At 58.6% G+C, this 115343-nt stretch carries 108 protein-coding genes and 1 tRNA gene (1 of these 109 running past the window's edge); 62 read left to right on the top strand and 47 right to left on the bottom strand.

The annotated features are described in order from the left end of the window. From C1J05_RS00535 to C1J05_RS00525, 3 genes are all read right to left on the bottom strand, one after another. Positions 1-2555, bottom strand: partial view of a DNA translocase FtsK gene (locus C1J05_RS00535; RefSeq protein WP_114868555.1) — the 5' portion only. It extends 307 nt beyond the left edge of the window; 2555 of the gene's 2862 nt are visible here — the first part of the coding sequence; its start codon is at positions 2553-2555; the stop codon falls past the left edge of the window. A gap of 17 nt (positions 2556-2572) precedes the next feature. Further along, positions 2573-3754: an aminotransferase class I/II-fold pyridoxal phosphate-dependent enzyme gene (locus C1J05_RS00530; RefSeq protein WP_114868554.1), complete on the bottom strand. Its 1182-nt coding sequence runs from the start codon at positions 3752-3754 to the stop codon at positions 2573-2575. Positions 3755-3862: 108 nt separating this feature from the next. Further along, the gene (locus tag C1J05_RS00525; RefSeq protein WP_114868553.1) at positions 3863-5191 is read right to left on the bottom strand and encodes an amidase; all 1329 of its coding nucleotides are present in this window, start codon (positions 5189-5191) and stop codon (positions 3863-3865) included. An 84-nt stretch (positions 5192-5275) separates the two neighbouring features. Here C1J05_RS00525 and C1J05_RS00520 point away from each other — a divergent pair, with 84 nt between their 5' ends. After that, a complete protein-coding gene (locus tag C1J05_RS00520) occupies positions 5276-6502 on the top strand; it encodes an FAD-dependent monooxygenase (protein ID WP_114868552.1) in 1227 nt (408 codons plus the stop codon). 2 nt (positions 6503-6504) lie between these two features. On the opposite strand, the gene C1J05_RS00515 is transcribed toward C1J05_RS00520, so the two are convergent. The 5 genes from C1J05_RS00515 to C1J05_RS00495 form a co-directional block, all read right to left on the bottom strand. Next, positions 6505-6690 (bottom strand): Trm112 family protein, encoded by a 186-nt coding sequence (locus tag C1J05_RS00515; RefSeq protein ID WP_114868551.1) that lies wholly within the window; start codon positions 6688-6690, stop codon positions 6505-6507. Then, positions 6687-7331 carry an LON peptidase substrate-binding domain-containing protein gene (locus tag C1J05_RS00510; protein WP_114868550.1) on the bottom strand — a complete coding sequence of 215 codons (645 nt, stop codon included), beginning with the start codon at positions 7329-7331 and terminating at the stop codon, positions 6687-6689. Before C1J05_RS00510 ends, C1J05_RS00515 begins: the two co-directional genes overlap by 4 nt. Positions 7332-7357: 26 nt before the next feature. After that, a complete protein-coding gene (gene trxA, locus C1J05_RS00505; RefSeq protein WP_114868549.1) occupies positions 7358-8278 on the bottom strand; it encodes a thioredoxin in 921 nt (306 codons plus the stop codon). Between the two features lie 63 nt (positions 8279-8341). Continuing rightward, positions 8342-9130, bottom strand: a complete 789-nt coding sequence (locus tag C1J05_RS00500) for an exodeoxyribonuclease III (RefSeq protein WP_114868548.1) — start codon at positions 9128-9130, stop codon at positions 8342-8344. A 258-nt stretch (positions 9131-9388) separates the two neighbouring features. Continuing rightward, positions 9389-10075 (bottom strand): response regulator transcription factor, encoded by a 687-nt coding sequence (locus C1J05_RS00495; RefSeq protein WP_114868547.1) that lies wholly within the window; start codon positions 10073-10075, stop codon positions 9389-9391. 162 nt (positions 10076-10237) lie between these two features. On the opposite strand from C1J05_RS00495, the gene ribA reads away from it, so the two are divergent. Both ribA and C1J05_RS00485 read left to right on the top strand, forming a co-directional pair. Further along, on the top strand, positions 10238-11332 hold the full coding sequence (ribA, locus tag C1J05_RS00490) for a GTP cyclohydrolase II (protein WP_114868546.1): 1095 nt from the start codon (positions 10238-10240) through the stop codon (positions 11330-11332). Continuing rightward, entirely contained in the window at positions 11329-11823 is a 495-nt protein-coding gene (locus C1J05_RS00485) for a L,D-transpeptidase family protein (protein WP_114868545.1), read from the top strand. The genes ribA and C1J05_RS00485 overlap by 4 nt, the downstream gene beginning before the upstream one ends. A 13-nt stretch (positions 11824-11836) precedes the next feature. Here C1J05_RS00485 and C1J05_RS00480 read toward each other — a convergent pair whose 3' ends face one another. Continuing rightward, on the bottom strand, positions 11837-12496 hold the full coding sequence (locus tag C1J05_RS00480) for a YggS family pyridoxal phosphate-dependent enzyme (protein WP_114868544.1): 660 nt from the start codon (positions 12494-12496) through the stop codon (positions 11837-11839). Positions 12497-12600: 104 nt separating this feature from the next. Then, positions 12601-13719 carry a porin gene (locus C1J05_RS00475; protein WP_114868543.1) on the bottom strand — a complete coding sequence of 373 codons (1119 nt, stop codon included), beginning with the start codon at positions 13717-13719 and terminating at the stop codon, positions 12601-12603. A gap of 338 nt (positions 13720-14057) precedes the next feature. On the opposite strand from C1J05_RS00475, the gene C1J05_RS00470 reads away from it, so the two are divergent. The 5 genes from C1J05_RS00470 (at position 14058) to C1J05_RS00450 (ending at position 19330) form a co-directional block, all read left to right on the top strand. Further along, on the top strand, positions 14058-14570 hold the full coding sequence (locus C1J05_RS00470) for a DUF3576 domain-containing protein (protein WP_254684675.1): 513 nt from the start codon (positions 14058-14060) through the stop codon (positions 14568-14570). Between the two features lie 95 nt (positions 14571-14665). Continuing rightward, complete coding sequence (gene leuS, locus C1J05_RS00465; RefSeq protein ID WP_114868542.1) at positions 14666-17227, top strand: leucine--tRNA ligase; 2562 nt, start codon at positions 14666-14668, stop codon at positions 17225-17227. After that, positions 17217-17702 carry an LPS assembly lipoprotein LptE gene (lptE, locus tag C1J05_RS00460; RefSeq protein WP_254684674.1) on the top strand — a complete coding sequence of 162 codons (486 nt, stop codon included), beginning with the start codon at positions 17217-17219 and terminating at the stop codon, positions 17700-17702. The genes leuS and lptE overlap by 11 nt, the downstream gene beginning before the upstream one ends. Next, on the top strand, positions 17699-18733 hold the full coding sequence (gene holA, locus C1J05_RS00455; protein ID WP_114868541.1) for a DNA polymerase III subunit delta: 1035 nt from the start codon (positions 17699-17701) through the stop codon (positions 18731-18733). The genes lptE and holA overlap by 4 nt, the downstream gene beginning before the upstream one ends. A gap of 9 nt (positions 18734-18742) precedes the next feature. Beyond that, positions 18743-19330 (top strand): glutathione S-transferase family protein, encoded by a 588-nt coding sequence (locus C1J05_RS00450; RefSeq protein ID WP_114868540.1) that lies wholly within the window; start codon positions 18743-18745, stop codon positions 19328-19330. Here C1J05_RS00450 and C1J05_RS00445 read toward each other — a convergent pair. The 4 genes from C1J05_RS00445 to C1J05_RS00430 are packed head-to-tail and all read right to left on the bottom strand — an operon-like array spanning position 19327 to position 22916. Next, complete coding sequence (locus C1J05_RS00445; protein WP_114868539.1) at positions 19327-20505, bottom strand: TIGR03862 family flavoprotein; 1179 nt, start codon at positions 20503-20505, stop codon at positions 19327-19329. The two genes, C1J05_RS00450 and C1J05_RS00445, sit on opposite strands and share 4 nt — an antisense overlap. Beyond that, positions 20502-21509 (bottom strand): mechanosensitive ion channel family protein, encoded by a 1008-nt coding sequence (locus C1J05_RS00440; RefSeq protein ID WP_114868538.1) that lies wholly within the window; start codon positions 21507-21509, stop codon positions 20502-20504. Before C1J05_RS00440 ends, C1J05_RS00445 begins: the two co-directional genes overlap by 4 nt. Positions 21510-21540: 31 nt before the next feature. Continuing rightward, a complete protein-coding gene (locus C1J05_RS00435) occupies positions 21541-22170 on the bottom strand; it encodes an enoyl-CoA hydratase/isomerase family protein (RefSeq protein WP_114868537.1) in 630 nt (209 codons plus the stop codon). Continuing rightward, positions 22167-22916, bottom strand: a complete 750-nt coding sequence (locus C1J05_RS00430; RefSeq protein WP_114868536.1) for an SDR family oxidoreductase — start codon at positions 22914-22916, stop codon at positions 22167-22169. The genes C1J05_RS00435 and C1J05_RS00430 overlap by 4 nt, the downstream gene beginning before the upstream one ends. 152 nt (positions 22917-23068) lie before the next feature. On the opposite strand from C1J05_RS00430, the gene C1J05_RS00425 reads away from it, so the two are divergent. After that, the gene (locus C1J05_RS00425; RefSeq protein WP_114868535.1) at positions 23069-24592 is read left to right on the top strand and encodes a DUF2125 domain-containing protein; all 1524 of its coding nucleotides are present in this window, start codon (positions 23069-23071) and stop codon (positions 24590-24592) included. 54 nt (positions 24593-24646) lie between these two features. Here C1J05_RS00425 and C1J05_RS00420 read toward each other — a convergent pair whose 3' ends face one another. Next, on the bottom strand, positions 24647-25279 hold the full coding sequence (locus tag C1J05_RS00420) for a GNAT family N-acetyltransferase (protein ID WP_162797867.1): 633 nt from the start codon (positions 25277-25279) through the stop codon (positions 24647-24649). Between the two features lie 262 nt (positions 25280-25541). Here C1J05_RS00420 and C1J05_RS00415 point away from each other — a divergent pair, with 262 nt between their 5' ends. From C1J05_RS00415 to C1J05_RS00385, 7 genes are all read left to right on the top strand, one after another. Continuing rightward, entirely contained in the window at positions 25542-26888 is a 1347-nt protein-coding gene (locus C1J05_RS00415; protein ID WP_114868533.1) for a TldD/PmbA family protein, read from the top strand. Then, positions 26875-27669 (top strand): 3'(2'),5'-bisphosphate nucleotidase CysQ, encoded by a 795-nt coding sequence (locus C1J05_RS00410; protein ID WP_114868532.1) that lies wholly within the window; start codon positions 26875-26877, stop codon positions 27667-27669. The genes C1J05_RS00415 and C1J05_RS00410 overlap by 14 nt, the downstream gene beginning before the upstream one ends. Positions 27670-27733: 64 nt before the next feature. Beyond that, positions 27734-27976 (top strand): DUF4170 domain-containing protein, encoded by a 243-nt coding sequence (locus C1J05_RS00405; RefSeq protein WP_114872014.1) that lies wholly within the window; start codon positions 27734-27736, stop codon positions 27974-27976. Between the two features lie 7 nt (positions 27977-27983). Beyond that, entirely contained in the window at positions 27984-29213 is a 1230-nt protein-coding gene (locus C1J05_RS00400) for a 3-deoxy-D-manno-octulosonic acid transferase (protein ID WP_114868531.1), read from the top strand. After that, complete coding sequence (lpxK, locus tag C1J05_RS00395; RefSeq protein WP_114868530.1) at positions 29210-30199, top strand: tetraacyldisaccharide 4'-kinase; 990 nt, start codon at positions 29210-29212, stop codon at positions 30197-30199. The genes C1J05_RS00400 and lpxK overlap by 4 nt, the downstream gene beginning before the upstream one ends. Positions 30200-30284: 85 nt before the next feature. Beyond that, positions 30285-30821 carry an RNA polymerase sigma factor gene (locus C1J05_RS00390; RefSeq protein ID WP_114868529.1) on the top strand — a complete coding sequence of 179 codons (537 nt, stop codon included), beginning with the start codon at positions 30285-30287 and terminating at the stop codon, positions 30819-30821. Beyond that, positions 30818-32749 carry a vWA domain-containing protein gene (locus C1J05_RS00385; protein WP_114868528.1) on the top strand — a complete coding sequence of 644 codons (1932 nt, stop codon included), beginning with the start codon at positions 30818-30820 and terminating at the stop codon, positions 32747-32749. Before C1J05_RS00390 ends, C1J05_RS00385 begins: the two co-directional genes overlap by 4 nt. A 66-nt stretch (positions 32750-32815) precedes the next feature. On the opposite strand, the gene C1J05_RS00380 is transcribed toward C1J05_RS00385, so the two are convergent. The 6 genes from C1J05_RS00380 to C1J05_RS00355 form a co-directional block, all read right to left on the bottom strand. Next, positions 32816-33283 (bottom strand): Hsp20 family protein, encoded by a 468-nt coding sequence (locus tag C1J05_RS00380; RefSeq protein WP_114868527.1) that lies wholly within the window; start codon positions 33281-33283, stop codon positions 32816-32818. Positions 33284-33420: 137 nt separating this feature from the next. Further along, entirely contained in the window at positions 33421-34233 is an 813-nt protein-coding gene (locus C1J05_RS00375) for a trypsin-like serine peptidase (RefSeq protein ID WP_205389015.1), read from the bottom strand. Further along, the gene (locus C1J05_RS00370; RefSeq protein ID WP_114868526.1) at positions 34230-35018 is read right to left on the bottom strand and encodes a trypsin-like serine peptidase; all 789 of its coding nucleotides are present in this window, start codon (positions 35016-35018) and stop codon (positions 34230-34232) included. The genes C1J05_RS00375 and C1J05_RS00370 overlap by 4 nt, the downstream gene beginning before the upstream one ends. A 98-nt stretch (positions 35019-35116) precedes the next feature. Next, the gene (glcF, locus tag C1J05_RS00365; RefSeq protein WP_114868525.1) at positions 35117-36439 is read right to left on the bottom strand and encodes a glycolate oxidase subunit GlcF; all 1323 of its coding nucleotides are present in this window, start codon (positions 36437-36439) and stop codon (positions 35117-35119) included. Positions 36440-36443: 4 nt separating this feature from the next. After that, entirely contained in the window at positions 36444-37580 is a 1137-nt protein-coding gene (locus C1J05_RS00360) for an FAD-binding protein (protein WP_114868524.1), read from the bottom strand. Between the two features lie 50 nt (positions 37581-37630). Then, positions 37631-39079, bottom strand: coding sequence for an FAD-linked oxidase C-terminal domain-containing protein (locus C1J05_RS00355; protein WP_114868523.1), 1449 nt, complete (start codon positions 39077-39079; stop codon positions 37631-37633). Between the two features lie 79 nt (positions 39080-39158). Between C1J05_RS00355 and C1J05_RS00350 the strand changes: the two genes are divergently transcribed. Both C1J05_RS00350 and C1J05_RS00345 read left to right on the top strand, forming a co-directional pair. Further along, positions 39159-39869: a DUF599 domain-containing protein gene (locus C1J05_RS00350; RefSeq protein ID WP_114868522.1), complete on the top strand. Its 711-nt coding sequence runs from the start codon at positions 39159-39161 to the stop codon at positions 39867-39869. 83 nt (positions 39870-39952) lie between these two features. After that, positions 39953-40258, top strand: coding sequence for a hypothetical protein (locus C1J05_RS00345; RefSeq protein ID WP_254684673.1), 306 nt, complete (start codon positions 39953-39955; stop codon positions 40256-40258). A gap of 3 nt (positions 40259-40261) precedes the next feature. Here C1J05_RS00345 and rlmH read toward each other — a convergent pair whose 3' ends face one another. The 5 genes from rlmH to C1J05_RS21210 form a co-directional block, all read right to left on the bottom strand. Next, the gene (gene rlmH / locus C1J05_RS00340) at positions 40262-40732 is read right to left on the bottom strand and encodes a 23S rRNA (pseudouridine(1915)-N(3))-methyltransferase RlmH (protein WP_114868520.1); all 471 of its coding nucleotides are present in this window, start codon (positions 40730-40732) and stop codon (positions 40262-40264) included. A 9-nt stretch (positions 40733-40741) separates the two neighbouring features. Further along, positions 40742-41104 (bottom strand): ribosome silencing factor, encoded by a 363-nt coding sequence (gene rsfS / locus C1J05_RS00335; RefSeq protein WP_114868519.1) that lies wholly within the window; start codon positions 41102-41104, stop codon positions 40742-40744. 197 nt (positions 41105-41301) lie between these two features. Beyond that, positions 41302-42033 carry a hypothetical protein gene (locus tag C1J05_RS00330; protein ID WP_114868518.1) on the bottom strand — a complete coding sequence of 244 codons (732 nt, stop codon included), beginning with the start codon at positions 42031-42033 and terminating at the stop codon, positions 41302-41304. 59 nt (positions 42034-42092) lie between these two features. Next, positions 42093-43454 carry a mechanosensitive ion channel family protein gene (locus tag C1J05_RS00325; RefSeq protein WP_114872012.1) on the bottom strand — a complete coding sequence of 454 codons (1362 nt, stop codon included), beginning with the start codon at positions 43452-43454 and terminating at the stop codon, positions 42093-42095. 77 nt (positions 43455-43531) lie between these two features. After that, positions 43532-43693 carry a hypothetical protein gene (locus C1J05_RS21210; RefSeq protein WP_162797866.1) on the bottom strand — a complete coding sequence of 54 codons (162 nt, stop codon included), beginning with the start codon at positions 43691-43693 and terminating at the stop codon, positions 43532-43534. A gap of 93 nt (positions 43694-43786) precedes the next feature. Between C1J05_RS21210 and C1J05_RS21205 the strand changes: the two genes are divergently transcribed. The 10 genes from C1J05_RS21205 to C1J05_RS00280 all read left to right on the top strand — a co-directional run bounded on the left by C1J05_RS21205 (position 43787) and on the right by C1J05_RS00280 (position 52788). Beyond that, positions 43787-43888 (top strand): isopropylmalate isomerase, encoded by a 102-nt coding sequence (locus C1J05_RS21205; RefSeq protein WP_205389014.1) that lies wholly within the window; start codon positions 43787-43789, stop codon positions 43886-43888. 53 nt (positions 43889-43941) lie between these two features. Beyond that, the gene (gene leuC / locus C1J05_RS00320; RefSeq protein WP_114868517.1) at positions 43942-45345 is read left to right on the top strand and encodes a 3-isopropylmalate dehydratase large subunit; all 1404 of its coding nucleotides are present in this window, start codon (positions 43942-43944) and stop codon (positions 45343-45345) included. Positions 45346-45382: 37 nt separating this feature from the next. Then, on the top strand, positions 45383-45937 hold the full coding sequence (locus C1J05_RS00315) for an HdeD family acid-resistance protein (RefSeq protein WP_114868516.1): 555 nt from the start codon (positions 45383-45385) through the stop codon (positions 45935-45937). 48 nt (positions 45938-45985) lie between these two features. After that, entirely contained in the window at positions 45986-46591 is a 606-nt protein-coding gene (gene leuD, locus C1J05_RS00310) for a 3-isopropylmalate dehydratase small subunit (protein WP_114868515.1), read from the top strand. A 324-nt stretch (positions 46592-46915) separates the two neighbouring features. Beyond that, a complete protein-coding gene (locus tag C1J05_RS00305; protein ID WP_162797865.1) occupies positions 46916-47749 on the top strand; it encodes a hypothetical protein in 834 nt (277 codons plus the stop codon). Positions 47750-47769: 20 nt separating this feature from the next. Continuing rightward, a complete protein-coding gene (locus C1J05_RS00300) occupies positions 47770-48825 on the top strand; it encodes an endonuclease/exonuclease/phosphatase family protein (RefSeq protein WP_205389333.1) in 1056 nt (351 codons plus the stop codon). Positions 48826-48934: 109 nt separating this feature from the next. Next, entirely contained in the window at positions 48935-50044 is a 1110-nt protein-coding gene (gene leuB / locus C1J05_RS00295; protein WP_114868513.1) for a 3-isopropylmalate dehydrogenase, read from the top strand. Between the two features lie 98 nt (positions 50045-50142). Next, positions 50143-50219 (top strand) — tRNA-Pro (locus C1J05_RS00290). Between the two features lie 29 nt (positions 50220-50248). After that, entirely contained in the window at positions 50249-51409 is a 1161-nt protein-coding gene (locus tag C1J05_RS00285; RefSeq protein WP_114868512.1) for a CaiB/BaiF CoA transferase family protein, read from the top strand. Between the two features lie 95 nt (positions 51410-51504). After that, on the top strand, positions 51505-52788 hold the full coding sequence (locus C1J05_RS00280) for an acetylornithine deacetylase/succinyl-diaminopimelate desuccinylase family protein (protein WP_114868511.1): 1284 nt from the start codon (positions 51505-51507) through the stop codon (positions 52786-52788). Positions 52789-52791: 3 nt separating this feature from the next. Here C1J05_RS00280 and panC read toward each other — a convergent pair whose 3' ends face one another. Both panC and panB read right to left on the bottom strand, forming a co-directional pair. Continuing rightward, positions 52792-53646 (bottom strand): pantoate--beta-alanine ligase, encoded by an 855-nt coding sequence (gene panC, locus C1J05_RS00275; protein ID WP_114868510.1) that lies wholly within the window; start codon positions 53644-53646, stop codon positions 52792-52794. Beyond that, positions 53643-54482 (bottom strand): 3-methyl-2-oxobutanoate hydroxymethyltransferase, encoded by an 840-nt coding sequence (gene panB / locus C1J05_RS00270; RefSeq protein WP_114868509.1) that lies wholly within the window; start codon positions 54480-54482, stop codon positions 53643-53645. The genes panC and panB overlap by 4 nt, the downstream gene beginning before the upstream one ends. A gap of 170 nt (positions 54483-54652) precedes the next feature. On the opposite strand from panB, the gene C1J05_RS00265 reads away from it, so the two are divergent. Genes C1J05_RS00265 through C1J05_RS00245 form a run of 5 tightly spaced genes read left to right on the top strand, consistent with a single transcriptional unit; the run spans position 54653 to position 60990 of the window. Then, positions 54653-56128 (top strand): ABC transporter substrate-binding protein, encoded by a 1476-nt coding sequence (locus C1J05_RS00265; protein WP_114868508.1) that lies wholly within the window; start codon positions 54653-54655, stop codon positions 56126-56128. A 41-nt stretch (positions 56129-56169) separates the two neighbouring features. Then, complete coding sequence (locus tag C1J05_RS00260) at positions 56170-57117, top strand: ABC transporter permease (protein WP_114868507.1); 948 nt, start codon at positions 56170-56172, stop codon at positions 57115-57117. Continuing rightward, positions 57114-57935 (top strand): ABC transporter permease, encoded by an 822-nt coding sequence (locus C1J05_RS00255; RefSeq protein WP_254684672.1) that lies wholly within the window; start codon positions 57114-57116, stop codon positions 57933-57935. The genes C1J05_RS00260 and C1J05_RS00255 overlap by 4 nt, the downstream gene beginning before the upstream one ends. After that, complete coding sequence (locus tag C1J05_RS00250; protein WP_114868506.1) at positions 57932-59539, top strand: ABC transporter ATP-binding protein; 1608 nt, start codon at positions 57932-57934, stop codon at positions 59537-59539. The genes C1J05_RS00255 and C1J05_RS00250 overlap by 4 nt, the downstream gene beginning before the upstream one ends. Continuing rightward, complete coding sequence (locus tag C1J05_RS00245; protein WP_114868505.1) at positions 59539-60990, top strand: aldehyde dehydrogenase family protein; 1452 nt, start codon at positions 59539-59541, stop codon at positions 60988-60990. Before C1J05_RS00250 ends, C1J05_RS00245 begins: the two co-directional genes overlap by 1 nt. Positions 60991-61029: 39 nt before the next feature. Here C1J05_RS00245 and yghU read toward each other — a convergent pair whose 3' ends face one another. Beyond that, positions 61030-61905, bottom strand: a complete 876-nt coding sequence (yghU, locus tag C1J05_RS00240; protein ID WP_114868504.1) for a glutathione-dependent disulfide-bond oxidoreductase — start codon at positions 61903-61905, stop codon at positions 61030-61032. 172 nt (positions 61906-62077) lie between these two features. Here yghU and C1J05_RS00235 point away from each other — a divergent pair, with 172 nt between their 5' ends. From C1J05_RS00235 to C1J05_RS00200, 8 genes are all read left to right on the top strand, one after another. Then, complete coding sequence (locus C1J05_RS00235; protein WP_114868503.1) at positions 62078-62824, top strand: SDR family oxidoreductase; 747 nt, start codon at positions 62078-62080, stop codon at positions 62822-62824. Next, entirely contained in the window at positions 62824-63174 is a 351-nt protein-coding gene (locus tag C1J05_RS00230; protein ID WP_114868502.1) for a cupin domain-containing protein, read from the top strand. Before C1J05_RS00235 ends, C1J05_RS00230 begins: the two co-directional genes overlap by 1 nt. Further along, positions 63174-64196, top strand: coding sequence for a P1 family peptidase (locus tag C1J05_RS00225; protein ID WP_114868501.1), 1023 nt, complete (start codon positions 63174-63176; stop codon positions 64194-64196). Before C1J05_RS00230 ends, C1J05_RS00225 begins: the two co-directional genes overlap by 1 nt. 181 nt (positions 64197-64377) lie before the next feature. After that, entirely contained in the window at positions 64378-64887 is a 510-nt protein-coding gene (locus tag C1J05_RS00220; RefSeq protein ID WP_114872010.1) for an isopentenyl-diphosphate Delta-isomerase, read from the top strand. Positions 64888-64944: 57 nt separating this feature from the next. Further along, positions 64945-66222, top strand: coding sequence for a flavin-dependent oxidoreductase (locus C1J05_RS00215; RefSeq protein WP_114868500.1), 1278 nt, complete (start codon positions 64945-64947; stop codon positions 66220-66222). Between the two features lie 66 nt (positions 66223-66288). Continuing rightward, on the top strand, positions 66289-67833 hold the full coding sequence (gene glpD / locus C1J05_RS00210) for a glycerol-3-phosphate dehydrogenase (RefSeq protein ID WP_114868499.1): 1545 nt from the start codon (positions 66289-66291) through the stop codon (positions 67831-67833). Then, on the top strand, positions 67830-69332 hold the full coding sequence (gene glpK, locus C1J05_RS00205) for a glycerol kinase GlpK (protein ID WP_114868498.1): 1503 nt from the start codon (positions 67830-67832) through the stop codon (positions 69330-69332). The genes glpD and glpK overlap by 4 nt, the downstream gene beginning before the upstream one ends. A 41-nt stretch (positions 69333-69373) precedes the next feature. After that, positions 69374-70141 carry an aldolase/citrate lyase family protein gene (locus C1J05_RS00200; RefSeq protein ID WP_114868497.1) on the top strand — a complete coding sequence of 256 codons (768 nt, stop codon included), beginning with the start codon at positions 69374-69376 and terminating at the stop codon, positions 70139-70141. 7 nt (positions 70142-70148) lie between these two features. Here C1J05_RS00200 and C1J05_RS00195 read toward each other — a convergent pair whose 3' ends face one another. Next, positions 70149-71291: a DUF3095 domain-containing protein gene (locus C1J05_RS00195; protein ID WP_114872009.1), complete on the bottom strand. Its 1143-nt coding sequence runs from the start codon at positions 71289-71291 to the stop codon at positions 70149-70151. A 131-nt stretch (positions 71292-71422) separates the two neighbouring features. On the opposite strand from C1J05_RS00195, the gene C1J05_RS00190 reads away from it, so the two are divergent. After that, positions 71423-72595, top strand: a complete 1173-nt coding sequence (locus C1J05_RS00190) for an MFS transporter (RefSeq protein WP_114872008.1) — start codon at positions 71423-71425, stop codon at positions 72593-72595. A gap of 72 nt (positions 72596-72667) precedes the next feature. Continuing rightward, positions 72668-73690, top strand: coding sequence for an aspartate-semialdehyde dehydrogenase (locus C1J05_RS00185; RefSeq protein WP_114868496.1), 1023 nt, complete (start codon positions 72668-72670; stop codon positions 73688-73690). Here C1J05_RS00185 and C1J05_RS00180 read toward each other — a convergent pair. From C1J05_RS00180 to C1J05_RS00170, 3 genes are read right to left on the bottom strand one after another with little or no spacing between them, the layout of a single operon-like run. Continuing rightward, the gene (locus C1J05_RS00180) at positions 73687-73998 is read right to left on the bottom strand and encodes a P-II family nitrogen regulator (protein WP_114868495.1); all 312 of its coding nucleotides are present in this window, start codon (positions 73996-73998) and stop codon (positions 73687-73689) included. The two genes, C1J05_RS00185 and C1J05_RS00180, sit on opposite strands and share 4 nt — an antisense overlap. Before the next feature lie 3 nt (positions 73999-74001). Next, a complete protein-coding gene (locus tag C1J05_RS00175) occupies positions 74002-74994 on the bottom strand; it encodes a sodium-dependent bicarbonate transport family permease (protein ID WP_114868494.1) in 993 nt (330 codons plus the stop codon). 46 nt (positions 74995-75040) lie between these two features. Then, a complete protein-coding gene (locus tag C1J05_RS00170) occupies positions 75041-75691 on the bottom strand; it encodes a carbonic anhydrase (RefSeq protein ID WP_114868493.1) in 651 nt (216 codons plus the stop codon). 130 nt (positions 75692-75821) lie between these two features. On the opposite strand from C1J05_RS00170, the gene C1J05_RS00165 reads away from it, so the two are divergent. From C1J05_RS00165 to C1J05_RS00155, 3 genes are all read left to right on the top strand, one after another. Continuing rightward, positions 75822-76223 carry a hypothetical protein gene (locus C1J05_RS00165; protein WP_205389013.1) on the top strand — a complete coding sequence of 134 codons (402 nt, stop codon included), beginning with the start codon at positions 75822-75824 and terminating at the stop codon, positions 76221-76223. Between the two features lie 68 nt (positions 76224-76291). Further along, on the top strand, positions 76292-77677 hold the full coding sequence (locus C1J05_RS00160) for a leucyl aminopeptidase family protein (protein WP_114868491.1): 1386 nt from the start codon (positions 76292-76294) through the stop codon (positions 77675-77677). Beyond that, positions 77677-78498: a C40 family peptidase gene (locus C1J05_RS00155; RefSeq protein ID WP_114868490.1), complete on the top strand. Its 822-nt coding sequence runs from the start codon at positions 77677-77679 to the stop codon at positions 78496-78498. Before C1J05_RS00160 ends, C1J05_RS00155 begins: the two co-directional genes overlap by 1 nt. A 39-nt stretch (positions 78499-78537) precedes the next feature. Here C1J05_RS00155 and C1J05_RS00150 read toward each other — a convergent pair whose 3' ends face one another. Continuing rightward, the gene (locus C1J05_RS00150; RefSeq protein ID WP_114872007.1) at positions 78538-78879 is read right to left on the bottom strand and encodes a DUF2794 domain-containing protein; all 342 of its coding nucleotides are present in this window, start codon (positions 78877-78879) and stop codon (positions 78538-78540) included. Positions 78880-79043: 164 nt separating this feature from the next. Here C1J05_RS00150 and C1J05_RS00145 point away from each other — a divergent pair, with 164 nt between their 5' ends. The 3 genes from C1J05_RS00145 (at position 79044) to polA (ending at position 83695) form a co-directional block, all read left to right on the top strand. Continuing rightward, entirely contained in the window at positions 79044-80468 is a 1425-nt protein-coding gene (locus C1J05_RS00145) for an amidase (protein ID WP_114868489.1), read from the top strand. A gap of 105 nt (positions 80469-80573) precedes the next feature. Beyond that, complete coding sequence (locus C1J05_RS00140) at positions 80574-80753, top strand: zinc-finger domain-containing protein (RefSeq protein ID WP_114868488.1); 180 nt, start codon at positions 80574-80576, stop codon at positions 80751-80753. 143 nt (positions 80754-80896) lie between these two features. Then, complete coding sequence (gene polA, locus C1J05_RS00135; RefSeq protein ID WP_114868487.1) at positions 80897-83695, top strand: DNA polymerase I; 2799 nt, start codon at positions 80897-80899, stop codon at positions 83693-83695. A gap of 15 nt (positions 83696-83710) precedes the next feature. Here the strand turns inward: polA and C1J05_RS00130 are convergent, their stop codons facing one another. Further along, positions 83711-84460, bottom strand: coding sequence for a hydroxypyruvate isomerase family protein (locus tag C1J05_RS00130; protein WP_114868486.1), 750 nt, complete (start codon positions 84458-84460; stop codon positions 83711-83713). Positions 84461-84632: 172 nt separating this feature from the next. Between C1J05_RS00130 and C1J05_RS00125 the strand changes: the two genes are divergently transcribed. Beyond that, complete coding sequence (locus C1J05_RS00125) at positions 84633-85553, top strand: DMT family transporter (RefSeq protein ID WP_114868485.1); 921 nt, start codon at positions 84633-84635, stop codon at positions 85551-85553. Here the strand turns inward: C1J05_RS00125 and C1J05_RS00120 are convergent. Beyond that, entirely contained in the window at positions 85550-86128 is a 579-nt protein-coding gene (locus C1J05_RS00120) for a DUF1285 domain-containing protein (RefSeq protein ID WP_114872006.1), read from the bottom strand. The two genes, C1J05_RS00125 and C1J05_RS00120, sit on opposite strands and share 4 nt — an antisense overlap. 70 nt (positions 86129-86198) lie before the next feature. Here C1J05_RS00120 and C1J05_RS00115 point away from each other — a divergent pair, with 70 nt between their 5' ends. From C1J05_RS00115 to C1J05_RS00095, 5 genes are all read left to right on the top strand, one after another. Further along, a complete protein-coding gene (locus tag C1J05_RS00115) occupies positions 86199-87206 on the top strand; it encodes an AAA family ATPase (RefSeq protein WP_114868484.1) in 1008 nt (335 codons plus the stop codon). Continuing rightward, positions 87203-88078 (top strand): DUF58 domain-containing protein, encoded by an 876-nt coding sequence (locus C1J05_RS00110; protein WP_114868483.1) that lies wholly within the window; start codon positions 87203-87205, stop codon positions 88076-88078. Before C1J05_RS00115 ends, C1J05_RS00110 begins: the two co-directional genes overlap by 4 nt. Then, on the top strand, positions 88075-90834 hold the full coding sequence (locus tag C1J05_RS00105) for a DUF4159 domain-containing protein (protein WP_114868482.1): 2760 nt from the start codon (positions 88075-88077) through the stop codon (positions 90832-90834). Before C1J05_RS00110 ends, C1J05_RS00105 begins: the two co-directional genes overlap by 4 nt. Continuing rightward, positions 90831-92873: a glutamine amidotransferase gene (locus C1J05_RS00100; RefSeq protein WP_114868481.1), complete on the top strand. Its 2043-nt coding sequence runs from the start codon at positions 90831-90833 to the stop codon at positions 92871-92873. The genes C1J05_RS00105 and C1J05_RS00100 overlap by 4 nt, the downstream gene beginning before the upstream one ends. A 109-nt stretch (positions 92874-92982) precedes the next feature. Next, positions 92983-95190: a response regulator gene (locus C1J05_RS00095; RefSeq protein ID WP_114868480.1), complete on the top strand. Its 2208-nt coding sequence runs from the start codon at positions 92983-92985 to the stop codon at positions 95188-95190. Here C1J05_RS00095 and yaaA read toward each other — a convergent pair. The 3 genes from yaaA to C1J05_RS00080 all read right to left on the bottom strand — a co-directional run bounded on the left by yaaA (position 95175) and on the right by C1J05_RS00080 (position 98428). Continuing rightward, entirely contained in the window at positions 95175-95948 is a 774-nt protein-coding gene (yaaA, locus tag C1J05_RS00090; protein ID WP_114868479.1) for a peroxide stress protein YaaA, read from the bottom strand. The two genes, C1J05_RS00095 and yaaA, sit on opposite strands and share 16 nt — an antisense overlap. A gap of 29 nt (positions 95949-95977) precedes the next feature. Beyond that, entirely contained in the window at positions 95978-98023 is a 2046-nt protein-coding gene (gene recQ / locus C1J05_RS00085; protein WP_114868478.1) for a DNA helicase RecQ, read from the bottom strand. 117 nt (positions 98024-98140) lie between these two features. Then, complete coding sequence (locus C1J05_RS00080; RefSeq protein ID WP_114868477.1) at positions 98141-98428, bottom strand: YggT family protein; 288 nt, start codon at positions 98426-98428, stop codon at positions 98141-98143. Between the two features lie 120 nt (positions 98429-98548). Between C1J05_RS00080 and C1J05_RS00075 the strand changes: the two genes are divergently transcribed. The 6 genes from C1J05_RS00075 to C1J05_RS00050 all read left to right on the top strand — a co-directional run bounded on the left by C1J05_RS00075 (position 98549) and on the right by C1J05_RS00050 (position 104180). Next, complete coding sequence (locus C1J05_RS00075; protein WP_114868476.1) at positions 98549-99958, top strand: MFS transporter; 1410 nt, start codon at positions 98549-98551, stop codon at positions 99956-99958. A gap of 14 nt (positions 99959-99972) precedes the next feature. Further along, entirely contained in the window at positions 99973-100812 is an 840-nt protein-coding gene (mepA, locus tag C1J05_RS00070; protein WP_254684816.1) for a penicillin-insensitive murein endopeptidase, read from the top strand. Next, entirely contained in the window at positions 100785-101687 is a 903-nt protein-coding gene (locus C1J05_RS00065; RefSeq protein WP_114868474.1) for an esterase-like activity of phytase family protein, read from the top strand. Before mepA ends, C1J05_RS00065 begins: the two co-directional genes overlap by 28 nt. 91 nt (positions 101688-101778) lie before the next feature. Then, the gene (locus tag C1J05_RS00060) at positions 101779-102408 is read left to right on the top strand and encodes a queuosine precursor transporter (protein ID WP_114868473.1); all 630 of its coding nucleotides are present in this window, start codon (positions 101779-101781) and stop codon (positions 102406-102408) included. Positions 102409-102708: 300 nt separating this feature from the next. Beyond that, positions 102709-103131, top strand: a complete 423-nt coding sequence (gene arfB / locus C1J05_RS00055; protein WP_114868472.1) for an alternative ribosome rescue aminoacyl-tRNA hydrolase ArfB — start codon at positions 102709-102711, stop codon at positions 103129-103131. A 149-nt stretch (positions 103132-103280) separates the two neighbouring features. Further along, positions 103281-104180 carry a DMT family transporter gene (locus C1J05_RS00050; protein ID WP_114868471.1) on the top strand — a complete coding sequence of 300 codons (900 nt, stop codon included), beginning with the start codon at positions 103281-103283 and terminating at the stop codon, positions 104178-104180. Between the two features lie 21 nt (positions 104181-104201). On the opposite strand, the gene pncB is transcribed toward C1J05_RS00050, so the two are convergent. The 3 genes from pncB to pncA all read right to left on the bottom strand — a co-directional run bounded on the left by pncB (position 104202) and on the right by pncA (position 106553). Then, a complete protein-coding gene (gene pncB, locus C1J05_RS00045; protein WP_114868470.1) occupies positions 104202-105494 on the bottom strand; it encodes a nicotinate phosphoribosyltransferase in 1293 nt (430 codons plus the stop codon). Positions 105495-105584: 90 nt separating this feature from the next. Continuing rightward, positions 105585-105920, bottom strand: coding sequence for a cupin domain-containing protein (locus C1J05_RS00040; RefSeq protein ID WP_114868469.1), 336 nt, complete (start codon positions 105918-105920; stop codon positions 105585-105587). A gap of 36 nt (positions 105921-105956) precedes the next feature. Beyond that, the gene (gene pncA / locus C1J05_RS00035) at positions 105957-106553 is read right to left on the bottom strand and encodes a bifunctional nicotinamidase/pyrazinamidase (protein ID WP_114868468.1); all 597 of its coding nucleotides are present in this window, start codon (positions 106551-106553) and stop codon (positions 105957-105959) included. 79 nt (positions 106554-106632) lie between these two features. Between pncA and trhO the strand changes: the two genes are divergently transcribed. Next, complete coding sequence (trhO, locus tag C1J05_RS00030) at positions 106633-107541, top strand: oxygen-dependent tRNA uridine(34) hydroxylase TrhO (protein WP_114868467.1); 909 nt, start codon at positions 106633-106635, stop codon at positions 107539-107541. 1 nt (position 107542) lies between these two features. On the opposite strand, the gene C1J05_RS00025 is transcribed toward trhO, so the two are convergent. The 5 genes from C1J05_RS00025 to dnaA all read right to left on the bottom strand — a co-directional run bounded on the left by C1J05_RS00025 (position 107543) and on the right by dnaA (position 115343). Further along, the gene (locus tag C1J05_RS00025) at positions 107543-108757 is read right to left on the bottom strand and encodes an MFS transporter (RefSeq protein ID WP_114868466.1); all 1215 of its coding nucleotides are present in this window, start codon (positions 108755-108757) and stop codon (positions 107543-107545) included. Between the two features lie 121 nt (positions 108758-108878). Beyond that, positions 108879-111296, bottom strand: coding sequence for a DNA topoisomerase (ATP-hydrolyzing) subunit B (gene gyrB, locus C1J05_RS00020; RefSeq protein WP_114868465.1), 2418 nt, complete (start codon positions 111294-111296; stop codon positions 108879-108881). Between the two features lie 137 nt (positions 111297-111433). Further along, positions 111434-112543, bottom strand: a complete 1110-nt coding sequence (gene recF, locus C1J05_RS00015) for a DNA replication/repair protein RecF (protein WP_114868464.1) — start codon at positions 112541-112543, stop codon at positions 111434-111436. Between the two features lie 61 nt (positions 112544-112604). Next, on the bottom strand, positions 112605-113723 hold the full coding sequence (gene dnaN / locus C1J05_RS00010; RefSeq protein WP_114868463.1) for a DNA polymerase III subunit beta: 1119 nt from the start codon (positions 113721-113723) through the stop codon (positions 112605-112607). A 267-nt stretch (positions 113724-113990) separates the two neighbouring features. Further along, positions 113991-115343: a chromosomal replication initiator protein DnaA gene (gene dnaA, locus C1J05_RS00005; RefSeq protein WP_114868462.1), complete on the bottom strand. Its 1353-nt coding sequence runs from the start codon at positions 115341-115343 to the stop codon at positions 113991-113993.

Raw genomic sequence — 115343 nt, 5'->3', positions numbered from 1 at the left:
TGGTTTACCACTTCTTCCACTTCTTCGTCGGACACGAACGGACCGTGACAGCGGGTGATCTTGGCACCGCCCGCCATATACAGCATGTCACCCATACCCAGCAGTTGTTCGGCCCCCATTTCACCCAGAATTGTCCGGCTGTCGATTTTCGAAGTCACCTGAAACGATATCCGCGTGGGAAAGTTTGCCTTGATCGTGCCGGTGATCACGTCAACCGACGGGCGCTGTGTGGCCATGATCAGGTGGATGCCCGATGCCCGCGCCATCTGTGCCAGACGCTGGATACACGCTTCGATCTCTTTGCCTGCCACCATCATCAGGTCGGCCATCTCGTCCACGATGACAACGATGTAGGGCAGCAGTTCCGGGGCAAACTCTTCTGTCTCGAACACGGGTTCGCCGGTTTCGTCATCAAATCCGGTTTGTACCGTCCGGCTGAACATTTCGCCTTTGGACAGGGCATCGCGCACGCGGCCATTATAACCTTCGATATTGCGCACGCCCATTTTGGACATCTTGCGATAGCGTTCTTCCATTTCGCCCACAGTCCACTTCAGCGCGACAACCGCTTTTTTCGGGTCGGTCACAACGGGCGACAGAAGATGCGGAATGCCGTCATAGACGCTGAGTTCCAGCATTTTCGGATCGATCATGATCAGGCGGCATTCTTCCGGCGTCAGCTTGTACAGCAGGGACAGGATCATGGTGTTGATCGCCACGGATTTACCCGAACCGGTTGTTCCCGCAATCAGCAGGTGGGGCATCTTGGCCAGGTTGGCGACAATCGGATCGCCGCCGATATCCTTGCCCAGTGCCAAAGGCAGGCGCATGTTGCTGTCACCGAAATCACGGGCGGCCAGCACTTCGCGCAGCACGCACATTTCGCGGTTTTCATTGGGCAGTTCGATACCGATCACCGACCGGCCCGGCACTGTGCTGACACGGGCAGACAGGGCTGCCATGGACCGCGCGATATCATCGGCCAATCCGATCACGCGGCTGGCTTTCAAACCCGGGGCCGGTTCAAGTTCATACATGGTCACAACCGGACCGGGACGCACAGAAACGATTTCGCCTTTGACGCCATAATCATCCAGCACGCTTTCCAGCATGCGCGCGTTTTCTTCCAGTGCGTCATCGGACAGGTGGTGGCGCTTGATCGTTGACGGGCTAGACAGCAGGTTCAGCGGCGGGAGTTCGTAAGCGATCTGGTTGTCTTCAAACGCCAGATTGGGTTGCGCTTCGGCCTGGGCACGGCGGGACGGGGCGGGCGGTTTGCGCACAGGGTTCTGCACCACTTTGCGCGGTTCGGCCGCCGGAATGGCCGCCAGAACGCGGCCCGCATCCTGCATCGGCAACGGTGACAGCGCGTCGTCTTCGTCATCCCAGTCCTGCGCCATATCCTGTTGATTTTGCGAGTTTATTTCTGGTTCAGCAGGCTGCGCCGCCCGGGCGGTCAGCGGTGGTTCTGCACGCATTCCCGCAGGGGTACTGGTGTCCAGCAGCAACGGATCGGGGCCGCGTCCGCGCCCTTTGGTCAACGGTGCTGCCATTTCCACCTGCATTGCGGGCAGTTGCCGAACGCGGGTTTTGATCACGTCGGCGATTTTTGCGCGGATACGGTCATCCCCGGGCATCGGTTGATCCTGAGCTACGGATACCGTTTCAATCAGTTCGGGCTCGGGCAGCGGATCGGGGCGTTTGATCAGGGACGGCATCCGTGCCAGAAATCCCTGTTTTTCCTCAACAGGGTATTCATCGGCATAAAGCGATGCATCGGGGCCCGGTACGGTGGCGTGGGCCGCCGCATAGGATTGCTGGTCTTCCGCTTCCTGACGGGCACGTTCGCGTTTTTCAGCCTGACGGGCCTGCAAGCCTTGTGCGGCACTGACTGCGCCGCTTGCGCCACGGCCCAGAACATTCATGATACCGGCATAGACCATGATCAGCCCGATCAGTAAAAACCGACCGATCCGCTTTAGTTCGGGGCGGGTAAAGCCAAGAACGAACGCCCCAAGCGCCAGAATTCCAACGGCCATCAGGAACGACATGAGTTTTACGGTAAAGGTTGATCCGATCGGCAGCACCGTCAAAATGGCCCCCATGACCGTATCGCCGAATAACCCGCCCAGACCAAAGCTGTGGGTTTGTTTCCACGCCAGTCCGGGTTCAAGTGTGGCGGCGTAGATAGAACACAGAGCAATCGCAATCGGCGCAAAGATCAGGCGGCCAATCGCCCGGTCTTCGCCTGCGTGCATGGCAAAGCGGACACCCCACGCCATCAGAACAACACCGATACCCCAGCTGCCCCAGCCCACGATCATGAACAGCGGCGCCGCGATCGACGCGCCGATACGACCCAGCCAGTTCTGAACAGGCGCATCGGTAGACACCATCCAGTTGGGATCGTCCGGCGTGTAGGACCACACCATCGCCAAAGCCATCGCGCCCAGAACCATCAGGCAGATGCCGAACAGTTCCTTGCCGCGTTTTTCAATTGCTGCTTGTGTCGTGCTGTCCAGCAATGGATCGCGACCGCGTGTCTGATATGCCATACTCTCTACCTCGTCTTTTATTGGAACAGGCAATCGCGGATGGTTTCCAACCCGCGCTGCGTGTCCTCTTTTGGGGCCACCAAAGCGACCCGAATATATCCAGCACCCGGGTTTTCCCCGTGTACATCCTGGCTCAGATACGATCCGGGCAGCACCCGAACGCCCGTATCCTGCCAAAGCTTCAGTGCCGCAGCCTCGCCATCCGGAACGGGCAGCCACAGGAAAAATCCGGCTTCGGGGGAACGGTACCCTGCCACGTTGCCCAATATCCTGTCGGCCAGATCGAATTTTTCGGCGTAAAGGCGGCGGTTTTCAATCACATGGTCTTCGTCGGCCCAGACAGCGGCGGCAGCAGCCTGCAACGGCAAGGGCAAAGGCGCGCCCGCGTAGTTGCGCAATTGCTGGATACGCCGGATGCTTTCAGGTCCACCCGCCACAAAACCGGATCGCAATCCGGGCAGGTTGGACCGCTTGGAAAGCGAATGGAAAATCAGCACGCGCTCGGGATCGGCCCCCATCGCGCTGGCCACCTCGATGGCGCCTTTCGGGGCGGTATCGCGGTATATTTCGGAATAACACTCGTCAGCAAAAATCTGGAAATCGTGTTTTTCCGCCAGTTCGATCAGGCGACGCCAATAGGTTTCATCGGCAACAGCGCCCTGTGGATTGGCGGGGGAACAGACATAGGCAATTGTGGTGCGATCCAGAATCTCGGCCGGAAGCGCCGCAAAATCGGGCAAATGGCCGGTTTCCCGCGTTGCCGGCACATAAACCGGTTCCGCCTGCACAGAGATCGCGGCGACCATATAGACCTGATAAAACGGGTTCGGGGTCAGAACCACCGGTTGCTGGCCGTTTTTGGTTTCAGGGCACAGCGCCATGGCAGCGTTATACAGCCCCTCGCGCGTACCGTTCAGCGCCATGATCTGGCTGGCAGCATCAACATCCACGCCGTAGCGGCGTTTGATCCAGCCCGCAATGGCACCGCGCAACGCGTCTGACCCTTCGTTGGGAGGGTAGCTGTTGAACCCGGCTGCGTTGTCGGAAATCACCTGCGTAACCCAAGCCGGAAAGCTGTGTTTGGGTTCACCGATTGTCATGTTGATCACATCGCCACCGGGCGCATGCACATCCAAAAGGGCCCGCAAACGGGGCCACGCATGGGCCGGAAGGTTCGAAAACCGCTCGGGAAACTTCATCAAAACTGCCTCAGGGTCGGGATCATTGGCGTCCCGTTTGGCCCAAGGTATCCAAGCGATGCGGCTGCGTCCAGAAAAAGTGGTGCGATTGAAAGGGATATGTGGTTTTTAGGACAACGCCGTTTCCACCGCAGCCCCCAGCCGCAACAGCTGTTCTTCGGTATCGGGCGGTGTCATCAACTGAATTCCACAGCTGGGCACGCCTGTAGGTATTGTAAGCGACGCGATCCCCATCAGATTTGCTATGCGGGTGTTGCGCAGGGACAGCAGGTTTTCTGTGACATAATAGTCATGATCGCTGTTCAAACGTTCGAGGTTGGGCGGCAAAATCGGCGCGGTCGGGCACACAACGAAATCAAAGCCCGCAGTGGCCTGATCATAGGCCATCCGGCAGGTTTCCAGCTTGGCCCAAGCGGCCACGTAATCGGGGCCGGACACGGCTTTGCCCAGCCGGAACCGTTCAAGGATTTCGGCAAACATCAGGTCCGGGTTAGCTTCGATCACATCGCGCCACAGACCATAGGCTTCGGTGGTGTAAACCACGCCGGTCAAGGCCATGGCATCTTTAAGTTCCGGAACGTGCAACGGTTCGATCACCGCGCCTGCCTGTGCGATCTTTTCGATAGCGCCTTCATAGGCGGCCATTGGTTCGTCGCGCACATCGTCCATCGCGGATGTTTGCAGCATCGCGATCCGTTTGCCTTTCAGGGATGCGCCGCGCAGATCGGCGGCTTTCCGGCCTTCCACAGCGGCCAGAAGCAGAGCGGCATCCTCAACAGTGCGGGCCAGCGGCCCGACCGTGTCAAACCGCAGACATAACGGCACGATCCCTTCCAAAGTCACCCGCCCCGATGTTGTTTTCAGCCCGACCAGATCGTTCCACGCGGCCGGAATACGCACAGACCCGCCTGTATCAGACCCGATCGCGCCTGCCGCCAGACCAAATGCCACCGACGCCGCAGCCCCGGACGAAGACCCGCCTGCAACGCTGTCAGGGTCGTTGACCGACGGGGGGGTCGCCGTGACCGGATTGTAGCCCAGACCGGAAAAAGCCAGTTCGCTCATGTGGGTTTTGCCCAGACACACCAGGCCCATGGCCGTTGCATTGGCCAGAACAACGGCATCGGTATCGGGGACACGGTTCTTCAAAAGTGCACTGCCTGCTTCGGTTGCGACCCCTGCACTGTCAAACAGGTCTTTCCAGCTGATCGGCACACCGTCAAGCAGCGAAAGGCGATGCCCGGATTGCGCGCGTGCGGCGGCGGCCTTTGCTTCGGCCAGCGCGCGGTCATGGGTGACGCGGGCATAAATCCGGTCGCGCAGGGGGTGCGCATCAATGGCATCCAGATAGGTTTGCGTCAGGGCAACCGGATCAATTTCACCCGATGCAATCGCCCGCCCCAAATCTGCAGCACTCGTGCTTAACCAGTCCTTCATACCTGTTCCCCCAAACAATGTGACGTAAGGGTAGCGACAGCACCGCACATGGACAATCCCGTTCGCGCAGTCATATTCAGACGCATGCAGAAACAAAGCGATATCATCATAGTCGGCGGCGGGTTGAACGGGCCAGCATTGGCACTGGCCCTTGCGCAGACAGGCTTCTCGGTCACCGTCATTGACGCGCTGAGCGAAAAAATACGCAGGAATGCCGCGTTTGACGGCCGGTCTTATGCTTTGGCGCTGACATCGCAGCGCCTGCTGGATGGAATCGGTATTTGGCAGGATATTGCCGAACATGCCGAACCCATGCTTGAGATCAAGGTGACAGACGGGCGGGCCGGTGAAGGGCCTTCGCCGTTTTTCATGCATTTCGACCATGCCGAGATCGAAGAAGGTCCGATGGGGTACATGGTGGAAGACCGGCATTTGCGCCGTGCCTTTCTGGATGCAATGGCAGCAACGCCGGGTATCACCCATTTGTCAGGCAAAACCGTTGTTGCGCAATCTGTCGGGCCAGCCTCTGCCAGTGTGACACTGGACAGCGGCAAAATCATCACTGGATCACTTCTGATCGGATCGGACGGACGCGCCAGTGGTACGGCAGAACGGGCCGGTATCAAGCGCACAGGCTGGGGATACGGGCAAACCGCGCTGGTCTGTGCCGTCGCCCACGAAAAGCCCCACAACGGTATCGCGCACCAGTTTTTCATGCCGCCGGGGCCCCTGGCCATCCTGCCGCTGACCGGAAACCGATGTTCCATCGTCTGGAGCGAGACAGACGCCGAAGCGCAAAGGATCAATGCGCTGGACGATGCCGGATATCTTGACGTTCTGCGCCCGCGTTTTGGTGATTTTCTGGGTGATATTTCATTGGCCGGAAAACGGTTTACCTATCCGCTGAACCTGACCATTGCGAACCGGTTTGTCGCCCCGCGCCTGGCCCTGATCGGCGATGCGGCACATGGTGTGCACCCGATTGCAGGGCAGGGATTGAACGCCGGATTGCGGGATGTCGCCGCACTGGCGGAAACGCTGACACTGGCGGCGCGACGCGGCGAAGATATCGGATCACCGCTGGTTCTGGAACGCTATGAACAATGGCGCAGGTTTGATACGGCCACGCTGGCTGCGGCCACCGATGCGTTCAACCGTCTGTTTTCGAACGATAACGCGCTGCTTCGGGCGGGCCGGGACATTGGCATGGGTATCGTGAATGCGATCCCGTCGCTGCGGCGCGGGTTTATCCGCGAGGCCGCCGGTCTGACCGGCGATGTGCCCCGTCTGATGCAGGGCAAAGCGATCTAGGGTCAGTCCAGAACGCGCGCTTCGTCAACCAGCATGACCGGAATGCCGTTGCGGATCGGAAAGGCCAGATTGGCCGCTTTGGATACCAGTTCCTGCGCCTTGGCATCGTATTCCAGTTGCCCGTAGGTGCGCGGGCAAATCAGGGCTTCCAGCATCCGGCGATCAAATTTGGTGGGTTCGTCATTCATTGCATCATGTCCTTGCCGTCACCGGCGCGCAGTTTGTATTCGATCAGAGTGACCAACGTTTCGCGACGCGTCGACAGGGATGGCGCTTCAAGCAGGGCCTGTTTGTCTTCCGGATCGAAATCCAGCAGCATCGACAGCGAATTGACCAGCAATTCATCATCGGCGTCCTTAAGGGTTTCCCAGTCAGCAGACAGATCGCGGGCGCTGAAATAACGGCCCAGAAGATCCAGGAATCCGCTGCGTTCGAACGCTGCGTCCTTTTCCTCGCGGCCCAGATCACGCTCGAACCCGTCCCAGTTCACCTCGCATCTCCGATAGGGCAAAAAGCCCTTAACCTCGGATAGGACGCGAAACCGCGACATGCCCGACAGGGTGATCATGTACCGGCCGTCTTCGGTTTCGGAAAACTGCGTGATCCGACCGGCGCAGCCGATGGCATGCAAACCGGTTCCGTCCCGGCCCGGAACCTCGTTCGGCTGGACCATTCCGATAAGGCGACCTGACGTTTTCAGCGCATCTTCGAACATTTGCAGATAGCGCGGTTCAAAGATGTGAAGTGGCAACCGTGATCGCGGTAAAAGCAACGCCCCGGGTAAAGGAAACACCGGGATGATATCGGGAAGATCAGTTGCTTTTTTCATTCACCAAACCTAGCCCAGCCACCGCTTTAGGCAAATATCATCGAACTGAGTTTTCTGCGCCCGTTCAGCACCACAGGGTCATTCGGTTTCAACGCATCGAAGATGGTGAAAAGCTGGGTTTTTGCGGCGCTGTCATTCCATTCGCGATCCCGCCGGAATATTTCAAGCAGGGCATCAACCGCCCCCTGAACATCGCCTGCGGCATGCAGGGCCAGTGCCAGATCGAACCGTGCCTGATGATCATCCGGGCTGGCCTCGACCGCTGCCTTCAGATCATCAACCGGTCCGGCGCTGGCCGCCTGACGCGCCAATTCAAGCTGGGCATGGGCGGCTTCCAGTTCGGGCGATTTGGAAATTGCCGCAGGCGCTCCGTTCAGGATCGCTTCGGCCTGATCCAGATCATCCATCGCGATATGCGCGCGCACCATACCAGAATAGGCACCCGCATGGTTCGGGTCTTCACCCAGAACCGCGGCAAAGGTCTGCGCCGCATCCGTTGCCGCGCCTTCGGCCAGCATTTCCTCGGCGGCGTCTACCGCATCATTCAGGCTGTCACCCGGTGCTTCACCTCCGCCCGCCTTGATCACACGATCCACGAACGCCTTGATTTCCGATTCGGGTACAGCACCCTGAAACCCGTCAACCGGCTGCCCCTTGTAAAACGCATAAACGGTCGGAATCGACTGGATTTGCAACTGACCGGCGATCGCCTGCGCCTCGTCCACGTTCACCTTGACCATTTTGACCGCACCCTTTGCGGCGCGCACGGCGTTTTCCAGCATCGGGCCGAGTGTTTTGCACGGGCCGCACCAGGGTGCCCAGAAATCCACGATCACCGGGGTTTCGGCGGACGCATCCACCACATCCGCCATGAACGTGGCTTCGGTTCCGTCCTTGATCAGATTGGCATCGGCAGCAGGTGCGCCGGAAAGGTCCAGATCAATCATCTTTTCGTCCTCGCAATCATTTTTCGCGCTGTTCCTGCCTATATGAGGGCGCAGCGCGGGGAATCAAAGGTCAAAACTTGCAAAAACCGGTGCGTGATCGCTGGGTTTTTCCCATCCGCGCGCATCGCGCAGGATATGGCTGGAATGGCCTGCATTGGAAATGTCCTGTGTTGCCCAGACATGATCCAGCCGCCGCCCCTTGTCGGCGGCAGACCAGTCTTTGGCGCGGTAAGACCACCAGCTGTAAAGCAACCCATCGGGGATATCCTGACGGGTGATATCGACCCAGTTTCCGGCATCCTGTGTCTGGGCGAACTGTTCCACCTCGACCGGTGTGTGGCTGACCACTTTCAGCAGTTGCTTGTGGCTCCAGACATCGTCCTCTCTCGGGGCAATGTTCAGATCACCCACCAGAATGGATTTCTGCGGCGGTTCGCGATGGAACCAGTCGCGCATGTCGGTCAGGTAATCCAGCTTCTGGCCGAATTTTTCATTCACCTTGCGATCGGGAACATCGCCGCCCGCGGGCACATAGAAATTATGGATCGTAACGCCGTTTTCCAGACGTCCAGCAATATGGCGCGCGTGGCCAAGAGCAGCGAAATCCTGTGCGCTTGCCTCGACCATCGGCAGTTTCGACAGGATCGCAACACCGTTGTAGCCCTTGTCACCCCGCGCAACCATGTGGGTGTATCCCAGATCCGAAAAAGCATCGCGGGGGATTTTGTCGACGGGTGATTTGCATTCCTGCAAACACAGGACATCAGGCCCGTATTCGGCCAGCAGCTTGCACACAATCGGTTCACGCAACCGGACCGAATTGATATTCCACGTGGCAAGGGTAAACGACATATTGGCTGGCTCCGGTCTATGGTTCGGCGACCCTATCCGGACCTTGTTGCAGCCTCAACCCGCGCCATCGCTCCTGTCGAAAACTTTCCTTTCTTGTCACGCATCATTGGCAGACAAAAAAAGACCGGGCGCAAGGCCCGGCCAAGTCCAACAGGGAGGTGCATGTCAAGCCACCGGACATGCGCGGTATGGTTAAGACCTAAACATGACGCTGGGGTGCGTCTTTGATCTGGGTCAATAGTTTTGCAGACAATTTCTTCATGCGACCAACCGGTAACCACCCGATTCCGTGACCAGAAGACGTGCATTTGACGGGTCGGCCTCGATCTTCTGGCGCAAGCGGTAGATATGCGTTTCCAGTGTGTGTGTGGTGACACCGGCGTTGTAGCCCCACACCTCGTGCAGCAATACATCACGCGCCACAATCCCGTCTGTCGACCGGTACAGAAACTTCAGGATGTTGGTTTCCTTTTCGGTCAGCCTGATCTTGCGATCATCTTCGGTGATCAGCATCTTCATTGCCGGTTTGAACGTGTATGGCCCCAGCGTAAATACGGCATCTTCGGATTGTTCGTGCTGGCGCAACTGTGCACGGATCCGGGCCAGAAGTACCGGAAACTTGAAGGGTTTGGACACGTAATCATTGGCCCCCGCATCCAGCCCCAGAATGGTATCAGCATCGGTATCGTGACCGGTCAGCATGACAATCGGGCTTTTTACGCCTTGCTTGCGCATCAGGCGGCACAGTTCGCGGCCGTCCGTATCGGGCAGGCCGACATCCAGTATCACCAGATCATAAAGTGCCTCTTTCGCACGCTCCATGGCCTGGCTGCCGTTGCCGGCCTCGAACACATCGAAATCTTCGGTCATGACCAGTTGTTCGCTCAGCGCCTCGCGCAGATCGTCGTCATCATCCACCAAAAGTATCTTTTTAAGTTGCCCCATTTCGGCGCCTCCTGCTGCTGTTGCCTATCAAATGAGGCCAGTCCCCCCGTTCGGCAAGATTTGCTGCATCTTTTCACGCCCTCGTGTTAGGAGCGGGGCAAATGTTTCATCTTGTTGCAGGACACACTAGACTGACGCAACGACGCCAAGATAAGAACCCTGATGAGTTTTGCACCTGATATCACCGAATTGCTGGCCCGCGCCCGTGCCGATCTGCGCATGGGGGTGCCTGTTGTGCTGGTGGGCACGGAGGGTCAGGCGGTTCTGGCGATGGCTGCAGAAACGACAGACGCGCAGCGATTGGCCGATCTGCACGCTTTGGGTGGCACAGCGGTACTGGCAATCACCGCGCGGCGCGCCGAAACGCTAAAAGCACGTGCCTATGACGGTGATATCGCCCGGATCACATTGCCACCGGATGCCGGTTTGCCGTGGGTTTTGGGGGTGGCCGATCCGGCGGATGATCTGAAATCACCGATGAAAGGGCCCCTGATCGCGCAGCGTGACGGCAATGCCGCCTTGCATCGGATGGCCGTTGATCTTGCAAAGACGGCCCGCTTGCTGCCCGCCGCGCTGATACTCGACTTACCGCAGGCGGCTGATTTTGCCGCCAAAAATTCGCTTACTGTGGTGCCAGCGGTGTTGGCGGAGCCCCTGCTGGCACGATCCAGCCCGCTGCACCCGGTTGTCAGCGCGCGCCTGCCGATGGATGTATCCGAGGCGGGGCGTCTGCATATCTATCGGCCCGAAGATGGCGGCGAGGAACATTATGCTATCGAAATCGGCCGTCCGGACCGCACGAAACCGGTGCTGGCGCGTCTGCATTCGGCCTGTTTCACCGGCGATCTGATGGGCAGCCTGAAATGCGATTGCGGACCACAATTGCGTGGCGCGCTGGCGCAGATGGGGGCCGAGGGCACCGGGGTTCTTTTGTATCTGAATCAGGAAGGGCGCGGGATCGGTCTGGCCAACAAGATGCGCGCCTATTCGCTTCAGGATCAGGGGTTCGACACGGTCGAGGCCAACCACCGCCTTGGGTTTGAAGATGACGAACGCGATTTTCGCATTGGTGCCAATATTTTGAAATCAATGGGGTTTTCCTCTGTCCGGTTGCTGACAAACAATCCGGCCAAGGTGACATCGATGGAAAATACCGGCATCAGGGTGGTGGAACGTGTGCCACTAAAGGTGGGGCAAACCGCGCAGAACCGGAATTACCTGGCCACCAAGGCGGCCAAATCCGGACATATCCTGTGACCCGCGACGATCTGGTTCTGACCCGGCAGGGCGTTCGGTTTCAGGGGCAAACCTATCCCTGCACAATCGGAAAAACCGGCCTGACGGCGCGCAAGAAGGAAGGCGACGGCACAACGCCGCGTGGCGTTCATAGCATTGTGGGGATGCTGTACCGCCCGGACCGAATGGCGCGGCCCGCGCCGTGGGCCGTTGCAATCCGACCTGGCGATCTGTGGTCGGATGATGTGACAGCGCAGGATTATAACATGATGGTCAAAGCGCCCCATCCGTTCAGCCACGAAATTCTGCGGCGGGCCGACCCGCTTTATGATCTGGTGATCCTGACCAACTGGAACTGGCCCTATGCGGTTCGCGGGCGGGGATCGGCGATTTTCATCCATCAATGGCGCAGGCCATGTTACCCAACCGAAGGCTGCATCGGATTCCGGCGCGATCATTTGCGCAGGATCGCAGCGCGCCTGACCCTGCGCAGCCGTCTGATCGTGCGATAGGATCGCTCCGGAATTAGGCTGTGTCCGGTGTCCGTTCGCCAAATATGGCCGATCCGACGCGGACATGGGTGGCGCCCATTGCGATGGCCGTTTCGAAATCACTGCTCATCCCCATCGACAGACCGGTCAGATCGTTGCGCGCGGCCAGATCGGCCAGCATCGCGAAATGCGGGGTCGCATCCTGATCAACCGGGGGGATGCACATCAACCCGCAGAGCGGCAGATCAAGCGCGCGGCAGTCGGCCACGAACGCATCGGTGTCCGCGGGCAGAACACCCGCCTTTTGCGGTTCTTCGCCGGTGTTCACCTGAATGAAGATATCGGGGCAGCCACCGGTTTCCTGTGCCAGGCGCGCCAGTGTTTTCGCCAACTTGGGGCGATCAACGGAATGAATGGATTGAAACAGGTCCATCGCCTGCCGTGTCTTGTTGGTTTGCAGCGGACCGATCAGATGCAGATCAATGCCGTCGAACTGTTCACGGAACGCCGGCCATTTCGATGCGGCCTCTTGCACGCGGTTTTCACCAAAGATGCGATGCCCCTGTTCCAGCACGTTCCGGACCCGCGCATTGGGCTGCACCTTGGACACCGCAATCAGCTGTACTGCACCAGCGGCGCGGCCTGCGGCCTGTTCGGCCTGTGCGATTCGCGTTTTGATGTCTGACAGTGCCATGCGTGTACCTTTTGTTGTTCAGGACCAAAGATAACATCGTGGCACAAAAGAAAAGGGGCAAGCCCAAAGGCCTGCCCCAAATTCACACTGTCTGGTTGTTCAACTTAGAAGTTGAAGCGAACACCCAAGTCAGCAATGATTGTGTCGTTCAGACGCTGAGCAACACCACCACGGATCGATGCACCACCGCCCAGGCTGTGGTTAAAGTCGATACCGTAGCCTGTGTCTTCTGGATCGTCACCACCGTCAACATATGTGATGTAGCCTTCGACGTCTGTCGACGCGCCAACTTCAACACGGCCGGACAGAACGTAGCGGTCACCTTCGGTGCCGTTGTCAGCCCATGCAAAGCCTACGTCGGCAATGCCCAGCGAACCAACGACCGATGCGGTCAGCTCGGTGTCGCTGTCGAGGTCGGAGTCCTGCCAACCCAGAGCAAATGTCCAGTCGCTTGCTGTGTACTGAGCAACGATCGCGCGGCGATCATTTACGTCAGAAGCAGATGCGTGGAATGCGAAGTCGCCCATGGAGTAGATGACTTCAACCGCGTTCGGTGCGGAACCAGCCGAACCGGACGAGTAGTAGTCGCCGTTGACGTCATAGGCAACGTATTCGTAGCCCAGACCTGTCAAACCCAGGTCGATGACGTACTGACCGGACATGTATTCCAGAGCACCGAAGATGTTACCAACACCAACTTCAAGGTTGCCGGCACGTGCAAAGAAACGTGCGGCGTTGATGCCGTTGTCGTTTGCTTCAGCTTCGCTTTCGTTCTGCTGGATACGAACCATCGCACCAAATGTCACACCAACATCCGATTCGGTTGTTGCTGTGATGATCAGACGGTAACGGCTTTCGATGTCGATGCCGTCGTCAGAATCTGTGCCAGGAGTCCCTGCTAAGCCGGCCAAGTTATCCTCAGCAACCTTCAAATCAGCTTCAGCGGCGACAACGGCTGCCAAATCTCCCGGAGTAGCTGTACCAGAGCTAACAGCATCATTATAGGTCGTCTGAGCCGCAGCCAGATCGGCCTTCTCTGTATTCACAATAACCTGAGCACCATCGATCTGAGTTTGGTCTGTTGCTGTACCAGGTGTACCGGCTGTGCCTTTTGTTTCTGTGTAGATCGCGCCGAAACGGCCGTAGCCGCCGAACGTAACGTCTGCTGCTGCGACACCGGCGGTGGCGACCAGAGCAGTCGTAGCGAAGAGAACCTTTTTCATAGTCTTTTCCCTCGGTTTAAAAAGTTACGCCCAAACCGGGGAATCCGGTGAGGGTATGGATGTGTCTTTCGCTTGGATTGGCCCGCCTTGGCAAGGATTGGGCGCATCATGATCGCAAAGTGGTTCAGGATGGTGCAGCTTTGCCACAGTCGGTTTTGGCATGCCGCAGCGGCAAATTCGCTGCATCTGTGCTGCATCTATCATGTATCTGCGTTGTATCTGCACTGGCAAACACGCGCCATCGCCCGTTATGCAACGTGACATAGCCCTTGCCCCCTTTCGGCGGCTTGGGTAGGACAGTAGCAAGAAAAACACGCGGAATGCATGGGGCAAGTGGAATGAAACACCAATCAAAGCTCATTCTGATGGCGGCAGGTGCGTCATTATTTCTGCTGTCAGCATGCGGCGGCGGCGGTGGCATTGGCCGCGTCGGGCCGGAAAGCACCCTGAACAGCGAAGCGCCCCCCAGCCCGCTGGACAATGAAAACCCGCCCAGCGCACAGGAATCAGATACTGTCTGGGCCTATTTCAACCAGCCATCGACCGAAAATTCCGTTTCGGTCAACCGTTACATCTGGAATGCCTCACTGGAAGTGCTGAATTTCCTGCCTATTCAGTCGGTTGATCCGTTCACCGGCGTTATCGTGACGGGATATGGCACGCCGCCGGGTGGCGGGCGATCCTATCGCGCGACGGTTCTGATCGATGATCCCGCACTGGACGCGCGCGCGCTAAGCGTTGCGTTGCAGACCAGCGGCGGCGGTTCGGCCGATCCGGCCACAGTGCGCGCCATAGAAGACGCGATCCTGTCGCGCGCGCGACAGTTGCGGATCGCCGACGGCAAATTCTAGGAACAGCGCCGCCATTGTACTGGCATCCATCTGAAACTGACATTAAGAAAGCGCCGGGCCTGAACGCCCGGCGTTTCCCGTAAAGGACCAAAGACATGCCCCGCTATTCTGCCGCCGAGATCGAAGCGAAATGGCAAGCCGCCTGGGACAAGGCCGGTATTTTCACCGCCACGCGCAGCGCGGACAAACCTAAATACTATGTGCTTGAAATGTTTCCCTATCCGTCGGGGCGCATTCACATGGGGCATGTGCGCAATTACACGATGGGCGACGTGATCGCGCGCTATAAATTGTCGACGGGGCACAATGTGCTGCACCCGATGGGATGGGATGCCTTTGGCATGCCTGCCGAAAACGCGGCGATGGCCATTGGCGGCCACCCCAAAACATGGACCTATGACAACATCGCCGACATGCGCGCCCAGATGAAGCCGCTGGGCCTGTCCATCGACTGGTCACGCGAATTTGCCACCTGCGACCCCGAATATTACGGCCAGCAGCAGGCGCTGTTTCTGGATATGCTTGAGGCCGGGCTGGTCTATCGCAAGAACGCCGTGGTGAACTGGGATCCGGTCGACATGACGGTTCTGGCGAACGAACAGGTCGAACAGGGGCGCGGCTGGCGGTCTGGCGCGCTGGTGGAACGGCGCGAACTGACGCAATGGTTCTTCAAGATTTCCGACATGGCCGAAGACCTGCTGGGTGCGCTGGACGGGCTGGACAACTGGCCCGCCAAGGTCAAGCTGATGCAGGCCAACTGGATCGGCAAGTCGCGCGGGTTGCAATTTGCGTTCTCCACGATTGATGCGCCCGACGGGCACGACCGGATCGACGTGTATACCACGCGCCCCGATACCCTGATGGGTGCGTCGTTCATCGGAATTTCGCCCGATCATCCTCTGGCCAAGCATATGGAACGCGAAAACGCGGATATTGCGGCGTTTAACGCCGAATGCCGCAAGGGTGGCACAACGGAAGAGGCCATTGAAACGGCTGAAAAGCTTGGTCTGGACACCGGAATCCGGGTGCGTCATCCCTTTGATACCGCTTGGGAATTGCCGGTTTACATCGCCAACTTCATTTTGATGGATTACGGCACCGGCGCAATTTTCGGCTGCCCCGCCCACGACCAGCGCGATTTCGATTTTGCCACGAAATATGAACTGCCGATCATTTCGACCTATCTGCCATCCAAAGACAGCCCGGATGAACTGTCCGAGGCATTTGTGCCCTCCAAGACCGAGCAGGTGTTTTACAACCGCGGTTTTGCAGGTGATGCATGGCAAACCGGAAACGACGGCGTCGAGACTGCGATTGCCTTTTGCGAGGAGAACGGCGTTGGTCAGGGCGTGACCAAGTACCGCCTGCGCGATTGGGGCCTGTCGCGCCAGCGCTATTGGGGTTGCCCGATTCCGGTGCTGCATTGCGACACCTGCGGCGTTGTCCCCGAGAAAAAGGAAAACCTGCCCGTCGAATTGCCGTTTGATGTCGATATCAACACGCCCGGCAATCCGCTGGACAGGCATCCGACATGGCGCAATTGCACCTGCCCGTCCTGTGGCGGCCCGGCGCTGCGCGAAACCGATACGATGGACACATTTGTCGACAGTTCATGGTATTTCGCACGTTTTACCGCACCCGATGCCAAAACGCCCACCAACATGGACGATGCGGCCTACTGGATGAATGTGGATCAGTATATCGGCGGCGTCGAACACGCGATCCTGCACCTGCTTTATGCCCGGTTCTTTGCCCGCGCCATGCACCTGACAGGACACCTGCCCAAATCGGCGGTAGAACCGTTTGACGCGCTGTTCACCCAAGGCATGGTCACCCATGAAATCTATGCCACACGCGACGAAAAAGACCGTCCGGTCTATCACTTGCCCGAAGATATCGAGTGGACGGAATCGGGTGCACGTTTGGGCGCTGACGGTCCCATGGTCGAAGTGATTCCGTCGGCCAAAATGTCGAAATCGAAGAAAAACGTGGTGGATCCGGTCAGCATCATCAAGAATTACGGCGCGGACACCGCCCGCTGGTTCATGCTGTCCGACAGCCCGCCCGAACGCGATGTGGAATGGACCGCCGCCGGTGCCGAAGCGACATATAAACACCTGTCGCGTGTCTATCGCATCACCACGGATATTGCCGCAATGGCCGATAACGGGGCAAACCCCGAGGATGACGCCCTGCTGCGCGACATGCACAAGGCCATTCACGAGGTTACGACCGGCATCGAAAGTTTCGGCTTTAACGCGTCGATCGCGCGGCTTTATGCGTTCACCAACACACTGGCCAAATCCAAGGCCGGTGCGGCCGTACAAAAACAGGCTGCGCGCACGCTGGTGCAATTGATGTCACCGATGACACCGCATCTGGCCGAAGATGTCTGGGCGCAACTGGGTGGCGAAGGGCTGGTTTCAACCGCGCCGTGGCCAGTGGCCGATCCGGCGATGCTGATCGACGATACGGTCACGATGCCCATTCAGGTCAACGGCAAGCGGCGCGCCGAAATCAGCGTTCCGCGCGATATGGACACGGCAGAGGTTGAAAAAACCGCGCTGTCAGTAGACGCTGTGCAAAGGGCGCTGGACGGGGCCACGCCCAAAAAGATCATCGTTGTCCCTGGCAGGATCATAAACGTTGTTGTTTAGCCGCCGTCTTTTCATTCCGGGTCTGGTGCTGTGTCTGGCATCCTGCGGGTTCACGCCCGTTTACGGCCCGAATGGTGCCGGAACCGCGCTGCAGAACCAGATAACAGTGAACGAACCGCAAGACCGGGACGATTACTGGTTCACCCAGCGGTTCGAAGAACGCATGGGCCGTTCGGCAAATGCAAAATATGATTTGGTGTATAACATTTCGACAGTCGAACAGGGCATTGCCGTGAACCAGGAAGGCAATATCGAACGCTATGACGTTTTGGGGCGCGCCACATATGAATTGCGCGATGCGGCGACGGATGCGGTTGTGTCATCCGGCGATGTCGAAAGCTTTACCGGATATTCCGCAACCGGCACGTCAGTTGCCAGCCTTGCTGCCGAACGGGATGCAAGGGAACGTCTGATGATCATTCTGGCCGACCTGGTGGTGACCCGTTTGCAAGCCACGTTTAAGCCCGCGTCATGAAACTGTCCCCCCGAGAGGCACCGGGCTATTTCGCCAAACCCGATCCGGCCCGCACCGGTCTGCTGATTTATGGCGCGGACGCGATGCGCGTGGCGCTGAAACGGCAACAGGTCATTGCTGCGCTGGTCGGCCCGACGGGCGAGGAAGAAATGCGCCTGACCCGCATTCCAGCCGGCGATTTGCGCAAGGATCCCGCCCTTTTGCTGGATGCGATCAAGGCGATCGGGTTTTTTCCCGGTCCACGCGTGGCTTTTGTGGAAGAGGCCAATGACACCATCGCCGAAACAGTTCTGAGCGCTCTGTCAGAATGGCAGAACGGTGACGCACAGATTATTGTCACGGCAGGTACGCTCAAGGCGACATCGAAGTTGCGCAAGGCGTTCGAGGCCCACAAGAACGCGTTTGCCGTTGGTATCTATGATGATCCGCCCACACGGGAAGAGATTGAAAAGACGCTGGGGGATGCGGGCATTGCGGCCCCGTCCGGCGATGTGATGGCGCAGATCACGGCCCTGGCGCGCGATCTGGATCCGGGTGATTTCCGACAGACAATGGAAAAACTGGGTTTGTACAAGCGCGGCGACAGCACACCGCTGAGCGGTGCGGACCTGCTGGCCTGCGCGCCCACATCGACCGAGGCAGCGCTGGACGATGTTCTGAACATCGTGGCCGATGCCAAGCAGGGCGAAATCGGCCCGGTGCTGCGCAAGCTGCAATCACAAGGGGTGAACGCCGTCAGCCTGTGTATCGGCGCGATGCGTCACTTCAGGGCGTTACATGTCGCTGCATCCGATCCGGGCGGGCCGGGCGCTGGCATCAGCAAGGTGCGGCCACCTGTGTTCGGGCCACGGCGCGACCGGATGGTGCGACAGGCCCAAAGCTGGGGCGTGGCAAATCTTGAGACGGCGCTGACGCTGTTGACCGACACGGATTTGCAACTGCGTTCTGCCGGACAGAATGCACCCGCACTGGCGCTGGTCGAACGGGCCCTGATCCGTCTGGCGATGCTGGGCAACCGGCGAAACACATAGGAGAACGCAATGTACGAACTGATCGGAACCGTCAAAAGCCGCGCCTTTCGCGTTATGTGGATGCTGGAAGAACTGGACGAGCCCTACACGCATGTCGATACCGGCCCCCATTCGGATATTGTCAAAGCGGTGAACCCGTCGGGCAAGGTTCCGGTATTGCGCGAAGGTGATGCAGTGCTGACCGACAGTACGGCCATCATCACCTATCTGGCGGACAAGCACGGCAAACTGACCTATCCGGCCGGCACGCTGGAGCGCGCGCGTCAGGATGCGATGACCCATCAGATACTGGACGAGGTCGATGCGCTGTTGTGGACAGCGGCGCGCCACGGGTTCGTGTTGCCAATGGAATACCGTGTCGCGGGGATCAAGGATTCGCTGAAATGGGAAATGGCGATCAATCTGGACCGGATCGCGCACCAGCTGACAGGCGCGTTCCTGATGGGCGACAAGATGACCCTGCCCGATATTGTGCTGACCCATTGCCTTGGCTGGGCCACCACGGCCAAATTTGATCCCGCACCCGCAGCCTTGCGCGATTATCTGGATCGGATGCGGGCGCGCCCGGCCTATCTGACCGCGCGCCAAGGCGCCTAAACCGGATCGTATTGCGCGGCGGCCTGTCCGGCCCAACGCCCTGTCGCAAGGCAGGCGGTCAACAGGTAGCCGCCTGTCGGGGCTTCCCAATCCAGCATTTCGCCCGCGCAAAACACGCCGGGTACATCCCTTAGCATCAATGTGTCATCCAGCGCGGAAAAGGGCACGCCACCTGCTGTTGAAATGGCTTCGTCCATCGGGCGCAACCCTGCATAGGGAATGGTCAGGCGTTTGATCAGGTGCGCCAGTTGCGCCGGGTCTGCGGGCAGTGGCCTGCCGAATTCCTGTAGCAGCGCGATCTGTGGCTTGCCAAGTCGCAGCGCTTTGCGCAGGTGGTTGGTGACACTGGTCTTGCCATGCGGACGAGACAGGCGGGCGACGATCTTTGCAACATCCCAATCCGGCAAAAGATCGACGTGCAACGGTGCACCGGACCGCAAGTGTTTTGACAAGGTGTAGATACCGCCGCCTTCCAGCCCCTGCGCAGAAATAATCGCCTCCCCGCGCGAGACGTAATCCCCGACATTCCAGGAAATTCCTTTTAGTGCCTGGCCCAGAACAGACGCCATATGTTCAGACCATGGTATGTTCAAACCTACATTGGCGGGTTGAAACGGGGCCAGCGGCACGCCTTTTTCGGCCAGAAATAAAGCCCATGCGCCATCCGAACCCAGACGTGCCCAACTGGCGCCGCCCAGTGCCAGAACCGTGACGCGCGCCTGAAGCTGCTGGCGCCCGTCAGGTGTTTCAAACACCGGAACGCCATTTTCCCACCCCTGCCAGCGCCAGCGCGTGTGGCGAACAACGCCCAACCCGTCCAGACGCGCCAACCATGCCCGCAACAGCGGCGAGGCCTTCATCGCGGTCGGGAACACCCGGCCGGTTGATCCGGTGAACACGTCCTGCCCAAGGCCACGCGCCCAATCCTGAACGGCGTTTGCATCAAAGGCGCGTAAAATGAGGTCTAGGGGCGGCGCCGCCTCCTCGTAGGCGGCCAACAGATCGTCGGGAGAAACATCCTTGGTCAGGTTCAGACCGGATTTTCCCGCCATCAGAAACTTGCGCCCGAACGAGGGCTTGGCATCGCAGATTGTGACAGACCGACCAGCCACAGCCAGCATTTCCGCGGCCATCAATCCTGCGGGTCCTGCTCCGATGACCAGTGCATCCGTCATACGCTTTTGGTCCGGACTTCGCCTTTGAGTTCGACAACCCGCTGCGGGAAAGGAATTTCGATGTTGGTGTCTTTTAATGCGTTCAAGATAAGGAACAGGACGTCAGATGTGTATTTGTTTGGCCCGTCATCCAGTGCGACATAGTCGCCAACGGTCGCCTGGCCTTCCAGCAGCAGAATGACACCGGATATGAAATTGGCCGCGATCTTTTGCAGACCAAAGCCAAGCCCGACACCGATCGCGCCGCCCAGAACGGCAAGCGAGGTCAGTGAAATGCCCATGATGTTCATCAACAGAATGAACGCGAGGCCGAAAATCGCGATCTCGGCGGCTTTCACGGCCAATTGACGGGTGGCGGGGCGCAGTTCCTCTTGCTGGCTGATCAATGCGGCAGATTGATCGTTCGACCAGCGACCCAGCCAGAACAGCAGACTGCCCGCAATCAACCCACGGACCAGCGCCATCAGCGACAGGGAAATGTTGCCCAATTGTACATTCATAGCCGAAAGGCCGCCTATCACCTCGTCCAGCAGCCCGACAGCATGCAGGGCGGCAACGGGCAACAGCACGTATTTTCCAAGGACTTTAAGAAACGGGTCCCTGATGACTTCGCGCACAAGTATGCGCGCAGCCAGAAACAGGAAAACACGTTTGCCGAACGCGATCACGGCACCGCTGTCAAACAATGAGACAACAACACTTTCGCCAATTGCGGTGAACACATAGGCAAGCACCGGCAGTAAAAGCGGCACGAACCCCAAAAAGAACCGTCGGGTTGCGGCGATGATACTTGTCTGACCTTCCGGCGGGGTCAGAAAACGGGTTATGGCGGGGCGCAACCTGCGCACAGCCAATACGGCCAGCAAAAAGGCCGCAATCAGCAGTCCGAATTGTGACCATGCTGCCGGGCTAAGCAACCAGCCCTGCGCCAGTTCCCATCCCTGCAGGGCATAGCCCGCGACCTGCTGCACAATCTCGGGCTGGCTTTGAAGATCGAATTCCATCGAAAGATCCTAGTTAGAACAAGTGCACCGTTTAAACACTTTGGGCCTGGCTGGCCGTGCAAAGACCTTTGATGCCGGATGCGATTTCGGGCTTGGCTGCCAATGTGTCGGCGGCGATGCTGCGCGCGGTATCAAGCAATGCGTCATGTGGAACAAGTTGATCGACAAGACCAAAGGAAAACGCATCCGCCGCCGAAATTTTTTGCCCGCCCATCAGGATCAGCTTGGCGCGGGCCGGCCCGATCAAGGCCGCCATACGCGCGGGATCGGACGGTTGCGGCAAAAACCCCAGTTTCATTACCGGATAGAAAAAACGGGCTTCCGGCACTGAAATGCGCAAATCGCACGCCAGCGCCATCCCCATCGCGCCGCCCGCCAGCGTACCGTTCAGCGCCGCAATGCTAAGCCCCGGCAACGCTGCAATAGCTCCGGACAAGCGTTCCCATATACCGGATGTCGCCAGGCCGGCGCGCGCCTCTTCCAGATCGGCACCGGCGCTGAACACGTTGCCCTTGCCCGTCAGAATCAGAACCCGCGCATCCTGTGCGGCTTCGGCGATGTCGGCCAGTTGGCCAAGCATGGTATGTGTCAGCGAATTGGCTTTGTCGGGCCGATCAATGGTGGCGATCCAAAGGCCACCATCCTTGTGCAGCCGGATCATTCCAGCCCCACCTTTTTGCGGATATCTTCGTCACGCAGGGAAATTTCACGGCCAAGCCAGTCGTTTGCATCCGCGCTGCACATCCACAAAAGCGCGCGGGCGGGCCAATCGGCGGGGATATGCACATCCCAGTCCAGCTGACTGACGGGGTTCACACCGCTGGCCTTGATTTCGCGCTGCATTTCAGTGGCCACGGTACCGGGCGACAGGCCGATCGCGCGAATGCCCTTGTCGGCGGATTCCAGATCAACACACCGCGTCAGCATCGCAACGGCAGCCTTGGAAGCGCAATAATGGCTCCATGCCTCGACAGGGCCATGCGCCGCGCCAGAACTGATCGTGAGGATTGACCCGCCACCGGCGGCTTCCATCACGGGAAGCGCCGCACGCATGCCGTTAAAGACACCTTTCAGGTTGATATCGATTACGTGACCCCATGCCTCGGGGTCGGCTGTGGACAGGTGGGAAATCGGCTCGATCACACCGGCATTGTTGATCAGCACATCCAGCCCGCCGAAGGTCTTGACTGTCGCGTTTACCGCGGCCTCAACCTCCCAATAGCGGCTGACATCGCAGGGAATGGCCAACGCCCGTTCGCCGATATCCTGCGCCAGAGCGCCAATCGCGTCCTGACTGCGCGCCACAAGCGCCACATTGGCCCCGGCCTCTGCAAAAACACGGGCGGCGGCGGCACCGATGCCGCGGCTTGCACCTGTGATCATTACCGTTTTGCCTGTCATGTTCATGTGTCACCTATCTGTCATTGCCACCGCACCATTATGTGAACGGCCCCAAAGTGGTAAACCGCACATCGGCAAGGGTCCAGCCCTTGCTCTCTTGACCATTGATTGCCATAGCCTGGACATAGAAGCATCATTTGACCGAGAAAGGGTTCACAATGCTTATTTCAAAACACGTGGGCACTGCCAGTGCCCTGGCCCTTATTCTGGGCACTCAAACCGCCTCTGCCGATGTGACCGCGCAGGATATCTGGTCGGACTGGCGCGGATATCTGGAAGGCATGGGATATAGCGTTGACGCGAATGAATCGTCATCAAGCGGCGTTCTGACGGTTTCGGATATCACAATGTCGATGGTCATGCCCGATGATGAGGAAACCGTGGCGATTGAATTGGATACGATTTCTTTCGCTGAAAACGGCGATGGCACCGTATCCATCCAGTTTCCCGAGGTGATGCCGATCAAGATCACCGGTGATGTCGAAAGCGGATCGCCGGCCACTGCACAAATCGATTATTCACAATCCGGGTTCAACATGGTCGCATCCGGCGCGCCCGATGACGTGACGTATACCTATAGCGCGGATCGCATTGCGATGGCGCTGGCCAGCCTGAATGTCGAAGGTGAAAACGTTTCCGAAGAAGATGTGCGGTTTCGTGTGGATATGGCCGACATTGCCGGCACCCATGTGATGAAGACCGCAGATGTCCGCACATACAATCAGGCCAGCAACATTGGCACGATTTCGTACGAGTTGGACGTGACCGACCGCGAAAACGATGGCCGCGGCGCGTTCAAGGGAACCATCAACGGGATCACCGCAAACGGCAACGGAACATTGCCATTGGTGCTGGACAGCTCTGATGTGGCAGCGATGTTCAAGGACGGTTTCGCGTTTGACGGCAGCTTTGATTATCAAAGCGGCAATTCGGAATTCAACGTTCAGGATCCCGTGGATGGCAATTTCAGCGGTACCACTTCATCGCAGGGCGGTTCGCTGGCGGCATCAATGGACGGGGAAACACTGTCATATGATGTGACATCGCGCAATTCGGCGATCAACGTCACCGGCGCGCAAATTCCGTTCGGGTTGTCGGCCACGATGGACGAAACCCTGTTCAAATTGTCCGTGCCAATTGCAAAATCCGACGAAGAACAGGATTTTGGTCTGGCGATCACATTGGGCAATTTCGCAATGGATGACACGTTGTGGAACATGTTTGATCCGTCCGGTGCGCTGCCGCGCGATCCGGCAACCATCAACATTGATCTTGCGGGCAAAGCCAAGGTTCTGGTTGATTTCATGGACCCCGATGCCACCGCCGCGATGGAAGCATCTGGCACCGTTCCCGGAGAGTTGAATTCGCTTGAACTGCGCAATCTGCTGGTCTCCGTCGCCGGCGCCGCGCTAAGTGGCAAGGGCAGCTTTACCTTTGATAATACACAAGAGTTCAACGGGATGCCGAAACCGACCGGATCTGTCGATCTGAAACTGGTCGGTGGCAACGGGCTGATCGACAAGCTGGTCGGCATGGGCATGCTGCCCGAAGAACAGGCGATGGGCGCGCGCATGATGATGGGCTTGTTCGCTGTTCCCGGAGAAGGTGCCGATACACTGAATTCCAAGATCGAAATCAACGATCAGGGCCACGTTCTGGCCAATGGACAGCGCATTCAGTAAGGGTTTCAATCACCCCTGAAAACAAAGGGGTCGCGATCCTGCGGCCCCTTTTTTTCATATCCCATTTTCAGATTTATTTTCCGTCCCAGCCCGCAAGAAGCCCTGGTTTCGCAGATGGGTTTGTTGCCACATGGCGGGCCAACGAAACATCGCCTGTGTCAGTCCTCTGGTTTCGTCCGCGATTTCGATGGCGACCGAAAGCGGAGTTGGCCAATTCGGATCAAGAGTTGCTTCGACTTCACCGGGGCAAAAATATAACTGGGCGTGGTGTTTGGCTGCAAGATGCCGCATCCGTTCGTTTTCCCGAAGACACGTCATGTACAGCGTTTTGACGCCCCGATTTCGGGCGAACGCAATAACACGCTCGAACAAGGCATCGCCGATGCCCCCGTTCTGCCAATCCGGTTCAACGGAAAACGCGGCTTCGGCCATTGCGGGCCAAGACCGGTAGAGACCGCGCAATTCCGCAATTGCTCTGAGGGTACCGCTGCTGAAGGCGCCACAAACGATGCTGTCGTAACGCAGAATACGTCGTGCATATGCCTTGACGCTCTCATCGTTGACAGCACCGCCAAAGCGGACACGCCGCGTTTCGGCGTCAAGTCGTAGAAGGTGATTGCTGATCGCTTCTTGGTCAACGGCCCAAAGTCGGCGAATAAGCAGATCATGCGCTGTGTCTGGGATCATGTATCCGCTCTCCTGACCCATTAGATAGCCGCTCCTTCCGATAAGAACAGAATTGCATGACAAATTATTCTGCGTTGCAGAAAACTTGCGCGATTTCCCGCCGTGACGCCGTGTATTTGATCACAGAGCGCGTTCGAAACAGGCCAGACCCTGTCAGATGAAAAGACTGCGCCATGCTTGCATGACACTCCTTTCCATCCTGTCCCCTTGCGGGTGGGGGCCAGCGGCGCTACCTCGGGATTGGAAACGGTAAAGGCAGAACATGACCCGATCTTTGGAGCAACTGACGAACGATCTTTTGCAGGCCGCGCAAAAGGCAGGCGCGGACAATGCGGATGCAATGGCCGTGCAGGGCACATCCGTTTCGATCGATGTGCGTGCTGGACGGCTGGAACAGGCCGAACGGTCCGAAGGTATCGATATCGGGTTGCGGGTTCTGGTGGGTCAGCGGCAGGCCAATGTGTCCGCTTCCGACACGCGGCCCCAGACCCTGACGGAAATGGCACAGCGCGCCGTTGCAATGGCACGCGAGGCGCTGGAAGATCCGCATATCGGTCTGGCGGATCCTGCGGAACTGGCGCGTGACTGGGATATTTCTGCACTGGAACTGGCCGATCCTGCGGCCGAACCCGATCCGGCGGAATTGCAACAGGATGCCGAGCGCGCCGAAGCGGCGGCACTGGGTGTCAGGGGGGTTACGCAGGTGCAATCCGCATCCGCGGCCTATGGCGCACGTCAGGTGCATCTGGCGGCCACAAACGGGTTTTCCGGTGGATACAGCCGCACGGATCGCGCGATATCCTGCGTTGCCATTGCAGGTACCGGCACGGGAATGGAACGCGACTATGACGGGGACAGCCGCCTGTTCCAGTCCGATTTGCGCGCCCCCGAAGATATCGGCGAAACCGCCGGCACCCGCGCACTGGCCCGGATCGGCGCGGTACAACCCCCGACCGGCTCCTATCCGGTGCTGTTTGACGAACGCATTTCGTCGTCTTTGATCGGGCATCTTCTGTCCGCGATCAACGGTATCGCAATTGCGCGTGGTGCATCCTGGCTGCGCGATGCGCTGGGCCAGACGGTTTTGCCGGCACATCTTTCGCTGGTTGAAGACCCGCACCGTATCCGGACATCCGGATCGCGCCCATTTGACGCCGAAGGTCTGGCCACCAGACCGCGCAACATCATCGAAAACGGTGTTTTGACCGGATGGACACTTGATCTGGCGACAGCGCGCAAGCTGGGCATGGTGTCCACCGCAAACGCGGCACGCGGTACATCCGGCCCGCCTTCACCGTCAAACTGGAATGTGGCACTGACCCAGGGCACCCACAGCAAGGAAGACCTGATACGCGATATGGGCACCGGGCTGCTGGTAACATCGATGATCGGGTCTACGATCAACCCGAACACGGGTGATTATTCGCGTGGTGCCGCCGGGCTTTGGATTGAAAACGGTAAAATCAGCCATCCGGTCAATGAATGCACCATAGCCGGAAATCTGCGCGATATGCTGGCCCGCCTGATCCCCGCCAATGATGCACGCACGCATCTGAGCCGCGTGGTTCCTTCGCTTCTGGTAGAAGGGATGACCCTTGCCGGAAAGTGATCTGAACCTATTGATCAACGCGGCGCTGGCCGCAGGAGACATCGCAACGGAATTCACCGGTGCCGATGCGGTCAGATGGGACAAACCGGATGGTGCCGGCCCCGTTACCGAAGCCGATCTGGCAGTGAACGACATGCTGGAACGCAGATTGCGCACCGCCCGGCCGGGTTACGGCTGGCTGTCGGAAGAAACCGAAGATTCCGCCGCACGCCTGGACAAGGATACCGTATTCATCATCGATCCGATCGATGGCACCCGCAGCTTTGTCGAAGGATCGCGCACATGGGCGCACGCCCTTGCCATCGCGCACAAGGGTGTTGTCACGGCAGCCGTTATCTACCTGCCCTTGCGCGACAAGCTTTACAGTGCGGCGCAGGGGCAAGGTGCCTTTCTGAACAATCAGCCCATTCATGCGACAGACACTGCCGATCTGGCCGGCGCGCAGGTTCTGGCCGCGCGCCCGAACCTGTCCGAAGTTCACTGGCCACGCGGTGTTCCGCAGATCACACGGGCCTATCGCCCGTCACTGGCCTATCGGCTGGCACTGGTCGCCGAAGGGCGGTTCGATGCCATGCTGACCCTGCGCGACAGCTGGGAATGGGATATCGCCGCAGGTCATCTGATTCTGAGCGAGGCTGGCGCCATTTGTACCGACAAGACCGGCGAGCAACTGCTGTTCAACAACGCCCGGCCTATGTTGAACGGCGTTGTGTCGGGCGGCATCGCCGTTCACAGCCAGATCATGACGGCGCTGGGACATGCCCCCCGCCCTGCTGCTTGACGCGACAGGCCAATTCCGTAGGTTGGCGCACAATCGAAACACTGTAACCAAAGGGACACGCGATATGACCCAACGCCTGCATCTTGTCTTTGGAGGCGAGTTGGTCGATCCAACCCGCAATACGTTCAAAGACGTCGACGACATCCATATTGTCGGCATCTTCCCCGATTACGACAGCGCCTATAATGCGTGGAAATCCGAAGCGCAGCGCACGGTCGACAACGCACATATGCGCTATTTCATCGCGCATCTGCACCGCTTACGCGATGAAGAGGCCGAAGCGTCTTCGACCGAAGAACTGGAATAATGGCCGGATGGCGCGATCTCTTAGCCTAGCGGCCTATCGCGCATATATGAAGCGTGGGCCCGTTCCCGATTACACACCCGTCAGGCCACGCCCAAGGGGGGAACTTGTCTGGGCGCACGCCACCAACCCCACGCGTCTTGTTGCGCTTGCCGATCTGACCGGTCGGCTGGCCGCGCAACGAGGCGCGATCACGATCCTGATCACCTATGACCCGGCGCTGGTCAGCCAGAAACTGATCGACAAGCTGGCCGTTTCCCACAAAGAGATCATCACCGAAGCCTTGCCCGCCGATCATCCTGCTACCGTAACGCGATTTCTGGACCACTGGGCCCCCAATGTCTGCTTGTGGACCGGAGGTTTCTTGCAGCCCAACATGGTGTTAAACGCGGCCGACCGCAAAGTGCCGCTGTTTCTGATCGATGCCAGCGAAAACGGCTTTGACAGCCGCAAGGAGCGTTGGTTTCCCGAGGTGACACGGCAACTGGTCAAGTGTTTTTCCGTGATCATGGCGCAATCGGATACGGCGCGCCAAAGACTGTTGAAACTCGGGTTGCCCCCGAAATCTGTTGAACTCACCCCCTTGCTGCGTCCCGGAGGTCAGGCGCTGCCCTGCAACATGGACGAACTGGATGATCTGGCGAACCAGTTGGCCGGGCGCCCGATCTGGCTTGCCGCCGATGTGCAGCGGGACGAAGTTGATCTGGTGCTTCAGGCACACCGAACGGCAGCCCGTCTGGCCCATCGTCTGCTGTTGATTCTGGTGTCGGCATCACCGAATGAAAAACTGGCCGATTATGTTGCATCGCAAGGCTTGCGCGTGGCGCACTGGGCACATGGCGGCACGGCTGACGAACTGACACAGGTTCTTGTGGTTGATAGTCCCGAAGATCTTGGCCTGTGGTACCGGCTTGCGCCGCTGGCGTTTGTTGGTAGTTCACTGGTGTCAGGTTATGGCGGGCGTGATCCCTTCGTTGCTGCGGCGCTTGGGTCGGCAATCCTTTATGGACCGAATGTGGGGGATCATCTGGATTCTTATTCCCGCCTTGCATCGGCGGGGGCCGCGCGCATCGTCAAGGATGCTGACGGGCTGGGAACATCCGTCCTGCGATTGATTGCACCTGATCTTGCTGCGTCAATGGCGCATGCCGGGTGGGAGGTTGTTTCAGAAGGCGCTGAACTGACCGACCGTGTGGTCGATCTGATGCAGGACGCGCTGGACACGGAGACATCGCGATGACGCGACCGCCCGGTTTCTGGTATTCGTCTGGCGGCTGGCGATCGGCCCTTCTGGCGCCGTTGGGGGCGATTTACGCCAAGGCGACAGCACGGCGTCTGGCAAACGGAACGCCAGAAAAAATGAATGTGCCGGTGATCTGCGTCGGCAATCTGAACGCGGGCGGCACCGGCAAGACACCAACGGTGATTGCCCTGATCGAACGGCTGCGCAATCTGGGCCATGTGGTGCATGTGGTGTCGCGCGGCTATGGCGGTACGCTTGCCGGGCCGGTTCAGGTAGACCCCGCCACCCACAAGGCGCATCAGGTCGGAGACGAACCGCTGTTGCTGGCAGCGTTCGCTGAAGTCTGGGTGTCACACGATCGCGCGGCAGGCGCGAAACGGGCGATTGAAGCAGGGGCCAGCATCGTTGTACTGGATGACGGATTTCAGAACCCCGCGCTAAGCTATGATCTGGCGCTGGTGGTGGTCGATGCAGACAAGGGGTTTGGCAATGGCAAATGCCTGCCCGCTGGCCCGTTGCGCGAACCGGTTGAAACCGGTCTGGCGCGCGCGGATGCCGTCGTTTCAATCGGCACGGACGAGGCACAGGTGCGGTTCAGACAACGTTGGGGGGCCAAACTGGCCTTGCCCCATATCACCGGCGCTCTGGTTCCTTTGAACACGGGCATGCAATGGAGCGACGGGCGCTATCTGGCATTTGCCGGGATCGGGCATCCGGAAAAGTTTTTTGCAACCCTGCACCAACTTGGGGCCGAACTGGTGCACGGCGAAGCACTGGATGATCATCAGGAACTGACGCCGACCCTGATGCGCCGGCTGGAGGCTGACGCGCTGCAGCAGAATGCGCAACTGGTCACGACGGAAAAGGATGCCGTCCGCTTGCCGCCCGAGTTCCGCAGGCAGGTGATCACGTTGCCGGTGCGTCTGGTTCTGGATGACAGCACTGTGCTGGACGAAATGCTGGCGCGGTTTCCCGCACCCTGAAACGCTGTTTCTAAGATGGGGCAAACAAATTTCATCCCGCGCCCAAGGATTGACCAAGCGCATGCGTCCAACAAAGGTGATGCGAATGGATGCAAGCGACGACGATCTGGCCATGGCGGCCGCAGGTGGCGATGGAGCCGCGTTTGCGGCGCTGTTGGCGCGGCGCTATGACGGGCTGTTCCGGCTGGCCTTTCGCCTGACCGGATCACAGCACGAAGCCGAAGACCTGACACAAGATATATGCGCCGCACTGCCCGCGAAATTGCGGGCCTTTCGCGGCGATGCCAAGCTGACCACGTGGTTATATCGCGTTGTCGTCAACGCGGCCCATGACAGGCGGCGCAAACGCGCCAGCCATACACGCGCGGCGGATGGCTGGGGCGATTGGGAATTGAACCGTCGAGGCGCGGATGCCGATACTGCGCGCCAGATAGACTGGTTGACGACATCCATGGCTTTGCTGCCGGACGATCTGCGCGACACACTGGCACTGGTGCTTGACGACATGACGCATCGCGATGCGGCCGCCGTTCTGGGTGTGTCCGAAGGCACGATCAGCTGGCGTATTTCCGAAGCCAAGAAACACCTGCGCGCCCTGCGCGAAAAAGAGGATCAGACATGAGTGATGATCTTGACGACCTGAAGGCGGCAATGAAGGCCGCGACTCCGGCACCTGATGCCGCAACGAAGGCTGCGCATCTGGCGCTGGCACAGGAAAACTTTGCCCGTCTCCAAGGATCACCGGCTGTGAGCCGTCCTACACCCAATCGCCCGCTTTCGGGCCTTTGGACAGGGATGAAAACAATGCTGGACAGAATGACATCGCGCGGTGGACTGGCCGCGACAACCGCACTTGTCGCCGCTGCATTCGTGGTACTGACGCCTTTGGGGGATGATCTTTTGCAGCCTCCTGCACCGGGTCTTGTCCCGGTTTCGCAAGCGCCCGACACATCAGGCAACACGACACTGGCAAACAGGCAGCGGGCTGAAGCAGACAGCGTGGCCCCCGCCGCAGCACCCAAGGCGGTTGGCCGCGAACAGGAGGACAGCGATGGTATCGTTGCCTTGACGCAAGCACCGCAAGCCGAATTGCGTGCGTTCTCTTCAGATCAGAGCGTAACACTGCGGGAACAGCCTATTGCGCCAGAAATGCAGCCCGACAGCGAAACCTTTGCCAATGCGGCATCCAACCCGGTGCAGATTATGGCTGAAACCCCGGTTTCGACGTTTTCTGTTGATGTCGATACCGCGTCTTATGCGGTTGTGCGCAGTGCGCTGATGAACGGGGTTTTGCCAGAGGCGGATGCGGTACGGGTAGAAGAAATGGTGAACTATTTCCCCTACGATTACGCGGCCCCGACAGGTGATGCCCCGTTCCTGCCCACCGTGTCCGTTGCCCGAACACCATGGAACCCGGATACGCAACTGGTGCATATCGGTATTCAGGGCGCGCTGCCCGATGTGGCAGACCGCCCGCCGCTGAACCTTGTGTTCCTGATCGATACATCGGGGTCGATGAACCAGCCCAACAAACTGCCGCTGCTGAAACAGTCGTTCCGTCTGATGCTGGGCCAGTTGCGCGCGCAGGATCAGGTGGCCATTGTCACCTATGCGGGCAGTGCAGGGCAGGTTCTGGCCCCGACAGAGGCCTCTGACAGCAGCACAATTCTGGCCGCTCTGGACCGCCTGGATGCAGGCGGATCAACGGCGGGACAGGCCGGATTGCAGCAGGCCTATGCACTTGCCGACACTATGGCGCAGGATGGCGAAGTGACCCGCGTTGTGCTGGCCACCGATGGTGATTTCAACGTCGGGCTGTCCGATCCTGAAGCGTTAAAGACATATATCGCGCAGCAACGTGACAGCGGCACATATCTAAGCGTTCTGGGCTTCGGGCGGGGCAATCTGGATGATGCGACCCTGCAGGCGCTGGCGCAAAACGGCAACGGACAGGCGGCATATATCGATACGCTGGCTGAGGCGCAGAAGGTTCTGGTGGACCAGTTGACCGGAGCGTTGTTTCCGATTGCGAACGATGTGAAAATTCAGGTTGAATTCAATCCCGTCGAAATCGCCGAATACAGGCTGATCGGTTATGAAACACGCACCTTGCGGCGCGAAGATTTCAACAATGACGCCGTGGATGCGGGTGATATTGGTGCAGGACATACCGTGACAGCACTGTACGAAGTGACCCCGGTCGGATCCCCTGCACAGCTGAGCGAACCGTTGCGCTATGGCACATCGGCACCGGGTTCTGACACTGGCGAACTGGGATTTCTGCGCATCCGGTACAAATTGCCCGGCACAGATGAAAGCCAGCTGATCGAAACCCCGATCACAGCAGACGGACCGGCCATGCCGGACACCGGTTTTGCGATGGCGGTTGCAGGGTTCGGCCAATTGTTGCGCGGCAGTGTTTATCTGCACGACTGGGGCTATGGCGATGCCATCGCGCTTGCCAATGCCAACAAGGGCGCGGATGAATTCGGCTACCGCAGCGAAGCCGTCCGTCTGATGCGGCTCGCGCAAAGCCTGAGCGGGGAATAAGGAAACAAAAAACACCCGGTCGCAGAAACGACCGGGTGTCCGAGGGTAAGACCTTGGGGTCAGGTCTTAGTTGACGGCTTTCGCGTCAACCACGTCAGCCTCGACCGCCTTTGTCGAAGCAATTTCAATGCGACGCGGTTTCAGGGCTTCGGGCACTTCGCGCTGCAGATCAATGTGCAGCATCCCATCGGCGTGGGACGCACCTGTGACCCTTACGTGATCGGCCAGATGAAACCGGCGTTCAAAGGCGCGTGTGGCAATCCCGCGATGCAGATACGTCTTTTCTTCGCCGCTGTCCGCCTTGTTTGCGGTCACGATCAACGCGTTTTCCCTTACTTCAACGCCCAGATCGGCATCTGAAAATCCGGCAACCGCGATCGAAATGCGATACGCATCGTCGGCCGTTTTTTCGATGTTGTAAGGCGGATAGCTGGGTTGCGGCGCTTCGTTGGTCATCACGCGATCCATCAGATCGGCGATCTGGTCAAAACCGATGCTGGCACGGTGCAGCGGGGCAAAATCAAAGTTTCTCATGTGTCGTCATCCTCTTTCTGAGCGAGTACGAATTCAGTTTGACCTTCCCATTCGGGACAGGCCGGTTTGTGCGAAAGCCCTTATTTGGCACTTTCACATCATTAATCTGGGAATTCGCTGTTTCGCTTTCAAGGGTTTCAGGGTTTGACGAATTTCGCCCCGGTCCCACTCCGGTTGTCGCCTACTGTCAGGCGGCGCACACTGGCCGTCGGGCGCTGTTGCTGTGCGCGCAGCTCACGCTTCAACCGGTCAACCACCGCGGGCAGCGACATGCCGACCGCCAGTTTCTTGCCGTTCATGATCGTCATGCCCGACACCACCGAAACGATACGCCCGCGATTGCCCACACGCGCGAAAACCGGTGCCCCGGAAGACCCGAATGTGACGTTGCAATCAAAGGCCATCACATCATCAAAATTTCCAAGCATCCTGCACTCGCGTTGGCGCGACAATGCTTCGGCGCGGCCCTGACCATAAGACACAACGCTGACGGTTGATCCGGCCGCTGCGCCCTTGTGCAAAACAAAGGGGTTTGCCTCGGTGCTGGTGATCGCATCGCGCAAGCGCAACAACGCCACATCATGACGCACGTTTTCGCCGTCAAACGCGCCCTTCGGATCATAGCCCGAATGCGCCGCAATCTGTGCCACAACCCGTTCCGCAATGGCTGTGCCATCGCGCAAGCCTGCCCGAAATATCAGTTGATCGGCCTGGACCAGTTCTTTGGTTTCGGGGTGGTACACACAATGCGCCGCCGTCAACACAAGATCGGATGCGATCAGGGTGCCGGTGCAGAACCCGGCCCCGGCCATATCAATCCGGCCAACTGCTTCCCATCCCAGCAGATCCTCGCGATCGCTCAATCGCGCCAGCCCGCTGGTCTGGGCCATCGCCAGACCGGCAATCATGCTGCACACCAGCGCAGACAGAACGATCCGAAAGCCCGTCATGGCTTGACGAATTTGGCACCTGTATCATTTCTGGTGCCACCAACAGATACGCGCTTGACGACCGGCCCCGCCGGTTGAAACACGCCTTCGCCAGCGGCCAGTGCCGCCTTTAACTGTTCAAGGGGTTCGGTCAATGCAGTGCCCAGCGCAACCTTGGTGCCTTCCACTTCGGCCTTGGCCGACACAACAGACACGATACGCGGGATGCCCTGCTCAAAGGTAAAGATCGGTGCGCCGGACGACCCGAAATCGACATTGCAGGTCATGACAAGAACACCTTCCTGCCGTGCCAGCACACCGCACACCTCTTGCAGCGACGGGGCTTCAGACCGGTCTTTGGCGTAGGATACCACGCCGACGCGGTCGCCTTTTTTCGGACGCGCGGCGGTTGCAAATGGGGTTACCGTGGTATTGCGGATCGGGCGTTCCAGTTCCAGAAGGGCGATATCGTTGCGCACCCTGATGGATGATGCCGCATCGTCATAGACATATTCGGGATGCACCACGGCGCGCCGCACCTTGCGATAGGCCGAGGCCCGCCCGTTGCGCCAGCCTGCAAGGAATTCGACCGTCTCGTGGTTGATGCGTTCCTTGGATACCTTGTTGAACAGGCAATGCGCCGCCGTCAGTACCAGATCGGGCGCGATCAGCGCGCCGGTGCAAAACCCAGTGCCATCGATATCCAACCGCCCGACGGCTTCCCATGCGCGGCCATCATCCACCGAATCCAGACTTCGCAGCCGTGCATCCTGCGCAAAAGCTGCGGTGGTCGTGACCAGCGCCATAAGTGAGATCGACATCCAACGCCGCACGCGCGTCTCCCTTTTCGTTCGGGTTTGAACTAAAGACGACTTAAGGCAAAATTAGGGCGTCCACGCGGCTTCTAGCGCAATATGGGCACTTGGGGAACGCGTTTTCCCTCTTGTTCCAGCGCTGGTGGCTTTGGCCCGCCTGTGGCCCAATCCAGCAATTCGACAGTGTGGACAATCGGAATGTCCGTTGCTCCGCCGATCTGCATCATGCAACCGATGTTTCCGGCCGCAATAATATCGGGGCTTCGCGCCTCCAACGTGCGTACCTTGCGCTCTTTCAACTGCTTGGAAATCGCAGGTTGCATCAGATTGTAGGTGCCCGCCGACCCGCAACACAAATGGCTGTCGGCAGGTTCCACCACTCCAAATCCCGCCTTGCGTAACAAATCTTTTGGAAACGTCTTGATCTGCTGGCCATGTTGCAGCGAACAGGCGGCGTGATAAGCCACGATCAGGCCCTTGTCGGCGCCGTCGGGCATCTCAAGCTGCATCAGCAATTCGGACACATCCATGGCGATATCCGCAACCCGCGCGGCATCCTTGGCCAGCGCATGATGACGGAACATATGGCCATAATCCTTGACGGTGGTGCCACAACCGCTGGTGTTGATCACGATCGCGTCCAGACCGTCGCCATCCATTTCCGCCGCCCAGGCGGTGATGTTTTTCGCCGCCGTTGCATGGCTTTCATCGGTCTTGCCCATGTGATGGGTCAACGCACCACAGCATCCTGCCCCCTTGGCGATCACCACGTCGCATCCCAGCCGTTTCAAAAGCCGGATCGTGGCATCATTGATATCCGTGTTCAGCGCCTTTTGCGCACAGCCTGTCATCAGCGCCACCCGTTTGCGGCGCGGGCCCTCGGACACAAAGGTTTGCGGGTCATCATTTCGGCTGACCGGCGGGATCACCTTGGGCGCCATTTCCAGCATCGCGCGCAACCGCGCATCCGGCATCAGACGGGCAAAGGGCCGTCCGATCTTTGCCCCCAGCAGCGCAATCCGGAACCGCATAGGATAGGGCAGAATCCGCGCCAGCACCCAGCGCAGGGCGCGGTCGCTCAGCGGGCGTTTATAAGTGTTTTCAATATATTCACGGGCATGATCAACAAGGTGCATGTAATGCACGCCGGACGGACAGGTTGTCATACACGCAAGGCAAGACAGGCAGCGGTCGATATGCTTCACGGTTTTTGCATCCGGAACGCGGTTGTTTTCCAGCATGTCCTTGATCAGGTAGATGCGGCCCCGCGGGCTGTCCAGCTCGTCCCCCAGAACCTGATAGGTCGGGCAGGTCGCGGTGCAGAATCCGCAATGCACGCAGGTACGCAAGATCTCGTTCGACCGCGCAATCGCCGGATCGCTCAACTGTTCCGGGGTAAAGGTTGTCTGCATCCGCTCAGCCCTCTTGACGGGGTTGCATCAACCCGGTGTTCAGAATGTTTTTCGGGTCGAATTTGGCGCGCAGGCCCGCCGTAATGGCTTCGATCGGGGCCGGTTGGGGCTGGAATGTTCCCAATCGTGCCTTTGTCTCTGCGCTGGCACGCACAAGGGTGGCATGGCCATCATACGCCCCCAGACTGGCCCGTGCATCCGTACCTTCGGGCGTCAGCGCCCAGATCAATCCGCCGCCCCAGTCGAACAGAGTATCGGTTGCAGACAAGGCCGCACTTAGCTGCGGTCCATCAGAAGGTTTGCACGAAACCCGCCAGACATCGCCTCCAACACCGTGAAAGGGCGCAACATCGCGGATCCCCGTCCACATCGCATCGGTTTTTTTAGGGTCCGTTTCCACGCGTGCAGCGCCATAACCCGCCAGCAGGTCCACCAGTTTGCCCGACCGGTATTTGACCGATCCCTCAAAGCCTTCAATCCGGATCATTGTGACCGGCTTTTCTTCGAGCCCGCGCGGCATATGCGCCGCGCCCGATACTTCAAACGGTGATCCCAGCGCGTCAGACATGGCACGCACCGCCTCTGCATCGCTCAGTCCGTCAATCATGATGCAGGCCACAACATCGGTGCGCGGCAGAACCTTCAGCGCCACTTCGCTCAATACGCCCAGCGTGCCATAGGATCCGGTCATCAGTTTCACCAGATCGTAGCCGGTGACGTTCTTCATCACGCGACCGCCGTTTTTCAGGACCGTCCCGGCCCCGTCGACAAACCGGACCCCCAGCATGTAATCGCGCGCCGCGCCTGATTGTATCCGGCGCGGACCGCTGACATTGGCGGCGATCACTCCCCCGATTGTGGGCTCGCCGTCGGTGCCCAGCAAAGCGCGATGATCCATCGGTTCGAACGGCAGGCGCTGGTTTTCCTTTGCCAGTGCCGCTTCGATTTCACTCATGCGTGTCCCGGCCTTGGCAACAATGGTCAACGCACCCGGTTCATACAGCTCAATCCCCGACAGGCCGGACACCGACAACGGCGCGCCCTCTGCGGAAAAGCCGCGGGTGCCGCCGCCGGAGATCGCCAGCGGTGCGTCCGCAGTCGCGATGATGTCGGCCAGTTCGGCCTCTGTCTTGGGGGTCATTGTTTCATCTTTTCTGAAATACTTTGGGGGTCCGGGGGCAACGCCCCCGATTATTCGGCGGCCAGCGCAGGTTCGCGCCGCGGCGCCGAGACCGCCAGCGGGAACACTTTAGCCGGGTTCAGCAGCCATGCAGGATCAAACACATCCTTGATCGCCATCTGCACTTCCAGATCGGCGGCATCGTACTGGTCCAGCATCAGATCACGTTTTTCGATCCCGACACCGTGTTCGCCGGTCAGGCACCCACCAACTTCGACGCAAAGGCGCAGGACATCTGCCCCCATCGCTTCGCACAGTTCCAGATCACCGGGTTTGTTGGCATCAAACAGGATCAGCGGGTGCATGTTGCCGTCACCTGCGTGAAACACGTTGCCCACTTGCAGACCGTATTGCGTACCCATTTCACCGATCCGGCGCAGAACATAAGGCAGCGCGGATACGGGGATCGTTCCGTCCAGGCACATGTAATCGTTGATCTGGCCAATCGCGCCAAAGGCCGATTTGCGACCCAGCCAGATTTTCGCGCTTTCTTCGGGCGATTTGCTTTCGCGCAGTTCGACCGGATTGTGATTGCGCGCAATCTGCATAATCACGCCCAGTTGTTCGTCAATCTCCTGCGGTGCGCCTTCAACTTCGACGATCAGAAGCGCCTCGCAGTCGGGGTATCCGGCCTTGGCGAACTTGTCGGTCACTTCGATGCACAGCCGGTCCATGTATTCAATCGCAACCGGCAACACGCCTGCCTTGATGATGTCCGAAACGCAGGCACCCGCAACTTCGGCACTGTCAAAACCCATCAGGACGGGCCGCGCACCTTCTGGTTTGGGCAGAATACGCAGTGTCGCTTCGGTCACGACGCCCAGTTGCCCTTCGGAGCCGCAGATCACACCCAACAGGTCAAGCCCGCCGGCATCCATATGGCTGCCGCCCAGATCGACAATGCTGCCGTCCATCAACACCATTTTGACGCCCATCAGGTTATTCGTGGTCACGCCGTATTTCAGGCAATGCGCCCCACCGCTGTTCATCGCGATGTTGCCCGCAATCGCGCAGGCCAGCTGGCTGGACGGATCCGGCGCATAGAAAAAGCCGTTTTCCTCGACCGCGCCGGTCACACTCAGGTTGGTGCGGCCGGTCTGCACGCGGATCACCCGGTTGGCATAATCCGTTTCGATCACGTCGTTCATGCGGGCCACGCCCAAAATGACGCTGTCAGCGGTGGGCATCGCGCCCCCGGCCAGCGATGTGCCCGATCCGCGCGGCACCACAGGCACGCCTTCCTGATGGCAGATGCGCAGGACGTCGGAAACTTCCTGGGTATCGGCGGGCAGAACGGCCAGAAGCGGCGGGCATTTATAGGCGGTCAGAGCGTCGCATTCATAGGCTTTGGTTTCCGCGGGATCATCAATCACTGCATCGCGGGGCAACACCTCGCACAGGCGTTCCACCAGCCGTGCCTTGCGGGCCAGAATTGCGGGGTTGGGTATTGGCATTTCCATCAGCGATCTCCCTTTGGTAAGAAAATATAACCAATTTCTGCATCTGGCAAGTTTTATCGTTGGGCCTTATGGTTTCTCCATGACATGGACAGACCGCTTTGCCCTTTTTTCAACGCTGGATATCGTTGCGCTGGTGTTGCTTTTCGCGGTGTGGGCAGGTATCGACTGGATGATCGAGCATCCGCGGGCGCGTCACCCGTCGGTTTCCACACTCATGGCCGGTTTCAGGCGGGAGTGGATGGTGCAGATGGTTGGGCGCGATCCGCGGATATTTGATGCCCAGATCGTCGCAAGCATGCGACAGGGTACATCGTTTTTTGCCTCGACCTGCATGATTGCGATTGGTGGCGGTCTGGCGTTGATTGGCAATGCCGAACGCGTCGCGGGACTGGCAAACGAGTTGACCCTGGAAACCGATCCGACATTTGTCTGGGAGGTCAAGCTGCTGCTCATGCTGCTTTTTGTGACGAATTCCTTTCTGAAATTCGTGTGGTCGCACCGGTTGTTCGGGTATTGTTCGGTTCTGATCGCGGCGGTGCCGAACGATCCAAAAGACCCGGATGCCTTTCCGCGCGCATCACAGGCCGCAGAAATCAGCATCACCGCCGCGCGCGGCTTTAACAAGGGCTTGCGGTCGATCTATTTCGGATTGGCCAGCGCGGCGTGGCTGTTGGGCACGATCCCGTTGATGGTCGCCACTGTGTTGACTTTTCTGGTGCTGTGGCGGCGCGAATTTGCGTCCAGATCGCGCAGTATTCTGCTGGCAAATACAACCCGCACACAGACGTGAGTTTACGTACTGCCAGAACCTGCTAGAACCGCCTCATGAAACGCGCCTTGTTTACAGTTTTTATGTTGATCAGCACGTCCGCCATGGCGGATCCAACGACGATTCAGGCCGTCACCGCCACCCAGACAGGTGGAGCGTGGCGATTCGACGTGACAGTGAAACATCCGGATACCGGCTGGGATCACTATACAGACGCATGGCGCGTTCTGGATATGAACGGGGCCGAACTGGGGATGCGGGAATTGCATCATCCGCATGTCGATGAACAACCCTTTACGCGGTCCCTGTCCGGTGTGGCCATTCCCGAAGGCACCAAACAGGTTCAGATACAGGCGCGATGCTCGGTCGATGGCTGGTCGGGCAACACCAAGACCGTCAGGTTGCCCTGACCTTTATTCCCGGTGATAGGGCCCACCCGACAGAATGGATGCAGCCCGGTAGAGCTGCTCTGCCAACATGACCCGCACCAGCATGTGCGGCCACACCATTTTGCCAAAGGACAGGCTGAAACCGGCATCCTTGCGCAATTCGGGATCGATCCCGTCTGCCCCGCCAATCACAAAGGACAGATCGCTGCGCCCGCCATCACGCCACTGGCCCAGTTTGGCGGCGAATTCGGGGGATGACATGACTGTGCCGCGTTCATCCAGCGTGCATATCAACGCGCCGGCAGGCATTGCGCGGCGCAGCAAGGCGGCTTCTCCCTGCATACCGCCCCCTTTGCGATCGTCCACTTCGATCACCGCAGCAGGCCCCAGCGCCAAAGCGCGACCCGTGCGGTCGAACCGGGTCAGGTAATCATCGATCAGGGCGCGTTCGGGGCCCGTGCGCAGCCGCCCGACTGCGCAAATCTGCACCCGCATCTGATCAGCTTAGTTGGTGGACGCAGCGGCGGCTGCCGGCATCCACATTTTTTCCAGCTGATAGAATTCCCGAACTTCGGGACGGAACACATGCACAATCACATCGCCTGTATCGATCAGCACCCAATCGCCGATGTCCTTGCCTTCGATCTTGCTAAGCCGGCCAAATTCCTGCTTGAGGGAATTCACCAGCTTTTCAGCAATGGATGACACCTGACGGGTCGAACGACCGGAACAGATAACCATGAAGTCGCCAATGGCCGTTTTACCGCGCAGGTCAATCTGCACGATGTCTTCGGCTTTGTCTTCTTCAAGTAAGGTTAGGATGCGTGCCAGCAGTTCTTCACTGCTTGGCTGGGCTTGGGCGGCCATCAAAGAGGCCCGTGTATTCGCGGCAGCGGCCGCGTCTGCGTGGATTGACAGGACATTGTCCTCCTTAAAACGCGCCGACAGACCCCCGGCGCTGGGGATACAGGTAACGTAGCAAGCCGATCATGACATTTCAATGAAGCAGTGGTGCATCGCCGCCGCAATGACGTGACGATTGTCGCAAATTTGCAGCCCTGCCGTCAGCGCGCGCCATATGCCTGAAGCCACAGGGCATCAAGTTTTGCAAGCGCCGGAGCACTGAGCCGGTCAAAATCCTCCCAGTAGCGGCCCGACGGCACGAAATAGCCGAGGCTGGTTTCGCATTCGTCCGCCCGGCTGATAAGCGCCTGATCCAGCGTGATAGGGGCATCAGACAGCGCGGCCAGATCGGACAGTCTGGCGCGTGGAAACAGCAACTGGGATGGGTCACGGGACAGGTTTACGCAATGACATCCGGCTTGCGCAGCTTTCAGCGCCAGCCGCGCGGATTTCGACGGCAGATGTTGCAACGTCACATCGGCGCGCAGCGGATCGGCGGTACCGGTGCCATAAAAATGGGTGGGGCCGCTGGCAGGATAAACCATGTCACAGCCCAGAAATGCCAGAACCTTTGGCGCGAGCGTATGCAGCGCCCAATAGGCCGCCGTGAACGCCATTGTACCACCCGCATAAACAAAGCCGCCCAATGCATTCTGGGCCGCCACATAGGTATCGGCGGTAATGATCTGCTGCGTCGGCTGCAGGGTGCCGGGCCTGCGTTCTGGCGGAAAATCTTCGGGGTGGATCAGGAAATCCCAATCGGCGCGAATTTGCCACGCGTTGTTGATTGCGACGATCCGGTCAAAGTGACGGTCTTGGGGCGCGGCGCCCCACTGGCTGGCCTGAACGGCGTTCGGGCCACTTCCCAAAATCAGAACGATGTTGTTTCGCATTGTGGCTCCGCCCGCTTTCAGACCCGACAAGTTAGGGCCGTCGGGGCGCGAAGCAAGGATTAATCCAAGGCTTTGGCGACAGCCTTGTCATCATCCCCCAGCAAGCGCACCTCGCGTTGGGGGAACGGGATCGAGATGTTATTGGCCTGGAATGCATCCCAGAGCGACAGATACACATTGCCACGCACATTCGTCAGGCCCGATGTCGGGTCACTGATCCAGAACCGCAGGATATAATCGACGCTGCTGTCGCCAAATCCGACGATGTGGCACACAGGCTTGTTCGGAGAAATCAACACACGCGGCACGTCTTCTGCCGCCTTGATTGCGATCTTGCGCACCTCATGCGGGTCACAGCCGTAAGACGTGCCGAAATAGATATCCAGGCGGACAAATTCGTTGGAATGGGACCAGTTGACCACCTGCCCGGTGATCAGGTCTTCGTTCGGGATCAGGTATTCGCGCCCGTCGCGGGTTACAACCGATACATAACGCGCGCCCAGCGAGTTGATCCAGCCAAAGGTTTCGCCCAGCGATATCACATCGCCCGGTTTGATCGACTTATCCAGCAGGATGATGACACCCGATACAAGGTTCGAAACCACCTTTTGCAGGCCAAAACCGATACCAACACCTATGGCACCCGACAGCACGGCCAACCCGGTCAGATCAAAACCAACCGCTTCGATTGCGGCAAAAAACGCGATCGCGTACAGGGCGGCCTGAACCGCCTTGATGCCCAAAACCTGCATTGAAGGCGAAATATCTTCGTTGCGGCGGATCGAACCGGCGATCAGGTTGGAAAGAATGCGCGCGGCGGTGAACAGCGCGCCCACGATCACAAGAGCTGTGATCAGCGTCAGAACTGACAAACGGAAATTGCCGAATTCTACGGCGATGCTGTCCAGAAAGGTGAACACTTCGTCGGTCACGGCCAGATAATGCAGCGTGGCATAAATCCACAGGCCCCAGATCAGCAAACGCCGCAGTGAACGGTTGCGCACCACCCGGGCGGCAAATGCAATGAACAGCCAGACTGTGACCAGAGTGGCGACAAGGCCAATCATGTAACTGCGCGACGGCCATGTCAGTTGCTGCATTGTCAGAAAAACGAACCATGCACCGATCGCGAAATAGATCAGGACCAGACGCCGCCGGATCTGAACCAGTGTACGCAAACGCCATTTGGGCCAACCTTCACGGCTGCGCGCCCAATTTTCGACCATGGGTTCGGTGACGATCCTCAGCAGATAGGCCAGCGCAAACAGGCCAACAATGATCAGAAGCTGGTTTTGCCGCCATCCCGGCGTAATCAGACCCTGAAAAAAGGCAACGACGTCCATCCAGACAGGCATCAGAACCTGACTGAGGTCCATCGGAACATCAAGCTGTGGTGTAACAGGATTGCTTTGCGGCTCCATGCCCTTGCCTTTTTGTAGCAGGTTGGCACGGCCATGGCCTTGCAATCAAGCCATTCACTGACCTGACCGGAAAAGGATCAGCCGGAAATGTGCAACAGGTCGGCGATCTGGTGGATCACGCCCGCACCGGTTTGCAGCGCGTCCGGGGACTCGTCCGAAAACAACGGGGCCTGCGCCTGCGCTGCAAAGGCAAGCCCAATCAAGAGGCCAATCAGGCCCAGTTGGATTGTTTTGAACATCACTTGCTTCCTGCTCTTGCTCGAATTGCTCTATTTGGCATCCATTGCACAGAAAACAAGGGGCACGCGGCCCTTGATAGAATGGGGCGACGGATGTATCTGAACGATATGACACTGGTATTCGATCTGGATGACCGCGCGCGCCTGCGCGAACGCTTTTTCGGGGCGACCCGCACGGTTTGGGCGCGGGCCTGAGCGCGCTTCGTTTCGACACCACCCCTTGCATGATTTGATACGGGAGAGGACCCATGTCCCCCAAGACACTTTACGATAAAATCTGGGATGCGCATCTGGCCCACGAAGCTGATGACGGAACCTGCCTGCTGTATATAGACCGCCATCTGGTTCACGAAGTAACCAGCCCGCAGGCCTTTGAAGGGCTGCGTATGGCAGGACGTACTGTTCGCGCGCCGGACAAGACCATTGCCGTGCCCGATCACAATGTGCCCACGACGCTGGACCGTGCCAAAGGCATCGAAAACCCTGAAAGCAAAATTCAGGTCGAGGCTCTGGACAAGAACGCCAAGGATTTCGGAATTCATTATTATCCGGTTTCCGATATCCGGCAGGGCATTGTGCACATTGTCGGGCCGGAACAGGGATGGACGTTGCCCGGAATGACAGTGGTGTGCGGCGACAGCCACACAGCGACGCATGGCGCGTTTGGTGCGCTGGCCCATGGCATCGGCACATCCGAGGTTGAACATGTTCTGGCCACGCAAACCCTGATCCAGAAGAAATCCAAGAACATGAAGGTTGAAATCACCGGCGAACTGCGCCCGGGTGTGACGGCCAAGGACATCACAATGGCTGTGATCGGGGCCACCGGAACGGCTGGCGGCACCGGGTATGTGATCGAATATTGCGGCGAGGCGATCCGCGGCCTGAGCATGGAAGGCCGAATGACGGTCTGCAACATGGCGATCGAAGGCGGCGCGCGTGCCGGACTGATCGCACCGGACCAAAAGACATTTGATTACTGCATGGGGCGCCCGCACGCCCCGAAAGGTGCCCAGTGGGAAGCCGCGCTGGCATGGTGGAAAACACTGTATTCGGACGATGACGCCCATTGGGACAAGGTTTTGACCATCAAGGGCGAAGATATCGCCCCCCTTGTCACGTGGGGCACATCGCCCGAAGACGTGCTGCCCATCACCGCATCCGTTCCCTCGCCGTCTGATTTCAAGGGCGGCAAGGTCGGCGCGGTTGAACGTTCGTTGGAATATATGGGCCTGACAGCGGGAACCCCCCTGTCCGAGGTCGCGATTGATACCGTGTTTATCGGGTCGTGCACCAATGGCCGTATCGAAGATCTGCGCGCCGCTGCCGCAATTCTGAAGGGAAAGAAAATCAAAGACGGTCTGCGGGCAATGGTTGTTCCCGGATCGGGCCTTGTGCGCGCCCAGGCCGAAGAAGAAGGGCTGGCCGATATCTTCAAAGAGGCCGGCTTTGAATGGCGCCTTGCGGGATGTTCCATGTGTCTGGCGATGAACCCGGATCAATTGTCACCCGGCGAACGCTGTGCGGCGACATCCAATCGCAATTTCGAAGGCCGTCAGGGGCGCGGAGGACGGACGCATCTGATGTCACCCGCCATGGCCGCCGCCGCCGCCATCACAGGACGGCTGACAGATGTGCGAGAGTTGATGTAATGATGCAGTATCAAAACATTCAAAAAGGAACGACGCGATGAAAATTTGGGTTAAATGGCTGATCCTCGGGATCATTTCGGTTGCCTTCGGTATCTTTGTACTGGCCAATCCTGTGGCTGCTTCTATCGCCGTGACCACGCTGGCCGGCATCATGTTCGTCTTGTCCGGTGGTTTCCAGATCTGGGCCGGCCTGTCCGAAGAAGGCACGATGGCCAAAGTACTGGGCATCGCACTGGGCGTGCTCATGATCCTGCTGGGCGGCTCGTTGCTGTTCCATCCTCTGGAAGGCGTTATTTCGCTGGCCCTGCTGGTTGGCATTCTGTTCGGGGCAAGCGGTGTGTCGCGTCTGATCACCGCATTTCAGATGCGCGAAACGCCATTCTTCTGGATGATGCTGATATCCGGCGGAATTTCCGTTCTGCTGGCTGGATATGTCTTCGCCAATTTCTCGGCTCTTGCACTTAGCCTTCTGGGCATTTTGCTGGGAATCGAACTGCTGATGAACGGTGCCAGCCTGATCGCGCTTGCTTTCTTTTTGCGCACCGCCAAGGGCGCAGTGCGGGACAAGCTGGAACAGCGTTTCACCAAGTAACCCAAACAGGGGGGCGTGGTTCGCCCGCCCCCTGACGGAGACACGTAAATGGACAAATTCACCACCCTGACGGGCATTGCAGCGCCAATGCCGCTGATCAATATCGACACCGATATGATCATCCCGAAACAGTTTCTGAAAACCATCAAACGGTCCGGCCTGGGCGTAAACCTGTTTGATGAAATGCGCTATGACGACAATGGCGGCGAAATTGCAGATTTTGTACTGAACAAACCGCAATATCGCGAGGCAGAAATTCTGGTGGCGGGCGATAATTTCGGTTGCGGTTCTTCGCGCGAACATGCGCCATGGGCCATCAAGGATTTCGGCATCCGCTGCGTTATCGCGCCCAGCTTTGCAGATATCTTTTACAACAACTGCTTCAAGAACGGCATTCTGCCCATCGCCCTGCCGCAAGAGCAGGTGGATGTTCTGATGAAAGACGCCGAAAAAGGTGCAAACGCGCGGATGGACATTGATCTGCAAGCGCAGACTGTCACCACGTCCGACGGCGAGGTGTTCCATTTCGAAGTGGATGCCTTCAAGAAACACTGCCTGATGGAAGGTCTGGATGATATCGGCCTGACACTGGCCAAGGCCGCCGCCATCGACACGTTCGAGGCACAGGCCAGCACCCAGCGCCCCTGGGTCTAGAATCGTCCGGGCCGCTGAACGTCATCAAAAAGCGGCCCGGACCCACATTTATTCACTTTTTTGAACAATGCTTGTATGTGGTTGCGGCTCAACCACAAGATGTTGTCTATCGCCTTATTTTTGCACCATTAATGATGCAAAGTCGCACCAGTTCCTCCCTGAATTCGCCGTAAATATTATGTCTTTTTAACCACGACTTGAGGACTGTGGCGAAAGAAGGCAAAAATTGGGCAAAAATGAGGCAGGTCGCCACAATTGGCGCAATCAAGGTGGAAACGAGGTGCAAAAAAGCACTCGGCCTTTCCAGTTTGAGGGGTTCGGACAGTGATAGCACGACTAACAGGCGCAATTATGCGCGCGGTTCTTGTTGCTTTGGTGATTGCAACGCCAGCGCTGATGTTGCCGTATGTTGCCGCAGATGCAACGCAGATGATCGCCTTGTTCGCGATCCTGGCTGCGGGGCTGACATTTGTAGAGTACAACTCAACCTTTCCCAGCATAGTCGAATTCCGCGATGCGCCGCCGTTTAACCGGCTGCGTTTTGTAACCCTGTTTGTGACGGTGTTCTGCCTGACTGTGATCAGCAAAGGCAAAACTGACCCGACGGCGATGACCAATGCGCTGACATCCATCGGAACGATACTGGGCAACGCCATCGATTTTCCCTATTCGCCGGTGCGTCTGGTTGTATTGATGCTGCCGTCTGACGCGCCCGAAGCGGTCATTGCGTCGGTGCGCACTGCCGCCGGTCTGGCCTATCTGATTTCTCTGATCGCGATGACACTGTTTCTGGTGCTTGTCCGTATCCTTGGCTGGCCTGCACGCAATGGCGCGTTCAACGTCTGGATCAACCTTCCACTGTTCGATCCGACGGCTGGTGGCGACGTCCTGCAAAGGTTGCAGCGCGACAGTCGCGTGAACATCGCGCTTGGCTTTTTGCTGCCATTCCTTATTCCTGCGGTGGTCAAGGCGGCGTCTGATCTGATTGATCCGATCACGTTGGAAAGCCCGCAAACCCTGATCTGGACAATGACCGCATGGGCCTTTCTTCCTGCAAGTATGATCATGCGCGGCATCGCGATGGGACGGGTCGCCGAGATGATCCAGGAAAAACGTCGTCGTGCTTACGCCGATGCGGAAGACATGCAGCCCGCCTGATTTTAGGTGCGGCCTGTCTGATGGCCGCCTCTTTGCCGATCCGTGCGGATCCGCTGCGTGTGGCCACTTTCAACACCGAACTGGGTCGTGACGGTCCGGGCTTGCTGCTTCGCGATATCGCGCGCGGCGATGACCCGCAAATCGCCGCTGCTGCACAGGTCATCGCGCATATCGACGCCGATATCATTCTGTTGCAGGGTATTGATTACGATCTGGACGCGCTGGCGCTGAACGCCTTTGCCGATATCGTGGCCCGGGCAGGTGCGCCCTATCCCGTTCGTTTTGCGCTGCGACCCAATCGCGGAATACAGACCGGTCTGGATATGGATGGTGATGGCCTTACCGGCGGGCCGGGCGACGCGCAGGGATTTGGCGATTTTTCGGGCGCAGGAGGCATGGCGATCCTGTCGCGGCTTCCGGTACAGATGAACGGTGTAAAGGATTATTCCGATGTTCTGTGGCGTGACCTGCCGGATGCATTGTTGCCCACAATAGACGGCACCGCGTTTCCCAGTGCCGAGGCGCAGGCGCTGCAACGGCTGTCGTCCTCCGGGCATTGGGTTGTGCCGTTCACGCTGCCCGACGGGCAGAGCCTGACCATTCTGGCCTTTCACGCCGCGCCGCCGGTATTTGACGGGCCAGAAGACCGGAACGGCCGCCGCAACCATGACGAAATCAAATTCTGGCAGCATTATCTGGAAGGTGCTTTTGGCCTGCCCGCAACGGCGCGGTTTGTTCTGATGGGCGATGCCAATCTTGATCCGCTGGACAGCGACGGGCGCCACATTGCAATGCGCGGGCTATTGAATGATCCCCGGTTTCAGGATCCGCAACCCGCAGGCGCAGGCGGACGGATGCTGGCGAATGCGGATCATGCGGGTGATCCTGCCCTTGATACAGCCGACTGGGACGATCCCGATCCCGGAAACCTGCGGGTTGATTATGTTCTGCCCTCGTCCGATTGGACGGTTTTTGATGCCGGCGTGTTCTGGCCTCTGCCATCGCACGCACTGGCGCAATCCGTAGCAACAGCCAGCCGCCACCGCATCGTCTGGGTTGATCTTTCACTGGATTGATCCCGGCGGTCGATGCCCCTGCGTCCGCCTACCAGCGTCTGCCATTCTTGACCCTTTCAAGGAACGGCGATAGGTCCGGCGGTGAACTCGGACAAGGACGCCAAAACAGATGACAAACCCTTCCCTTCTTATCCTCGCCGGTGACGGTATCGGCCCCGAAGTCATGGCACAGGTTGCCCGCGTGATCGACTGGTACGGCGACAAGCGTGGCCTGAAATTCGACGTCAGCGAAGATCTTGTGGGTGGCGCAGCATATGATGCGCACGGCACCCCGCTGCATGACGACACGATGGCGCGTGCGCAAGAGGTGGATGCGGTTCTGTTGGGCGCGGTTGGCGGGCCGAAATATGACGCGCTGGATTTCAGTGTAAAGCCCGAGCGCGGACTGTTGCGGTTGCGCAAGGAAATGGATCTGTTTTCCAACCTGCGCCCGGCCCAGTGCTTTGATGCTCTGGCCGATTTTTCGTCGCTGAAACGCGATGTTGTCGCCGGGCTGGATATCATGATCGTGCGCGAACTGACGTCAGGCGTCTATTTCGGAGAGCCGCGCGGCATCTTCAAGGAAGGCAATGAACGCGTTGGCATCAACACCCAGCGCTATACCGAGTCCGAGATCGACCGCGTTGCACGTTCGGCTTTCGAACTGGCGCGCCGGCGGTCGAACAAGGTCTGTTCGATGGAAAAGGCAAACGTGATGGAAAGCGGCATTCTCTGGCGCGACGTTGTGACCGAAGTCCATGCCAAGGATTACAGCGATGTCGAACTCAGCCACATGTACGCTGACGCCGGCGCGATGCAACTGTGCCGCTGGCCCAAGCAATTCGACGTGATCCTGACCGACAATCTGTTCGGTGATATCCTGTCCGATACGGCCGCCATGCTGACCGGCAGCCTTGGCATGTTGCCCTCTGCCTCGCTCGGCGCACCGATGGCCAATGGGCGGCCCAAGGCACTTTACGAACCGGTGCACGGGTCCGCACCCGACATCACCGGCAAGGGGCTGGCCAACCCGATCGCATGTATCCTCAGCTTTGCCATGGCTTTGCGTTATTCCTTTGATCAGGGGGACGAGGCCAGCCGCCTGGAATCCGCCATTGAAAGCGTTCTGACACAAGGTGTACGCACCGCCGATCTGATGCAGTCCGATACCGATGCGAAACCGGCCAGCACGACGGAAATGGGCGATGCGATTCTGGCGGCACTTGACGCCAGCCTGTGAGCGTTCTGCAATCACGCCGGAGATGCACGGATACGCACCGCCGGCGTGATTGATATCTTGCCAATCATCGCGCCCTGTCTTATGTGCGGCGCCACGGTCGGGCTGTAGCGCAGCCTGGTAGCGCACCTGCTTCGGGAGCAGGGGGTCGGAGGTTCGAATCCTCTCAGCCCGACCAGTTTTCTTCTCATCGCACAGGTCCAATACTTGACCCCGCCGCGCGGGCCGGATCATTACTGTCTGGAACAGGGGGCGCACATGCTGGATCGGAACGGCCCGTTGAAAGGGCTGCGCGTGGTGGAAATGGCAGGGCTTGGGCCTGCCCCGTTTGCGTGCATGATGCTGGCGGATATGGGCGCGCAGGTAGTGCGGATCGCGCGACCGGGGCAAAAGCCGCTGTTCGGAATGGCGCAGAAACACAATCTGTATGATCGTTCGCGCCAAACCGTAACGCTGGATCTGCGCGCGCCGGACGATCATGCCAGCGCCTGCGCCCTGATCGAACGGGCCGAGGTTCTGATCGAAGGGTTCCGCCCCGGCGTGATGGAACGGCTGGATCTGGGGCCGGACGCGATGCAGGTACGCAATCCGGCACTGGTTTTCGGGCGCATGACCGGATGGGGACAGGATGGCCCGCTCGCTGATCGCGCGGGGCACGATCTGACCTATATGGCCATTTCGGGCGTGCTCTGGTCGATCGGGCCCGAAGGGCTGCCGCCACCCCCGCCGCAGAATATCATCGCCGATCTGGCTGGCGGCGGCATGATGTTGGTGTCCGGAGTTCTGGCGGCCGTTCTCCATGCGCGCAGCACCGGGCAGGGGCAGGTCGTTGATGCCTGTATGTCGGACGGGGCCGCGCTGATGATGGTTCTGCAATACGGTCTCAAGGCGGCGGGATTGTGGGATGATACCAAACGGGGCGGCAATGTGTTGAACGGCGGCGCGGCCTACTACCGGTGTTACGAAACGCAGGATGGCGGCTATGTCGCGCTTGGCCCGATTGAACCGCAGTTTTTCGCGATTCTGCTGGAGCATCTGGGTTGCGCCGGAAATCCTTTGTTTGCGGATCAGTATGCCCCGGACGCACAAGGCCCGATGCAGGCTGAACTGGCCCGCATTTTCCTGACAAAGCCGCGTGATGCATGGCGTGACATTCTGGAACGGGTTGATGCCTGTTGCGCCCCTGTCCTGTCGATGGACACGGCACCGAACCATCCCCACAACGTCGCGCGCGCCACCTTTGTCGATACCGATGGCATTCTGCAACCGGGTCCCGCGCCGCGTTTTTCGGCAACCCCCTCTGATCTGCCCACACATGGCGATGCCGGACAGACCAGCGTGAACGCGGTTCTGGCGCACTGGTCCTGACTGACCCTTCATTTGTCCGGAAATACTCAAATACCGACACTGGCAGATATGCCAAAGCGCTTGCCATATGCGCCTGCCTGACCAACACTGGCCGCATGCCTGACCCCCGCCCTTCCCTGTTCGACCGGATTGACGCCAGGCGCGATGACCTGATCGCGCTGACACAGGATCTGATCCGCATCCCGACGCTCAATCCGCCGGGTGAAAACTATCGCGCGATCTGCGATTATCTCGACAGGCGATTGTCTGCATCGGGCTTTGAAATCCAACTGATCCGCGCCTCCGGCACACCCGGTGACAGCACCCGCTATCCGCGCTGGAACATCGTTGCGCGGCGCGATGGCACGCAACAGGGCGAGTGTGTGCATTTCAACAGTCATACAGACGTGGTCGAAGTCGGCCACGGCTGGAGCATGGACCCGTTCGGCGGTGATCTGGTTGATGGCAGGATTTACGGGCGTGGTGCCTGTGACATGAAAGGCGGGCTGGCCGCGTCCATAATCGCAGCCGAAGCGTTTCTGGAACTGCATACCGATTTTTGCGGCGCGATCGAGATTTCAGGCACGGCGGACGAAGAATCAGGCGGGTACGGAGGTGTCGCCTATCTGGCGGAACAGGGTTTTTTCAACCCCGACCGGGTGCAGCACGTGATCATCCCCGAACCACTGAACAAGGATCGCATCTGTCTGGGGCATCGCGGTGGCTGGTGGGCTGAAATTGAAACCAAGGGCGAGATAGCGCATGGCTCCATGCCGTTTCTGGGCGATTGCGCGGTGCGGCACATGGGGGCGGTTCTGCGTGAATTCGAAGACAAACTTTTTCCGGCGATGGCGTCGCGGCGTACCGAAATGCCTGTGGTGCCCGATGGTGCGCGCCAGTCGACCATGAACATCAATTCCATTCACGGCGGGCAAAAGGAACAGGACGCGGATTTTACCGGATTGCCCGCCCATTGCGTGCCCGACAGTTGCCGCATCGTGATCGATCGGCGGTTTCTGGTCGAAGAACCGCTGGATCAGGTTCGTGCCGAGGTTACTGCCCTGCTGGAGGGATTGCGGGCCACGCGCGCCGATTTCGATTTTGAGCTGACCGAGCTGAATTCGGTTCTGCCATCAATGACAGACCGCGACGCGCCGGTCGTGGCAACCGTTGCCGCTGCGATTCACGATGTGATGGGCAAAATGCCAAAGTATGTGGCCAGCCCCGGCACCTATGATCAAAAGCATATCGACCGGATCGGCAAGCTGAAGAACTGCATTGCCTATGGTCCCGGGATTCTGGAACTGGCGCACAAACCCGACGAATACATTGGGGTCGATGACATGATCGACAGCGCCAAGGTGATGGCACACAGTCTGGTTAGTCTGTTGGTGCGATAGCGCTCAGCGCGCGACGGGAACATCGATATTGTCGATCAGACGCACACCCGCCAGCCACGCGGCCGCAAACAGGCGCGCAGGCGCGGTTGCGTGGGTCAACAGGCCGAGATTGTCACAGCGCCGAAGTTCGAAATAGTCAATCTCGCCAAAGTCGGCCTTGTTCAATCGTTCTATCGCATCTGCTTGAAGCGGCGCGAACGCGTCGCCGCGGGCAAGGTGTTCGGCGACATTCATCATCACCTCGTGCAGGCGCGCCGCCTTGACGCGGGCACGGTCCGACAGCAGCAGATTGCGCGACGACATGGCCAACCCGTCCACCTCCCGGATTGTCGGGCATCCCACCACCTCGACCGGAATGTCCAGATCACGGGCCAGACGGCGCACGACCTGCAGTTGCTGATAGTCCTTTTCGCCAAAGAACGCCCGATCCGCCGAGCTTTGCAGAAACAGCTTGGTCACGACCGTGGCGACACCGTCGAAATGCCCCGCACGATGCGCGCCGCACAGCACATCTGTCATCCCGCCCACCGATACATTGGTAACGAACCCTTCGGGGTAAATCTGGTCAACGCTTGGCACATACAATGCGTCCACCTGAAAACGTTCCAGTTTGCGCGCGTCTTCCACTTCGGTACGGGGATAATTGTCCAGATCGGACGCTGCGTTGAACTGCTTGGGGTTTACAAAAATCGTGACTATGACCCTGTCACAGGTTTTCTTGGCGGCGGCCACCAGGCTCAGGTGGCCGTCATGCAGCGCGCCCATTGTAGGCACAACGCCAATGGTTTCACCGGCGCGGCGCCACCGGGCCGTAGCTGCACGCAGTTCGGTCAGGGTACGCAGGATCGGCGTGGTCATTTCCTGTCCTTTTGTGCGGGTGATGTATTGGCAAACACATGCTCGGCAGCCGGAAAGCTGCGGGCGCGGACCTCTTTGGCGTATTGCGCTATCGCCGCTTCGGCAGCATCGCCCAGATCGGCGTAGCGTTTCACAAATTTCGCCTTGAACGCCGTGAACAGGCCCAGCATGTCGTCCACGACCAGTATTTGCCCGTCACAGCCTGCGGATGCCCCGATTCCGATTGTTGGAATATCAACCTGCGCGGTGATGGCATCGGCCAGCTTTTCCGGCACCTTTTCCAGAACGACAGCAAAAGCGCCTGCTTGCGCCACGGCTTTTGCATCCTCTGTAACCGCCTGCGCGCCGGCATCACGGCCCTGTACCGTATACCCGCCCAGCGTATTGATCGACTGGGGGGTCAGGCCAATATGGGCCATCACCGGAATACCGCGCGCCACCAGAAAGGCGATGGTATCGGCCATGTGGCGCCCACCCTCAAGCTTGACCGCGCCGGCACCGGTTTCTGCCATCAGACGCGCAGCGTTGGCAAAACCCTGCTGTGGGGATTGTTCGTAACTGCCGAATGGCATGTCGATCACCATCATTGCACGAGACAATCCGCGCGCGACAGCCTGCCCGTGCAGGATCATCATGTCCATGGTGACGCCCAGCGTTGACGGCAATCCGTGCAACACCATGCCGACGCTGTCACCGACCAGCACAAAATCACAATGCGCATCCATCATTTGTGCCATCGGGGTGGTGTATGCCGTCAGACTGACAATCGGAACGCCACCTTTTCGGGCACGGATATCCTGCGGCATCAGGGCCTTTTTTTTCGCGGTCGCGCTCATCTTCAGGCCCTTTCCCGACCAGCTTTGTGCGGGAAATACCAACGCAGTGCACGAAAATCTAGCGTAAAGGGCACGGCAACAGCCTTGATTGCCTGCGTTTTTGTTGGAAGAGTTCGCACAGGGATCGGGCCACATCCTGTTGCGCCGTTCCATCGGACGGGAGAACACAAATGTCGATAACAAGAACAAGTCTGGCTGCCGCTGTCTTTCTGGCTGCGGGTTTCGGTGCGCAGGCCCAGACAAATATCACTGTGGCAATGCAACTGGAACCGCCCCATCTGGACCCGACAAGCGCGGCGGCGGGGGCGATTGATTCCGTTCTTTATTCGAATGTGTTCGAGGGGTTGACCCGTTTTATGGCAGACGGGTCTGTGGTGCCCGGTCTGGCGGAAAGCTGGGAGATTTCAGAAGACGGTTTGACTTATACATTCAAGCTACGGGATGGCGTGACGTTCCATGATGGCACTGTGATGGACGCGGAAGATGTAAAATTCTCGCTGGATCGTGCACGCGCCGAAGACAGTACAAATGCGCAAAAGGCGCTTTATGCAGGCATCAGGGATGTCACGGTTCTGGATCCTTTGACGGTGCAACTGTCACTGGGTGAACCCAACGGCAGCATGCTGTTCAACCTTGCTTGGGGCGATGCCGTGATCGTCGCACCCGAAAGCATTGAAACCATCAAGACCGCCCCAGTTGGCACCGGTGCCTTCAAGTTCGTGAACTGGGTGCAGGGGGACAAGATCGATATCGCCCGCAATCCCGATTACTGGGGCACGCCCGCCCTGCTGGAAACTGCAACCTTCAAGTTCATCAGTGATCCAACAGCCGCCTTTGCCGCCATGATGGCCGAAGATGTGGATGTGTTCACCGGGTTTCCCGCACCCGAAAACCTGCCTCAGTTCGAAGCCGATCCGCGGTTTCAGGTTCTGGTCGGATCGACAGAAGGGGAAACCATCCTGTCCACGAACAACAAGACGCCGCCATTTGATAATCCGCAAGTGCGTGCCGCCCTGTCGCATGCAATTGACCGGCAGGCCATTATCGACGGGGCGATGTTTGGCTATGGCACGCCGATCGGCACCCATTTCGCGCCGCATCATCCCGCCTATGTCGATCTGACCGCGGACAGCGCATATGACCCCGATCAGGCCCGCGCGCTGCTGGCCGAGGCCGGTTTTACCGACGGTTTTGAAACCACATTGCATTTGCCGCCCCCGTCTTATGCGCGACGCGGCGGTGAAATTATCGCAGCACAATTGGCGCAGGTCGGGATCAGGGCGCAGATCATCAATGTCGAATGGGCGCAGTGGCTGGAAACGGTGTTTCGCGGCAAGGATTTCGGGCTGACAATTGTCAGCCATACGGAACCGATGGATATCGGGATATACGCCAATCCGGACTATTACTTTCAATATGACAGCACAGATTTTCAGGCGGTCATGGCAGAGCTGAACCGCACCACAGACCCTGAAAAACGCATGGCCCTGATGCAGGATGCGCAACGCAGGATCGCGGCGGATCATGTGAACGGCTATCTGTTCCAGCTAGCGCAACTGACTGTGGCCAAGGCCGGAGTGCAGGGTTTGTGGGCCAACGCTCCGACACAAGCCACCGACCTGACAGCGGTAAGCTGGGCAGACTAGGCGCACTGGACCCGCACAGAAACCAAGGCTAGCGTTTGATCATGCTGCGCTATTGCCTCAAACGCCTGCTGTCCCTGTGTCTGAGCCTGACAGTGGCCAGCATCGTCATATTCGCCGTCATCGAAGTGGCGCCCGGCGATCCGGCGGCGTTTATGCTGGGCCTGAATGCACAGCCCGACACAGTCGCGGCCCTGCGCACAGAGCTTGGGCTGGATGCGCCCAAATTCCAGCGCTATCTGGAATGGACCGGCGGCATGTTGCGTGGCGATTTCGGGACATCCTATACCTATCGCACCCCCGTCGCCGACATGATCGGCGACCGGTTGTGGGTGTCGCTGCCGCTGGCGATTTATGCACTGACACTGTCCACCCTCATCGCGTTTCCAGCGGGCATTTACGCAGCCGCGCGCCGGGGCAGACCGGGTGATATGGCGGTGATGGGGGCCACGCAACTGGGTGTTGCCATCCCGAATTTCTGGTTTGCCATGATATTGGTCCTGATCTTTGCCATCCAGTTGCGCTGGTTTTCGGCGGGCGGTTTTCCGGGCTGGGATCAGGGTGTGTTTACTGGATTAAAGGCGCTGACCCTGCCCGCGATCGCACTGGCATTACCACAGGCCGCAATTCTGGCGCGGGTCATGCGATCGTCCCTGCTGGATACGATTTCGCAGGATTTCATGCGTACAGCGCGTGCCAAGGGCCTAAGCCAAAGACAGGCTTTGTGGCGGCATGCATTGCGCAATGCGCTTATCCCGGTGCTGACGATCATCGGCTTGCAGTTTTCGTTCCTGCTGGCGGGCGCGATCATCATCGAACAGGTTTTCTTCCTGCCCGGACTGGGGCGACTTGTGTTCCAGTCGATTTCCCAGCGCGACCTGATTGTGGTGGAAAGCGTTGTCATGTTGCTGGTGTTCACGGTGATCGTGGTCAATTTTCTGGTTGATCTGGCTTATGCGGCAGTCGATCCGCGGCTGAGGTCGCGAACATGATGCGTTCCCGAAACCTGATAGTGGGCGCAGCCTTGTCGGCTGTGTTCGCACTGGCCGCCTTAATCTCCTTTATCTGGACGCCCTATGACGTCACCGCGCTTGAAATCGCCAACAAGCTGAAGGCGCCGGATGCCGCGCACTGGTTCGGCACCGATCATTTCGGGCGTGATGTGTTTTCGATGATCATGGTGGGTGCGCGCACGTCGATCGCGGTTGCGCTGGTGGCCGTTGGCATTGGCATGGCAGCAGGCATTCCGCTGGGGTTGCTGGCTGCCGCGTCCAAAGGCGGGTTGCTGGACGAGGTGATCATGCGCGGCAACGATCTGGTCTTTGCCTTTCCCAGCTTGGTAATTGCAATTCTGATCACCGCTGTGTTCGGGCCGGGCGCCATCAACGCCATTATCGCTATCGGGATTTTCAATATCCCCGTTTTTGCGCGTGTCAGTCGCGGGGCGGCGCTGTCGCTGTGGGAGCGCGAGTTCATTCTGGCGGCGCGGGTTGCCGGCAAATCGACGGCGCGCATTTCATTTGAACATATCCTGCCCAACATCCTGAACCTTTTGATCGTGCAATCCACGATCCAGTTCAGCTTGGGGATTCTGGCCGAGGCGGCGCTGTCTTATGTCGGTCTGGGGGCACAGCCCCCGACACCCAGTTGGGGGCGGATGCTGGCCGATGCGCAAACCATGATCAGTTTTGCACCACATCTGGCGCTCGTACCGGGTGGCGCGATCATTCTGACGGTGCTGGGGCTGAACCTGATGGGCGACGGGCTGCGCGATACCCTCGACCCGCACATTCGGGTGGCGCGGTCATGACTTTGCTGAACATATCAAACCTGTCGGCCAGCATTCACAACCTGCCGATTCTTCATGATATCGACCTGCGTGTTGATGCCGGGCAGATCGTGGCCATCACCGGCGAAAGCGGGTCGGGTAAATCGATGACTGCGCTGGCAGTACTTCAGTTGCTGCCGCAAGGCACTAAATGCTCCGGCCAAATCCTGCTGAACCAGCGCGATCTGTTAACAGTCAGCGAGCCGGAGTTATGCGCATTGCGCGGCAATGACATCGGCATGGTGTTTCAGGAGCCGATGACCGCGCTGAACCCGGTGAAAACCATCGGTGATCAGGTGATGGAAACCATTCTGATCCATGGCGCGATGCCCCGCGCACAGGCCAGACAGCGGGCACGCGTAATGCTGGATCGTGTCGGGCTGCCCGAAGATCGGTTTCCGCTGTCACGCTATCCGCACGAGTTAAGCGGCGGACAACGGCAGCGCGTCGTGATTGCGATGGCCATTGCATTGCGCCCCAGACTGCTGATTGCGGATGAACCCACCACCGCGCTGGATGTCACCACGCAGGCGCAAATTCTGACACTGCTGCGCGAACTGGTGGATGAATTCGGCATGGGGTTGCTGCTAATCACCCATGACCTGGCGGTGGTGGCCGACATCGCGGACAAGATCGTCGTGATGCGTCAGGGCCGCATCGTCGAACAGGGCGACACCCACTACTTACTAACCAATATGCAGCATCCCTATACCAGAATGCTGTTTGAAGCGTCCGGTCATCACGTAGTTCTGCCGACTGCTCCCACCCCTGAACCGTTGCTGACGGTAGAGCGGGTCAGCCGCGATTATCCGTTACCACGTGTGCGGTTGTTCGCCGCTCCGGCTGTGTTTCGTGCAGTGAATTCTGTGAGTTTCACTCTGCACAAAGGCGAACGCCTTGGGCTGGTCGGCGAAAGCGGATGCGGTAAATCCACCCTTACGCGGGCGATCCTTGGGCTGGAAAATGTGCAAGAAGGGCGGATTTTGCTGAATGGAATGCCTGTGTTTTCCGGCAATAACCCCAATTCTGATGTGCGGCGGCGCATGCAGGTCGTGTTTCAGGATCCTTACGGCAGCTTCAACCCGCGCCACCGCGTTGAAAGGTTGATCACCGAACCTTTTCATCTGTTGGAAAACCCGCCACGCGGCAAGGAACGCCAAAATGCTGTGGACGAAGCATTAACAGCGGTCAGGTTACGCCCGGAAGACTCCGACAAATACATCCACGAATTCTCTGGCGGGCAACGCCAGCGCATCGCAATCGCCCGCGCGCTGATCATCCGCCCCGATCTTATTCTGTTTGACGAGGCCGTTTCGGCGCTGGATGTTTCTGTCAGGGCGCAGATCCTTGATCTGCTGGCCGCACTGTGTGACGTCTATCCGCTGAGCTATATGTTCATCAGCCACGATCTGGGTGTCGTACGCAACATTACTGACAGGGTGCTTGTTATGAAAGCGGGTGAAATCGTCGAACAGGGGGATACCGCGTCCGTCTTTTCAAATCCGCAACATCCCTATACCCAGTCGCTGATTGCGGCAGCGCCCCGACTGCCCGACCTGAATGCCCTGAAAAAGGAACCTGTCTGATGCCCCAAGGTCTTTGGTTTGATCCCGAACTCTGCCTGATCGGGGGATCATGGTGTGCCCCTGTCGGTGGGCGGACACTTGCGCTGATCAACCCTTCGGATGGATCGGTACTGTGTAACATCGCACGTGGCGAGGCGGCAGATATCGATGCTGCTGTGGGGGCGGCCCAAAACGCGTTGCAAGGCGATTGGGGCAGGATGAGCGCGCTGGAGCGTGGCCGGATTCTGACAAGGATGGGCCAGCTGGTTCTGGAGCGGGTTGATGATCTGGCGCTGCTGGAAGCACAGGATGTCGGTAAGCCGCTGACACAGGCGCGCGCCGATGCAGTGGCGCTGGCCCGCTATCTGGAATTCTACGGCGGTGCAGCGGACAAGGTACATGGCCAGACCATCCCGTATCTGGAGGGTTACACCGTTTACACCCTGCGCGAACCGCACGGGGTGACGGGCCATATCGTGCCCTGGAATTATCCGATGCAGATTATCGGGCGCTCTGTCGGCGCCGCGCTGGCGATGGGCAACGCGGCCGTTTTGAAACCGGCGGAAGAGGCATGCCTGACCGCGCTGGCCTTTGCCCATATCGCACAGGATGCGGGGCTGCCGGACGGGGCGTTGAACGTGGTGCCCGGTATCGGGGCAGAGGCGGGTGCCGCCCTGACAGCGCATCCTGGTGTGCAGCACGTCAGCTTTACCGGATCGGTCGCAACCGGCGCGCTGGTTCAGCAAGCGGCGGGGCGCAATGTTGTTCCGGTCACATTGGAGCTTGGCGGGAAATCCCCCCAGCTTGTGTTCGACGATGCCGATCTGGATGCGGCCCTACCCTATCTGGTGAATGCGGGCATCCAGAATGCGGGGCAAACCTGTTCCGCATCTTCGCGCATATTGGTTCAGCGTGATGTCTATGATAACATACGGCACCGTATGTCAGAGGCTTATGGCGCGCTGACAGTCGGGCCTGCGTTAAGCGACCTGCGTGTCGGGCCCGTCATTTCGCAACGCCAGAAAGACATCATACAAGGATTTTTGGGCAAAGGGGCCGATCTGGAAGTCGCGGCACAGGGTGTATTGGGTGACGAGGCTGTCAATACGGGTGCGTATGTTTTGCCGACCCTCTTTGCCGGCGTCCCTGCCGATCATCCGCTGGCACGCGATGAAATATTCGGGCCGGTACAGGTGATCATCCCGTTTGACACGGAAGAAGATGCCATCCGTATCGCCAACAGCACCGATTACGGACTGGTCGCCAGCATCTGGACAGGCAACGGCGCGCGCCAGATGCGGCTGGCCAAGGCGATCCGTTCGGGACAGGTGTTCATCAACAATTATGGTGCAGGGGGCGGGGTTGAACTGCCGTTCGGCGGTGTCGGCAAATCAGGGCATGGTCGTGAAAAGGGGTTCGAGGCGCTTTACGGGTTTTCGCAACTGAAAACAGTGGCGGCCTATCACGGATAAAACGGTGCGCGGCAGATCACGCCACGCACCGATCCCGGTTCAATCCGCGGGTCGCAGTTTGTCTTGGGTTTTTGTGTCGAAATCGCTTGCCTCGTGGCGCTCGTGCAGTTGCTGATCCAGCGGCCCCCACGTCTTGTTCACCATTCGGCCGCGCTGCACGGCGGGGCGGGCATCGATCAGATTGGCCCAGCGCATAACGTTCTTGTAGCTCTTTGCATCAATGAATTCCGCAGCCTCGTACACGCGGTTCAGAACCAGTGATCCATACCACGGCCAGATTGCAATATCGGCGATCGTGTACTCTTCTCCGCACAGGTAGGCATTGTCCGCCAGCCTGCGGTCCAGCACATCAAGCTGACGTTTGACCTCCATCGTGAACCGGTTGATCGGGTATTCCATCTTGTAAGGCGCATAGGCGTAGAAATGGCCGAATCCGCCACCCAGATACGGCGCGCTTCCCATTTGCCAGAACAGCCACGATAGGCATTCGGCGCGATCTGCCGGATCGGATGGCATGAAGGCACCAAATTTTTCCGCCAGATGCAGCAGGATTGCCCCTGATTCGAAAACGCGTGTGGGCGGTGTTGTACTGTGATCCAAAAGTGCCGGAATTTTGGAATTCGGATTAACCGCAACAAACCCACTGCCGAACTGGTCGCCCTCGCCGATGTCGATCAGATGCGCATCGTATTCCGCGCCTGTGTTGCCCAGCGCCAGCAATTCTTCCAGCAACACGGTCACTTTCACGCCGTTCGGTGTCGCCAAGGAATACAACTGCAAGGGATGACGCCCGACAGGCAGTTCCTTGTCATGCGTTGGCCCGGCGATGGGGCGGTTGATACTGGCGAATTTGCCGCCGCTTTCGCTGTCCCATTTCCACACTTTGGGTGGGGTGTATTCGGGTGGTTGGGTCATAGAGTGCTCTCCGGTCATGTCTTGCAGGATGCGACGCGTAACGTATCTGCACGGCGCATGCAAAACACAAGCTGGCGACCTCTGTTACAGAACGGGTGCGCTTATCCGCTTGCCCCGCGCCCGCAAATGGCGGCATCCTTGGCCCGACTGATATCAATGCGGAATGTGAGACATGCGATTACAGGGGAAAACAGCCATCGTTACGGGCGGGGCATCAGGGTTTGGCGCGGGGATCGTTGAAAAGTTCGTTGCCGAAGGCGCCCGGGTGATGATCGCCGATATCAATGGCGATGCGGCAAGGTCCGTTGCGTCAAGAATGGGGGATGCCGCCCTAGCGCATCAGGTGGATGTGGCCAACGGACCGTCCGTGCAAGCCATGGCGGATGCGGCCCTGTCGGCCTTTGGCGCAGTTGATATTCTGGTCAACAATGCCGGTGTGACCCACCTTCCGTCAGCGCTGGAACATGTCAGCGAAGACGATTTCGACCGCGTCTATAACGTGAACATGAAATCGGTCTACCTGACCGCGCGCGCTCTGGTGCCCCACATGAAGAAAACCGGCACCGGTACCATTCTGAATGTCGCGTCCACAGCCGGTGTATCGCCGCGCCCGCGGTTGAACTGGTACAATGCGTCCAAAGGATGGATGATCACGGCGACCCGCACCATGGCGATAGAACTGGCCCCTGACGGCATCCGGGTGAATGCAATCAATCCGGTGGCCGGCGAAACCCCGTTGCTCAAATCCTTTATGGGCGAAGACACGCCGGAAATGCGCGCCAAGTTCCTGTCCACCATTCCGCTGGGCCGGTTTTCGACACCACAGGACATGGGCAATGCCGCCTGTTTCCTGTGTTCGGACGAGGCGGCGATGATCACCGGGGTCTGCATGGAAGTCGACGGCGGAAGGTGCATCTGATGACCCCGATCAATCTGGCCGAGAAGCTGGCGCTTTTTTCCACCCACTGGGACCCGCATGTGGTGGCGGACTACAACGGGAATGATGTGATGGTGGTGAAATTCCAGGGTGAATTTCCGTTCCACCAGCACCCCGACACCGATGATTTCTTTCTTGTGCTCGAGGGCGAGATGACCATGGATATCGGCGATCAATCCCACACGGTGCGGGCCGGTGAATTGTTTATTGTGCCGCGCGGCCAGACACACCGGCCCCGCGCGGCGCAGGAATGCAAAGTGCTGCTGATCGAACCAAAGGGCGAACCCAATACCGGTGATCCGGCCACAGCAGCCGCCAAGCCGAGGGTGTGATGGAACCCGGACCCAGAAACCTGATCACCGATGTTGCGGGCCTGCGCGTGGGCAATGCACAGGACGATAGCCTGAAATCCGGCGCTACTGTGGTCACGGCAGATGCGCCCTTTGTGGCGTCGGTGCATGTGATGGGCGGTGCCCCTGGCACCCGCGAAACCGATTTGCTGGCACCCGATAAGATGGTGGGCGCGGTGGATGCGCTGGTGCTGTCGGGTGGGTCTGCCTTTGGCCTTGATGCCTGTTCGGGTGTTACCGACGGGTTGCGCGCTGCGGGGCGCGGATTTGCCGTGGGTCCGGCGCGCGTACCGCTTGTTCCCGGTGCGATTCTTTTCGATCTGCTGAATGGCGGGGCCAAGGACTGGGCAGAAAACCCCTATCGCGCTCTGGGCCGCGCGGCGTTTGACAGTGCAACGGATCAGTTTGATCTGGGAAGCGTTGGCGCAGGCACCGGCGCGCTGACTGCCAACCTCAAGGGCGGGCTTGGATCAGCCTCGCTTTGTCTGGCGTCCGGCGTGACAGTTGGTGCATTGGTTGCCGTGAACCCGGTCGGAAGTGTCACCACGCCTAGTAATCGGCATTTCTGGGCTGCCCCGTACGAAATTGGCGATGAACTCGGCGGGGTCGGTCCTGACCCGTCGGCTGGATTGGGGCGTGACCTGACCAGCGCCAAGATGCAGCAGATGTTGGCCAAGGGGGCCAAAGATACGACCCCTGCGAACACGACGCTTGCAATCATCGCCACCGATGCGGCGCTGGACAAGGCGCAATGCCAGCGTGTGGCCGTCGCGGCCCATGACGGGTTTGCCCGCGCAATAGTGCCTGCGCACACACCGGGGGACGGTGATCTGGCCTTTGCTCTGGCCACCGGATCCAACAATACCGCCTCTGCGCCCCTTATGTCCGAAATCGGACATGCGGCCGCTCTTTGTGTCAGCCGCGCCATTGCGCGTGCAGTTTTTCACGCCACCCCCGCCAAGGGTGATCTGTTGCCTTGCTGGACAGAACAGAACACCCGATAGGGCGGTTTTTCCGCTTCTTTTTGCCAAAAATACGGGGGGCGCGGCGCGCGACACTGCAGCTATCTTGCCTCTGGTCGTTCAGGCAGGTAACGCACAGCGCAACCATCCGCATCTTATCACGCATAAAGGCGCATCCGTGACGGCACAGACCCATATCCTGATCCCCGCCTGGGTCGACGACATGTTGACGCCAGTGGAAAAGATCGAAACGCATGTGCGCGGATTGCGGCATAAGGCGGTATCGGTCTTTATCCTACACGGGGGCGAAATTCTGCTGCAACAGCGGGCTTTGGGAAAATACCACACGCCGGGTCTGTGGGCCAACACATGCTGCACGCATCCCCATTGGGGGGAAGACCCACACGTCTGCGCACAGCGCCGCCTGTCAGAAGAACTGGGGCTGAGCGGTCTGAGTCCGGATTACCGTCATAGGCTGGAATACCGCGCGGACGTTGGCGGCGGTCTGATCGAACATGAAGTGGTGGATGTGTTTGTTGTCCACCTGCAGGAACGCCCTGGCATCACCGCGAACCCGGACGAAGTGATGGCGACGCGCTGGATCGGCCCGGACGCGCTGCGCGCCGAAATCGCGCGCACACCAGAGCTGTTCACGCCATGGCTGAAAATCTATCTGGCTGAACACGTTGGCGACATTTTCGGATCCGATCTATCAGAAGGTGCCTCGGGCTGACGACTTGCGCGCCAACCGCTTGCCTGTTTCAGTATGCGTCTCGGAAGGAGGTTGCCAATGACCGTTCTGATCGCAGGAGGCGGTATCGCCGGTCTGTCGCTGGGTCTGACGTTACACCAGATCGGTGTTCCGTTCCGGATTTTTGAAGCAACGCGCCAGATACGACCGCTAGGCGTGGGTATCAACCTGCAACCCAATGCCATGCGGGAACTTTTTGATCTGGGCTTGCAACCCGCGTTGGACAGTATTGCCGTCAGAACGCAGCAATACGGGTTTTATTCGAAACACGGCTTAAAAATCTGGGAAGAACCGCGCGGATTGCTGGCAGGGTATGACTGGCCGCAATATTCCGTGCACCGGGGCAAGTTGCAGATGATGCTTTATGAAACCCTGATTGCACGGGCCGGTCCGGCCTGTGTTGTCACGGGGCAGCGTGCCATGGGGTTCGAAACCCGGGCGTCGCAGGTGGTTCTGCAACTTGAGGATATCGAAACCGGTGCGCGCAGCGATGTGACGGGCGATATCCTGATCGGTGCCGATGGCATTCACTCTTCCATACGTAGCCGTATTTTTCCGGAAGAAGGCCCGCCAATCTGGGGCGGTGCCATTTTGTGGCGCGCCACATCGCAGGCCAAACCGTTCTTCGGGCAGGGTGCCATGGCACTGATCGGGCATGATACCAAACGCATCGTGGCCTACCCGATTTCCCCACCCGATCCTGTCAGCGGGCTGGTCACGATGAACTGGATCGCTGAATTGCGGGTGGACCCCGCCGGTGGCTGGAACAAGGAAGACTGGAACCGCGCCGCCGATACTTCGGATTTTCTGCCCGAATTCGAAGACTGGGTGTTCGATTGGCTGGATGTCCCGGCCTTGATCAAAGGCGCCGACGCTGTTTTCGAATACCCGATGGTTGACCGCGACCCGCTGGAGGCCTGGACCCACGGGCCCGTCACGCTGATGGGCGATGCCGCGCATCCAACCTATCCGGTGGGATCAAACGGTGCGACACAAGCCATTGTGGATGCCCGCGTTCTGGGGGCCGTGTTTCTGGCGCATGGTGTAACGCCGCGCGCCCTGAACAGTTATGAAGACCAGATGCGTCCGCTGACCACAGGCGTGATCCGGGCCAACCGCGGTTCCGGACCGGATGCCATTCTTCAAAAGGTCGAAGATCTGTGCGGTGGCCAATTTGATGACATAAACGATGTGATCCCCCACGCCGATCTGGCGGACCATGCCGCAAAGTACAAAGCCGTTGCCGGTTTTTCGATCGAAGCGCTAAACGCACGGCCAAGCCTGATCCCGATCGGCGCGAAACTAATTTATTCGTAGCTATTTCATTCCTGCGTGGTCCCAGTAAAGTCGGGCCTGACGAAACCATTTTGGGAACGCCCGAATTTGACCCGGAACAGCACGATCAAGGATGTGTTCATCATCGGCGGCGGCATCAATGGCTGCGGGATCGCCCGTGATGCTGCGGGCCGCGGGCTGTCTGTCACGCTGGCCGAAATGGGTGATCTGGGCGGGGCGACATCCTCGGCTTCGACGAAGCTGTTTCACGGCGGGTTGCGGTATCTGGAATTTTTCGAATTCGGATTGGTGCGGTCTGCCCTGCAGGAACGCGAAATCCTATTGCGTGCGATGCCGCATATTTCCTGGCCGATGCGGTTTGTGCTGCCCTACCACCGCGATATGCGGTTCGAAAGCGATACGCCAACCTCGCGGTTGTTGTCTGTTGTCATGCCGTGGATGCGCGGGCGGCGGCCTGCATGGCTGATCCGACTGGGTCTGTTCCTGTATGATCATCTGGGCGGGCGCGAAATATTACCTGCGACGCGCACGCTGTCTTTGGCCGGAACGCCCGAAGGCGCGCCGCTACAGGACCGGTTTGCGAAGGCTTACGAATATTCGGATTGCTGGGTCGAAGATGCGCGGCTGGTTGTTCTGAACGCACAGGATGCAGAACGGCGCGGGGCCACGATCCTGACGCGCACAAAGGTTGTCAGCGCTGAACGCGACGCTGATCTTTGGACAATCAGAACCGATGACGGGGCCACGCATCAGGCGCGCAAGCTGGTGAATGCGGGCGGGCCATGGGTGGCCGATATTTTGCACGGCGTCCTGCGCCAGAACGCCAAGGATTCCGTACGCCTTGTGCGCGGCAGCCATATTGTAACGCGGTCTCTGTTTGATCATGGCAAGTGTTATTTCTTTCAGGGCACTGACGGACGGATCATTTTCGCCATTCCCTATGAAACGGATTTTACCCTGATCGGAACCACGGACGCGGAACATCCCGATCCGTCCACCAAACCGGAATGCACACCGCAAGAGGCCGAGTATCTGTGCAGGTTTGCATCCGAGTATTTCAAGACGCCGGTGAGGATGGACGATGTGGTCTGGACCTATTCGGGGGTGCGCCCGCTTTACGATGACGGGGCGGCATCGGCCACGGCGGCCACACGCGATTATGTGTTGCAACTGGATACCAGCGGCGCGCCGCTGTTGAACGTGTTTGGCGGCAAAATCACCACCTATCGCAAGCTGTCGCAAGAGGCGCTGGCCAAACTTGATCCGGACGGCAAAGCCTGGACAGCGGGCGTGCCTTTGCCCGGTGGCGATTTCCCGGTGGACGGGGTGCAGGCGTTGGTTGATCATCTGATGCAGACATATCCGTTCCTGACAGCGCGGTGGGCGCAACGGCTGATCCGTGCCTATGGCACCGATGCAGAAACCCTGTTGGCGGGGGCCGAAACAAAGCAGGATCTGGGCGTCATGTTCGGCGCCGATCTGACAGAGCGCGAGGTGACGTGGCTGATGCAACATGAATATGCGCAAACCGCCGAAGACGTGATCTGGCGGCGGTCCAAACTGGGGCTCAGGATGAGCGCGGACGAAATATCAGCGCTGCGCAACTGGATGGAAAAGAAAGTCGGCACATGACACATGTTCTTGCGATTGATCAGGGCACGACATCAACCCGCGCGATCATATTTGATGCAGACATGCTCCCCATCGCGTCTGCCCAAAAAGAATTCGAACAGCATTTTCCAGCCTCTGGCTGGGTTGAACATGCGGCTGACGATCTGTGGAAAACGGTGCTGTCGACCTGCCGGGATGCGCTGACTTCGGCAGGTCTGGAAGCAGGTGAAATTGCCGCCATCGGCATCACGAACCAACGCGAGACAACGGTGGTCTGGGACGCGAATACAGGTGAGGCACTGCACAACGCGATTGTCTGGCAGGACAGGCGGACCGCACCGCTTTGCGCCCACTTGCGCGCCGCCGGACACGAACCGATGATCACGCAGCAAACGGGCCTGTTGCTGGACCCGTATTTTTCGGGAACCAAACTGAAATGGGTGCTGGATACCTACCCCGATGCGCGCGCACGGGCGCGGGACGGGACATTGCTGTTCGGAACGGTTGACAGTTTTCTGATCTGGCATCTGACAGGCGGAAGGGTGCATGCGACCGATGCAACCAATGCCTCGCGCACGTTGCTTTATGATATCCGGCAAGGCCGATGGAGTGACGAGATTTGCAGCCTGCTTGATGTTCCCATGGAAATGCTGCCCGACGTGCGCGATTGCGCCGCGGATTTCGGTATGGCGCAGGCGGTTCATTTCGGAGCGGATATTCCCATTCTTGGCGTTGCGGGTGATCAGCAGGCGGCGACAATCGGGCAGGCCTGTTTCGAGCCGGGCATGATCAAGGCCACATACGGAACCGGATGTTTTGCCTTGCTGAACACCGGTGCCGCACCGGTGACGTCGCAGAACCGTCTGCTGACCACGGTGGCCTATCAGTTTGACGGTGTGCCGACATATGCGCTGGAAGGGTCGATTTTCGTGGCCGGTGCGGCTGTTCAGTGGCTGCGTGACGGGCTGGGTGTGATTGCACACAGTGCGCACACGGCAGAATTGGCAGATCAGGCCGATCCGGCGCAGAACGTCATTCTGGTACCGGCCTTCACCGGATTGGGCGCGCCCTATTGGAATGCCGAATGCCGCGGCGCGGTTTATGGGCTGACACGTAATTCGGGACCCGCCGAAATGGCCCGCGCCACATTACAAAGCGTCGGCTATCAAACCCGCGATCTGCTGGAAGCGATGCAGGCGGACTGGCCGGAAGAAGGCGCTTCGCCTGTGTTGCGTGTCGATGGCGGGTTGTCGGCGAATGATTGGGCCATGCAGTTTCTTTCCGACATTCTGGATGCGCCGGTGGACCGACCCCAGGGTGTTGAAACAACCGCATTGGGGGCAGCGTGGCTGGCGGGTATGCAGGCGGGGGTCTACCCCGGTCTGGCCGGATTTGCGGCAACCTGGGCAAAGGAACGCCAGTTTACACCAAAGATGGATGCGCAGACGCGCGCCGCACGCTACAGCGCATGGAAAAGTGCCGTGGCCGCCACATTGTCGGTTGATGTGTCTGGCGACTGACGACCCGATCACGAAACAAAAGCAATCACTAGGAGCATCAGATGAGCGCACCGGTCAACACGTTCAAGGCAGCCTTGAAGGACGGGCACACGCAATTCGGGTGCTGGATGGGATTTGCCGACGGGTACGCTGCCGATATCATGGGCACTGCCGGGTTTGACTGGCTGGTAATCGATGGCGAACATGCGCCGAATGATATCCGGTCGATCCGCGACCAGTTGATTGCGCTGGAACCGTCACCGTCGCATCCGGTTGTCCGGGTCCCGATAGGTGAGACCTGGATGATCAAACAGGTGCTGGACGTCGGGGCGCAAACCGTGCTGGTACCGATGGTCGACAGTGCAGAACAGGCACGCGATCTGGTGCAAGCATGTCGCTATGCGCCAGACGGCGTGCGCGGGGTTGGTGCGGCACTGGCGCGGGCCACACGGTTTTCCAGCGTGCCCGACTATGTTGAAACAGCCAACGCGCAGATATGTCTGCTGGTGCAGGTCGAAAGCAAGGCAGGCATTGCCGTGCTGGATGATATTCTGGCGGTCGATGGCATCGACGGCGTCTTTATCGGGCCTGCCGATCTGGCGGCTGATATGGGGTTTGGCGGCAACAGTGCCGACCCCGAAGTGCAGGCGGTTATTCTGGGTGCGCTGGAAAAGATCAGGGCAGCGGGCAAGGCGCCGGGAATCCTGTCGCTGAAAGATGATTTCACGCAGCAGTACTTGCAAGTCGGCGCGCAGTTTGTCGCTGTCGGCATTGATGTGGTCATGCTGGCGCAAACCGCGCGGGACACTGCGCTTAAATGGAAATCCTAGCGGATCTTCAGCCTGCCTTGATCTGGGCCGCGGCCTGCGTGTATCCGCCTGATGCGCCATCCACGAAATGCAGGTGATCATCCGTCAGGATTGAGGGCACGATACAGGTCATCATTGCCTCATCCTGCTGGAACAGCCCGAATTCGATAAGGCCGTTGTCACGCGCCTTGCCCAACCTGTCTTGCAGCGCAACCAGCGTATCGGGATCGCAATCCAGAGTCATTTTCAGCCCATCGTCGAATTTGCGAAAATCAGCGTTTTGCCCGACGGTGCGGGTATAATGGCGGGCATCAAACCCGCCGATCTTCAGACCCATTTTAAGCACAAACCACGCCACAAGAGTTTCAAACAGAATTTTGCGGCGCGTTGATCCTATCGGGCGGGTGCCATGACGGGCATGTGCCTCAAGCGTGACACCGGGAGGCGGCCACGCGACGCCGGGGCCCGCATCGGGGATCGGATGGCCACCACGGTCAAGCCGTCCGGTCAGGGTGATGATATCCTGCACAACCGCCTTGTAGGCCAGCGGGTCCGCCCCTGCGGCACTGTTCAGGACAAGCGACACGATTGAACCATTGCGGGCGCGCACTGGCGACCAACGACACGACAGGCCTGTCAGATCAGGTGTTGTGTCGCGCGGTGCTTCGGGCAGCGCGTATCTGCCGGATTTCATCTGTGCTTCGGCCCAGGACACACCGCCGCCGCTGAACATCGCGTAATCCACATCGGATGCCGCACGAAACCGCGCCACGTTTATCTCCAGCCCCGCCGCCTCAATGTCGTGCACCGGCACCAAGGCGACGCGCAGCGTGATACCGAATTCATCCAGCGCCCAGCGCCGGACTGCTGACAGCGCCAGTGCCGCGTGCGCCTGATCAGCCGGAGCAAGGGCAAAGGCGGCGCCGTCACCACCGAACACATAGGGAAAGGCGCGGCCCTTCATCTGGTTGATCTGGGCCGAGATCACCGCCGCGCCGACCATATTGACGGTCTTGTACCGGCCTTCGGCAATCGCCTGCGTTGATCCCTGAATATCTGCCACGCCAACAGCCCAATCCTTTGGCAGGCTGTGATAACAGGATGCATCCGACAGATCGGCAAACCGGTCGATCCGGGGCAAGCTGTCGTAAAAGGCGGCATCAGTATTCATGGCATGGCCTGTAAACAGATCGGGCGTGCGGGCGAACCGCGCGGCACTGAAATTACAGTGCCCGCATATCCGTGTCTTGCGCAAGGGTACGCCCTATGGCACGCAAGCGCGACACCTTTGGGGAATGCAAAATGGTTGCCGGATTGATCCTGCTGTGCTGCGCCTACGTGCTAAGCCAGTTTTTCAGAGCGTTTCTTGCCGTTCTCAGCACTGTCCTGCAACAGGATGTCGGCGCAGGGCCGGATGATCTGGCGGTGGCATCAGGGCTTTGGTTTCTGACTTTTGCAGCCATGCAAATCCCGATTGGATGGGCCTTGGACAAATTCGGGCCGCGGCGCACCGCTTCATCGCTGTTGCTGATCGGAGGCGGGGGTGGCGCGCTGCTGTTCGCGATGGCAACAACGCCGCTGCATATCAATGTGGCGATGGGTCTGATCGGGATCGGGTGTGCCCCGCTTTTGATGGCATCCTATTACATTTTCGCGCGCCAGTTTCCGGCGCGCCAGTTCGCGACTTTGGGTGCCGTCATGATCGGCGTCGGATCGGTTGGCAATCTGGTGGCATCCTATCCGATGGCGTGGGCCGCCGAAACCATTGGCTGGCGCGCGTCGTTGATGGGTCTGGCCGGCATCGCCAGCGTTATCGCAATGGGGGTGTTTTTTCTGGTCAAGGACCCACCCGCGCTTGAACAGGACGTAAAGGGATCGTTGCGCGATCTGTTCCGTATCCCTGCGCTGTGGCCGATTTTCCCGCTGATGTTCTTTAACTTTGCCCCGTCCGGCGCGGTGCGCGGGCTTTGGATCGGCCCTTATCTTAGCGACGTTTACGGTATGGATACCGGACAGGTCGGGCAGGCAACGCTGGTTATGGGATGTGCGATGATTGCCGGTACGCTTTTATACGGCCCGCTGGACCGGATATTCGGCACGCAAAAAGGGGTAATCTTGCTGGGCAATCTGGGCTGCGGCCTTGTGTGTCTGGGTCTGGCGTTCTTTGCGGGGTCGGGTGTTGCGCTTGCGATTGTTCTGCTGGCACTGTTGGGGCTATTGGGGGCGTCCTTTCCGGTAATGATCGCCCATGCCCGCGCGTTTTTCCCGACCCATCTTATGGGGCGGGGCGTGACGCTGATGAACCTTTTCGGGATTGGCGGCGCAGCAGTCATGCAGTTTGCATCGGGGCGGTTGCATACACAGTTTCAGGGCGACATTCCCGAAACCGGATACGCGGCAATTTTCGCCTTTTTCGGCTTGTCGGTCCTGCTGGGCGTTCTGATCTATTTGTTCAGCCGCGACGCCAAAGATTGACGCGCCCCCTTTCGCCCCGACAAAGTTGGGGATAAGAGACGCCAGCACCTCTGACCTATCTGGAGAACAATCATGGGTTATCGCGTCGTTGTCGTTGGCGCCACAGGCAATGTGGGCCGCGAAATGCTGAACATTCTGGCGGAACGCCAGTTCCCGATTGACGAGATCGCCGTTCTGGCATCCCGCAAGTCGATCGGCACCGAAGTCAGCTTTGGCGACAAGACGCTCAAGACGAAGGATCTTGATACATTCGATTTTTCCGGATGGGATATCGCATTGTTCGCCGTCGGATCTGAAGCCACCAAAACCTATGCACCCAAATCCGCAGCCGCAGGATGTATCGTAATCGATAACTCATCGCTCTATCGGTATGATCCCGATGTTCCCCTGATCGTGCCCGAAGTGAACGCGGATGCCATTTTGGGGTATTCGAAAAAGAACATTATCGCCAATCCCAACTGTTCGACCGCCCAAATGGTTGTCGCGCTCAAGCCGTTGCATGACCGTGCCAGGATCAAACGTGTTGTGGTATCGACCTATCAATCGGTATCCGGCGCCGGCAAGGACGGCATCGACGAATTGTGGGACCAGACAAAATCGATCTACAATCCGGTGGATGACAAGCCTGCCAGGAAATTCACCAAGCAGATCGCGTTCAACGTGATCCCGCACATCGATGTGTTCATGGACAGCGGCGAAACCAAAGAAGAATGGAAGATGGTCGCCGAAACCAAGAAAATCGTCGATCCGTCGATCAAGGTTACCGCAACCTGCGTGCGGGTGCCGGTTTTTGTTGGCCACTCCGAAGCCGTGAACATCGAGTTCGAAGAGTTTCTGGATGAAAACGAAGCCCGCGATATCCTGCGCGAGGCCCCCGGCATCATGGTGATCGATAAACGGGAAGACGGCGGATATGTCACGCCGGTGGAATGCGTCGGCGACTATGCAACCTTTATCAGCCGTATCCGTCAGGACAGCACTATCGACAATGGCCTGAACCTGTGGTGCGTCAGTGACAACCTGCGCAAGGGCGCGGCCCTGAACGCAGTCCAGATCGCAGAAACACTGGGCACGCGGGTGCTGAAAAAGGGCTAGAACCGTTCAGCCCTTAACACTTCGCAATCCACAACGCTGACCACACCGATATGGCGTTCCACAACTGCAAAGGCGGCCTCAAGCAGGCCGTCCAATCTGTCTGGCCGGATCATACAGACAACCTGTACCATACCGTTGGCGCGGCTGACCTGACCGGATCTGCTCCACTCGCCCGACCGTCCTGACCCGCCCAGTACAGGCAGGACCGAATAGCCGGTCACGCCCGCCTTGATCAGCGCATCGGTCAGGCGGCGCTGCATGATCAGCTCGATCGTGATTTCAACGCGTTTGGCTTTGTGGGTCTGCATTGGTCAACCTCCGGTCATGGCGCTGGCAATGGCCACGTAAAGCGGGATGCCAACGGTCAGGTTAAAAGGAAATGTCACCCCCAGCGAAAGGGTCAGATAAACAGACGGGTTCGCTTCGGGCAGGGCCACGCGCATGGCGGCGGGTACGGCGATGTAAGACGCTGATGCTGACAGGACCATGAACAATGCAACACCACCCGTGGACAGCCCCAGCAACAGGCCGGCGGTCAGCCCGAACATGCTTCCGATCAACGGCATCAACATGCCAAAGGCCAGAACACCGGGACGCAAAACACCACTGCCGCCGCGCAACCCTCGCCCCGCAACGATACCCATGTCCAGCAGAAACAGGCACAACACGCCTTTGAACGGCGCCACGATGAAACTGTCGATTTCGGCCAGACCGTCCTGCCCCGTTGCCCATCCGATGGCAAAGGCGCCAACCAGAAGAACGATTGACCCGTTCAGCAGAATTTCACGCCACAGATCGCTGTCCATGCGCTGAGTACCATTTTCCCCATCGGGCCCACCACGCGATATCAGCCACAGGGCCGACAGGATGGCAGGCGCTTCCATCGCGGCAGCAACCGCCACCATATATCCTTCGGCGGTGATTCCACTGCTTTCCAGAACAGACGATGCCGCCACAAAGGTCACGATCGATATCGAACCGTAATGCGCCGCAACCGCCGCCGCATCCAGGCGGCTTAGTCCGCTCATCACCTTGAGCAGGGCAAATGCCACCAGCGGAAGAATGAACGACAACACGATGCCCGCAAGCAAAGACAGGCCCAGTGTCAGATCGATCCCGTGATCCGCGACGCTGACCCCGCCTTTGAATCCGATGGCAAACAAAAGGTAGATCGACAACGCTTTTGCCGCCGCTTCGGGCACGCTCAGGTCTGACCGCGCAAGGGACGCCGCCACGCCCAACGCAAAGGACAGGATGATCGGGGACAGCAGATTATTGGCTGCAAGGCTTAGAATTTCAGACATGTCGATCCTGACATTTCGGCGTGTTCATCATGTTCCGCAGCACCGGTCAGACCGGCAGAAAAACGCCTTGGGGCGGGTCAAAATACTCCAGCCCGCCTTCGCCGATATCCGTCCAGAGACCATGCAGGCTCAATCTGCCGTCTTCCACAGCCGCCTGCACAAAAGGAAAGCTCATCAGGTTTTCAAGCGACACCAGAACCGATTGCTTTTCCAGCGCGCGGGCCTGTTGTTCCTTGTCGCCAAGGCCTTGGACACTTGCATATTTCGGCCGCAGAATGTCCATCCAGCGCCCGACAAAACTGTCCAGCGCCTCAAGCTCGGGGGCGTGCCCCTCACACATGTCCAGACAGCCCTGAACGCCACCACAATTGGAATGGCCCAGTACGATGATATGCGCCACGTTCAGAAAACTGACCGCGTATTCGACCGCCGCACTTGTTCCGTGGTGATCGCCATCCGGTTCATAAGGTGGAACAAGGTTTGCGATGTTGCGGTGAATAAAAAACTCGCCCTGATCCGCACCGAAGATGGATGTCACATGCACGCGGCTGTCGCAGCAGGAAATAACCATTGCCCGCGGGCGCTGACCCTCGGTTGCAAGACGCCGGTACCAGCCTTTGTTTTCAGCGTACGAGGTCGCCTTCCATCCGTGATAGCGTTGCAAAAGGTAGCTTGGCAAAGGTTTGGCAAATTTCATGGCAGTATGGTCTTTCAGGGCTTACTGCCCCTCCGATAGTCTGAATTCTAACTCAATTCGAGCAAAAACAGCCCGCCCCGGCAACCTTTTGGGAACTTGTTGCTGCGCATCTGACCCGTGCCGTGGGGGCATGGGAATAAGGGTGAGTGGTTTGGAACACGTAACGAAACTGATCCAGAGCGAAGCTGTGTTGCTTGATCCGGATCGTCTGGACGGGCTTTACGCGCAGCTTGGTACGGCGGGCGCAGAAGACATCATCTGCCGCGCCATGGAAGAACTGGCGATCCGCATGGCGCAATGCGAACGGATGTACCGGCAGGAAAAATGGAAGGATTTGCGCAAGCTTGCGCGTTCTCTGGTAGCGATTTCCGACCAGATCGGCATGACGTTGCTGTCACGGGTTGCATCGGATGTGACCCGTGCGGTCGACGGAAGGGATGTGGTGGCCACAGCGGCTACATTGTCACGGCTGCTGCGTATCGGCGAAAAATCCCTGACTCAGATCTGGGATTTGCAGGACATGACTGTCTGATCGGGCTTGCAGGCCCGCCAAAGCGGGGTAGTCTGTGCCCTGCACCCATTTTTTGTAAGGCCCTACCGATGTTGCCCAGCTTTGCCGCCGAAACCAAAGCCACCCTGCCCCTGTTCGTGATCGAAGAGGACCGGTTTGAAAAATGGCAGTCGGGTCAGTCGGATCTGACGCAGAACTGGGTAGAAGCAAACGGGTTCAAGGGCAAACTGGGCCAGTCACTGGTCATCCCCGACAAAACCGGCAAGCCGGCGGGCGCATTGGCGGGCTACGGCACGCAAGCATCGCGGGCGCGCGGGCGCTATGCCCTTGCGGCGGCGGCCACCAATCTGCCCGAAGGCCAGTATCGTATAGAAGACGGATTGACGGGCGCGGCGCTGGAAACGGAATGCCTGGGCTGGTTGCTGGAACAGTACAGGTTTGACCGTTACAAGGATCAGAGCGCGATGAAAGCGCGCTTGGTTGCCCCAAAGGATGTGGACGCATCGAGACTGGAAATCCTTGCCCAAAGCGAATGCCTGACGCGCGACCTGATCAATACGCCCGCGTGCGACATGGGGCCGCCCGACCTGGAACAGGCCGCGCGCGCGCTGGCCAAGTCGTTCAAGGCCAGAATATCCGTGATCACAGGCGATGAACTGCTGACGCATAATTTTCCGATGATCCACACAGTCGGGCGTGCCGCTGATCGTGCGCCGCGCCTGATCGACATGCGCTGGGGCAAGTCCGGACCGACCCTGACACTGGTCGGCAAAGGCGTGTGTTTTGATACAGGTGGTTTGAACCTGAAACCCGGGGCCTCAATGGGGTTGATGAAAAAGGATATGGGCGGGGCGGCCAATGTGCTTGGACTGGCCCGCATGATCATGGCGCTGGGTTTGCCGTTGCAATTGCGCGTTCTGATCCCGTCGGTGGAAAATTCGGTTTCGGGTAACGCCTTTCGCCCGCAAGATATCCTGATGTCGCGCAAGGGGCTGAGCGTTGAAATCAACAACACCGACGCCGAAGGCCGGCTTGTTCTGGCCGACGCGCTGGCGCTTGCCGACGAAGAAACACCGGATCTGATCGTATCAATGGCGACGCTGACAGGGGCCGCACGGGTGGCAGTGGGGCCGGACTTGGCGCCCTATTTCTGCGACGATCCCGCTGTGGTGTCATCTCTGGATCAGGCGGGCGCAACAGCGAGTGATCCGCTTTGGCGTCTGCCATTTCACACGCCTTACGAATCAATGATCGAACCCGGCATTGCCGATCTGGACAATGCCCCCAAGGGCGGGTTCGCCGGATCGATCACCGCCGCGCTGTTCTTGCGTCGGTTTGTTACAAACACATCCCGCTATGTGCATTTCGACATTTACGGCTGGCATCCCAGCGCGGCACCAGGACGACCCAAGGGCGGCGCGATGCAAGGCGCGCGCGCGCTGCTGGAGGCCCTGCCAAAGGTTCTTGATCTGTGATGGACAGCCGAACCACCCCGTTTAATGGCCGTGTGGCTGCCAGCACTTTGCGTGACCGCGTTGACGCCGAAGTATTCCGCGACGGGACACCGGCACAGGTGGTGACTGCGCTGGCTGATATCAGGCGCGCACCGGATGGTCCGCGCCTGCGCCAGTTGCTGCTGGGCGATGCCGTCACCGTCTATGATACGGAACAGGGCCACAGCTATGTCCAATCCGAAAAAGACGGATATTGCGGGTATGTCGATTCGGCGGCGCTGGGTCCGTGGACAGAACCTACGCATCGGGTTCATGCCCGCGCCACACATGTCTATTCCGATGCCAGTATAAAATCCGGCGATACGATGCTGCTGTCACTGGGTGCGCAGGTTACGGCAAAGGATGAAAAAAACGGGTTTCTGGATATCGGAACCGGCTATGTTCCGGCCCAGCACCTGAGCCCTGTCGGGCAGATGGCGCAGGATCCATTAAAGGTCGCCCGCCAGTTTCTGGGGGCACCTTATTTGTGGGGCGGGAACAGCAGTACGGGGCTTGATTGTTCGGGGCTTGTGCAAGCCGCCTATCTTGCCTGCGGACGGCCTTGCCCCGGCGACAGTGATCTGCAAAGCGCCGAACTGGGTACGCCCGTCGATATTGGCAGTCCGTTTCAGACAGGCGATCTGTTGTTCTGGAAGGGGCATGTTGCACTGGCACTGTCCCCGGACACGATGATCCATGCAACAGCACATCCGATGGCGGTTGTGACAGAAAACATTCAGGCGGCTCTGGATCGGATCAATGCGCAGGGCGATGGCCCGCTGATCGCCCACAAACGCCCCTGACCCTCATCTTTTCATAAATACTTGTGACGCAGGTGGCCGCTATTTGACCGAACGGATCAGCTTGATATCCAGCACCCGCAATACCGACTTGAGATCCGGACCCCGTTTCAGGATGCGCCCGTCCATACCGACAACCGCATACTGGCCCTGTTTGCCGCGCAGTTTGGGCCGCTTTTCAATCCGGTAAAGCGGATTTTCGGCAGTGCGCCTGAACACGGAAAATACCGCCACATCACGCAAACAGGAAATGCCGTAATCGCGCCATTCACCCGCGGCAACCATCCGACCGTACAAAGCCAGAATAAGCGATAATTCGTTGCGCTGAAACGCCACCTGTGGCGGTGCGAACGAGGCGGAAGACACTGGCGATTGGAATGTCATAACCAACATTTGCGCCAAACGCGTAACAAAGCAAGTGCCAACAAGGTCCATAGCTTTTGATCTGCACTTTGCTGGCCAAATCACCGGCCCTGCGATGGTCGGCTTTGCACCTGTCGGCGTTCCATGCTTAGTGTGCGCCAAGGGGACAAGTCAGGTAAATCAGAATGGACGACTACGAACACTATGATGCTACAGGTCTGGCCGGTTTGATTGCCGCCAAAGACGTGACGGCGGATGAATTGCTGGATGCGGCGCTGGCACGGGTTGAATCCAGAAACGGCGATTTGAACGCTGTTGTAATGCTGGCCGAAGATGTGGCGCGTAGAAATATTGCAAACGGCCTGCCAGACGGACCGCTGAAGGGCGTGCCGTTCCTGCTCAAGGATCTGGGTGCCGAAGCAATAGATTTTCCGTCCCATAACGGCTCTGTCCTGTTGAAGAACACGGTTTATGACCAGAATTCAGCGCTTTATGATCGCCTGGCGGCCACAGGTCTGGCCAATTTCGGGCGTACAACCTCACCCGAAGGCGGGATCGGCATCGTGACAGAGGCCGCTGTTTACGGCGGACCCACGCGTAATCCGTGGAATCTGAACCACACACCGGGCGGTTCGTCGGGCGGTGCGGGTGCTGCGGTTGCCGCCGGCATTGTACCCGCGGCCCACGGATCGGATGGCGGTGGTTCGGTACGGGTGCCGGCCTCATGCTGCGGATTGTTCGGCTACAAGGCCACACGCGGACGGCTGCCCGATGGCCCCTATGCCGGAGAAGGCTGGGCCGGAATGGCGATTGACGGTTTCCTGACAAGATCGGTGCGCGATACCGCCCTGTTGCTGGACGCAACGGAAGGGCCCGACCTTGGTGCACCCTACTGCGCGCCACCGTTGAAAGAGAGCTACATGGCGGCGCTGACGCGCAGCCCGAAGCCGCTGAAAATTGCATTATGTGACACATCGCTGACCGGCGAAGCCATTGATCCTGTGTGCCGCGATGCGGTTCAGGACGCCGCTGCGCTGCTGGCGGACATGGGGCATCACATCGAAATCGCGCGCCCCGCGGCCGATACCAACGGCATGATGCACGCATGGACGATTATAGTGGCTTGCGGCACGGCATTGGGCATCCGCGCCGAAATAGAAGAGCGTGGCACACCGCTGCGCGATGGCGAAATCGAAGGCGTATCGCGCAGCGCCATGGCGTTTGCCAGCACAATTTCAGGGGATCGCTATTTGCAGAGCGTTGGAAAGATCCACCGTTACGGGCGGGAAATGGCCGCGTTTTTCCAAGACTACGATATTCTGCTGACGCCGACGCTGGCGGAACCGCCTGCAGTCATCGGACGCTTTAACCATGACCGCGACGATTATGTGAACTACCGCACCGGACCGGACGGTGTTTTTGCCTATTCGCCCTACACCGCCGCATTCAACGCCACCGGGCAGCCCGCAGCATCGGTGCCTCTGTGCTGGTCATCCGACGGATTGCCGATCGGCATTCACCTGGCGGGCCGCTTTGGCGAAGACGAGGTGCTGATGTCGCTTTGTGCCGATCTGGAACGGGCCCGACCATGGTTTGACCGCCGCCCTTGATATGGTGTTGTGGACCATTGCAGCCCTTGCCCCTGAACAGCGCTTGGATCATAAAAGCAGTCAGCCACATGCTGGCCCCGTGACACCCAGAAGGACCAACAGCCAATGACACTTCAAGCCCCCGAAACAAAGGTTGTCGAAAACCATCGGATCGCCTGCGACGGCGGCGAGGGGGCGCTTGGGCATCCGCGCGTCTGGCTGCAGATTCCCGAAGACACCGGCTGGGTCGAATGCCCGTATTGCGACTGCAAATACGTGCACAAGGATTTTGAAGGCAAGGTCTGAGCATCAGAAGCCAAGGCGGCCTGCGTTGACAGACCAGATAAGTATTTAGGAAAAGATGAAGCACGGGCAGGTGCGCCACGACAACTGGCCGCGCCTTGCAAGACGTGCCAGACTGGCACAGTAAGCAGCCGAAGGGGAGCACGATGTCGGGATCGTTTGGAAAGGGATGCCATCTGCATCTGATTGATGGATCGGCGTTCATTTTCAGGGCCTATCATGCGCTGCCGCCGCTGACGCGCAAATCGGACGGGCTGCCGATCGGGGCGGTTTCCGGCTTTTGCAACATGTTGCAGCGTTATGTGGACGGCAACTCTGGCGCGGATGCACCGACGCATGTGGCGGTTATCTTTGACAAGGGATCGCACACGTTCCGCAATGATCTTTATGACCAGTACAAGGCCAACCGCGAGGCGATGCCGGAAGACCTGCGCCCGCAAATTCCGCTGACCCGCGAGGCAACGATTGCTTTCAACATCGCGTGCAAGGAACTGGAGGGGTTCGAGGCCGACGACATTATCGCCACGCTTGCCTGTCAGGCCCGCGATGCGGGCGGGCGCTGTACCATCATTTCGTCGGACAAGGATCTGATGCAACTGGTCGGTGACGGCGTCGAGATGCTGGATGCGATGAAAAACCGGACCATCGATGTGGACGGTGTGATCGAAAAGTTCGGCGTCAAACCGGACCGCGTGGTGGATGTGCAGGCGCTGGCCGGAGACAGCGTTGACAATGTGCCCGGCGCGCCCGGCATCGGGATCAAGACAGCCGCCCTGTTGATCAACGAATTCGGTGATCTTGACGCGTTGCTGGAACGAGCAGAAGAAATCCCGCAGCCCAAACGGCGCCAGACGCTGATTGATCATGCCGAGCAGATCAGATTGTCGCGCAGTCTGGTACAACTGGATTGTGACGTGGCGCTGGATTTCGGGCTGGACGATCTGGAAGTGAAGGATCCGGACCCTAAAAAACTGCTGGAATTTCTGGCCGAGATGGAGTTTCGCACGCTGTCCAAACGGATTGCGGCCAAACTGGATGTTGAAGCCCCCGAGATACCGGAGATTGTGAACGACACAACCCAGACCCAGCGCGAAGCCGTTCCCTTTGATGCGGACAAATACGAGTGCGTGCGCGATATGAACGCCCTGAAGCTGTGGCTGGACCGGATAGACGAATGCGGCTGGGTCGCAGTTGATACCGAAACCACCGGCCTGAATGAGATGCGCGCCGATCTGGTTGGAATATCGCTGAGTGTCACACCAGGTGAGGCCTGCTATATTCCGCTGATCCACAAGGAAAGCGCATCTGATGATCTGTTCGGATCCGACAAACTGGCCGAAGGGCAATTGGGGCTGGATCAGGTTCTAGACGCCCTGAAACCGATGCTGGAGGATCCTGCGATCCTGAAAATCGGGCAGAATATGAAATATGATGCCAAGATCTTTGCCCGCAACGGCGTCGATGTGGCCCCGATTGATGACACGATGCTGATGTCCTATGCACTGCACGCGGGCGAACACAATCATGGTATGGACACGTTGTCAGAGCGGTATCTGGGCCATACGCCCATTCCGATCAAACCGCTTCTGGGTTCCGGCAAATCCGCGATCACCTTTGACAAGGTGCCGCTTGACGAGGCCACGCGCTATGCCGCCGAGGATGCCGACATCACATTGAGGCTTTGGCAGCATTTCAAACCACAACTGCACCGCAAGCAGGTGACGACAGTGTACGAAACACTGGAACGCCCGCTGGTGCCGGTTCTGGCGCAAATGGAAATGTCGGGCATCAAGGTTGACCGTGATACGCTAAGCCGGATGTCGAACGCCTTTGCCCAGAAAATGGCGGGGCTTGAGGCCGAGATACACGAGATGGCCGGCAGGACGTTCAACGTGGGATCGCCCAAGCAGCTGGGCGAAATCCTGTTTGACGAAATGGGGATCGAAGGCGGTAAAAAGGGCAAGACAGGGGCCTATGCAACCGGCGCGGATGTTCTTGAGGATCTGGCGACTGAACATGAACTGCCTGCCCGCGTGCTGGACTGGCGGCAATTGAGCAAGCTGAAATCGACCTACACGGATGCCTTGCAGGATCATATCAATCCCGAAACTGGGCGCGTGCACACATCCTATTCCATCGCGGGGGCCAATACCGGGCGTCTGGCATCAACCGATCCGAACCTGCAAAACATTCCGGTGCGTACCGAAGAAGGTCGGCGTATCCGCGAGGCGTTTGTTGCCGATCAGGGCAAGGTTCTGATCTCGCTTGATTACAGCCAGATCGAACTGCGTATTCTGGCCCATATCGCCGATATTCCCGCTTTGAAACAGGCATTTTCCGACGGGCTGGACATCCACGCGATGACCGCGTCGGAAATGTTTGATGTTCCGATCGAAGATATGACGCCCGAAGTACGGCGCCGTGCCAAAGCGATCAACTTTGGCGTCATCTACGGGATTTCAGGCTTTGGTCTGGCGCGCAACCTGCGCATCCCGCGCGCCGAGGCGCAAGGGTTTATCGACCGGTATTTCGAACGGTTCCCCGGCATCCGGACCTATATGGATGAAACCAAGGCGTTCGCGAAAGAACATGGTTATGTGCAAACTCTGTTTGGCCGGAAAATTCACACACCCGAGATCAATGCGAAAGGTCCGCAGGCAGGGTTTGCCCAGCGCGCCGCCATCAACGCGCCCATTCAAGGTACGGCCGCGGATGTGATCCGGCGGGCGATGATACGGATGCCTGACGCCATCAGGAACCTGCCCGCAACGATGCTGTTGCAGGTCCATGATGAATTGCTGTTCGAAGTGGACGAGGACGCCGTAGACGACGTAATCGGTGTGGCCCGCGATGTTATGGAAAATGCCAGTGATCCGGCGGTGAAGCTGGATGTTCCCCTGACAGTCGATGCGGGGCGCGGGGCGAACTGGGCCGAAGCACACTAGGGGCTGAGGGCGCGTTCACTGCATCCAGCCAAGGCAGGATTGCGTCGGACCTGTCGAATTATATTCGGCACTGACCCAGCCGGAATATCCGTCTCGGTCCAGTGTTTCGAAAATCACATCGAAATCCATCGGGCCTGCACCCGGTTCATGACGCCCCGGAGCACTGCCAATCTGGACGTGCACCGCCTGATGGCCGAAGGCGCGCCATATGGCCAGCGCATCGCCTGTGATCATCTGGGCATGGTATGTGTCATATTGCAGGCCGACATTGGGCCGGTCCACGGCCTTTAGAACCGCTGCCGCCAGATCGTAATCGTTCAGAAAGTATCCGGGTTGATCGACCGGATTCAGGGGTTCAATTGTAAAATGTTGATGCGGGGCGGCATCGGCGGCCCATTTCAGATTTTCCACAAATGTTGCTTGGGCATCGGCCCCCTGCGCGGCGCCGGCCATAACGTGTATAAATTGAGGCTTTAGTTCGCCAGCATAGCGCAGGACACGCCGGATATCGTTCTGGAACCGTGCCTGACCGGCAGGGATGGCGGCAAAGCCACGTTCGCCGCCGGTGTAATTGGGCGGCGGAGCATTGATCAGCACAAGATCCAACCCGTTAGCCAGCAGCGCCCGCCGCGTATCCTTGGCCGCGGCATCGTAGGGAAACAGGATTTCAACGGCTTCAAACCCCGCCAGCGCCGCAGCGGCAAACCTGTCGAGATAGGGCAGTTCAGTGAACAGCAGTGACAGGTTTGCTGCGAATTTGGGCATCGGATTTCCTTTGGTTGATCCTGCTTAACGCAGGTTCACGTCCGCCTGAAAGAGGTTGAAAGCGACACGATGTCGATTTTGGACGCGACGACGCTGATCCGGCGGTGGCAGCCTGCCAGAGTTCGGCCCAGATACCGGACAGATTACTGACCTTTTTGAAAGCAAACCTTCGTTGGCGTTCCAACCAGAGCCCCTTGGCTCGGCCGATGCCGCTGCCCTGCGCGCCAACCTGTTGTCTGGCAACGCGTTGGGTATGGTTTCGATGCTGTTTTGGGCCGCCGGATTTCCTGCGGCTGAACTGCTGCTGGATACGTGGCCCCCTCTTGCCCTGATCGCAGCTCGATTGCTGATGGTGCTGGTTCTGCTGCTGCCACTTTGGCTGGCGATCGACGGGGTGCATGTTCTGGCCAATGCATCCTGGCGGCGCGGCATCTGGGTAGGCGGGATCGGCTTTGGCTTTGGCACATGGCTGTTGCTGATTTCGCAATCTCTGACCGATCCTGTAACCGTTGCGCTGATTGCTTCTGCCATGCCTATCGCTGCAACGCTGATTGAATTGTTCTACCGTGTACGCCGCCCCAGCCGGTTGTTTCTGATCGGCATGGCAGCGTCGGTGACAGGGGGGATTATCGCAACTTGGGGCAAAAGCCCGACAGATTTCGGGTTGGGCGGGCTTGCAGCAGTTGCATCGTGTTTTCTGTTCGCGTGGGCCAGTTTTTGCACCGTGCGCGATCTGCCCAATCTAACCGCCCTTGGGCGCACGACACTGCCTTTTACAGGGGCGGCCATTGTTGTCGTTATTCTGTTTTTGGGAACGACCCTTGCCGGGGTCGATGTTATGCCACGCGCACCTGTTGACGGGCGGCAGATCACGTTGCTGATCGTCTATGCCATCGGTGCAATGGCCCTGTCTCAGGTCTGTTTTATCGCCGCTATCGCGCGGCTTGGCGTTGCTGTCACCTCGCTACATATCAACATCGCACCGTTTTATGTGATGGTGATTATGACAGTTCTGAGCGCAACGTGGAGTTGGCAGCAGGCATTCGGGGCCGCAATCGTCGGGCTGGGCGTGATCGTTTCGCAGCGCCGCTAGTCAGGCAAATCCGCTGATGGGATCACTGGAAAAAACTGGCCTGACGACCAAAGGCCGAACCAGCCGTCGTGATGTTCACCGATATCAACGAGGCGATAAAAGCTTTTCCGGTCTATCAATGCCTCAAGCCCCGCTCGGATCATGATATAGGGAGACGGCTCTCCCGTTTCGGGATCACGGGTAACGCGAATGGGGTGGTCCGGCCCGGCCTCGGCAAAATCGCCGGTTTTGGTTTCGAATGCCAAAACCTGTTCCCGGCCCTCACCCTGAACTTCGAAATCAATGGCAACAAACGGCGCATCGTCCACCGTGATTCCGACCTTTTCAACGGGGGTGACCAGATAGTATTTTCCGTCCTCAAGCTTGAGAATCGATGAAAAGAGCTTGACCAGTTCCAGCCGTGTGAACGGCGTGCCCAGATAATACCACGTGCCGTCACGTGCGATGCGAATATCCAGATCCCCGCAAAACGGCGGATTCCACAGGTGAACAGGCGGCAAGCCGCGTGTTTTTGTGGCTTTCACCGATGCAATCAGGCCTTCGGCGGTCGGGGTCACGGTTTTTTGTCCGCTCATTGCTTTTGCCATTTCCGTTTCGCGCGATACACTCTTACGTAACGATATAGTCGTCAGGAGACAGATAGCCATGACCGATCAAACAGATCTGGAGCCACAAATCGAAGCACTGGAAGAAAAGCTGGCCAAGGCCAGAGCGTCTATCACGCGGCGGTTTATTGGTCAGGAGCGCGTTGTCGACCTGACCCTGACCGCCCTTTTGTGTGGTGGTCATGGGCTGTTGATCGGATTGCCGGGGCTGGGAAAAACGCGGCTTGTCGAAACATTATCGACGGTCATGGGGCTGGACGGCAAACGTGTGCAATTTACCCCTGATCTTATGCCGGCCGATATTCTGGGTTCCGAAGTTCTGGATACCGAAGCCGATGGCGGACGCACATTCCGGTTTGTACCCGGCCCGATCTTTTGCCAGTTGCTGATGGCGGACGAAATCAACCGTGCAAGCCCGCGCACGCAATCGGCACTGTTGCAGGCCATGCAGGAAAAAACCGTTACCGTTGCCGGTCAGGACCGGCCTTTGGGCACACCGTTCCATGTTCTGGCAACGCAAAACCCGATTGAACAGGAGGGCACCTATCCCCTGCCCGAGGCGCAGCTGGACCGGTTTCTGGTTCAGATCGATGTCGATTACCCCACACGGGAAACAGAACGCGATATTTTGCTGGCCACGACAGGCGCCAGCGAGGATCAATCGACGCAGGTGTTCGGCGAAGGGGAACTGCTGGCAGCACAAACCCTGTTGCGGCGTATGCCGGTCGGCGACAGCGTGGTTGATATGATCCTTGATCTGGTACGTGCCTTCCGCCCTGAAGAAGCAGGTGTCTCAGACCGAGTGCGTGAAACGGTGGCCTGGGGTCCGGGCCCGCGTGCAGCGCAAGCGCTGATGATGACGGTGCGCGCGCGCGCGCTGCTGCAAGGGCGGCTTGCCCCGTCAGCGGAAGACGTGATTGATATGGCCCGCCCGGTGCTGTCGCATCGTATGGCGCTGAATTTCGCAGCCCGCGCACGCGGTGACAGCCTGACCGATCTGATTGAAACGACTGCAGAAACACTCGCGCAGACAAAGGCCGCTGCGTGACACAGCCCGTTTCCCTTCGCCAGCGGGCCGAGGAACAATCGGCCCGCCTGCCGCCTTTGCTGGCGCGGGCCGAGCATCTTGCCGGCACGGTTCTGTTGGGCGATCACGGGCGGCGCAAAGCCGGTCTGGGCGATGATTTCTGGCAATACCGCCCCGCCCAGCCCGGTGACAGCCGCCGTATGATCGACCACCGCCGTTCTGCGCGGGGCGATATGCAGTTTGTGCGTGAACGCGAATGGCAGATTGCGCAATCCGTCATGCTGTGGGTCGATCAAAGCGCTTCGATGCGGTTTGCCTCAACCAAGGACTTGCCGCAAAAGGCCGACAGGGCCCGGCTTTTGGGGTTGGCGATTGCCATACTTCTGGTGCGTGGCGGTGAGCGTGTCGGGCTGACAGGTACGTCACTTCCGCCGCGCCGGGGCAATCCGCAAATCCTGCGTCTGGCCGAAGCGTTTTCGCAGGATTCCGATGCGGATTACGCCGCACCGGAGTCGCGCGCGATGATCCCGCACGCGCGCGCTGTGTTCATTTCCGATTTCATGGGCGACATCACCGGGGCGAGAATGGCCCTGACCAAGGCCGCAGATCGCGGCATCAAAGGTGCATTGGTGCATGTGCTTGATCCGGCGGAAGAAAGTTTCCCGTTTCAGGGCCGAACGATCTTCGAAAGCATCGGTGGCACTCTGGTTCATGAAACGCTCAAGGCAAACGAATTGAAGGCACGCTATCTAGATCGTCTGGCCGCGCGCAAAGACGAACTGCAATCGCTTTGCGCATCGACCGGCTGGCAATACAGCGTTCACCATACAAGTGACAGCGCGCAATCTGCATTGCTGTGGTTGTACCGTGCCTTGGACGGGGGCCGCATATGACCGTTTTGGGCGGCATTGGATTCAGTGCACCTTGGTTGCTGTTGGGGCTGATCGCCCTGCCCATTCTTTGGCTGATTCTGCGCGCGGTTCCACCGGCGCCGATCCGGCGGCGGTTTCCCGGCGTTGCGCTTTTGCTGGGTCTGAAAGACGACGAAACGGTATCTGACCGCACGCCATGGTGGCTGCTTTTGCTGCGCATGCTGGCGGTTGCTGCGATGATCCTGGGGCTGGCGGGGCCGGTTCTGAACCCGTCGCAGGATCGGGCGGGCACCGGCCCGTTGCTGATCGTGCTGGATGGCAGCTGGGCGGGCGCCACGCGGTGGCGGGAAAAGATTGACCTTGTGACAGCTGAATTGTCCGAAGCGGGCCGCGCGGGCCGTACGGTTGCGATCATGCGTCTGACAGAACCGGAACCACCGGTGTTTCAATCTGCCGATGTCTGGTCAACCCGTCTGGCCGGCGTTCTGCCGGCACCCTGGCAACCCGGCCCGGTGTTGGTGGCACAGGCCATTGATGCGCTTGGCGACACCTCTTTTGAAACCTACTGGGTGTCGGACGGGTTGGAATACGAAGGACGCGACGCGATGCTGAGCGCCCTTGAAGCGCGCGGACCGGTACAGGTTTTTCAGAACGCGAGCGCAATTCTAGCAATGACCCCGGCAACATTCGAAGACGGTGCAGTGCAATTGACCGCCCGGCGATCTGCTGCTTCGGAAACGAGGGAGATCACACTTTTGGCGCATGGCCTTGATCCGGCGGGCAACGCGCAGGTTCTGGCAAGCGTTCCTGCCACCTTTGACGCCGGTGCGAGTGAGGCACAAACCGCCCTGTCCCTTCCGGCTGAATTGCGCGCCCGCCTGACGCGATTTGAAATTCAGGGGCAACGGTCGGCGGGTGCGGTCAGTCTTTCGGATGACAGCCTGCGCCGACGCGAAGTGGCGCTGATCGCCGGGCGCGAAGATCGTGAAGGATTGGAACTGCTTTCGCCTTTGCACTATCTGGAACAGGCGCTGGCGCCGACGGCCGATCTTTTGAACGGGGCATTGATGGATATCCTTCCGGCCAATCCGGATGTGATTGCGATGGCCGATATCGCCACCCTGTCATCGGCAGAGGAAGAGGCGCTTTTGTCATGGGTCGATACTGGCGGGATGCTGTTGCGGTTCGCCGGCCCGCGGCTGGCCGCCAGCGATGTCAGCCGCAGCGATGAACACCCACTGATGCCGGTGCGTCTGCGCGCGGGTGGCCGCACTGTCGGGGGCGCGATGAGTTGGGGAGAACCCAAGGAACTTGCGCCTTTCAAACAAAACTCGCCTTTTTTCGGGCTCGACATTCCTGCAGATGTCCGGGTTTCGGCGCAGGTGATGGCACAGCCCGATCCGACCCTTGCGGAACGGGTTGTCGCGTCTTTAAGCGATGGCACACCACTGGTGACGCGCAAGGCGGTGGGCGATGGTCAGGTTGTTCTGTTTCATGTCACAGCGAATGCGGAATGGTCTACCCTGCCTTTGTCCGGCCTGTTTGTGGAAATGCTTGAACGGCTTGCCGTGTCTTCATCCGGCGGGTTGCCAGAGGCAGAGGATCTGGAAGGAACGGTCTGGACTCCGGTTCAGGTTCTGGACGGCTTCGGGGCATTGCCTGACGCAGGCAACCTTCCGGGCGTTGACGGCACAGACCTGATCGAAACGCCGCTTGGCCCTGATGTGCAACCCGGCGTCTACGCATCGGATGATCGCAGGATCGCCCGCAATGTCGTGACCGCAGATACAGATCTGACACCGGCCAGCTGGCCTGCACGCATTCCGGTGACAGGCCTCACGATCGAGGCAGAAGTTCCTTTGGGCGGCGCGCTTCTGAGTGGTGCGATTGCGCTGTTGTTGCTGGATGTTCTGGCGTCCCTGGCGTTGGGCGGCCGGTTGTGGGGCGCGCGCGCTACGGCGGCTGTGCTGGCGCTGGCCGTTCTGCCCGGTTTTGCGCATCAGGCACATGCACAATCGGATGATGACTTTGCGCTTGCCGCAACATCGGAACTGGCGCTGGCCCATGTCCTGACCGGAAACAGGGCAGTGGACGATACCGCCCGCGCCGGACTGGTCGGTCTGTCAGACACGTTGTTTTTCCGCACGTCGGTCGAACCGGCCAATCCCACCAGTATCAATCTTGAAACCGATGAGCTTGCGTTTTTCCCGATCCTGTACTGGCCGATAACCCCCGATCAACCGACACCTTCGGCAGATGCCTACGTGAAGCTGAATGCCTATTTGCGTTCCGGTGGCATGATCCTGTTCGATACAAGAGATGCCGATATTGCCCGCTTCGGATCGGCAAGCCCGAACGGACGCAAGTTGCAGGACCTGGCGCGGCCACTGGATATTCCGCCCCTTGAACCGCTTCCGTCGGATCACGTGCTGACGCGCACCTTTTATCTGTTGCAGGACTTTCCGGGCCGTCACACCAGCCGCGAGGTTTGGGTCGAAGCCGCGCCACCGGATGCGCAACAGATCGAAGGCATGCCATTTCGCAACTTGAATGACGGGGTGACGCCGGTGGTGATTGGGGGCAACGACTGGGCGGCGGCCTGGGCCGTGAATGATCGTGGCGTTGCGGCCTTTCCGATCGGGCGCGGGTTTTCCGGTGAACGGCAGCGCGAACTGGCCTATCGCTTTGGTGTCAATCTGGTGATGCATGTGCTGACCGGAAACTACAAATCCGATCAGGTGCATGTGCCTGCGTTGCTAGACAGGTTGGGCCAATGACCGGAACCGTTATTTTCGATCCGCTGGTCCCCTGGCCGGTATTGGCCGTTGTCGCCGGAATTGTCGCCGTCGCCGTCGGTATTGCGGTTTGGCGAGGTCTGTCGGGCTGGGCCTTGCGCGGTCTTGCCGGGCTAGTCCTGCTGGGGGCCTTGTCCGGCCCCGCGTTTCAGCAAGAGGATCGCGCGCCGCTGACCGATATCGTGGTTCTGCTGGAAGACCAGAGCGCCAGTCAGGCTCTGTCTGACCGGCGCGCGCAAACGGCCGAGGCGTCGGTCGCGCTGGCCCGCGCGGTTGCTGCGCGGGACAACACCGAACTGCGCCGTGTTGCGGTACCCGACAGCGAGGAAAATGGCGGCACTGCCCTGATGGCTGCCCTGACCGAGGTGCTGGCCGAACAGCCACGTGCGCGCATCGCGGGAATTGTCGCGCTGAGCGATGGGCAAATTCACGACGCCGCGCGCGCACCTGATTTGCCGGCCCCGCTGCATCTTTTGCTGACGGGGCGGCAAGACGACTGGGACCGTCGCCTGATCGTGCGCAACGCACCTGCTTTTGCAATCATCGGCGAACCGGTGACACTCACTTTGCGGATCGAAGATTCAGGCGCGGTACCCGATGGCGCGCGTCTGGCTCCGCTGGAAATTTCCGTTGATGGCGACACCCCTCAGGTGTTCCAGATTCCAATCGGCCAGGATATTGATCTGCCCGTCACCCTGCCGCACAGCGGGCGAAACGTGCTGCAATTCACAGTGCCGATGGCAGAAGGCGAACTGACAGATCGCAACAACACCGCCCTGATCCAGATGAACGGCGTGCGCGACCGGTTGCGGGTATTGCTTGTTTCAGGTGAACCGCACGCGGGGGGGCGGACGTGGCGCAACCTGCTGAAATCGGACAGTTCTGTCGATCTGGTACACTTTACGATTCTGAGACCGCCGGAAAAACAGGATGGCGTCCCGGTGGGAGAGCTTTCTTTGATCGCGTTCCCGACGCGTGAGCTGTTTCTGGAAAAAATCGATGATTTCGACCTGATCATATTTGATCGGTACAAGCGGCGCGGCATCCTGCCAGCAATATATCTGGACAACGTGGCCAACTATGTCGAACAGGGCGGTGCCGTGCTGATTGCGGCTGGCCCGGATTTTGCCGGTGCCGACAGTATCTACCGCTCGCCGCTGGCCCGTATCCTGCCCGCCGAACCCAGCGCACGTGTTCTGGAGGAAGGCTTTGCGCCGGTTGTCACCGATCTGGGCACGCGTCACCCGGTGACAACGGATTTACCGGATCAAGGCGATTGGGGGCGCTGGCTGCGCCAGATCGAAGTGACCCCGCAATCCGGCGATGTGGTCATGACAGGGATTGATGACCGCCCGCTATTGGTGCTGGATCGGGTCGGTGAGGGGCGCGTTGCGCTGCTGGCATCGGATCACGCATGGTTGTGGGGGCGCGGATACGAAGGCGGTGGCCCGCAACTTGAACTGCTGCGCCGTCTTGCGCACTGGATGATGAAGGAACCAGAACTGGAAGAAGACGCGCTTTGGGCAGAAGCGACCGGCCAGACCATGCGCATTATCCGGCGCACACTTGGGGAAGATGCAGCGCCGGTCATTGTCACGCCGCCCCAAGGGCCTGATGTTGAAATCACGCTTTCACAATCCGGCCCCGGCCGGTTCGAGGCCTTGTATGACGGGCCGATGATCGGGCTTTACCGTCTGCGTGATGATACGCACGAAACGGTGATTGGCCTTGGCCCCGCTGCGCCGCGCGAATTTGAACAAACCATTGCCACCGGCGATATACTGGCGCCGCTGATTGCGCCGTTGCGTGGCGGTGTTGTGCGTCTGGAAGACGGTATACCCAGCCTGCGTACGGTCCGTGAAGGACGCCCCGCCGCCGGACGCGGCTGGATCGGGCTGACGCCGCGCGGCGCATATGAAACCCGCGACGTGCGCCAAAGCGCGCTTTTGCCACCATGGCTGGTGCTGCTTCTGGCCTCTGGCCTGATCATCGGTGCGTGGTTGCGTGAAGGCCGACGCTAGGGACGCAAGGCCGGGTCGGAAACAAATCCACAACAGCTTTTTAAGTCTATATTCACCGTAATCCGTCACGGTTCCGCGAAACTTGACGCAGATTTTGCGGAGCACGGGCATGAGCCTTGCCAATAAATTGGCTGAAGAACGCCGGGCCCGGCTGGCGGCGGAACGGCTGTTGGAACTGAAACAGGCCGAACTTTTCGCCGCCAATCGCAAGCTGGGAAACCACGCGCGCGCCCTGTCGGATGAAATTGTGGAAACCCGCGCCGAAGTTGCAACGGTGCGTGACGAAAACGTGCGCGTTAAATCCGATTTGACGGTTGCGCACCAAAAAGTCGAAATCGCAGAGCGCCGTTTGTGGCATTCGATCGAAACAATCGAGGACGGGTTTGCCGTCTTTGATGTCGACAGTAATCTGGTGGCCGCCAATGCCGCGTATCTGTCGGTTTTTGACGGGTTGGAAGACGTCCGGCCCGGCGTGAACTACGTTCACATCCTGCAACTTCTGACCGAAGAAGGGATTGTGAATACCGGCGGGCTGTCGGCTATCGACTGGCGGGCGATGATGACGGACCGGTGGCATGCCCCGACACCCGAACCTATCGTCGTGGAACTGTGGAACCGTCTTTTCATACGGCTGGTCGACAAGCGCGGTCAGGGCGGAGATGTCGTTTCGCTGGGCCTGAATATCACGGCATCCGTCCGGTACGAGCAGGAATTGAAAGAGGCGCGGCGCAATGCGGAAGCGGCCAACCGCACCAAATCCGCGTTTCTGGCGAACATGAGCCACGAAATCAGAACGCCGATGAATGGCGTTGTCGGGATGGCGGAATTGCTGACAGACACAGAGCTTAGCGCAGAACAGCAGCTATACGTCACCACGATCAAAAACTCGGGCGAAGCGTTACTGGTCATCATCAACGATGTTCTGGATTATTCAAAAATCGAGGCGGAAAAGCTGGTGCTGCATCCCGCACCCTTTAATCTGGAACGGTGCATTCACGAGGTCGTGGTGCTGTTGCAACCCTCGGCGCGCGAAAAGGGGATCGAACTGCTGGTTGATTACGATCTTTTCCTGCCGACAGAGTTTGTCGGCGATGCGGGGCGGCTGCGGCAGGTTCTGACAAATCTGATCGGCAACGGGGTCAAGTTCACCACACAGGGCCACGTTCTGATCCGCGCCACGGGCGTACCGGCATCTGATGGCGAAAAAACCAGGATTCATATCGCAATCGAAGATACCGGCATCGGCATTCCGGATGACAAGGTTGGCCACATTTTCGGTGAATTCAATCAGGTCGAGGATGACCGGAACCGCCAGTTCGAAGGCACAGGATTAGGGTTGGCCATATCGCAGCGACTGGTCGAAATGATGGGCGGACAGGTCTGGGTGGAAAGCGAAGTTGGCATGGGATCCTGTTTCGGGTTCAGCCTGTTGATGGCCGCTACGGATGCAACACCGGCTGAACCGCCCCGGCTGCCGGAAAGCCTACGAAATGTATTGGTGGTCAGCGAAGTGGAATCCAACGCCTTGATCCTTGAAAAACAGATGCGGCAACTGGGCGTTGACGCCACCTGTTTCGCGTCTGGTGCGACCGCGCTGGCATCCATGAACGATAGCGTTGATCTGGTCCTGTCTGATCACAACATGGCCGATATGGACGGAATGGAACTGGCAACGGCGCTTCGGCAGGCAGGCTGGTCCGTGCCGGTTATTCTGCTGAGTGCCAATCCCGGTTTCGCGGAACAGGATCCGGCACGTCGGCATGTGCATGCTGTTGTTCAAAAACCGGTGCGCCGCAATGATCTGCTGACGCAACTGGCAACCCTGGCGCAAGATATTGCATCAGCGGAAAAGACTGTGCCGCAAAAAGATAGGCCGGAAACAGCGCCGCCCGACATACCGCGTTTGATGCGTGTTCTTGCGGCCGAGGACAACAAAACCAATCAGCTTGTCTTTCGTAAAATGATCAAGGATCTGGAGATCGAGTTGCAGTTCGCGGCAAACGGGCTTGAGGCTGTCGATCTGTTTCAAAGCTTTGCACCGGATATGATTTTCATGGATATTTCGATGCCGAAAATGGATGGCAAGGAAGCGACGCAGGAAATCCGCAAGCTGGAGAAAACCGGTGGTGGACATGTTCCAATTGTGGCTTTGACGGCGCACGCGATGGATGGAGACGAACAGGGCATTTTGTCGGCAGGGCTGGATCACTATCTGACCAAGCCGCTGCGCAAGGCAGCGATCCACGACAAAATCAGGGAATTTCATCCGCCAGAGGCGCGCCCCTTGGTGGCCGAAGCCGATCAGGCAGCAGAATAGGGGCGCACGAAAACCGGTTTTTCCGGTGTGCTCAGGTCCGGCTGGTAGGTGTACCCTCCGGTATCAAAATCCTGCAGGCTTTCCGGCGTTTGCAGGCGGTGCTGGATGATGAACCGAGCACATGCGCCGCGCGCCTTCTTGGCAAAAAAGCTGACGATCTTCGGGCTGCCCGCTTTGTCTTCCATAAAGACCGGGGTGACGACACGCAGTTTCAGCGCCTTGAGATCAACCGCGCCAAAGTATTCCTGACTGGCGCAGTTCACCAGAACGTCGGTTCCGACCGTTTCGGCCTGCGCGTTCAACGCCTTGGACAATTGATCACGCCAGTATTCATAGAGATTGCCCCCACGGCGCGTTTTCAGACGGCTGCCCATTTCCAGACGATAGGGCTGGATCGCGTCATACGGGCGCAAAACCCCGTAAAGGCCGGAAAGGATGCGCAAATGATCCTGTGCATAATCCATCTCGTCCGCGTCAAGGCTGACCGCTTCCAGCCCCTGATAGGTATCACCGGCAAAGGCCAGCGCCGCCGACCGTGTTGCCTGTGCATCGGGTTCATTTTCGAAGCTGCGGAACCTGTCGCGGTTCAGCCGGGCAAGATCGGGGCTTAGATCCATCAGTTTGCGCAGATCGCCCAGACCAAGGTTGCGCGCGGTGCGCACCAGGCGCATCGCGTCTTCCTGAAAGACGGGATCGGTTCCGGACACTTCCGTATCTGACCAGTCCAGACGTTTTGCGGGCGAAATGACAACTAGCATAGCTGATCCTCTTGTTCATTACGGCAGACCTAGCCCGCCTCGCGCAGGACGTCCAGAAAGGCATCGCCAAAACGTTCGGCGCGGCGTTCGCCCAGCAACCGCTCCAGCGCGCCGGCGTTTTGCGGGCGTGTGGCAGCAATTTTTGCCAAGAGGGATGCGGAACAACTGATCGGTTTTTCGATGCCGCCAGACCCGCGTGACAGTTTGGCCTGCACTTCAAGCAACCGGTCATAAAGCTCTCCGGCAGGGCGACCGGCCAGTTTGCGGCGCGTCGGGTGAACGTCTTCGCGGGCCCCTGTGATCACTTCCAGAAAGGCGGCACCGTAGCGTTCCAGCTTTTTGGCGCCAACGCCGCTGATCCTTGCCATGTCGTCCAGTGTGGCGGGGCGGGTTTCTGCCATTTCAATAAGGGTTCTGTCATTGAACACGATATACGCGGGCAGTTTTGCCGCTTCGGCAAAGGCGCGGCGGCGTGCCTTGAGCGCGGACAGAAGCGGTGCATCTTCTTCGAATACCAGGGTTTTGATTGCCGGGCGGCGGCTGCCCGCGGCAGCACGGATCGTATCGCGGCGCAGTTCGATCGTGGCTTGATCCCGCAAGACCGGCAGCGCCTTGTCGGTCATGCGCAGGGCGCCGTGCCGTTCGGGATCGGGCCGTACAAGATCGTGGCCCATCATCTGCCGGAACACCGCCTGCCAGCCGTTTTTGTCATATTCGCCGCCAACCCCGAATGTCGGCAGATCATCATGCCCGCGCGCTGCGATCTTGTCCGTTCTGGTGCCTGTCAGGATGTCGATCAGGTGTCCTGCGCCAAACCTTTCATCGGTGCGCAATATGGCAGACAGCGCCTTGCGCACGGCTGTTGTGCCATCAAACACTTCAGCCGGCGTATCGCACAGATCGCAATGCCCGCAAGCGGCGGCGTCTTCGCCGAAATAACCCAGCAATGTCTTGCGCCGGCAGTTCAACGCTTCGGCCAGCCCAAGCAGCGCGTTTAATCTCGCATGATCGGCCATGCGCCGTTCCGGCGGGGCCAGACCTTCGTCAATCTGGGATCGGCGCAGCCGGATATCATCCGACCCGAACAGGGTCAGCGTTTGCGCGGGTGCCCCATCACGCCCCGCGCGACCGATTTCCTGATAATAGCCTTCAATGGATTTTGGCAGATCAGCATGCGCGACCCACCGGATATCGGGTTTATCAATGCCCATGCCAAACGCCACAGTGGCCACAACGATCAACCCGTCTTCCTGCTGGAACCTGCGTTCAACGATACGGCGGTCTTCGGCCTCCATACCGCCATGATAGTGACAGGCGGCATGCCCCGCCTCGCGCAGGGCACCGGCCAGACCTTCGGTCTTGGCGCGGGTGCCGCAATAGACGATGCCGGATTGTCCCTTGCGGGCGGCGGCAAACTCCAGGATCTGGCGGCGGGGGCTGTTCTTGGGGGCGAATGCCAAATGAATATTCGGGCGGTCAAAACCGTGCAAAAAGGCGCGCGGCGCGACACCGTCAAAAAGCTTTTCAACGATTTCCTGACGGGTTTCGGCATCTGCGGTTGCCGTAAAGGCCGCCAGCGGCACATTCAGCGCGCGCCGCAGTTCGCCGATACGCAGGTAATCGGGGCGGAAATCATGACCCCACTGGCTGACGCAATGCGCCTCGTCCACTGCGATCATCGTCACGTTGATACGGCGCAGCATGCCCATCGCACTGCCCGCCGCCAGCCGCTCGGGCGCCATGTACAACAGTTTCAGACTGCCCTGTTCCAACGCGTCCCAAACCGCTTCGGTTTCTTCTTCGGTATTGCCGGAGGTCAGAGCCCCAGCGGCAACGCCCGCCTCTTGCAAGGCACGGACCTGATCCCGCATCAGGGCGATCAAAGGCGAGATTACAACAGTAACCCCGTCTCGCATCAGGGCAGGAAGCTGGAAACACAGGGATTTGCCCCCGCCCGTTGGCATAATGGCCAGCACGTTTTCGCCGTTTGTAACCGCTTGAACAATGTCCTGCTGGCCGGGTCGAAAGGCATCAAAGCCGAATACATCCTGCAACAGCGTGGCAGCGCCTGTCATTGTCGACCCTTTTTGTTTTTCTGCTCTTGCGCAGCAATTGTCCCACACACGGAATCGGGGAACAAGGGCCAAGCGGCACCTGACCTTAAGGATTTGACGCTTTGTTTTAAGGTTCGGTTAGTAAAATGCCGAAATGTTGTTCGCCAGGATGATGCGCAGCGCATAAACAGCGATCAGGGCAACCAGCGGGGCCAGATCAATGCCCTGCATGTTCGGCAGAATGCGACGGATCGGCTGGTACAGCGGTTCCAGAATGCGGTTCAACATATGCCAAATCTGGGCAACCAGCGGCTGGTGCATGTTGATGACCTGAAAATTGATCAGCCAGCTCATGATGACGTGGGCAATGATGAAAAACCACGCCACATCAAGGATCAGCATCAGAATTTGAAACAGAGACAACATCAGGGCATCCTTTTTTCTGCCACCGAGGTAAGGCCCCGGACAGCAAAGAGCAAGAGCATCAGATGCACACAGCAGGCATGGCAAAGCCTTTCTTGCGTTGTGCGGCGCCACCTGCTCTTAATGCGCCCAATCAACAAGAGGCAGGGCACGGTGCAGGTATCGCTGCAAAAGCGGGTTTGGGGCTGGATGGCCTTTGATTGGGCAACGCAGCCATTTTACACATTGCTGCTGACCTTTATCTTTGGCCCCTATTTCGCGGCCGTGGCGGCGCAGTATTTTCTGGAAACCGGGTTGCCCGAGGTACAAGCAGACGCAAACGCGCAATCGCTTTGGTCTCTTGGCCAAACCCTGATCGGGCTTGCCATCGCATTTACTGCACCGATTCTGGGGGCATTTGCAGACAGTTCGGGGCGGCGTATGCCGTGGATCATTGCGTTTTCCGTTCTGTATGTCGGGGGCACCTGCGGCATCTGGTTTCTGATGCCGGACGGATTGTTCTTGTGGGGCGCGCTGATCAGTTTCGGCATTGCGATGATCGGCGCGGAATACGCCCTGATCTTTGTAAACGCGATCCTGCCGTCGCTGGGGGACGATAAGGAGGTGGGTCGGATATCGGGGTCCGGGGCTGCCTTTGGATATTGGGGCGGGGTTGTTTCGTTGTTCGCAATGCTGCTGTTTTTTGCCGAAAACGAAACCGGCAAGACACTGATCGGGTTGGACCCGATGTTCGGGCTGGACGCCGCGGAGCGCCAAGGCACGCGATTTGTCGGGCCGTTTACGTCGCTTTGGTATCTTGTGTTCATGATCCCGTTTTTCATGTGGGTGCGCGAGGCGCCGGGCAACAAAGCGGCCTCTGCTTCGATATCTGCTGCGTTTCGCGATCTGGGGACCACGTTGAAATCCGTTGTCAGGCGCAGAAGTCTTGCAGCGTTTCTGGCGTCATCGATGTTTTACCGTGATGCGCTGAACGCGCTTTACGGCTTTGGCGGCGTCTATGCGACGCTGGTTCTGAACTGGTCGATCATCCAGATCGGGGTGTTCGGTATCGTCGGCGCTGTCACGGCTGCGATCGTTACGTTTATCGGTGGGCGTGCCGACCGTGCCTTTGGCCCAAAGCCGGTCATTGCCTTTATGATCTGTGTTTTGATTGCCGTTTGTACTGTTATCGTCAGCATGTCGCGTGAACAGATTTTCGGGGTTCCCCTGCCTGTCGGATCCGCCCTGCCTGACATCGTGTTTTATATCTGCGGCGCTGCCATCGGCGGTGCGGGCGGTGCGCTTTATTCCGCGTCACGATCCATGATGGTGCGCCATGCCAACCCCGCGCGACCGACAGAAGCGTTTGGGTTGTTTGCCCTTTCAGGGAAAGCCACGTCGTTTCTGGCCCCCGCCCTGATCGGAATGGTCACATATGCGACAGGCAGCGCACGTTTGGGCATTTCGCCGGTAATTGTACTTTTCGTAATCGGCCTGATCCTGTTACGCTGGGTTCATCCGAAGGGAGACAAGGCAGAATGGTTCGAATCCTGACATCACTTTGTCTGATGGCGGCGCTGGGCGTCTGGCCCGCGGCCACAGGCGCGCAGCAACTGGCGAAACAACAGTTCGGCGCAATGAAAGACGCATCCGAACACAGGCCGGCACCGTTTGGCAGCTATGCCAAGGGATGTGTCGCGGGCGCGGTACAATTGCCTGAAACCGGGCCGACATGGCAGGCCATGCGGCTGTCGCGCAACCGCAACTGGGGACATCCAGATGTTGTTGATTTCGTCCAAGACCTGAGCCGCAAGGCAGCGCAGCAGCCCGGCTGGAAGGGGCTGTATATCGGAGACATCAGCCAGCCAAGGGGCGGCCCGATGCTGAGCGGTCACAGAAGCCACCAGATCGGTCTGGACGTTGATATCTGGATGTTGCCGCCGGATCGGCTGAACCTGTCACCTAATCAACGGGAAAACATCTCGTCCTTGTCGCTGCGTCGTGCAAATGGTGCATATGTGAACAGCAGCTGGACGCGGGCACATCACGAAATCATCAAGGCGGCCGCCAAGGACAAACGCGTTGCCCGGATTTTCGTGTTTCCGGGCGCAAAAGTGCAGATGTGCAACGATGAAAAGGGCAACAAGTCCTGGCTGCGCAAAGTGCGCCCCTGGTATGGCCATCACTATCATTTTCACGTGCGGCTGGCCTGCCCCAAAGGAGCAAGAGGCTGTGTTGATCAGGATCCGCCGCCGGCAGGCAACGGATGCGGCGATGCGCAGAAATGGGTGAATGACATTCTGAACCCGCCGCCCCCTGATCCGAACGCGAAGAAACCCAAGCCAAGACGTGAATATGTGCTGGCGGATTTACCTCAGCAATGCGCCACAGTTCTAAAGCAGCACTGATCGCTGCGTTTTGTCTGGTGTCCGCCATTGCGGTTTGGTCGGCGCATTCGTTTGTCACGCCCGGGCCGGCGAAAGCGCATCTGCTGAATCGCTATATCTGGTCCCTGCCCGATCCGTGGTTTGGCGGCTTTTCAGGGTTTGAACTGTCGCATGATGGAAAATCCTTTCACGCGGTGACGGATCGCGGGCGAATTGTGACAGGGCAAATCACCCGTTCAGACGGCAGAATTCGCGACATTTCTGTAACTTCCACCAACCCGCTGAAGAATGATGCGGGCGGGGATGTAACCGGCAACCTGAATGATTCCGAAGGGCTGGCGTTGCTTCCCAACGGTCGTATCGTCGTGTCCTTCGAATTTGTGCAGCGGATCTGGTTGTATGATTCACCTTTGGACAAGGCGCACTGGGCCTCGTATTCGAAAGCTTGGCGGGCCTTTGCCACCAATATTGGATTCGAAGCTTTGGCCGTTGATGACACGGGCACGGTGTTCGCTATACCCGAAGGTGGTCGCAAAACCGCACCTGTTTTCCGATGGCGGCATGGTGAAAAGTGGCAGCAACCGTTCTTGTATACTCTGCGAGGGTCTTTTCGGCCCGTGGGCGCGGATTTCGGACCTGATGGCAAGCTTTATGTGCTGGAGCGCGCGGTCAGCCCGTTCGGATTTCGCAGCCGTATAAGGCAGTTTGACGTGACCCGGACAGGTTTTGAAAATGATGCTGTCGTGTTCACTTCGCTACCGGGAAAACACGACAATCTGGAAGGTATCGCGCTGTGGCAGGATGATCAGGATCGTATTCGCATAACGATGATATCCGATGATAATTTCCGGGTTTTCCAGCGTACCGAAGTGGTTGATTACATGCTTCAGGAATAGCTTGCGCCCGCCCGCGTGACGCATTAGTCAGCCAAGGTCCGCAATGAGGCGGGCCAAGTCGCCGCAACCTTGACAAAACGGGCACAAAAACATGAAGCGCGAACATCTTCCCGGCATTCTGGCTATGGCCGCCATTGTTGTGGCGTCCAACATTCTGGTGCAGCATCTTTTCGGCCAATGGCTGACATGGGGCGCTTTCACCTATCCTCTGGCATTTCTTGTCACTGACATCATGAACCGCGTTTATGGCGCCGGGCCCGCGCGAAGCGTTGTTTTTGTTGGTTTCATTGTGGGCATATTCTGTTCGCTGGTCGGCACCCAGCTTACCGGCGAATTCGGGCCACTGGTAACATTTCGCGTTGCCGTGGGATCGGGTATCGCATTTCTGACAGCGCAACTGCTGGATGTTTCGATCTTTTCGATGCTGCGCAACAATACGTGGTGGAAGGCACCGCTGGTCTCGACTTTGGTCGGGTCATCGGTAGACACGGCCCTGTTTTTTTCAATCGCCTTTTCGGCGCAGTTTGCCTTTATCGATCCAGCCACCGATGTGGTCTGGGCGAACGAAGTTTTGCCCTTCTTGGGGTTCGGTGGCGCAACACCGCTTTGGGTGTCGCTGGCGGCGGCGGACTGGCTGGTCAAACTGTCGCTTGGTCTGCTGGCGCTGGTGCCGTTCCGTATCATTGTCGACAGATTGAACACACAAACCGAATCACAGTGAAGATTTTGCTTTGCGATTGCAAAAAGCCGTGCAAGAATCACCTTAGTTGAAACAATTCGGAAGGAGGTGATCCAGTGTCGAGAAAGGTATTGGAGAGAGGTGTCGGAACAGCTTGGGAGGTCGCCCGCTAAGGCAATCCTTGGCGGCGTTGCCCGCCCGAGTGGATCGGAAAACAATCTAACCGACCCCACCTCCGCAGACTTTCGAAAGGGCCGTTCCACACATCGGGGCGGCCCTTTTTTCTGGGGAACAAGCACGGTAGGGTCAGCGCCATGCCAGTTTCCTGTACGTGAAAGCCCGATGTTGCGCATTTCTGACGATATATCCCTGCAAGACTGGGAGTTGAGCGAAAGCTTCAGCCGCGCATCCGGTCCGGGCGGGCAGAATGTGAACAAGGTCAGTACCGCCGTTGAATTGCGGTTCGAAGCGGCCCGTTCGCCGTCTTTGCCCGGCCCGGTCAAAACGCGGTTGCGGCGACTGGCGGGCAGGCGCTGGACCAAAGAGGGCGCTGTGGTCATCCAGTGCGACGAAACCCGGTCGCAGGCGCGCAACCGCGACATCGCGCGTGACCGTCTGGCCGAACTTGTGCGCGCCGCGCTGGTTGCGCCAAAACGGCGGATCGCGACAAAGCCCACGTTAGGGTCTAAAAAACGCCGCCTGAAAGCCAAGAAAGTGCGCGGCGATGTCAAAGCCTTGCGCGGGCGCGTCGAGGGCGAAGACTAGGTCCGGGCTGCCGGGCCCAACAGTACCGCGATCCTTATCTTGCGCTTTCGTTCAATATCGCACTTGTCGCGCGCGCCGCTGTCGCCCAGTGTCACGCCATGGATGATCTGAATTTTCGGCCTTTCGTTCCGTTCAGGGCGCGCACTTAAGTGGATGTGCGAGACGACAGGGTTGTGCCCGCGATTTTGCTAAGCCTTCTGGCAATCGTTCTATTCGATTTCATGGGTCTGATCATCAAATTGCTGTCGGGTTATTACGGCGCCGCCGAGTTGAGCGCCTATCGCAACCTGTTTGGTCTGATCCCAAGCGCGATTGCGCTTTGGTCTTCGCGCAGTTGGCATCAGAAAGGTCGCATTCTGAAAATGCGCCAATGGAAGTTGGCGTGTCTGCGCGGGATTCTGACTACGTTTGCACAATTCTTTTTCTATCTGTCGCTGGGGCGGCTCGCATTTGCCACGGCGTCCACAATCACATATGCCAATGCGCTTTTCATGACTGCGCTGGCGGTGCCTTTGCTGGGCGAACGGGTTGGCGCCGCACGTTGGGCTGCGGTTATGGTGGGATTTGCAGGTGTCGTCATGATCGTGCGACCGGGCGGTGACAGCTTTAGCTATGACGCGCTGCTGCCACTGGCGGCAGCATTTCTATACGCGCTTTCCGGCGTCCTGGCACGGCGGATGGATGTGGATTTACCCAGCCCGCTGATCAACCTTTATTCCAGTGCGACATCCATGGTCGGAGCATTTGCGCTGGCATGGGCCACGGGCGGGTTCTCGCAGGTGCGTGGTGGCGAAGATGTGTTGTGGATCATGGCAATGGGTGTTTTTGGCGGGTCTGCCGTGCTGTCTCTGGTCATTTCCTACCGGATGACCGAGCAAAGCAATCTGGCCCCGTTTAACTACTTTGGTATTCTTATCGCTTTTGTTTTCGGCTGGGTATTTTTTGGCGAAGCGCCTCTGGACGATCTGTTCCCCGGTGCGGTTCTCATCGCGTTTGGAGGATTGATGATCGTCTGGCGCGAAAGGCGGTTGCGACGGCGCAAGCTGTAAAGCGGTTTTGGATCGTTTGTGCTATACCACGACTTCCTGACGGTCTTGCGCCCCGACACCAAAAACAGCCTTGTAGCGTTCGATTTCCTTTGCCGGTCCCATCGCCTTGTTCGGGTTGTCCGATAGTTTGACGGTCGGACGGCCATTGGCCGATACCGCCTTGCACACCAGCGAAAACGGGGCCAGCGTATCATTGGGGGCGAAACCGCGAAAATCGTTGGTCAGCAGCGTTCCCCACCCGAAAGAGACTTTGACGCGTCCGTCAAATTGCGCCTGAAGTTCCGCGATCTTGGCAACATCCAGACCGTCGGAAAAGATAACGCGTTTTTCGGTTGGATCTTCGCCTCTTTCCCTCCACCAGCGTATCGCAATTTCTGCAGCCGCAGCGGGGTCGCCGCTGTCGACGCGTATCCCTGTCCAGCCAGCCAGCCAGTCGGGCGCATTTTTCAGGAACCCTTCCGTTCCATAGGTGTCGGGCAGGATAATGCGCAGATTGCCGTCATGTTCCTCGTGCCAGTCCGACAATACCTCGTAAGGGGCTTTCGCCAGTTCGGCGTCAGAGTTGGCCAGTGCGGAATAGACCATCGGCAGTTCATGCGCGTTGGTGCCGATCGCCTCGACCTCGCGGTTCTTGGCAATGAGGCAATTGGACGTACCGGTAAAGTTTTCACCCAGTCCTTCGCGCATGGCCTGAACGCACCAATCCTGCCAAAGATAGGAATGACGACGACGGGTGCCGAAATCGGCAATGCTCAGGTTCGGGATATCGCGCAGCGCTTCGATCTTTTCCCAGACACGGGTCATGGCGCGGGCATACAGCACCTGCAGTTCAAAGCGGCCCATATCATTCAGAACAGCGCGGCTGCGCAGTTCCATCAGGACGGCCAGCGCGGGAATTTCCCATAACATCACTTCGGGCCACGCCCCTTCGAACGTCAGTTCGTACTGATCGCCTTTGCGCTCCAGATGATAGGGTGGAAGCGACAGGTTTTCGAACCAGTCCATGAAATCGGGGCGGAACATCTGGCGCTTGCCGTAAAACGTGTTGCCGCGCATCCATGTGCTTTCCCCCCGCGACAGGGACAAAGACCGGATGTGATCCAGTTGTTCGCGCAATTCGCCTTCGTCGACAAGTGTGGCCAATGGAATATGGGTTGACCGGTTGATCAGCGAAAACGTGACATGCGTGTCCGGCTTGTTGCGAAACACCGATTGGCACATCAGCAACTTGTAAAAGTCCGTATCGATCAAAGATCGGACAATCGGGTCGATCTTCCATTTGTGGTTATAGACGCGGGTGGCAATATCGACCATGTCCGGCTCCGTCTTTTGGGTTCCGGACGGTTAAAGCAAAGGCGCGGTTGCGTGGCAAGGCTTGGCGATGCGCGCAGCCGATGGATTCAGCTAGGTCCGAAATGCATAGCGGTCCGACTCTTCGAATATATCGATGAGCTTGGAACCCGCCGGCACGGTCGCGCCGTGTTCCACCCCGGCGGGAATATCATAGCTTTCACCCGGTCCGTAGGTTCTGGTCACACCGTTCATGGTCAGCGCGATCGATCCTTCCAGAACCGTCCCCCATTGTGCGCCGTGGGAATGGGGCGGCAAAGTTACATCCTTGTGGACGTTAAAGAACGCAACCAGTCCTTTTTCGGATCGAAAACCCGTTGCCGTGACGATGTCTTCGGGTATCGGCAAATCAAGCGTTCCAGCGTTCAGAATAAAGTCTGGCAGGTTCATCTGGGCATCCTTTCTTCAGTTCAGTCCAATGCATGTTCATGACAGTGTTACACCAGCGGCGATCATCCCGTCCGTTGCCTGCTGAAGCGATCCGTTCAGATCAATCGCGCGGCAAAGCGATGTATCGACGCGAACATCAAACCCGGCCTTTGCCGCATCCACGGCCGAGAAATTCACGCAGAAATCCAGAGCCAGACCGACTATTGTAAGGTGTGTTATCCCGCGACTGCGCAAATACCCGTCCAGCCCTGTCGGGGTTTTGTGATCGTTTTCGAACAGGGCGGAATAACTGTCGATTTCAGGGTTATAGCCTTTGCGCAGAATAAGATCGGCACGATCCACCTGCAGGTCAGGGTGAAATTGCGCACCAATACCACCCTGAATGCAGTGATCCGGCCACAACACTTGCGGGCCGTAGGGCATGTCGATCATGTCGTAGGCAGCGGCATCCTTGTGGGACGAAGCGAATGAACTGTGTCCTGCGGGATGCCAATCCTGTGTCAGAAGAACCGTCGTGAATTCCGCCATCAGCGCATTGATGCCGGGTACAATGCTATCACCATCGGGTACAGCCAGTGCGCCACCGGGGCAAAAATCGTTTTGCACGTCGATCACAATCAGCGCCTGTGTCATGGCCGGGCTCCTTTGTCGCGTCTGTTTTTTACTACCCTACGTCTTGTCCGTGCGCGTGCAACATCGTATTGGGCGGCGCATGTATACAATCGCTGCACTTTATCATTTCACGCGTTTTGCAGATCCCGCCAAGGTCAAGGGGCCGCTGGCTGAAATGTGTTGTGCCAACGGAGTCAAAGGGACACTTCTGCTGGCCGGTGAAGGGATTAACGGCACCATTGCCGGATCGCGCGCCGGGATTGATGCCGTGCTGTCGCATATCAGATCATTGCCCGGATGCGGCAATCTGGAGTGGAAGGAGAGCACGTCTGCCGATGCGCCGTTCAACCGGATGAAAGTGCGCCTGAAGCGTGAGATCGTTACCATGGGCCAGCCCGATGTGGACCCGCGCGCACGGGTCGGGAACTATGTTGAACCAGCAGACTGGAACGCGTTGATCCAAAGCCCGGATGTGGCCGTGATTGACACGCGCAATGATTACGAGGTGGCAATTGGTACCTTTGAGGGCGCAGTTGACCCCGCAACAAAGTCATTCGGTGAATTTCCCGAATGGTGGGGAAAAAACAAACACCGGTTTCACAACAAGCGGATCGCGATGTTCTGCACCGGGGGTATCCGGTGCGAAAAATCAACCAACTACCTTCTGGGCCAAGGCGTGGAAGAGGTGTTTCACCTGCATGGCGGCATACTGAAGTACCTTGAAGACGTGCCCGCGAAAGACAGTACGTGGCAGGGCGAATGTTTCGTGTTTGACGGCAGGGTGTCAGTGGGTCACGGTCTGGCCGAGGGGCCGCACATGTTGTGCCACGCCTGCCGCCGCCCGATCCTGCCCAGTGATACCGACCGGCCCGATTACGAAGAAGGCGTATCGTGTTTCCACTGCGTGGACGAAACGTCAGAGCAGGACAAGAACCGGTTCCGAGAACGCCAGAAGCAGATTGCCCTGGCCAGATCGCGCGGCGAAACCCACATGGGCCCCAAAACCTGAGTTAAGCAGGTACCATCTGCCGCGGGCGGCCGCGCAACAGAAGCATCACCATGATGCCCATGTTCATCAGGTTCCAGACAATGCCGTTCAGAAACGCCGCCTGATATGAACCTGTCATGTCGTAGATCCAGCCCGACATCCAACCGCCCAGCGCCATCCCGAGGATCGTCATCATCATGACAAATCCGACACGTGCACCCGCCTCTTTTGCAGGCATGTATTCGCGCACAATCAACGCGTAACTGGGCACTATTCCACCTTGCGAAAGGCCGAAAATCAGGCTGATGACATAAAGTGGCACAAGCCCGTCATAGGGCAGGTACAAAAACAGGGCGATACACTGCAATGTCGAACCGACCAGCAAAGTGATAACGCCACCCACCTTGTCGGCCAGAACGCCCGACAAGACGCGCGAGACAACGCCCCCCAGTAACATCAGCGACAGCATTTCAGCGCCGACAACCGGCCCGTAGCCCAACCCGACGCAGTAGGAAACGATATGAACCTGCGGCATCGACATGGCCACGCAGCATCCGATGCCCGCCAGCCCCAGCAGATACTGCAATGTGCGCGGTGAAAACCCGGTGCTGCGCGCGCGCAAGGTGGCAGCAGCCTGCGCCTTGCCGTGGGCATCTTCCGGAACACGGCGGCGAAGCAGGAAGGACAGCGGAATGACCACGGCGAGCGTCATTATGGCGAGGATCATGTAAACATGGCGCCAGCCGTCGGCTGTCAGAATGTCGGCCAGCAAAGTCGGCCAAATCGCGCCCGACAGATAATTCCCGCTTGCCACCAACGCGACAGCAATGCCGCGCTTGCGCAGGAACCAATGCGAAATATCGGCGATCAGCGGCCCAAATCCCACCGCCGTTCCCAGCCCCAGCAAAAGATGCGCAAGCGACAAAACGAAAATGGATCCGGACAGAATCGCGCACAGATAGGCCAGCGCGCTGACCAGTGCGGCGCCAATCAAGGCTACAGTCACGCCAAAGCGATCGACCAGTCGGCCAATCAGCAAATTGCCCAGTGCAAATCCGATCATTGTCAGGGTGTAGGGCTTTGATGCTTCTGCACGGCCCGCGTTGAATTCAACCTCGACCGCGGGCATCACTATGATAACGGCCCACATGCCGACATTGGCGACTGTCGCGATGATCAGCGTGATGATCAACCGCGTCCAGGAATAGCTGCTGTCGTGTATGTCGCTGCCTTGCATAACCGCGACGTTAGGCACGGCGCGGGGCAATGTATAGCGCCAGTTTCAGTGCTTGGTTCGGATCAGAAAACCGAAACGGGCGGTTCCCGCACAAACGCGCTGTAGCCGCCCGTATTCAGACCTAGAAATCCAGGTTTTCGACGTTCAGGGCATTTTGCTGAATGAATTCGCGGCGTGGTTCAACCACATCCCCCATCAGTTTTGTAAACAGATCATCAGCTTCGGCCATGTCTTCGACGCGAACCTGCAACAAAGTGCGAGCGTCCGGATCAAGCGTGGTTTCCCACAACTGATCAGGGTTCATTTCACCCAGTCCCTTGTAACGCTGCAGGGACAGACCTTTTTCGCCTTCGGCCAGAATGGCATCCAGCAAGTCCATCGGGCCATAAATCATCTGGCTTCTGTCTTTGCGGATCAATTGAGCCGGCAGCGAATAGACATCCTGCAGGCTTTGGGTGAACGCCCCGGTGCGCTTTGCCTCGCCGCCACGCATGATGCGGCCATCAAGGGTGCGCACCTCTTCCACGCCGCGCAGGATGCGCGCAAGACGGATGCCGTGATCCTGGGTTATGCGGCCCTGCCAGCCCTTTTCATATTCCAGCGCAATCAGGTTCAGACGCTCGGCCACCTTGTCTGCGGTGCCTTGCAGGTCGGCGTCGACAACACCGGGGGCAAAGGCCCCGGCAATGGCCGCCTGTTCAAGGATGTGGCGCGGATAATGCGTTGGAAACGCTTCAAGCACGCGGCGCATCTGGCGGGCCATATCAACGACGCGCAACAGGTCCTGCCCCGAAATTTCTTCGCCATTTCCCTGTTTCAGCATGGCGCCTTCGACGCCCTGATTGATCAGGTATTCTTCCATCGCGGCCTGATCCTTCAGGTACACTTCGGATTTGCCGCGTGACACTTTGTAAAGCGGTGGTTGCGCAATATAGAGATGGCCGCGTTCGATCAGTTCCGGCATTTGCCTGTAAAAGAATGTCAGCAACAGGGTGCGGATATGCGCGCCGTCTACGTCCGCGTCCGTCATGATGACGATCTTATGATAGCGCAGTTTCGAGATATCGAATTCATCGCGTCCGATCCCTGTGCCCAGCGCCATCACCAGGTTGCCGATCTCCTGTGACCCAAGCATGCGGTCAAACCGCGCCCGTTCAACGTTCAGGATTTTGCCTTTCAAGGGCAGAATGGCCTGGGTCTGACGATCACGCCCGGTTTGGGCAGATCCACCGGCGCTGTCACCCTCGACAAGGAACACTTCAGTTTTGGACGGGTCTTTTTCCGAACAATCCTTAAGCTTTCCAGCCAGAAAGTTCACATCCATCGCCGTTTTACGACGGGTCAGATCCCGTGCCTTTCGCGCCGCTTCGCGCGCCAGTGCCGCTTCGACAATCTTGCCAACAACGATTTTGGCCTCGTTCGGGTTTTCCTCGAACCATTCCGCCAGTTTTTCGTTCACCAACCCTTCGACAGCGGGGCGCACTTCGGAACTGACCAGTTTGTCTTTGGTCTGGGATGAAAACTTCGGATCAGGCACTTTGACAGACAGCACGCAGGTCAGACCTTCGCGGGCATCGTCGCCGGTAAAGCTGACTTTTTCCTTCTTCGCGATACCAGAACTTTGCGCATAATTGTTGATCGTGCGCGTCAGCGCCCCGCGAAATCCGGCCATATGGGTGCCGCCATCACGTTGCGGAATGTTGTTGGTAAACGGCAGAACACTTTCGTGGTAACTGTCATTCCACCACATCGCGACCTCGATCCCGATGTCGTCGCGTTCGCCGGTAATGAAAATCGGTTCCGGCATGACCGAGCTTTTGTGACGATCGAGGTATTTCACAAACTCTTTGACGCCACCTTCGTAAAACAGTTCCGAGCGCAACGGTTCGGCGGGGCGTTCATCCGTCAGGATGATACGCACACCGGAGTTCAGGAACGCCAGTTCGCGCAGCCGTTTTTCCAGTGTCTGAAATGAATAATCAAGGTTTGAAAAGGTGTTTGTCGACGCCATGAAACGCACTTCGGTACCTGTGCGGTCGCCACATTCGCCCACGACTTTCAGGTGTTCAGTCGTAAAGCCGCCTTCGAACCTTGCATAATGTTCCTTGCCGTTGCGCCAGATGCGCAATTCAAGCCAATCGGACAATGCGTTTACCACGGACACACCAACACCGTGCAGACCGCCGGAAACCTTGTACGAATTGCTGTCGAATTTACCCCCTGCATGAAGCTGGGTCATGATGACTTCGGCAGCAGACACGCCTTCTTCTTCGTGGATACCCACGGGTATTCCGCGTCCGTTGTCGCTGACGGAAACGCTTGAATCCGCGTGAATGACAACGTTCACCGCGTCGGCATGACCGGCCAACGCCTCGTCAATGCCATTGTCTACGACTTCGTACACCATGTGGTGCAGGCCAGACCCGTCATCGGTGTCGCCGATGTACATACCGGGACGCTTGCGCACCGCCTCTAAGCCTTTGAGAACCTTGATGGAATCAGCGCCGTATTCTTCTGGCACCTGTTCGGTTTCGGACATCCGAAAATCCCTTTGTTATTTTCGCTTTTTATACTGGGTATTGGGGGGGATGTCACGCGTTTGCCCTATATTTTGTGCCTTTTGGCGGGGTATTTCGCCCAAGCACAAAAGCACCCGTTCCAAAGCGCAAACGGCCGTCAGGGTTGCGCCTGTCGCACCTGTGAAAGACCGGATTCTTCGGTCACTTCCAGATACATTGCGCGGTCGCCCATCGTGTCGAACAATTCCGGGCCGGTGCCTGTCATCCATGCCTGCGCACCCAGTGTGACAACCTCGTCATAAAGGGCAGCACGGCGATCTGCATCAAGATGGGCGCCGACCTCGTCCAGAAGCAACAGCGGCGGCGCGCCGAATTCACGGGTCAGGGCCCTTGCGTTCGCCAGAATAAGGGACACAAGCAGCGCCTTTTGTTCGCCCGTGGAACAATCGCGCGCCGGCACATTTTTTGCGGCATAAACGCCGTAAACATCCGTTCTGTGCGGGCCGATCAGGGTGCGCCCGGCCACCAGATCACGGAACCGGTTTTCGGCAAAAGCATCGCGCAGCGCATCTTGGGTTTCGGGCATGTCGCCATCGGTCTGTATCAATTCCAGCGTGGCACTGGGAAAAGCCGTTTGCGCATCCTGCTGGGCATCGGCCAGCAGAGCCAGTGCGGCGATCCGGTTGGCATGGATGGTGGCCCCGGCACTGGCCATCTGGGCCTCGAGTGCGGTGTACCATGACGGTTCGCGCACCTGATCCTTCAGCAGGCGGTTACGTTCGCGCATTGCCTTGTCATACGCCAACGATACCTCGGCATGGGTCGGTATGAAGCTGAGCGTCATGCGATCCAGAAAACGCCTCCGGCCCTCGGCCCCTTCGATCCAAAGCCGATCCATCGACGGGATCAGCCACAAGACGCGCGCAATCCGACCCAGCGCCAGTTGCGAGGCCGATTTGCCATCAATTTTTACCTGGCGGGCAGCGCCACTTTCAGACCAGATTTCGACCTCGTGTACCTGAGCGAGCGAGTGCAGGATGCCTGTCAGCTTCCATCCCAAGGCTTCAGGGCGGCGGGCCATATCTTCGGCACTGGAACGGCGCAGTCCGCGCCCCGGCGAAAACAGCGATACAGCCTCGAGAATGTTGGTTTTACCCGCGCCGTTGGGCCCAAAAATCGCCACAGGGCGGCCATCGCAGGCGATCCGCGCCATTTTATGCGAGCGGAAATGGGACAACGTCAGTTCAGAAATATGAAGTGACGTCATCAGGTATGTCCGTTTGCGTCAGTCGCCGCGCAGAGGGGTTTTCGCCGGTTCCCGTTCTGGGTCACACGCGCATCGGCATGACAACATAGACGGCGCTGGTATCGTTGCCTTCGCGCATCAGTGTCGGATCGCCGGCCGAGTTGAACATGAACACCGCGTTTTCGCGATCCACCTGAGATGCAATTTCCAGAAGGTATTTTGCATTGAACCCGATTTCCAGCCGTTCATCGCCATAGGCAACCGCCAGTTCCTCTTCGGCGGCACCGCTGTCGGGGGCGTTGACAGACAGGATCAGGCGATCTTCGTCCAGCGCCAGTTTGACAGCGCGCGACCGTTCGGAGGATACGGTTGCGACACGATCAACGGCCTGGGCAAATTCGGCGGCATCCACTTCGAGTTTGCGCGTATTTCCCTGCGGGATAACGCGCGTGTAGTCCGGGAATGTTCCATCAATCACTTTGGACGTCAGTGTGATATCCGGCGTTGCAAAACGGACCTTTGTTTCCGAAACAGATACCGCGATCTGCATATCGTCGTCTTCCAGCAGTTTGCGCAGCTCACCAACGGTTTTTCTGGGTACGATAACACCGGGCATGTCGCCCGCGCCTTCCGGCAACGGCGCATCGATGCGGGCCAGCCGGTGGCCATCGGTTGCAACACAGCGCAGAACCTTGCCGCCATCCGCATCCGATATGTGCATATAGACGCCGTTCAGATAATACCGTGTTTCTTCAGTGGAAATCGCAAATTTCGATTTGTCGAACAACCTGCGCAACACCGGTGCGGGCGCAGAAAAATTGGATGCATATTCCGAGGACGCCATGACGGGAAAATCTTCCTTCGGAAGCGTCGCAAGGGAAAAGTTCGACCTTCCCGCTTCGACTGTGAGGCGTCCTGCAGCATTATCCGCTGTCAGGGTAACAAGTGCCCCGTCCGGAAGCTTACGCACGATTTCGTGCAAAGTCGTGGCTGACACAGTGGTTGCGCCTGCCCGTTCGACCTGCGCAGGTGCCTTGTCGACCACTTCGATATCCAGATCGGTGGCACGGAAATGCACATCACTGCCTTCCGCTTCGATCAGCACGTTGGCCAGAATGGGGATCGTGTTGCGCCGTTCCACAACCGACTGGGCCTGAGACACGGCCTTGAGCAATGCGCCGCGTTCGATGCTGAGTTTCATGTGTTCCACCCTTTGGACTACCGGGACGAGCAACCTAGCGGTTTGTGCCCCCCGTACAAGCATTTTGTTCTGTGTTCGTTTGTCCATTGCTTTGGAGCAAGGGTCAAGATGCCGCTTGGAACATCGGGTGTCAGAGTGATCAGGAAAACGGAAATTGTGTTTCCGGCGCAAGCTTTGCGCAAGCCAGCGCCGGAATTAGGGAAATGTGCGTTCGATTTGATTGCCCACCCGCCACGATGGGGCAGTTACAGACAGAGCCGCGTGCCGCTACGCCTCTAACGCGCGGCGCAGCAGTTCGATATCTTCGGCGATCTGGCCATCCTGTTGCTTCAGTTCTTCAATGCGCTTGACGCCATGCATGACAGTGGTGTGATCGCGCCCGCCGAACCGACGCCCGATTTCCGGAAGCGACCGGCTGGTCAACTGCTTGCACAGATACATGGCGACCTGTCGGGGCCGCGCATACGTGCGCACACGCTTGGGCCCGATCATATCGGACAGGCGGATATTGTAGTGATCCGAAACCTTGCGCTGGATTTCCTCAACGGAAATCTTGCGTTCCGATGCCCGCAACACGTCGGCCAGACAATCCTGTGTCAGTTCCATCGTGATTTCACGGCCAACGAGCGACGCAAAAGCATAAAGGCGGGTCAACGCGCCTTCGAGCACGCGCACATTGGTGGAGATTCTGTGGGCCAGAAATTCCAGCACGCCATCCGAAATGTTCAGTTCGGGATACATGGTGCGGTAGTTTTCAACTTTGGTTTGCAGAATGCCCAACCGCAATTCGTAATCCGTGGGATGCAGATCAACCACCAGGCCGCATTGCAGCCGCGATTTCACACGATCCTCAAGATCCTTGATTTCGCCCGGGGCGCGGTCGGCGGAAATGATGATCTGTTTGTTCTGGTCAACCAGCGCGTTGAATGTGTGGAAGAACTCTTCCTGCGTGCTGTCTTTTCCGGCAATGAACTGAACATCATCCACCATCAACACATCGACCGAGCGGAACAGTTCCTTGAAATCCATCATCTTGCGTTCGCGCAATGCCTGAACAAAGCGGTACATGAACTGTTCGGCCGATAGATACAGCACGTTCAGTTCGGGGTGACGGGCGCGCAGTTCCCAAGCAATGGCGTGCATCAGGTGCGTTTTACCGAGCCCGACCCCGCCATACAAAAACAGCGGGTTAAAGGTTACAGGCCCACCTTCGGCGACACGGCGCGCAGCCGCATGGGCCAGTTCGTTGGGTTTGCCCACGACAAAGCTGTCAAATGTGAACCGGGCATCCAGCGGCGCGGCCGTCAGGCCGGATTCGCTGGTCTGGGGTTTGGCCTTGGCCGATTTGAACACCGGCTTGGCAGGGATAGCGGTGGCATTTGCAGGCACGCGGAACGATACGCGCTGAACCGATGCACCTGTTGAATTCAGTTCATACAGGATCAGGTCTGCAAAGTTTTGAGATACGTAATTTCCGATGAAATTTGTCGGGACATGGAATGTGGCAACGCCATCTTTGAGGTCGGAAAATTCCAGAGGCTCGATCCATGTCTTATAGTTGTTCTGACCTACCGTCTTCAGCAGCTGTTGTCTGAGTTGTCCCCATTTTTCTTGAGTCAT

The organism is Sulfitobacter sp. JL08, from assembly GCF_003352045.1.
GTDB lineage: Bacteria > Pseudomonadota > Alphaproteobacteria > Rhodobacterales > Rhodobacteraceae > JL08.
This window is presented reverse-complemented; position numbering and strand designations above follow the sequence as displayed.

Excerpts from the sequence above, each read along its gene's own strand:
- C1J05_RS00065 (WP_114868474.1), top strand. The coding sequence starts at position 100,785 with ATGCGCCACAGTTCTAAAGCAGCACTGATCGCTGCGTTTTGTCTGGTG.
- C1J05_RS00180 (WP_114868495.1), bottom strand. The coding sequence starts at position 73,998 with ATGCAGACCCACAAAGCCAAACGCGTTGAAATCACGATCGAGCTGATC.
- yaaA (WP_114868479.1), bottom strand. The coding sequence starts at position 95,948 with ATGCTAGTTGTCATTTCGCCCGCAAAACGTCTGGACTGGTCAGATACG.
- C1J05_RS00260 (WP_114868507.1), top strand. The coding sequence starts at position 56,170 with ATGCTGCGCTATTGCCTCAAACGCCTGCTGTCCCTGTGTCTGAGCCTG.
- C1J05_RS00380 (WP_114868527.1), bottom strand. The coding sequence starts at position 33,283 with ATGAGAAACTTTGATTTTGCCCCGCTGCACCGTGCCAGCATCGGTTTT.
- C1J05_RS00385 (WP_114868528.1), top strand. The coding sequence starts at position 30,818 with ATGAGTGATGATCTTGACGACCTGAAGGCGGCAATGAAGGCCGCGACT.
- leuC (WP_114868517.1), top strand. The coding sequence starts at position 43,942 with ATGTCCCCCAAGACACTTTACGATAAAATCTGGGATGCGCATCTGGCC.
- C1J05_RS00530 (WP_114868554.1), bottom strand. The coding sequence starts at position 3,754 with ATGAAGTTTCCCGAGCGGTTTTCGAACCTTCCGGCCCATGCGTGGCCC.
- recF (WP_114868464.1), bottom strand. The coding sequence starts at position 112,543 with ATGACGTCACTTCATATTTCTGAACTGACGTTGTCCCATTTCCGCTCG.
- C1J05_RS00515 (WP_114868551.1), bottom strand. The coding sequence starts at position 6,690 with ATGAATGACGAACCCACCAAATTTGATCGCCGGATGCTGGAAGCCCTG.
- C1J05_RS00350 (WP_114868522.1), top strand. The coding sequence starts at position 39,159 with ATGACATGGACAGACCGCTTTGCCCTTTTTTCAACGCTGGATATCGTT.
- C1J05_RS00120 (WP_114872006.1), bottom strand. The coding sequence starts at position 86,128 with ATGAGCGGACAAAAAACCGTGACCCCGACCGCCGAAGGCCTGATTGCA.
- pncB (WP_114868470.1), bottom strand. The coding sequence starts at position 105,494 with ATGGTCGATATTGCCACCCGCGTCTATAACCACAAATGGAAGATCGAC.
- lpxK (WP_114868530.1), top strand. The coding sequence starts at position 29,210 with ATGACGCGACCGCCCGGTTTCTGGTATTCGTCTGGCGGCTGGCGATCG.
- C1J05_RS00080 (WP_114868477.1), bottom strand. The coding sequence starts at position 98,428 with ATGTTGTCTCTGTTTCAAATTCTGATGCTGATCCTTGATGTGGCGTGG.
- C1J05_RS00235 (WP_114868503.1), top strand. The coding sequence starts at position 62,078 with ATGCGATTACAGGGGAAAACAGCCATCGTTACGGGCGGGGCATCAGGG.
- C1J05_RS00145 (WP_114868489.1), top strand. The coding sequence starts at position 79,044 with ATGGACGACTACGAACACTATGATGCTACAGGTCTGGCCGGTTTGATT.
- C1J05_RS00360 (WP_114868524.1), bottom strand. The coding sequence starts at position 37,580 with ATGACCCCCAAGACAGAGGCCGAACTGGCCGACATCATCGCGACTGCG.
- C1J05_RS00330 (WP_114868518.1), bottom strand. The coding sequence starts at position 42,033 with ATGCGAAACAACATCGTTCTGATTTTGGGAAGTGGCCCGAACGCCGTT.
- C1J05_RS00375 (WP_205389015.1), bottom strand. The coding sequence starts at position 34,233 with ATGACGGGCTTTCGGATCGTTCTGTCTGCGCTGGTGTGCAGCATGATT.
- C1J05_RS00100 (WP_114868481.1), top strand. The coding sequence starts at position 90,831 with ATGACCGGAACCGTTATTTTCGATCCGCTGGTCCCCTGGCCGGTATTG.
- C1J05_RS00390 (WP_114868529.1), top strand. The coding sequence starts at position 30,285 with ATGGATGCAAGCGACGACGATCTGGCCATGGCGGCCGCAGGTGGCGAT.
- glpK (WP_114868498.1), top strand. The coding sequence starts at position 67,830 with ATGACACATGTTCTTGCGATTGATCAGGGCACGACATCAACCCGCGCG.
- C1J05_RS00520 (WP_114868552.1), top strand. The coding sequence starts at position 5,276 with ATGCAGAAACAAAGCGATATCATCATAGTCGGCGGCGGGTTGAACGGG.
- C1J05_RS00510 (WP_114868550.1), bottom strand. The coding sequence starts at position 7,331 with ATGAAAAAAGCAACTGATCTTCCCGATATCATCCCGGTGTTTCCTTTA.
- C1J05_RS00245 (WP_114868505.1), top strand. The coding sequence starts at position 59,539 with ATGCCCCAAGGTCTTTGGTTTGATCCCGAACTCTGCCTGATCGGGGGA.
- C1J05_RS00255 (WP_254684672.1), top strand. The coding sequence starts at position 57,114 with ATGATGCGTTCCCGAAACCTGATAGTGGGCGCAGCCTTGTCGGCTGTG.
- C1J05_RS00345 (WP_254684673.1), top strand. The coding sequence starts at position 39,953 with ATGGCGGATCCAACGACGATTCAGGCCGTCACCGCCACCCAGACAGGT.
- C1J05_RS00095 (WP_114868480.1), top strand. The coding sequence starts at position 92,983 with ATGAGCCTTGCCAATAAATTGGCTGAAGAACGCCGGGCCCGGCTGGCG.
- C1J05_RS00140 (WP_114868488.1), top strand. The coding sequence starts at position 80,574 with ATGACACTTCAAGCCCCCGAAACAAAGGTTGTCGAAAACCATCGGATC.
- C1J05_RS00185 (WP_114868496.1), top strand. The coding sequence starts at position 72,668 with ATGGGTTATCGCGTCGTTGTCGTTGGCGCCACAGGCAATGTGGGCCGC.
- C1J05_RS00280 (WP_114868511.1), top strand. The coding sequence starts at position 51,505 with ATGCCTGACCCCCGCCCTTCCCTGTTCGACCGGATTGACGCCAGGCGC.
- C1J05_RS00165 (WP_205389013.1), top strand. The coding sequence starts at position 75,822 with ATGGGAATAAGGGTGAGTGGTTTGGAACACGTAACGAAACTGATCCAG.
- trhO (WP_114868467.1), top strand. The coding sequence starts at position 106,633 with ATGTATACAATCGCTGCACTTTATCATTTCACGCGTTTTGCAGATCCC.
- gyrB (WP_114868465.1), bottom strand. The coding sequence starts at position 111,296 with ATGTCCGAAACCGAACAGGTGCCAGAAGAATACGGCGCTGATTCCATC.
- leuD (WP_114868515.1), top strand. The coding sequence starts at position 45,986 with ATGGACAAATTCACCACCCTGACGGGCATTGCAGCGCCAATGCCGCTG.
- arfB (WP_114868472.1), top strand. The coding sequence starts at position 102,709 with ATGTTGCGCATTTCTGACGATATATCCCTGCAAGACTGGGAGTTGAGC.
- C1J05_RS00420 (WP_162797867.1), bottom strand. The coding sequence starts at position 25,279 with ATGATCCCAGACACAGCGCATGATCTGCTTATTCGCCGACTTTGGGCC.
- C1J05_RS00415 (WP_114868533.1), top strand. The coding sequence starts at position 25,542 with ATGACCCGATCTTTGGAGCAACTGACGAACGATCTTTTGCAGGCCGCG.
- C1J05_RS00215 (WP_114868500.1), top strand. The coding sequence starts at position 64,945 with ATGACCGTTCTGATCGCAGGAGGCGGTATCGCCGGTCTGTCGCTGGGT.
- C1J05_RS00195 (WP_114872009.1), bottom strand. The coding sequence starts at position 71,291 with ATGAATACTGATGCCGCCTTTTACGACAGCTTGCCCCGGATCGACCGG.
- polA (WP_114868487.1), top strand. The coding sequence starts at position 80,897 with ATGTCGGGATCGTTTGGAAAGGGATGCCATCTGCATCTGATTGATGGA.
- dnaN (WP_114868463.1), bottom strand. The coding sequence starts at position 113,723 with ATGAAACTCAGCATCGAACGCGGCGCATTGCTCAAGGCCGTGTCTCAG.
- trxA (WP_114868549.1), bottom strand. The coding sequence starts at position 8,278 with ATGATTGATCTGGACCTTTCCGGCGCACCTGCTGCCGATGCCAATCTG.
- C1J05_RS00115 (WP_114868484.1), top strand. The coding sequence starts at position 86,199 with ATGACCGATCAAACAGATCTGGAGCCACAAATCGAAGCACTGGAAGAA.
- C1J05_RS00405 (WP_114872014.1), top strand. The coding sequence starts at position 27,734 with ATGACCCAACGCCTGCATCTTGTCTTTGGAGGCGAGTTGGTCGATCCA.
- C1J05_RS00265 (WP_114868508.1), top strand. The coding sequence starts at position 54,653 with ATGTCGATAACAAGAACAAGTCTGGCTGCCGCTGTCTTTCTGGCTGCG.
- C1J05_RS00500 (WP_114868548.1), bottom strand. The coding sequence starts at position 9,130 with ATGTCGTTTACCCTTGCCACGTGGAATATCAATTCGGTCCGGTTGCGT.
- panC (WP_114868510.1), bottom strand. The coding sequence starts at position 53,646 with ATGACCACGCCGATCCTGCGTACCCTGACCGAACTGCGTGCAGCTACG.
- C1J05_RS00470 (WP_254684675.1), top strand. The coding sequence starts at position 14,058 with ATGAAACACCAATCAAAGCTCATTCTGATGGCGGCAGGTGCGTCATTA.
- C1J05_RS00400 (WP_114868531.1), top strand. The coding sequence starts at position 27,984 with ATGGCGCGATCTCTTAGCCTAGCGGCCTATCGCGCATATATGAAGCGT.
- C1J05_RS00430 (WP_114868536.1), bottom strand. The coding sequence starts at position 22,916 with ATGAACATGACAGGCAAAACGGTAATGATCACAGGTGCAAGCCGCGGC.
- C1J05_RS00445 (WP_114868539.1), bottom strand. The coding sequence starts at position 20,505 with ATGACGGATGCACTGGTCATCGGAGCAGGACCCGCAGGATTGATGGCC.
- C1J05_RS00220 (WP_114872010.1), top strand. The coding sequence starts at position 64,378 with ATGTTGACGCCAGTGGAAAAGATCGAAACGCATGTGCGCGGATTGCGG.
- C1J05_RS00230 (WP_114868502.1), top strand. The coding sequence starts at position 62,824 with ATGACCCCGATCAATCTGGCCGAGAAGCTGGCGCTTTTTTCCACCCAC.
- C1J05_RS00200 (WP_114868497.1), top strand. The coding sequence starts at position 69,374 with ATGAGCGCACCGGTCAACACGTTCAAGGCAGCCTTGAAGGACGGGCAC.
- C1J05_RS00170 (WP_114868493.1), bottom strand. The coding sequence starts at position 75,691 with ATGAAATTTGCCAAACCTTTGCCAAGCTACCTTTTGCAACGCTATCAC.
- C1J05_RS00250 (WP_114868506.1), top strand. The coding sequence starts at position 57,932 with ATGACTTTGCTGAACATATCAAACCTGTCGGCCAGCATTCACAACCTG.
- panB (WP_114868509.1), bottom strand. The coding sequence starts at position 54,482 with ATGAGCGCGACCGCGAAAAAAAAGGCCCTGATGCCGCAGGATATCCGT.
- C1J05_RS00370 (WP_114868526.1), bottom strand. The coding sequence starts at position 35,018 with ATGGCGCTGGTCACGACCACCGCAGCTTTTGCGCAGGATGCACGGCTG.
- glcF (WP_114868525.1), bottom strand. The coding sequence starts at position 36,439 with ATGCAGACAACCTTTACCCCGGAACAGTTGAGCGATCCGGCGATTGCG.
- C1J05_RS00060 (WP_114868473.1), top strand. The coding sequence starts at position 101,779 with ATGAAGCGCGAACATCTTCCCGGCATTCTGGCTATGGCCGCCATTGTT.
- C1J05_RS00130 (WP_114868486.1), bottom strand. The coding sequence starts at position 84,460 with ATGCCCAAATTCGCAGCAAACCTGTCACTGCTGTTCACTGAACTGCCC.
- ribA (WP_114868546.1), top strand. The coding sequence starts at position 10,238 with ATGAGTTTTGCACCTGATATCACCGAATTGCTGGCCCGCGCCCGTGCC.
- rlmH (WP_114868520.1), bottom strand. The coding sequence starts at position 40,732 with ATGCGGGTGCAGATTTGCGCAGTCGGGCGGCTGCGCACGGGCCCCGAA.
- C1J05_RS00495 (WP_114868547.1), bottom strand. The coding sequence starts at position 10,075 with ATGGGGCAACTTAAAAAGATACTTTTGGTGGATGATGACGACGATCTG.
- C1J05_RS00355 (WP_114868523.1), bottom strand. The coding sequence starts at position 39,079 with ATGGAAATGCCAATACCCAACCCCGCAATTCTGGCCCGCAAGGCACGG.
- C1J05_RS00160 (WP_114868491.1), top strand. The coding sequence starts at position 76,292 with ATGTTGCCCAGCTTTGCCGCCGAAACCAAAGCCACCCTGCCCCTGTTC.
- C1J05_RS00440 (WP_114868538.1), bottom strand. The coding sequence starts at position 21,509 with ATGGAATTCGATCTTCAAAGCCAGCCCGAGATTGTGCAGCAGGTCGCG.
- pncA (WP_114868468.1), bottom strand. The coding sequence starts at position 106,553 with ATGACACAGGCGCTGATTGTGATCGACGTGCAAAACGATTTTTGCCCC.
- C1J05_RS00105 (WP_114868482.1), top strand. The coding sequence starts at position 88,075 with ATGACCGTTTTGGGCGGCATTGGATTCAGTGCACCTTGGTTGCTGTTG.
- C1J05_RS00450 (WP_114868540.1), top strand. The coding sequence starts at position 18,743 with ATGTACGAACTGATCGGAACCGTCAAAAGCCGCGCCTTTCGCGTTATG.
- C1J05_RS00150 (WP_114872007.1), bottom strand. The coding sequence starts at position 78,879 with ATGACATTCCAATCGCCAGTGTCTTCCGCCTCGTTCGCACCGCCACAG.
- C1J05_RS00475 (WP_114868543.1), bottom strand. The coding sequence starts at position 13,719 with ATGAAAAAGGTTCTCTTCGCTACGACTGCTCTGGTCGCCACCGCCGGT.
- C1J05_RS00300 (WP_205389333.1), top strand. The coding sequence starts at position 47,770 with ATGGCCGCCTCTTTGCCGATCCGTGCGGATCCGCTGCGTGTGGCCACT.
- C1J05_RS00040 (WP_114868469.1), bottom strand. The coding sequence starts at position 105,920 with ATGAACCTGCCAGACTTTATTCTGAACGCTGGAACGCTTGATTTGCCG.
- leuB (WP_114868513.1), top strand. The coding sequence starts at position 48,935 with ATGACAAACCCTTCCCTTCTTATCCTCGCCGGTGACGGTATCGGCCCC.
- C1J05_RS00075 (WP_114868476.1), top strand. The coding sequence starts at position 98,549 with ATGCGCCCAATCAACAAGAGGCAGGGCACGGTGCAGGTATCGCTGCAA.
- C1J05_RS00155 (WP_114868490.1), top strand. The coding sequence starts at position 77,677 with ATGGACAGCCGAACCACCCCGTTTAATGGCCGTGTGGCTGCCAGCACT.
- mepA (WP_254684816.1), top strand. The coding sequence starts at position 99,973 with ATGGCGGCGCTGGGCGTCTGGCCCGCGGCCACAGGCGCGCAGCAACTG.
- recQ (WP_114868478.1), bottom strand. The coding sequence starts at position 98,023 with ATGACAGGCGCTGCCACGCTGTTGCAGGATGTATTCGGCTTTGATGCC.
- C1J05_RS00435 (WP_114868537.1), bottom strand. The coding sequence starts at position 22,170 with ATGATCCGGCTGCACAAGGATGGTGGCCTTTGGATCGCCACCATTGAT.
- C1J05_RS00425 (WP_114868535.1), top strand. The coding sequence starts at position 23,069 with ATGCTTATTTCAAAACACGTGGGCACTGCCAGTGCCCTGGCCCTTATT.
- C1J05_RS00175 (WP_114868494.1), bottom strand. The coding sequence starts at position 74,994 with ATGTCTGAAATTCTAAGCCTTGCAGCCAATAATCTGCTGTCCCCGATC.
- C1J05_RS00325 (WP_114872012.1), bottom strand. The coding sequence starts at position 43,454 with ATGGAGCCGCAAAGCAATCCTGTTACACCACAGCTTGATGTTCCGATG.
- dnaA (WP_114868462.1), bottom strand. The coding sequence starts at position 115,343 with ATGACTCAAGAAAAATGGGGACAACTCAGACAACAGCTGCTGAAGACG.
- C1J05_RS21205 (WP_205389014.1), top strand. The coding sequence starts at position 43,787 with ATGTATCTGAACGATATGACACTGGTATTCGATCTGGATGACCGCGCG.
- C1J05_RS00525 (WP_114868553.1), bottom strand. The coding sequence starts at position 5,191 with ATGAAGGACTGGTTAAGCACGAGTGCTGCAGATTTGGGGCGGGCGATT.
- C1J05_RS00225 (WP_114868501.1), top strand. The coding sequence starts at position 63,174 with ATGGAACCCGGACCCAGAAACCTGATCACCGATGTTGCGGGCCTGCGC.
- C1J05_RS00190 (WP_114872008.1), top strand. The coding sequence starts at position 71,423 with ATGGTTGCCGGATTGATCCTGCTGTGCTGCGCCTACGTGCTAAGCCAG.
- holA (WP_114868541.1), top strand. The coding sequence starts at position 17,699 with ATGAAACTGTCCCCCCGAGAGGCACCGGGCTATTTCGCCAAACCCGAT.
- C1J05_RS00315 (WP_114868516.1), top strand. The coding sequence starts at position 45,383 with ATGAAAATTTGGGTTAAATGGCTGATCCTCGGGATCATTTCGGTTGCC.
- C1J05_RS21210 (WP_162797866.1), bottom strand. The coding sequence starts at position 43,693 with ATGTTCAAAACAATCCAACTGGGCCTGATTGGCCTCTTGATTGGGCTT.
- yghU (WP_114868504.1), bottom strand. The coding sequence starts at position 61,905 with ATGACCCAACCACCCGAATACACCCCACCCAAAGTGTGGAAATGGGAC.
- C1J05_RS00025 (WP_114868466.1), bottom strand. The coding sequence starts at position 108,757 with ATGCAAGGCAGCGACATACACGACAGCAGCTATTCCTGGACGCGGTTG.
- C1J05_RS00480 (WP_114868544.1), bottom strand. The coding sequence starts at position 12,496 with ATGGCACTGTCAGACATCAAAACGCGAATCGCACAGGCCGAACAGGCC.
- leuS (WP_114868542.1), top strand. The coding sequence starts at position 14,666 with ATGCCCCGCTATTCTGCCGCCGAGATCGAAGCGAAATGGCAAGCCGCC.
- rsfS (WP_114868519.1), bottom strand. The coding sequence starts at position 41,104 with ATGGCCGCCCAAGCCCAGCCAAGCAGTGAAGAACTGCTGGCACGCATC.